Annotated in this window: 72 protein-coding genes, 1 rRNA gene, 1 other RNA gene and 1 pseudogene; 68 read left to right on the forward strand and 7 right to left on the reverse strand. The window is 40.0% G+C overall.

What is annotated here, in order from left to right; all coding sequences use genetic code 11:
• From G631_RS0112685 to G631_RS0112725, 9 genes are all read left to right on the forward strand, one after another.
• Positions 1-259, forward strand: a 23S ribosomal RNA gene (locus tag G631_RS0112685); the annotation flags it as partial.
• Between the two features lie 265 nt (positions 260-524).
• Positions 525-1424, forward strand: a complete 900-nt coding sequence (locus G631_RS0112690) for a chemotaxis protein (protein ID WP_026489772.1) — start codon at positions 525-527, stop codon at positions 1422-1424.
• A gap of 111 nt (positions 1425-1535) precedes the next feature.
• The gene (locus tag G631_RS20330) at positions 1536-2354 is read left to right on the forward strand and encodes a hypothetical protein (protein ID WP_026489773.1); all 819 of its coding nucleotides are present in this window, start codon (positions 1536-1538) and stop codon (positions 2352-2354) included.
• Positions 2351-4813, forward strand: coding sequence for a hypothetical protein (locus tag G631_RS0112700; RefSeq protein ID WP_026489774.1), 2463 nt, complete (start codon positions 2351-2353; stop codon positions 4811-4813). Before G631_RS20330 ends, G631_RS0112700 begins: the two co-directional genes overlap by 4 nt.
• A gap of 36 nt (positions 4814-4849) precedes the next feature.
• The gene (gene hisH, locus G631_RS0112705) at positions 4850-5467 is read left to right on the forward strand and encodes an imidazole glycerol phosphate synthase subunit HisH (RefSeq protein WP_026489775.1); all 618 of its coding nucleotides are present in this window, start codon (positions 4850-4852) and stop codon (positions 5465-5467) included.
• Between the two features lie 16 nt (positions 5468-5483).
• On the forward strand, positions 5484-6245 hold the full coding sequence (hisF, locus tag G631_RS0112710; protein WP_026489776.1) for an imidazole glycerol phosphate synthase subunit HisF: 762 nt from the start codon (positions 5484-5486) through the stop codon (positions 6243-6245).
• A gap of 34 nt (positions 6246-6279) precedes the next feature.
• The gene (locus G631_RS0112715) at positions 6280-6957 is read left to right on the forward strand and encodes a uracil-DNA glycosylase (protein WP_026489777.1); all 678 of its coding nucleotides are present in this window, start codon (positions 6280-6282) and stop codon (positions 6955-6957) included.
• Positions 6958-7070: 113 nt separating this feature from the next.
• Complete coding sequence (locus tag G631_RS0112720) at positions 7071-8354, forward strand: diaminopimelate decarboxylase (protein ID WP_026489778.1); 1284 nt, start codon at positions 7071-7073, stop codon at positions 8352-8354.
• Positions 8355-8369: 15 nt separating this feature from the next.
• Complete coding sequence (locus G631_RS0112725; RefSeq protein WP_026489779.1) at positions 8370-9248, forward strand: tyrosine-type recombinase/integrase; 879 nt, start codon at positions 8370-8372, stop codon at positions 9246-9248.
• A 93-nt stretch (positions 9249-9341) separates the two neighbouring features.
• Here G631_RS0112725 and G631_RS0112730 read toward each other — a convergent pair whose 3' ends face one another.
• Together G631_RS0112730 and G631_RS0112735 are read right to left on the reverse strand one after the other, a co-directional pair.
• Complete coding sequence (locus tag G631_RS0112730) at positions 9342-10370, reverse strand: 3-deoxy-7-phosphoheptulonate synthase (protein WP_026489780.1); 1029 nt, start codon at positions 10368-10370, stop codon at positions 9342-9344.
• A 76-nt stretch (positions 10371-10446) separates the two neighbouring features.
• Positions 10447-12384 (reverse strand): TaqI-like C-terminal specificity domain-containing protein, encoded by a 1938-nt coding sequence (locus tag G631_RS0112735; RefSeq protein WP_026489781.1) that lies wholly within the window; start codon positions 12382-12384, stop codon positions 10447-10449.
• Positions 12385-12524: 140 nt separating this feature from the next.
• Here G631_RS0112735 and G631_RS0112740 point away from each other — a divergent pair, with 140 nt between their 5' ends.
• The 10 genes from G631_RS0112740 (at position 12525) to G631_RS0112785 (ending at position 25637) form a co-directional block, all read left to right on the forward strand.
• Positions 12525-14072, forward strand: a complete 1548-nt coding sequence (locus tag G631_RS0112740) for a TolB family protein (protein WP_026489782.1) — start codon at positions 12525-12527, stop codon at positions 14070-14072.
• A gap of 9 nt (positions 14073-14081) precedes the next feature.
• A complete protein-coding gene (locus G631_RS20335) occupies positions 14082-14726 on the forward strand; it encodes a C39 family peptidase (protein ID WP_051197227.1) in 645 nt (214 codons plus the stop codon).
• Between the two features lie 261 nt (positions 14727-14987).
• Positions 14988-16832, forward strand: coding sequence for a C1 family peptidase (locus G631_RS0112750; protein WP_026489783.1), 1845 nt, complete (start codon positions 14988-14990; stop codon positions 16830-16832).
• Between the two features lie 311 nt (positions 16833-17143).
• On the forward strand, positions 17144-17500 hold the full coding sequence (locus tag G631_RS0112755; protein WP_026489784.1) for a hypothetical protein: 357 nt from the start codon (positions 17144-17146) through the stop codon (positions 17498-17500).
• Between the two features lie 373 nt (positions 17501-17873).
• Entirely contained in the window at positions 17874-19082 is a 1209-nt protein-coding gene (locus tag G631_RS0112760) for a cobalt-precorrin-5B (C(1))-methyltransferase (RefSeq protein WP_026489785.1), read from the forward strand.
• A 44-nt stretch (positions 19083-19126) separates the two neighbouring features.
• Positions 19127-20221: a tryptophan--tRNA ligase gene (trpS, locus tag G631_RS0112765; protein WP_026489786.1), complete on the forward strand. Its 1095-nt coding sequence runs from the start codon at positions 19127-19129 to the stop codon at positions 20219-20221.
• Positions 20221-21666: a glycogen synthase GlgA gene (gene glgA / locus G631_RS0112770; RefSeq protein ID WP_026489787.1), complete on the forward strand. Its 1446-nt coding sequence runs from the start codon at positions 20221-20223 to the stop codon at positions 21664-21666. The genes trpS and glgA overlap by 1 nt, the downstream gene beginning before the upstream one ends.
• A gap of 73 nt (positions 21667-21739) precedes the next feature.
• Entirely contained in the window at positions 21740-23437 is a 1698-nt protein-coding gene (locus G631_RS0112775) for a putative polysaccharide biosynthesis protein (RefSeq protein ID WP_026489788.1), read from the forward strand.
• 21 nt (positions 23438-23458) lie between these two features.
• The gene (locus G631_RS19160) at positions 23459-24505 is read left to right on the forward strand and encodes a hypothetical protein (protein WP_035789812.1); all 1047 of its coding nucleotides are present in this window, start codon (positions 23459-23461) and stop codon (positions 24503-24505) included.
• 85 nt (positions 24506-24590) lie between these two features.
• On the forward strand, positions 24591-25637 hold the full coding sequence (locus G631_RS0112785) for a M42 family metallopeptidase (protein ID WP_026489789.1): 1047 nt from the start codon (positions 24591-24593) through the stop codon (positions 25635-25637).
• A gap of 93 nt (positions 25638-25730) precedes the next feature.
• On the opposite strand, the gene G631_RS0112790 is transcribed toward G631_RS0112785, so the two are convergent.
• Complete coding sequence (locus G631_RS0112790) at positions 25731-27584, reverse strand: GGDEF domain-containing protein (RefSeq protein ID WP_026489790.1); 1854 nt, start codon at positions 27582-27584, stop codon at positions 25731-25733.
• Positions 27585-27856: 272 nt separating this feature from the next.
• On the opposite strand from G631_RS0112790, the gene G631_RS0112795 reads away from it, so the two are divergent.
• A complete protein-coding gene (locus G631_RS0112795; protein WP_026489791.1) occupies positions 27857-29227 on the forward strand; it encodes an MATE family efflux transporter in 1371 nt (456 codons plus the stop codon).
• Positions 29228-29357: 130 nt separating this feature from the next.
• Here G631_RS0112795 and G631_RS0112800 read toward each other — a convergent pair whose 3' ends face one another.
• The 3 genes from G631_RS0112800 to G631_RS0112810 all read right to left on the reverse strand — a co-directional run bounded on the left by G631_RS0112800 (position 29358) and on the right by G631_RS0112810 (position 33710).
• Complete coding sequence (locus G631_RS0112800) at positions 29358-31190, reverse strand: Rqc2 family fibronectin-binding protein (RefSeq protein WP_026489792.1); 1833 nt, start codon at positions 31188-31190, stop codon at positions 29358-29360.
• Between the two features lie 799 nt (positions 31191-31989).
• Entirely contained in the window at positions 31990-32790 is an 801-nt protein-coding gene (locus G631_RS0112805; RefSeq protein ID WP_026489793.1) for an alpha/beta fold hydrolase, read from the reverse strand.
• 74 nt (positions 32791-32864) lie between these two features.
• Positions 32865-33710 carry a MerR family transcriptional regulator gene (locus G631_RS0112810; RefSeq protein ID WP_026489794.1) on the reverse strand — a complete coding sequence of 282 codons (846 nt, stop codon included), beginning with the start codon at positions 33708-33710 and terminating at the stop codon, positions 32865-32867.
• A gap of 130 nt (positions 33711-33840) precedes the next feature.
• Between G631_RS0112810 and G631_RS19165 the strand changes: the two genes are divergently transcribed.
• From G631_RS19165 to proB, 37 genes and pseudogenes are all read left to right on the forward strand, one after another.
• Entirely contained in the window at positions 33841-34068 is a 228-nt protein-coding gene (locus G631_RS19165; RefSeq protein ID WP_051197229.1) for an acyl carrier protein, read from the forward strand.
• Between the two features lie 32 nt (positions 34069-34100).
• On the forward strand, positions 34101-35036 hold the full coding sequence (gene fabK, locus G631_RS0112820) for an enoyl-[acyl-carrier-protein] reductase FabK (protein WP_026489795.1): 936 nt from the start codon (positions 34101-34103) through the stop codon (positions 35034-35036).
• A gap of 38 nt (positions 35037-35074) precedes the next feature.
• The gene (locus tag G631_RS0112825) at positions 35075-36007 is read left to right on the forward strand and encodes an ACP S-malonyltransferase (RefSeq protein ID WP_026489796.1); all 933 of its coding nucleotides are present in this window, start codon (positions 35075-35077) and stop codon (positions 36005-36007) included.
• A complete protein-coding gene (gene fabG, locus G631_RS0112830) occupies positions 36000-36740 on the forward strand; it encodes a 3-oxoacyl-[acyl-carrier-protein] reductase (RefSeq protein ID WP_026489797.1) in 741 nt (246 codons plus the stop codon). The genes G631_RS0112825 and fabG overlap by 8 nt, the downstream gene beginning before the upstream one ends.
• Complete coding sequence (gene fabF / locus G631_RS0112835; RefSeq protein ID WP_026489798.1) at positions 36733-37971, forward strand: beta-ketoacyl-ACP synthase II; 1239 nt, start codon at positions 36733-36735, stop codon at positions 37969-37971. The genes fabG and fabF overlap by 8 nt, the downstream gene beginning before the upstream one ends.
• Before the next feature lie 17 nt (positions 37972-37988).
• Positions 37989-38423 carry an acetyl-CoA carboxylase biotin carboxyl carrier protein gene (locus tag G631_RS0112840; RefSeq protein ID WP_035789814.1) on the forward strand — a complete coding sequence of 145 codons (435 nt, stop codon included), beginning with the start codon at positions 37989-37991 and terminating at the stop codon, positions 38421-38423.
• Positions 38420-38845 (forward strand): 3-hydroxyacyl-ACP dehydratase FabZ, encoded by a 426-nt coding sequence (gene fabZ, locus G631_RS0112845; RefSeq protein WP_026489800.1) that lies wholly within the window; start codon positions 38420-38422, stop codon positions 38843-38845. The genes G631_RS0112840 and fabZ overlap by 4 nt, the downstream gene beginning before the upstream one ends.
• Before the next feature lies 1 nt (position 38846).
• Positions 38847-40175 (forward strand): acetyl-CoA carboxylase biotin carboxylase subunit, encoded by a 1329-nt coding sequence (locus tag G631_RS0112850; RefSeq protein WP_026489801.1) that lies wholly within the window; start codon positions 38847-38849, stop codon positions 40173-40175.
• A 1-nt stretch (position 40176) separates the two neighbouring features.
• Positions 40177-41013: an acetyl-CoA carboxylase carboxyltransferase subunit beta gene (locus G631_RS0112855; RefSeq protein ID WP_026489802.1), complete on the forward strand. Its 837-nt coding sequence runs from the start codon at positions 40177-40179 to the stop codon at positions 41011-41013.
• A gap of 39 nt (positions 41014-41052) precedes the next feature.
• Positions 41053-41808 (forward strand): carboxyltransferase subunit alpha, encoded by a 756-nt coding sequence (gene accA / locus G631_RS0112860; protein ID WP_026489803.1) that lies wholly within the window; start codon positions 41053-41055, stop codon positions 41806-41808.
• A 45-nt stretch (positions 41809-41853) separates the two neighbouring features.
• On the forward strand, positions 41854-43530 hold the full coding sequence (locus G631_RS0112865) for an AMP-binding protein (protein ID WP_026489804.1): 1677 nt from the start codon (positions 41854-41856) through the stop codon (positions 43528-43530).
• Between the two features lie 113 nt (positions 43531-43643).
• Complete coding sequence (locus tag G631_RS0112870) at positions 43644-45143, forward strand: tagaturonate reductase (protein ID WP_026489805.1); 1500 nt, start codon at positions 43644-43646, stop codon at positions 45141-45143.
• 559 nt (positions 45144-45702) lie between these two features.
• Positions 45703-47979 carry an ABC transporter substrate-binding protein gene (locus tag G631_RS0112875; protein ID WP_026489806.1) on the forward strand — a complete coding sequence of 759 codons (2277 nt, stop codon included), beginning with the start codon at positions 45703-45705 and terminating at the stop codon, positions 47977-47979.
• 181 nt (positions 47980-48160) lie between these two features.
• Entirely contained in the window at positions 48161-49738 is a 1578-nt protein-coding gene (locus G631_RS0112880; RefSeq protein WP_026489807.1) for an ABC transporter permease, read from the forward strand.
• Positions 49739-49766: 28 nt separating this feature from the next.
• Positions 49767-50744, forward strand: coding sequence for an ABC transporter permease (locus G631_RS0112885; protein WP_051197230.1), 978 nt, complete (start codon positions 49767-49769; stop codon positions 50742-50744).
• Positions 50745-50757: 13 nt separating this feature from the next.
• Positions 50758-52524: an oligopeptide/dipeptide ABC transporter ATP-binding protein gene (locus tag G631_RS0112890; protein WP_026489809.1), complete on the forward strand. Its 1767-nt coding sequence runs from the start codon at positions 50758-50760 to the stop codon at positions 52522-52524.
• A complete protein-coding gene (locus G631_RS19170) occupies positions 52517-53809 on the forward strand; it encodes an ATP-binding cassette domain-containing protein (RefSeq protein WP_026489810.1) in 1293 nt (430 codons plus the stop codon). The genes G631_RS0112890 and G631_RS19170 overlap by 8 nt, the downstream gene beginning before the upstream one ends.
• Positions 53810-53985: 176 nt before the next feature.
• Positions 53986-54873 (forward strand): YicC/YloC family endoribonuclease, encoded by an 888-nt coding sequence (locus G631_RS0112900; protein ID WP_026489811.1) that lies wholly within the window; start codon positions 53986-53988, stop codon positions 54871-54873.
• Positions 54874-54934: 61 nt separating this feature from the next.
• A complete protein-coding gene (gmk, locus tag G631_RS0112905; protein ID WP_026489812.1) occupies positions 54935-55555 on the forward strand; it encodes a guanylate kinase in 621 nt (206 codons plus the stop codon).
• A gap of 129 nt (positions 55556-55684) precedes the next feature.
• Complete coding sequence (rpoZ, locus tag G631_RS19175) at positions 55685-55975, forward strand: DNA-directed RNA polymerase subunit omega (protein WP_035789815.1); 291 nt, start codon at positions 55685-55687, stop codon at positions 55973-55975.
• A gap of 3 nt (positions 55976-55978) precedes the next feature.
• Entirely contained in the window at positions 55979-57334 is a 1356-nt protein-coding gene (rimO, locus tag G631_RS0112915) for a 30S ribosomal protein S12 methylthiotransferase RimO (protein ID WP_026489813.1), read from the forward strand.
• Positions 57331-57879, forward strand: a complete 549-nt coding sequence (pgsA, locus tag G631_RS0112920) for a CDP-diacylglycerol--glycerol-3-phosphate 3-phosphatidyltransferase (RefSeq protein ID WP_026489814.1) — start codon at positions 57331-57333, stop codon at positions 57877-57879. Before rimO ends, pgsA begins: the two co-directional genes overlap by 4 nt.
• Before the next feature lie 111 nt (positions 57880-57990).
• Complete coding sequence (locus tag G631_RS20340) at positions 57991-60075, forward strand: DEAD/DEAH box helicase (protein ID WP_081671353.1); 2085 nt, start codon at positions 57991-57993, stop codon at positions 60073-60075.
• Positions 60076-61287, forward strand: a complete 1212-nt coding sequence (locus tag G631_RS21590; protein WP_026489815.1) for an ion transporter — start codon at positions 60076-60078, stop codon at positions 61285-61287. It abuts the gene before it with no gap.
• Between the two features lie 17 nt (positions 61288-61304).
• Positions 61305-62162, forward strand: coding sequence for an HAD-IIA family hydrolase (locus G631_RS0112935; protein WP_026489816.1), 858 nt, complete (start codon positions 61305-61307; stop codon positions 62160-62162).
• A 204-nt stretch (positions 62163-62366) separates the two neighbouring features.
• Positions 62367-63008 (forward strand): RpiB/LacA/LacB family sugar-phosphate isomerase, encoded by a 642-nt coding sequence (locus tag G631_RS0112940; RefSeq protein ID WP_026489817.1) that lies wholly within the window; start codon positions 62367-62369, stop codon positions 63006-63008.
• 197 nt (positions 63009-63205) lie between these two features.
• A complete protein-coding gene (locus G631_RS0112945) occupies positions 63206-64573 on the forward strand; it encodes a tetratricopeptide repeat protein (RefSeq protein WP_026489818.1) in 1368 nt (455 codons plus the stop codon).
• Positions 64574-64640: 67 nt separating this feature from the next.
• On the forward strand, positions 64641-65303 hold the full coding sequence (locus G631_RS19190) for a thiamine diphosphokinase (protein ID WP_051197232.1): 663 nt from the start codon (positions 64641-64643) through the stop codon (positions 65301-65303).
• A 52-nt stretch (positions 65304-65355) separates the two neighbouring features.
• A complete protein-coding gene (locus tag G631_RS19195) occupies positions 65356-66267 on the forward strand; it encodes a cation diffusion facilitator family transporter (protein WP_051197234.1) in 912 nt (303 codons plus the stop codon).
• A gap of 25 nt (positions 66268-66292) precedes the next feature.
• Positions 66293-68023: a DUF4153 domain-containing protein gene (locus G631_RS0112960; protein ID WP_026489819.1), complete on the forward strand. Its 1731-nt coding sequence runs from the start codon at positions 66293-66295 to the stop codon at positions 68021-68023.
• Positions 68024-68156: 133 nt separating this feature from the next.
• On the forward strand, positions 68157-69704 hold the full coding sequence (gene gpmI, locus G631_RS0112965; protein WP_026489820.1) for a 2,3-bisphosphoglycerate-independent phosphoglycerate mutase: 1548 nt from the start codon (positions 68157-68159) through the stop codon (positions 69702-69704).
• A gap of 146 nt (positions 69705-69850) precedes the next feature.
• Entirely contained in the window at positions 69851-70093 is a 243-nt protein-coding gene (gene secG, locus G631_RS0112970) for a preprotein translocase subunit SecG (protein ID WP_026489821.1), read from the forward strand.
• A gap of 81 nt (positions 70094-70174) precedes the next feature.
• Positions 70175-72178, forward strand: a pseudogene (gene rnr / locus G631_RS19200) (ribonuclease R); the annotation flags it as partial.
• Positions 72179-72754: 576 nt separating this feature from the next.
• Positions 72755-73222, forward strand: a complete 468-nt coding sequence (gene smpB, locus G631_RS0112980; protein ID WP_026489822.1) for an SsrA-binding protein SmpB — start codon at positions 72755-72757, stop codon at positions 73220-73222.
• 115 nt (positions 73223-73337) lie between these two features.
• On the forward strand, positions 73338-75359 hold the full coding sequence (locus tag G631_RS0112985) for a methyl-accepting chemotaxis protein (protein WP_026489823.1): 2022 nt from the start codon (positions 73338-73340) through the stop codon (positions 75357-75359).
• Positions 75360-75487: 128 nt separating this feature from the next.
• Positions 75488-75843, forward strand: a transfer-messenger RNA (tmRNA) gene (gene ssrA / locus G631_RS20750).
• Between the two features lie 149 nt (positions 75844-75992).
• Entirely contained in the window at positions 75993-76790 is a 798-nt protein-coding gene (gene proB / locus G631_RS0112990) for a glutamate 5-kinase (RefSeq protein ID WP_026489824.1), read from the forward strand.
• Positions 76791-76853: 63 nt separating this feature from the next.
• Here the strand turns inward: proB and G631_RS0112995 are convergent, their stop codons facing one another.
• Positions 76854-77423, reverse strand: coding sequence for a hypothetical protein (locus tag G631_RS0112995; RefSeq protein ID WP_026489825.1), 570 nt, complete (start codon positions 77421-77423; stop codon positions 76854-76856).
• 124 nt (positions 77424-77547) lie between these two features.
• On the opposite strand from G631_RS0112995, the gene G631_RS0113000 reads away from it, so the two are divergent.
• The 11 genes from G631_RS0113000 to ybeY all read left to right on the forward strand — a co-directional run bounded on the left by G631_RS0113000 (position 77548) and on the right by ybeY (position 91580).
• Positions 77548-80415, forward strand: a complete 2868-nt coding sequence (locus G631_RS0113000; protein WP_026489826.1) for a DNA translocase FtsK — start codon at positions 77548-77550, stop codon at positions 80413-80415.
• Between the two features lie 106 nt (positions 80416-80521).
• Positions 80522-82198, forward strand: coding sequence for a formate--tetrahydrofolate ligase (locus tag G631_RS0113005; RefSeq protein WP_026489827.1), 1677 nt, complete (start codon positions 80522-80524; stop codon positions 82196-82198).
• A 208-nt stretch (positions 82199-82406) separates the two neighbouring features.
• On the forward strand, positions 82407-83273 hold the full coding sequence (folD, locus tag G631_RS0113010) for a bifunctional methylenetetrahydrofolate dehydrogenase/methenyltetrahydrofolate cyclohydrolase FolD (protein WP_026489828.1): 867 nt from the start codon (positions 82407-82409) through the stop codon (positions 83271-83273).
• 6 nt (positions 83274-83279) lie between these two features.
• Positions 83280-84731, forward strand: coding sequence for a chitobiase/beta-hexosaminidase C-terminal domain-containing protein (locus G631_RS0113015; RefSeq protein WP_026489829.1), 1452 nt, complete (start codon positions 83280-83282; stop codon positions 84729-84731).
• A 120-nt stretch (positions 84732-84851) separates the two neighbouring features.
• Complete coding sequence (locus G631_RS0113020) at positions 84852-85727, forward strand: sulfide/dihydroorotate dehydrogenase-like FAD/NAD-binding protein (protein ID WP_026489830.1); 876 nt, start codon at positions 84852-84854, stop codon at positions 85725-85727.
• 11 nt (positions 85728-85738) lie between these two features.
• Positions 85739-87124, forward strand: a complete 1386-nt coding sequence (gene gltA / locus G631_RS0113025; RefSeq protein ID WP_026489831.1) for an NADPH-dependent glutamate synthase — start codon at positions 85739-85741, stop codon at positions 87122-87124.
• Positions 87125-87329: 205 nt separating this feature from the next.
• Complete coding sequence (locus G631_RS0113030) at positions 87330-88355, forward strand: hypothetical protein (RefSeq protein WP_026489832.1); 1026 nt, start codon at positions 87330-87332, stop codon at positions 88353-88355.
• Entirely contained in the window at positions 88352-88834 is a 483-nt protein-coding gene (gene rlmH, locus G631_RS0113035; RefSeq protein ID WP_026489833.1) for a 23S rRNA (pseudouridine(1915)-N(3))-methyltransferase RlmH, read from the forward strand. Before G631_RS0113030 ends, rlmH begins: the two co-directional genes overlap by 4 nt.
• Positions 88835-88848: 14 nt before the next feature.
• Positions 88849-89892 (forward strand): PhoH family protein, encoded by a 1044-nt coding sequence (locus G631_RS0113040; protein ID WP_026489834.1) that lies wholly within the window; start codon positions 88849-88851, stop codon positions 89890-89892.
• Positions 89882-91093, forward strand: a complete 1212-nt coding sequence (locus G631_RS0113045; protein ID WP_026489835.1) for a hypothetical protein — start codon at positions 89882-89884, stop codon at positions 91091-91093. Before G631_RS0113040 ends, G631_RS0113045 begins: the two co-directional genes overlap by 11 nt.
• Complete coding sequence (ybeY, locus tag G631_RS0113050) at positions 91077-91580, forward strand: rRNA maturation RNase YbeY (protein WP_026489836.1); 504 nt, start codon at positions 91077-91079, stop codon at positions 91578-91580. Before G631_RS0113045 ends, ybeY begins: the two co-directional genes overlap by 17 nt.
• Positions 91581-91683: the final 103 nt, after the last annotated feature.

Below are 91683 nucleotides of genomic sequence, written 5' to 3' on the forward strand. Positions count from 1 at the left end.
AGGAGCTGTCCTTAGTACGAGAGGACCGGGATGGACGGACCGCTGGTGTATCAGCTGCATCGCCAGATGCATAAGGCTGGGTAGCCACGTCCGGAAGGGATAAACGCTGAAGGCATCTAAGCGTGAAGCCCCCCTCAAGATGAGATATCCCTGCTTCGGCAGTAAGACCCCTTAGAGAGTATGAGGTTAGATAGGCACAAGGTGTAAGCACGGTAACGTGTTCAGCTGATGTGTACTAATAGGTCGAGGGCTTATCCAAGAAGGTTAGGAACGATTGAAAGAAGGATTTAGATTATCAGTGTTCGGTTTTGAAGGTACAAATTTAAACGAAAAAAGAAAAATATAAAATTGATATAAATGATTTCTTAAAAGACGGTCAAATGGCCGTCTTTTTTGATTTTTTGTATTTATTTTATTTAATCTATGCTATACTAAATGAGGATATTCAATTAATTTTCAATCGGTTTTATGTTAGTTTTGTAAGTTAACATCCTTTTTTTTATTTCATTTAACGAGGTGAGAGAATGGAATCAAAGATCCTGCTTGAAAGTGGTAACAATGAATTAGAAGTCCTTGAATTTAGAATTGATGACCATTGCTATGGTATCAATGTAGCTAAGATTAAAGAGATTATTGTGTATCAGGAAGTTACTCCTGTACCAAATGCACATCCTAGTATTGAAGGTATTTTTATGCCTCGTGATACTATGATAACAGCTATCGATCTTAGAAATTGCCTTCAGCGTGGAGCTTCAAAAGCGGGTGGGCTTTTCATTATTACAAACTTTAATAAGCTGGACATAGCTTTTCATGTTGATTCAGTTGTAGGAATTCATAGAGTTTCATGGGCTGATATCATTAAACCTAATGCGACTATTTCAAAAGCTGAAGAGAGTATCTCAACTGGTATCATTAAGTTTGAGAATCAGCTTATCATTATTCTTGACTTTGAGAAGATTGTGTCTGATATCAATCCTAACACTGGTCTTAATATGGATGCTCTTGGAGATATTGGATCAAGACCTAGAAACGAGGTACCTATTGTTCTTGCAGAGGACTCACAGCTTCTTAATAAGCTTATTGTAGATTCTCTTAACAAGGCGGGATATAATAATGTAAGACACTTTGAAAATGGTAAGCTTGCATATGATTACATTAAGGCTTGCAGAGATAGAAACGAGCTTGATAAGATCAAGTGTATTATAACGGATATTGAGATGCCTATTATGGACGGCCATAGATTGACCAAACTCGTTAAGAGTGATGATGCTACCAAGGACATTCCGCTTATTATTTTCTCTTCTCTTGTAAACGAGGAAATGAGGAGAAAAGGTGAATCCTTAGGCGCTGATAGACAGCTTTCCAAACCTGAAATCGGAAATCTCGTTGCTGTAATTGATGAACTTGTTAATGCCGGCGGCTAATACTGATTGACGTTCGCTCCCTTTGTTGACTCAGTTTACATAAATGTGTCTAACTGTTTCAATGAAGGGAGTTATTTTTATTTTTAATGAACGAATGGAGTATTGTGCTATATGGAACAAAGCCTTTTGGAGAGAATCAAAGCCTCTGATCTATGTATAATTGGAATTGGCAGCGAATGGAACTGGGTTAAAAAGGGGATAAAATCGGACAGAAGATATTGTCAGATTTTAGAGTATTGTAAGGATGAGGGTAATCAATGGCTTCTACCAATCGTAGAATATGAATACGCATATTATAATTCAAATAAGAAAATAGAAGACGCCTATAGGGGACTTTGCAAGATGCTTGGAGATAAAAAATATTTCCTTGTTAGTGACATTGTTTTTCAGGATGCTCTTCTTTATGGTTTTGACCCGGAAAAGTGCGTCTATCCTTGCGGAAATCTGATGTACCTTCAGACTTCAAGCGATAAGGATGAACTTATCAGTGCGCAGTCTGTACCTGATTTTATGGAACTTGTTGAGAGAATTCATGGAATCATAACAGATTTAGATGGAAATATTGGAGAGGATAGCTCTTTTTCCAGACCTTTTTACAAAGGCAAAGAACTATATCTTAACCAAAAGAGAACGGAATATAGTAAAATAGTATATAATGAAAGTGCATATATTAATAAATGGAACGAGTATATGACTTACCTTTCAAGAACCCTTAATTCCAATTTACTGATTTTGGAGTTGGGAGTTGGTCTTGAGTATCCTACAGTTGTTAGATGGCCATTTGAAAAAATAACTTTTATCAATAAAAAGGCTCATCTGATAAGAGTACATGAAAAACTATATCATCATACTCCGGAGATTGAAGGTAAGACAGATTCTATTCCAATGAATTCAGTTGATTATTGCCTGCAGGAGAGTAAAGGACTATGAGCTCTGACGATGAGAGATATCTCGACAGTCTTCTAAATTCCGCACAATCAAATAAGAACCCTGGATCTGCTCTTAGCAGAATGTCATCAAAAGCTAAGGGCGAAGGAAATTCCCTTGCTTCTGAAACAGGATCAGGGGATCTTGGCGAGCTTGTAAGTAATTCCAATGGAAATGAAGATTTGGCTGAAATTGGAGATTTACTAAACAAGCTTGATAGTGATGAAATAATCGACGAAAAAATGGCAGACTTATTAGATAATATTGAGTCTCCAACAGATGAAGGCATTCCGAATTTTACAGTTGGAAAAGATGTATCTGCTCTGGATACAAGGGATCCGGAGGAAATAGCTTTAGATGAAGCTATTGCAGATGCTGAGAGAATGGAAGCTGAAATACAGAGCGGAAAATTTGACGACACATCAGCAAATCCTGATGAGAATACTCCCATCGTAGATATTAGTGAAGAAGATGATGCTCTTTCAGAAATGGCTCCGGAGGTTATACTTCCAGAGGATAATGCAATTGCTATGGAGAGTAGTAATACATCTGATGCAGACGAAACACCAGAGGAAATACTGACAGGTTTATTAGATGACATGCCTGGAGACGATTTATCTGCAGCTGCAGATGAGGCCCAGAGCGATAGTTTAAGTGATGTACTTGACAATATTCAGGACTTATCAGAGGGTGATTCTGATAGCCTTGATAATTTATCCCTCGAGGATATTGAGAAATCAATTGATGCAATAGGAAATGAAGAGCAGGTTCTTGATCAGATAGATGAGCCAATAGTAGAGCCGGCACAGGATGAAGCTACTGCACATCAAGAAACTTCAGAAGGTGAAATGGAGAATCTTGATGATCTCATGAAGGATATGGCAGACTTGGACTCACTGACAGAAGATCCATCTATGGGCGCAGCAGATACTTCTGACTCTTCTTTGGAAGAAAAACAAGAAGAAAGCACAAGTGATGAAGTTTCATTGGAAGATATGGAACAGATGATGGACGATGTGCTTGAGGAAACAACTTCCGAGGATGGAACAGCAGATGAGCCTGCTTCCGAAATCGAATCATTAGAGGAAAGCTTAACAGATGAGATGCCATCAGAAGATGGAGCATCTGAAGCAGAATTGTCAGAGGAAACATCTTCAGACGAAATATCTTTAGAAACTACAGATGAAACTACAAGTGAGGATGCATCTGATGGAAAAGAAACTACGCAAGATGCAGATAGTACGGAAAGCTCAGAAAGCTCTGAGGATGAGTTTGATCTTGGAAATCTGGAAGCAAGCCTTGACGATCTTTTAGGAGAAGATGCAGATTCCGCCTCTTCTACAGAGGGAGAAGTTGCTGAACTAGCTGATTCATCAAATGAAGGTGCTGATCATGGGGCAGAGGGAGAAGATGTCTCTATGCCTGATCTAGACGCCCTCATGAACAGCCTTGCAAGTGATGAAATCGAGGATTTGGAGAGTACTGCCAAGCAGGATGAAGAGGCTGGCGTTGCTCAGGATGAAGAAATACCTAAGGAAGAGATTCTCGAAGCCCTTACAGAAGAAGGTTTTGATGATGGCGCGGAGGAACCATCACTTGATGATCTTGCTTCTATACCTGAGAAAGGCGAAAGTAAGCAAGAAGATTCGGAAGATGATAAAGGCGGTAAAGGCAAGAAGGAGAAAAAGGAAAAGAAGGGTTTGGCAGGCTTTTTTGCAAAACTGTTCAAAACCTTAACTGAAGAGGAAAATGAGGGGCTTGCAAGTCTGACAGATGAAAATGCTACAGTACTTGAAGAACTTGCAGGGGAAGAAAAACCCAAGAAAGAAAAGAAAAAGAAAGAGAAAAAGCCTAAAAAGGAAAAACCTAAAAAAGAGCCTAAACCTAAGAAAGAAAAGCCACCAAAACCTAAGAAGGAGAAAAAGCCTAAACCTCCAAAGGATCCAGAAGCTCCTGAGAAGGTTATGTCGCCAAAGAAAATTGCTATTTCAGGCATTTTTGCGGCTAGCATAGGTATTTTCTTCATGATTCCGGTTTTGGTACTTCCAGAGAGAATAGCAAATAATAAAGCTTCAAGTGCTTATACTCACAGGGAATATACTACTGCATATAAAATGCTTTATGGAAAAGAACTAACAGAAGATCAGTCAATTATTTATGAGCAATCAAGAGTTCTAGCATGGGCACAGAGGTATCTTTCAGGATATGAGAACTATGTGGCCATGAACATGAAAGAAGAAGCACTTGACATGCTTCTTATGGGAATGAGAAATAAGGAGGATCTGTTAGAAGAAGCTACCAAATTCAATGTTGAATTTGAAGTACAGGGCGTGTATTCTAATATAGAATCGTTGCTTTTGGAAAAATATGGATTGTCTGAAACAGATATTTCAGATATAAATTCCATAAAAAAAGAAAGAGACTACACCATAAGACTAATGGAAATTGTAGGAACTCTATAGAAGGCATCGATATCTATCTTGGGAGGCACAAGCTATATGGTTGCTATTATTGATTACGATGCTGGAAACATAAGGAGTGTAGAAAAAGCCTTTGATTATCTTGGGGCTGAGACAATCCTTACTAGAGACAACAGGGAAGTCCTTAGAGCTGACCACGTGGTACTGCCTGGCGTTGGTTCTTTTGGTGACGCTATTAGGAAAATAGATGAGTATGGACTTAGGTCCACAATTAAGCAGGTTGTGGATGAGAAGATTCCATTTATGGGAATATGCCTGGGCCAACAGCTTTTATTTGATTCAAGTGAAGAATCAGTAGGAGCTTGTGGCCTGGGCATTTTACGTGGGAAAATAGTAAGTATCCCTGATAGGGACGCTGAAGGAAATAGTTACAAAATACCTCAGATTGGCTGGAATAGCCTTAAGTTTCCAAGAGAAGGCAAATTATTTAAAGGTATTGATGAGGGGGCTTACGTTTATTTTGTTCATTCTTATTATCTTGATGCAGAGGATAAGAGTATTGTGACAGCTACATGTGAGTATTCGACTACTATTGAAGCTTCTGTAGAGTCCGGAAATGTGTTTGCCTGTCAGTTCCATCCTGAGAAAAGTGCAGAAGTTGGAATGCAGATACTAAAAAATTTCCTGAATGTATGAGAATGGAGGCAAATAAATGTTAACAAAGCGCATAATACCCTGTCTTGATGTAAATAATGGAAGAGTAGTAAAGGGAGTTAAATTTGTAGATCTGGTAGATGCCGGAAATCCGGTTATGGTAGGAGAAGCCTATTCTAAAGCAGGCGCTGATGAACTTGTATTTTTGGATATTACAGCATCCAACGAGAGAAGAGCTACAGTAGCGGATATGGTCAGAGAAGTGGCTAAAAAGGTATTTATCCCCTTTACAGTGGGCGGCGGCATCAGAACTGTAGATGATGTCAGGGCAATTCTCAGAGAGGGTGCTGATAAAGTTGCCATGAATTCTGCAGCAATTGACAGACCTGAGCTTATAGCTGAGGCTGCTGATAAGTTTGGAAGCCAGTGCGTTGTTCTTGCTATGGATGCCAAGAAAAGAGAAGATGGCAGCGGATGGAATATCTACAAGCATGGTGGCAGGATCGATATGGGAATTGACGCCATTGAGTGGGCTAAAAAGGCTGTTTCTCTGGGTGCTGGAGAAATACTATTAACCAGCATGGACTGTGATGGTACCAAGAAAGGGTACGACCTTGAACTTACAAGGAAGGTTTCAGATGCAGTTGGCGTTCCTGTAATTGCTTCAGGAGGCGCAGGGAATATGGAACATTTTTATGATGCTTTGACAGAAGGCGGAGCTGATGCAGCTCTGGCAGCATCTCTTTTCCATTTTAAAGAACTTGAAATCTGTGATCTAAAGAAATATCTAAAGGACAAAGGCCTTTCTATCAGGCTTTGATCAATAATCTATTTAATAAAGGCGGCATAAAGACATGGCAATGGTTTCTGGGGACTGGTTACCAGCCCTTAATGAGGAGTTTCACAAGGAATATTACAAAAACTTATTTGAATTTGTTAAAATAGAGTACAGTACTCATGTAGTGTATCCTCCATCTGACGATATATTTAATGCACTTCACTTAACTCCACTAAAGGATGTGAAGGTGCTTATTCTGGGGCAGGATCCATATCATGAACCTGGACAGGCTCACGGCCTTTCTTTTTCTGTTCTTCCAGGCAAGGCTGATACGCCGCCTTCACTTCAGAACATTTATAAAGAGCTTAATGATGACCTGGGGTGTTATGTTCCCAATAACGGGTATCTTAAAAAGTGGGCGGATCAGGGAGTTCTACTGCTTAACACAGTTTTGACTGTCAGAGCGCATCAGGCCAATTCTCATAAAGGAAAAGGCTGGGAGAATTTCACAGATGCCATAATAAGAGCTGTAAATGAACAGGATAGACCAATTGTATATATGCTCTGGGGGAAACCTGCGCAGATGAAAAAGAGTATGCTTAATAACCCCAAGCATCTTATCCTTGAGGCACCGCATCCTAGCCCATTATCGGCATATAGGGGATTTTTTGGTTGCAAGCATTTTAGTCAGTGCAATGAGTTTCTTAAAAAGAACGGAATTGCTCCAATTGACTGGCAGATAGAAAATATATAAACCGCTTTTTTGTTTGGTTTATTAACATATATTTGTACTTGCATTGTTGCACGTTACTATGTTAAAGTGTATATTAAATTGTTTAAAATCTATATACACTGCAGGAGAAATATATTATGAAGAAAGCTTTCGTTACAAAAGAACAGGTGGAAAGCATAGTTAAGAGCTTCCCTACACCTTTCTACATTTATGATGAAAAGGGCATAGTTGAGAATGCCAAGGCTGTATATGATGCATTTTCATGGAATAAGGGTTTTAAAGAGTACTTTGCTGTTAAGGCGACACCAAATCCGGTGCTTATGGATATTTTAATGAAGCAGGGCTGCGGATTTGACTGCTCCTCAGAGACAGAGTTAATGCTCAGTGAGGCAGTAGGAGCAAAGGGCACGGATATCATGTTTTCTTCAAATGATACTCCCCCTCAGGAATTTGTGTACGCAGACAAGCTTGGAGCAATTATTAATCTTGATGATTTCACTCATATAGATTTTCTTGAGAAGACAATTGGCAAGATTCCTGAGACCATTTCATGTAGATATAATCCAGGAGGAGTATTTACATTGAGTAATGGAATCATGGATAATCCAGGAGATTCCAAATATGGTATGACTAAAGACCAGCTTTTTGAAGCTTTCAAAATTCTTAAATCAAAGGGTGCAAAAAAGTTCGGTATCCATGCTTTTCTTGCAAGCAATACAGTTACGAACGAATATTATCCTCAGCTTGCTGGGCAGCTTTTTGAGCTTGCTGTAGAACTTCAGAAGGAAACAGGCTGTAAGGTATGCTTTATAAACCTCTCTGGCGGAGTAGGAATCCCTTATCTTCCTGATCAGGAGCCCAACGATATCAAGGCTATTGGAGAAGGAGTAAGGGAGCAGTTTGAAAAAATACTTGTTCCTGCTGGAATGGGAGATCTTTCTATCTTTACAGAAATGGGAAGATTTATGATGGGACCATACGGAGCTCTTGTGACCAAGGCTATCCATGAGAAACACATCTACAAGGAATACATAGGCGTAGATGCTTGCGCAGTTAATCTTATGAGACCAGCTATGTACGGAGCATATCATCATATTACTGTTCTTGGAAAAGAAAATGATGAGGCCATTTGCACCTACGACATTACGGGTTCTCTTTGCGAGAATAACGATAAATTCGCTATAGATAGAAAACTTCCTAAAATAGACAAGGGAGATTATCTGTTTATCCATGACGCAGGAGCACATGGCTTCTCAATGGGATATAATTATAATGGCAAGCTAAAATGTGCTGAGCTTCTTCTTAAAGAGGATGGAAGCGTTCAGCTCATCAGAAGAGCAGAAAAGCCAAGAGATTATTTTGCAACCTTTGATTGTCTCAGCGTTTCTGCCAAGCTTGATCAAATTATGGACAGATGATAAGGATATAAAAAGATGAAACAGCTTCTGGATGAGTTTATTTTCTATCTGCATACAGTAAAGAAATGCTCCGATAATACAACTGCTTCCTACAAAAGAGATCTTCAGAAGATGCTAGAGTACATGGAAAACAGAGGAGTAACCGCTGTGGAGGAAATAACTCAGGACAGGCTGTTTGCTTATATGGCTTTTCTAAATGAAGAGCATTTATCATCAAACACCATTATAAGGCACAACTCATCTGCAAAAGCTTTTTTCAGATATCTTTTGGAAAACGGCAACATAAATGAAAATCCTGCAGAAAAGCTTAGGGCACCAAGAGCTGTTAAGAATCAGCCCAGGATACTTAGCGCCTATGAAGTTGAGAGCTTATTGTCACAGAGCTTTTCAGATGATAACAAGGGTAAAAGAGATAAAGCCCTTTTAGAAATAATGTATGCGACAGGACTTAAGGCTTCGGAAATTGTTGATCTTAGGCTTAGTAACATAGATATGAGCCTTAATTGTATAAGACTTAGTGCTGACAGAGTAGTCCCCTACGGCAAAAAGGCAAGAGAAGCCTTGGATGATTATCTTTTACATGCAAGACAGGAACTTATAAGTGACAATGAAGCTTCAAGGGACAGGGTCTTTGTAAATTACAAAGGGGAGACCATGTCCAGACAGGGACTTTGGAAACTTATTAAGACCTATGCTGACAGGGCAGGAATAGATAAGGATATTACTTCATATACCCTAAGACATTCCTTCGCAGTTCATCTTTTGGAGACGGGAGCGGACACTCTAGCGGTAAAAGAGATGATGGGCTATACAGATGAAGCTACTCTGGCCAAGTATTCCAGCAAAAAAGGCTTGTCCAAGGACCCATATGAGTGGGCAAGAATAAGAAACTAAACAAGATTAAGAATAATATACTATAAAAGAAGGTAGCACTTGATTTAGGTGCTACCTTCTTTTTAAAAATCGTATTTAAAATTGTTTTTTTGATCAGGCAAGTTCAGCCATCTCAAGGATAAGTCTTTCTGTGTCATCCCATCCAAGACAAGGATCAGTAATGGACTTTCCATATATGCCTTCGCCAATCTTCTGGCTTCCTTCTTCCAAATAGCTCTCAATCATGACACCCTTAACAAGTGACTTGATATCAGAATTAAGGCTTCTGGAGTGAAGAACTTCTTTGGCAATCCTGATCTGTTCCTTGAACTGCTTATTTGAATTATTGTGGTTACAGTCAATAATAGCAGCAGGGTTAACAATCTCACGCTGATTGTAGAGCTGCATGAGAAGGCTTAAGTCTTCGTAATGGTAATTTGGTATAGACTGGCCATGCTTGTTAGAAGAACCTCTAAGTACGCAGTGAGCAAGAGGATTACCATTAGTCTTAACTTCGTAGCCTCTGTAAACAAAATCATGCTCCTGCTGAGCAGCATAAACTGAATTGAGCATGACACTTAATGTTCCGCTTGTTGGATTCTTCATACCTGCAGGAACATCGAAACCACTGGCAGTCATTCTGTGGGCCTGATCCTCAACAGATCTTGCACCTATGGCCACGTAGGAGAGAATATCTGCTACATAGCCCCAGTTCTCAGGATAGAGCATCTCATCAGCTGCTGTAAGACCAGATTCCTGAATGGCCTTGAGCTGCATCTGCCTCATGGCAATAAGTCCTGCATGGAAATCAGTCTTGCCTTCTGGATCTGGCTGAGAAGTAATTCCTTTATAGCCTTCGCCAGTTGTTCTGGGCTTGTTGGTATAGATTCTGGGTATGATAATAAGTTTATCTGAAACCTTCTCACTAACCTTACCAAGGCGCTGAACATACTCACAGACTGCATCTTCTCTGTCTGCTGAACAAGGACCAATGATAACGAGAAACTTATCACTCTTACCAGTAAAGACATCAGAGATCATCTGATCACGCTGAGCCTTGATAGCAGCCAGCTCTTTTGTAAGTGGAAATCTCTCCCTGATCTCATCTGGAGTAGGGAGCTTTTGTATATATTCAAAAGACATTTCTATAATCCTCCTAAAAAACGAAAATCTTGAAACACTATACCACTTTAAACCGCAAAAGTAAACTATGTATTTCTTATTCTGACAATATTTTTACTTGGTCAGCATTTAAATTATAGAGGTTTGCCACACATTTATCTAGTCTTTTTATGGTTTTAAGAATAATTTTCTCATCAAAAGACTGATCATTATTATCATAATAATCTGATATCATTTTAGACATTTTAGTTATTTCTTTTCTTGTGACCTCATCGCAGATGGGGATTGGCAGAGTTTCCAGGGTTGACCTTAGAACCTTTAAATTCTTACAGGTGTGCCTGTAATAAAAGCTCATGGCACTGGAATTAAGGATTGCCATTATATAGTAATTTGAATAACCATTTACATGCGGAACCATGATATTTGCACTGTTTAATGACAATAAAGCATCTCTATCAAGGGCTACTACAGGCTCGTTTGCTATAAACCTGTAAAAGAGCTTATCCTGGGCCCTATAGAGACTTATTGGAGCAACCTGCTGGTATTTATCAGGCGAAAAAGCAGTATAGGTATTTCCTACAGAAATTGAGTATTTGGATATGTCTTTTCCCTTGATTATTGGCTCAAGGCCCTTACTATAGGTGTCTGATAAAAGAGTGCTATTTGCACCGGTCACAATACCAAGTGCAAAGTCACAATTATCCTTAAGGGTAAAATGTGGCACCTCATGCATTTTCTGAAGAATAGCATACTCTGAGTCGTCTGCTAGAATATTGAAATTATCAGAGTCTATGCGATTTTTTGGAACAGTAAAGCTTCTGAGAAGACAAAGAGTTCTGCCACCTTTATTCTGCTTCTTGTAAAAGGACGCCTTTATATGAGAAATATTAAGGCCCTTTGTAAGCTGCAAAGTGATGCAAGGACACTGAACTTTATCAAAGGCTTCCCCCAGATAGCATAACTGCTTGATGCAGCTCATTTTTAATATATATTTCCTGATGCCACCGTGATAGTCAGAGGACAGGATTGTCTCTGGAAGCACAAAACATAGACTTTTTGAGCACTTTAAGGCTTTTTCTACAAAAAGAGTGAAAGACTCAGGCTTACCCTTGCCCTCAAAGGACTCAAAGAGCTTTTTTATGGAATTTATCTGAGGCCTTTTAAAAGCGTAGCCCCAGGGCGGATTCCCGATTACATGATCAAAGATAAGGGATTCTTTTTCTGTATCAAAAAGAAAATCTCTGCTGCGGATATTTGAAAATATCATATCCAGATCATTCTGGCTGGTGATTTTGTATCTGATAGCTAAATTGATCCTTGCTATAGCTATAGCTGTGCTGTCGATATCATAGCCGTAAATATTGGAAAGAGGTACGTTTTCAGGAAGTCTTATAAGAAAATTACCCGTTCCGCAGGCAGGATCAAGGATCTTTTTGCCAGATATCTCTTTTGACGGAATATCGGCAAACACATTTTTAATAAGTTCATCTGCCACAAAGAAAGGAGTGTAGTAGGCTCCTGTAGACTTTTTGTCCTGCATAGAGCGAAGAGACAGATACAGCATTCCAAGGGTATCTTCCTCCGGGATAAGGACAAGCGGGTAGTTATAAGAAACATCAGATTGTGAAGAACTTTTAAGGCTCTTTAACAGGATTTTAGAGATATTCTGTGGCACGCCAGCCTTTTTAAGGAGACCATGGCTATAAGAGCAGAGAATATCTTCGATGTTATTTTTTGAAAAATCCTCACACATAATGAGTTTTTTAATTGTTTTATAATTAGGAGAAGAAGCTGAAATATAAGATTTAGGTATAAAGTTTGAAGACTGCCGTGATTTATTGCGTCTGGATCTAAGATCAGTGGAAGACGCAAGCTCACTAGATTTATCAAGCACATCTTTTTGAGATAGCAAAAAGAAGGCCCCATTTCGCTGGCCCTTAAGTTTCCCAAGCTTTATCCAGTTTTTGATAGTCGCAGAGCTCACTCCAAGAATCTCAGAGGCTTCTTTGACTGATAAAAGCTCACTTTTTTCCATAGATATAATTATGAGAAAATGCCAGAGAAAAGTAAAGTGGAAATTGACGTGTGTGATATTATATTATGAGTCTGGATGCTGAATCAGGCTATAAACTGGTGATTTGCATATTACACGAGTTAAATGAGAGGATAGATTTTATGAAATGTCATATATGCGGAAGAGAAAATGATGGAAAGGTCAGCTACTGTATTTATTGTGGCACACCTATAAAAAACTATAAGAGAAAGAAAATGGCCGGTATAATAGCCGGTATATCAGGACTTGTCATCTTAGCGATTGTAGTATTTTCTGCTTTTGCGATCATAGATGACAGCAAAGGCATGAGAATGGACTATAGTAAGGACGAGAAGATTGTAAGGTATGCTGATATTAACGATATCGAAAACCCCAGGATCTTTATGGGAGACCACATTCTTTTTAGTGAGACCGGCGCTGTACTAGAGGACTTTTTTGAGAAAAATGCTTATTTTGATTATAACGATAATTATGATCACACTATGGCTGCGGTAGAAAATGATGATAAGCTATATTATGTAGATGGACAGCTAAAGCCAAGGCCTATTGGCTATGAAATATATAACTTTATAATGTGTAAGGATGGCGGATATATACTATGTGAAGGTAGTACAGATGGATTGTTTGTTTACGATGTAGATAATGACAGCAGAATTCAGATTGCAGATAGCTGTTATAAAAGCTCAATATCCTCCAATGGTAAGTATGTTGTTTTTTCTGATAATTATTTAGAAAAACAGGGAACTTGGATAGTTTCTTTGGACGATTCTGAGAAAACTAAAATTTCAGATAAGACTCTTAAACCCATATATATTTCAAGAGATGGTAAAAGAGCTTTCTTTGAATATTATGATGATAGTTTGAAACTTATATTTTATTATAATGACGGAAAATGCGAATGCATTGGTTCTGCAGATAATATATGGGAAATAACAGTGAATGACGACTGTACCGATATGTTTTTAGCTGGTGAGAGTGGCTTATATTACTATAATTCAGAAATGGAGTCTTTGAAAAAACTACTAGATGATAATGCAAGAACTTATTACTTGGGAAAAGAAATAATTGGTGTAACTGGAAGTTTATCAGAGATTAATGTTTGTGATGCTCCGACCTTCAGAAAATGCTTTATTACTGGCAACCACAGCTTCTACTTTGAGGATGAGAATACAAGGCTGTTAAAACTTGATGGATTCGTGTATAAAGAACCATATAAAATAGATGAGGACTGCGGATGGTTATATGAGAAAAACAATGGTATATTCCAGGCAGTAAGAGTTACCGCAGAAGGAACAGAATATATGGATATTCCTGGGGTAGACTTTAAGGTTGAAAGTCTAGCCGGGGATGAAAACTGTGATACTCTCTGGCTTGTCAGCTCCGATAATGAGTTATATGAATATCACGATGGCAAGCTTAACTTTATTTCAACGGCTGAAAATGGCTACTATGATCTAAAATATGATAAATATGAAGAAAAGCTATTTTTCCTGGACGATGATTGCCTTTGCTCTGTAAAAAAAGGAGAAAAGCAAGTTGTAAGAGAGTATGATGGATGTAAATATGGTGTTGTAATAAAGTATATATATGATGATTTTATTGCAATTTCTGATGAGAAAAAGCGAGATGTGGTCAGGATTTTCGGCAATTATGTTGATGTAAACGAGTAAAGGGTGCATATGACTAAAAAAAGAAAGCCCTATGGCGGAATAAGTATTATTACCAAATACTTACAGGAACAATATGGAGAAAGAGGCGTTCTTGTTAAAAGAGGACGTCCTATTGTCATGGATCAGAGATCTATGGAGGAAATCAGTGGCCGCAGGACCAGGAACTGTTCTGTTGTAGCTGTAGCAAGAGTAATTGACTACTACAGAAGAACTATGAAGCTTCCTGGGATTCCAGAGGATATTCGTGAAATATACAAGGATGTTGAGGAAATCGCAGAAAGCTACGGTTATACAGACAAGAGAGGGACAGTTCCATTCTTTATTTCTGGTATTGCCAAGGAAGCTTTTGCAAAATATGGAATAAAGACAAAGTGCAGGGGAGTATATGTCTGGACCTTTGAGAAACAGGTGGTAAAAGAAATCTCGGAGGGAAGGCCGGTCATAATGAACATAGCAAGGGGCTATTATAAGGACCATACTATAGTAGTTGCAGGCTATAGCATCTGGCGTGTGGGAGAAAAGCTTTATCCTATGCTGAGAGTAGTTGATGGCTGGAAAAAGGGGTATCATTATATAGACTATGAAGCCTTTGCAAAAGATATATCCCAGTCATTATTTGGTTCATTTAATACGATTGTAGTAAAATATATATGATATAGGTGTCATAATTCATAATGATTACATGTTTACATGATAATCATTATGAATTATTGACCCGAACAAATATGAGGAATTAGCAATTTACGAAGTAAATTAGCGGTTTCCGAATATTTGTAGAATTGCGAAAATGACGTATGTCATGGAGCAATTCGTATATCATATCCATGTAATTTACTGCCAGTAGTCATGGAGCAATTCGTATATCATATTCATAGAAATTGCTGCCAGTAGTCATGTTTTTTATGAGGGCCCAATATGAAGAAAAAAGTTCTTATAAGCGCTTCAATTCTTGTTGCAATTGCGGTGGTGATATTTCTTGTAATAAGCCAGATGAGTTATGTAAAAGAAAACCCATCAAGGCGGGATGGGCAGGTGGTAGAAGGCGCAGATGCTACAGACTTAGATGGAGTAAATGGGGAACTTGATGAAAACTATCAGGCAGCTAGCTCAAACTCCAAAAACACAGAAGCGGCCTCTGAGAGACAGGAAGCAGATAGTGCACTTATGGCGTCTTTAGAGTCAATGGGGGGAGCAGAGCCTGTTTCCAAGGACGTTGAAAGTGTTGAGGTAGTTCTTTTGCCTGAGGCGGTCACTATTGAAGAGGGAGATCTTGGCCTCTTTTATGGGAATGATGATTTTTCTGATATTATTCCGGTAGACATTCATTCCTTTTCTTCTGAAGAAATTCCTGAAAAATACGATTCAAGAGATGTTGATGGAAAAAACTATGTAACCCCTGTTGAAGATCAGGGATATACCTATCTGTGCTGGACCTATGCTTCTCTCGGGGCAATTGAAAGCGATATTTTAAAGCATTATCCTGAATTTTCAAGGAATGAACTTGACCTTTCTGAAAAACACCTTGCCTACTATAACATGCATAAAGCTGAAGGGTCAGTTAATGGATATATAGACGGAGACTACAGAGAATTCGTTAACGCAGATAACGAAGAAGGCGCATGGATCTTTGACTATGATACGAATTATGTTGCAACAGGCGGAGTAGCAGACTTTGTAATAAGCCTTCTGACAGCCTGGAAAGGGCCTGTTTACGAACAAGGGAATGATAGCTTTAACAGCATCTACGGAGAAAAATATCTTTTTAAGGATAATGCAAGCCTTCCTTCACCAGCTTATACTAGCTCTTTCCATGTGCAGAATGTCCTCCAGATATGTTCTAATATCGACAATAATAAAATGATAAAGCAGATGATAATGGAACATGGGGCAGTGACCTGCGGAGTTTGCGCAGACAGTAAGTTCTTTAGCGGACATAATCTGAATCTTTATTCTGATTTTGGAGGAGCTAAGATACCTACTGCAGATCATGAAGTCATGATTGTTGGGTGGGATGATTCCTACAGCAGATTTAATTTCAGGATGACGCCGCCTTCTGATGGAGCCTGGATTTGCAGAAACAGCTGGGGGAATAACTCTGGGGAGAATGGATTCTTTTATTTATCCTATTACGATCAGACTACTGGCACAAATAACGTGGCAGCCTACGATATAGCCCTTGAGGGAGACAGTGATTTTTATGATCACAACTATCAGGCAGCAGGCTTTATCACCTACATGATAAGCACGCTTGAAGATTCAGATAACTATGTTACAAGCTATAGCGCTTCCACTAACCCTTATGGAATGCTATACACTGCTGCAGGAGATGAAAAGCTAAAGGCTATTGGCCTTATGGGGCTAGATACTTATCAGCAGTATAAGTTTGATATTTATGTTAATCCCAGGGTAAAAGATAACGCGATTCAGTTTTCTGATTTAAAAGAGCCTGCGGCTAGTTTTAAAGGCAGCGCTATAAGCGGAGGTTTCCATACATTTGAACTTGAAAAAGAGATAGACCTGGCAGCTGGGGATGAGTTCTTTATTCTGGTTAGTCCCTACACCCCAGGGAGAGTCGTTTTTGAGAGTGCTGTAGATGCCATCAGTAAGCCTAATTATGATGAGTGGGATAATCTGACTGGCAACGTTCACAACTGCTATAATGCCAGCGGATGCAGCTTTTATATAGTTGGAGATGGAACAGGACTTGAAAGGCAGGAAGATAAGGACTTTTTTGTAAAGGCCTACACAACAGACAAATAATAAGCAATAAAAAAGAGGCGATAGGGAGTCGTCTCTTTTTTGTTCCACAAGATTTTTTTGGGAGGAGGGCTGCTTAATGGGGAGTTAAGCAGCCCAGGTATGAAAAAAGTTTTGTTGGGGGAGTGAGAATTTTTATTCTCACTAAATATATCGGTGGGTAAATAAAAAACTTAACAGTATTTAGAGAAAAAATATTGCTAAATTATATACGCAATAACGATAATAATATTGTGCAAAAATGTCAGAACGGATGTTTGAAATTTTAAAGATAATGTGTTATATTGTGTTTAGTACAAAGAAAGGCACAAGATATGGCTAAGAATATAAAAGAAGTAGATGAGATTAGTACAACAGATAAGTTAAAAGCGCTTAAGACGCTTAAGGATGCTGGATTTAGAGTAGAATTTAGCGGAAGCGGAGTACCAACAGTAATCAGCATGCATCTGGAAGATATGGACAAGGATCTTAAAAAGGTCAAGAAACTTCTTAAAGAGCTTAGATACAACGGAAGCTTTGGCGTAAGAGGCCCCAGGAAGACTGATGGATTATTATCTGAATCTGGTGATACAGCTGCAGAAATTGAAGCTGAGGCACAGATTGAGGAGAGTACAGACAATTCCGAACAAATAGCAGCTTCAATAGAAGAAAATGAGATTCTTACAGCATAATGTATATCAGCCCTTACGGGCATAATAAAACCACCTATTTTGAATTAAATAGGTGGTAATTTTTTTGGGAGGAGGGGTCGACCAGTGGGGAGCCGATCGACCCGGTATGAAAAAAGTTTTGTTGGGGGAGTCAGAAGTTTTACTTCTGATAGATATATACTAGTATCTAAATATGGACAAAAAATGGACGATTTATAAATTAAACATAAAGTAAATCGAAATAATAAATAATCAAAGTACGATATATAGTTAATTGTTGAATATTTCTTTGGGTTTTCAACGAAATATTGTATAATGGAACTAGGTATATGATGTTGTAGGAATGTTTTGCAAACACATAATATTGTGGTTTTTAATCTGTGAAAGGCCAAATATGGATAGGTTTACAACACGAGATTTAGGTAATCAGAATGTTTCAATAGCAAGACTATCAACAGGCGAATGTGCTGCTGCGGCTGCACACGCTGCTTCTGCGGATCTTCTTTTCAGGATCAGACATGAGACAGTAGAAATAGCAGGTACTGTAAATAAACTATGCCAGGTTCGAAGAAATGATGAAGGGTGCGACCTAAGAAAATCTGAATATATTGCAAGCTTCGAAGGCGGCAATCCTCCTGATATAAAGGATAAAGCCCAGATAATAGCTACTGTTTCATATATCGATGACTTTAATGCCATAAGCGAAAATGCTTTTGTGAGCCCTAGCCATCCCAATCTTTTTCTTACTGGAGGAGAGGGCATTGGTACGGCTTCAGGAGGTGCTGCCGGTTTTTTAAATGGTGAAGCCCTCATAGATGCAAATACCAGAAAGATGATCTTTGACACAGTTGGTGAGATATGCGAGGCGTCTGATGGTGCTCAGCTTCTTCTTATCACAATAAGATGCCCTGAAGGAATGATGATCGCTGCAAGTGCTGCCATGGGACAGACAACCTTTACTGGCGGAATATCAATAATTGGTGAGTATTCTAAGCTTTGTGCTGTTCATCAGAGAGATATAACAAAGTCTGTAGATGATCAGATAAAGAAGCAGGTTGATATGGGGGTAAAGAGCATTTTGGTTGCCCCTGGATCTTATTGTGCCGACCAAATTGATAAACAGCTTCATTTGCCTCTTAAAACGGCAGTGTACTGCTACAATTATCCTGGACAGGCTATTGACAGCTGCGTATCCATGGGAGTTGAGAATTTTCTTCTTGTAGGAAATGTGGGTAAGCTCGTTAAGCTTGCTGCCGGCATAACTAATACAAATTCCTATGCGTCTGATGGTAGAAGAGAAATATTTGCGGCCCATACAGCTATAGTCGGCGGAACTGCAAGTCAGGTAAGAACAGTAATGAACTGTACAACCTGCGATGAGATACTGGCTCTTTTTACCAATTGGGGACTTAGGGACAGAGTAATGATGAGCGTTATGAATTCCATAAATGAATATGGAAATATAAGGAGCAGAGGGAGATTAAATCTGGGAGTTGCTCTTTTTTCAGAAGAGTTTGGGCTCCTTGGCCAGACAGCAGGAACAAAAAATGTTCTTGTAAAGGTTTCACAGGAACAATTTGCATTGTCACTTAGGCTAAAATAGAGTATTCTATATAGGATACTATTTTTGTTAGGAGATATTGGGGAATGAGTAAGATAATTTTAACTGGAGACAGGCCAACAGGTAAGCTTCATGTAGGCCACTACGTAGGATCACTTCGTAGAAGAGTAGAGCTTCAGAATTCCGGGGAGTTTGATAAGATCTTTATTATGATCGCAGATGCTCAGGCGCTTACTGATAACGCTGACAACCCTGAGAAGGTCAGACAGAACATCATTGAGGTAGCGCTTGATTACCTTGCTGTTGGTCTTGATCCTGAGAAATCTACATTGTTTGTTCAGTCACAGATTCCAGAGCTTACAGAGCTTTCATTTTACTATATGAACTTGGTAACAGTTTCCAGACTTCAGAGAAATCCTACTGTTAAGTCTGAAATTGCTATGAGAAATTTTGAGACCAGCATTCCTGTAGGTTTCTTCACTTATCCAATCAGCCAGGCAGCTGATATTACAGCTTTCAAGGCTACAACAGTTCCTGTTGGAGAAGATCAGGAACCTATGATCGAACAGTGCAGAGAAATTGTTCACAAGTTTAATTCAATCTATGGTGAGGCTTTGGTTGAGCCACAGATTCTTTTGCCTGATAATGCAGCATGCTTAAGACTCCCAGGTATTGATGGTAAGGCCAAGATGAGTAAATCACTTGGAAACTGCATTTACCTTTCAGAGGAACCTGATTCTATCAAGAAGAAGGTTATGAGCATGTTCACAGATCCTAATCACCTTAGGGTTGAGGATCCAGGCCAGGTTGAAGGCAATCCCGTATTTATCTATCTTGATGCCTTTGCTAAAGATGAGCATTTTGCTGAATTTGCTCCAGAGTATGCTAATCTTCAGGAGATGAAGGAGCATTACAGCCGTGGCGGACTTGGTGATGTTAAGGTCAAGAAATTCCTTAACAATGTTCTTCAGACAGAACTTGAGCCTATCAGAAACAGAAGGAAAGAGTTCCAGAAGGATATACCATACGTTTACGAAGTACTTAGAAAAGGAAGCCAGGTAGCTGAGGAAGTTGCAGCTTCTACACTTAGAGATGTGAAGAATGCAATGAGGATCAACTACTTTGACGATAAAGAACTTATAGCTATGCAATCTGCAAAGTATGAGGAGACACAAGACTAATGAAAAACATCCTGTTTGTAGCTTCAGAAGGTGTACCATTCATTAAGACAGGCGGACTTGCTGATGTAGTAGGTTCTCTGCCCAAGGATATCGACAAGAGATATTTTGATGTTCGTGTAATCCTGCCGCTTTATAAGTGTATAGGTCAACCACTCAGAGAGAAGATGGAATATGTTTCCAACTTTTACATGGACTTCCATTGGAAGAATGAGTATGTTGGTATTTTTAAAGCAGAAGTTGACGGGATAAAATATTACTTTATCGACAACGAGTTTTACTTTAACGGTATGAAACCATATGGAGATGATGTGCTTTTTGAGATTGAGAAGTTTGCATTTTTCTCCAAGGCAGCGCTGTCAATCCTGCCTGTTATAGATTTCAGACCTGACATTATCCATTGCCACGATTGGCAGACGGGTCTTGTACCTGTATACCTTAAGGAGAGATTCCAGGGAAGCGAGTTCTACAGGGGAATCAAGGCGGTTATGACTATTCATAACCTTAAATTCCAGGGCAAATGGGATATCAAGGCAGTTCAGGATATCACCGGTCTTCCGGATTATTATTTTACCCCTGACAAGCTGGGACTCTTTAAGGATGCCAACCTTCTTAAGGGTGGTATTGTATATGCGGATGCCATTACTACTGTAAGTAAGGCCTATGCAGAAGAAATCAAGACTCAGTTCTATGGTGAAGAGCTTGATGGACTTTTAAGAGCAAGATCTGGCGACCTCAGAGGTATTGTCAATGGTATAGACTACGATGATTTCAATCCTGAGACAGACAAATACATTCCTTACAAGTACAATGCCATTAACTTCCGCAAGGAAAAGGTCAAGAATAAACGTGCCCTTCAGAAAGAGCTTGGGCTTAAGGAAGATGATAAGTGCATGATGATTGGTATTGTTTCAAGACTTACTGATCAGAAGGGCTTTGATCTTATTAACTACGTTTTAGATGAACTTTGTCAGGATGCTATTCAGCTTGTTGTACTTGGTACAGGTACTGAGCAGTATGAGAATGCTTTCCGTCATTTTGACTGGAAGTATCATGACAAGGTTTCTGCAAATATTTATTATTCAGAACCTATGTCTCACAAGATTTATGCTGCGTCAGATGCATTTTTGATGCCTTCATTATTTGAACCATGTGGCCTTTCACAGCTCATGGCTCTTAGATATGGCACTATTCCTATTGTTCGTCAGACAGGCGGACTTATAGATACTGTAGAGCCGTATAATAAATTTGAGAGCACTGGAACAGGCTTTGGATTCCTTAATTACAACGCTCACGAGATGCTTGGAACGATCAGAGAGGCTGAGCATGTATATTACGATCAGAAGCGTGAGTGGAACAAGATGATCGACAGAGCCATGGCAGTTGATTTTTCCTGGAAGGTTTCTGCAGAGAAATATCAGGAAATGTATGATTGGTTGAAGCCATGATAGTAAGGACCTGGCAAATGTCAGGTCCTTCATTTTTGTAAAAATAGTTCATATGAAAAGAGTTTTTTAAGTTATGAATATTGATGCTGAAAATACTAGCAAAAAAAGAGGGCTTCTTATGCAGGCTGGAATTCTGGCAATGGCTGGGATCATCAGCAGGATAATAGGCCTTTTATATAGAAGCCCATTGGCAGCGATAATTGGCGATGAAGGAAATGGCTATTATACAGCAGCCTACGCCATGTATTCTATTGTGCTGCTTATTTCTTCTTATAGCATCCCATCAGCTATGTCCAAGATAATATCTTCAAGGCTGGCTCTTGGAGAATTTAAGAATGCCCATAAAATCTTTAAATGCGCACTGGTTTATGTCTCTATAGTGGGATTTGTAGGAAGTCTGATCCTGTTTTTGGGTGCGGATATTCTTGCTGCAGGGAGAAGCGCAGTAGTACTTAGATTTTTTGCTCCAACTATATTTATTTTTGGATTTCTTGGAGTATTAAGAGGATATTTTCAGGCTCATAAGACCATGATTCCGACATCTATATCCCAGGTTGTAGAGCAGGTCTTTAATGCACTTGTAAGTGTTGGTGGAGCATTATTTTTGACAAGACTTGCAGGAGAGGCTGATACGTCCAAGAGAGCTATGTATGGCGCTATTGGTAGTGCTCTTGGCACAGGAAGCGGTGTTCTTGTAGCACTCCTTCTTATGATGCATGTCTATTACACAAACAGGAAGGAAATCAGAAAGCGCCTTGATAGTGACAAGGGTAAAGAGATATCAAGTAAAGAAATCTATAAGATGATAATTCTGATTGTCACTCCATTTATACTTAGTACTTTTATCTACAATCTTTCTACTTCTCTTAATGCGACGCTTTTTAGCAGAATTCTTATGGATGTAAAGAAAATGGATGAAGCTGCTGTAGCTGCCATGTACGGCGTTTTTAATGGCAAGTCTCTGGTTATTACCAATCTTCCAATTGCATTTGCAAGTGCTGCCTCAGCAGCTATGATTCCTGAAATATCAGGACTTTATGCAAAGGGCGACAAGGAAGCTGCCAGCATAACAATATCCAAAGTGAACAAGATAATTCTTTTAATAGCTATTCCAAGTGCAGCAGGATTATTTGCGCTTTCCAAGCCTGTTATGATGATCCTGTTCCCTCAGAAAGCATCTATTGATGAAGCTTCCATGCTTTTAAAGATACTAGCAGTAACAGTTGTCTTTTATGCCCTGTCTACAGTGTCAAATGCTGTACTTCAGGGAATAGGCAGGGTCAATATCCCTGTGGTCAATGCACTTATAGCCCTTATAATTCAGACAGCAACATTAAGCATTTTATTGCTAAAGACTAATCTTAATAATGTGGCTCTTTGCATTGCGACTATTCTTTATTCACTCCTGATGTGCATATTGAATTCAAGGGCACTAAAGAAGTCTATTGATACATCAAACAGCTTTAAAAAGACCTATGTACTTCCCACTATTTCAGCTGTAGTTATGGGAGTTTTTGCATATCTGACATACAGACTGGTTTCCTTTGGGGCTTATAAGAGCCTTAGACCAGTAGGTATTTCTTTTGATGAGTTTATGTATTCTGATTACTTCGTAAACGTAGTTGCCTCTGTTATTGCTATATTTGTAGCCATAATTGTTTATTTTGTTGTCCTTATCAGAACAGGCGGAGCTACACAGGAAGAAATAAAGCGTTTTCCAAAAGGGGCTTCTATAGCAAGGCTTCTAAAGAGAATGCATATCCTTAAGTGAGATTTGAAATGAGGTGATGTGATGCGTATAAAAATGGGGACTATCATTTCCATTTTTGTATTGGCTTTTTTTATACAGGGATGCACTAAAGATACCAAATTAGAGAATACTGAATTTGATGGGACTAAGTACCTGCAGATCTCAGATCTTACAGACGCAGCAGCAAATCTTGAAAACTATGCTCAAAGCGCAGAAGTAGTAGAAAATCCAGATTATGCTCTGAGTGTTCCCACCTATATTACAAAGATTGATGGAATCTGGTTTATTGTAGACTGTTACCACAACAGAGTAGTTTATAATGACAACGTAGATGAATCCCTTACTGGTTTCGATATTATGTGTTCAGAGGCGGTCATGCCACACACCATAGCAGGGGATGGGACAGTTTATCTTATAGATGATACAGAAAATAACAGAGTACTTATCTATGAGAAGAGTAGCGGAAAATTTATCCTTACCCAGAAATTTGATAATATTGGAGTCAGACCCCATTTTACAGTTTATGATGAGGCTACAGATACCTTTTATGTCTGGAGCTCTGAAAGCGGGGAACTATATTGCTTTAGGCATACCAAGGACTCCAGCAGAATGTATCTTACTGAGATCAGGAAAATAGACGAACTTGCGGATACCTATGTTAGATCTTTTACAATAATAGATGGTGACATTTATTTCGTCTCAGGAATATCGGAAAAGGGAGCAACTCCAAGAATTCTTAGGTGTGATCTAAAAAACCTGAAGATCAAAAAAGAATATCCCGTTCCAGATCAACTTGCGGGAATGGCGCAGCTATCTTTTATTGAGGGGAAATACTATATTACTGTTTCAACTGATATTACAGGTAATCAGGATTACGCCACAATTGTAAGGGCAGATTCTCTCGAGAATTTAGCAGAAGGGAAGTTTGAAGATATTTATTCCAGGTACTTTGTGGGTGGAGGAACACCATACTATATCACGAAGGTGGATGATACCTACTATTTGACTGAGCATAGATTAGCCTCGCACTCTATCTGGAGTTTTAAGGTAAAGGATGGGGAAATATGCGATGTTCAGACGCTATACTGAGCATAGGCACGTATTTTTCGAAATTGTATTGGATGGATCCTGTAATTAGGGATTAGAATAATTTAGCAATAGGAGAGGAACAGATATGAAAAAAGAAAATCTTAAAAAGTACACGGATTTTATAGTAAAAGAGACTACGGATCTTTTAAACATTGATTCACCAACAGGCTATACGTCTGAAGCTGCTGACTGGGTAAAAAAGGAATTTGAAAAGCTGGGTTTTGAGGCTAAGCTTACCAATAAAGGCGGCGTGATCGTAGATCTTGGAGGAAAAGACAAAGAGAACGGACTATTACTTGAAGCACACACAGATACTCTTGGAGGCATGGTTGCTACTATAAAGTCAAACGGAAGACTTCAGCTTACTAATCTTGGAGGCATGAATCCAAACAATGCTGAAACAGAGAATGTAAGGGTAGTCACAAAGTTTGATGGCATCTATGAAGGCACATTCCAGCTAAACAACGCATCAATCCATGTTAATGGTGACTATGATGACACAAAGAGAACCTGGGAATCCTGCGAGGTTGTTCTTGATGAAGACGTTAAGACTAAGGAAGATACTGAAAAACTAGGAATTTCAGTTGGAGATATTGTCTGCTTTGAGCCTAATGTGAGAGTTACAAAGTCAGGATATATCAAATCAAGATTTCTTGATGACAAGTTGAGCGTAGGAATACTTCTTGGTCTTGCCAAATATATAAAGGACAATAAGATAACTCCAAAGAGAGCTCTTTATGCACATATTACAGTTTATGAGGAAGTTGGACATGGCGGATGTGGAAGCGTTCCAGAGGGTTGCACAGAAGCTATCTCAGTAGATATGGGATGTGTTGGAGAAGGCCTTACCTGTACTGAGAAACAGGTTTCAATCTGTGCCAAGGATAGCGGTGGTCCTTACAGCTATGAAATAGTAAAGGCACTTACCAAGGCTGCCAAGGATAGCGGCGCTGATTATGCAGTTGATATTTATCCTCATTATGGAAGTGATGTAGAGGCAACTCTTCGTTCTGGCAATGATCTTAGACATGGACTTATCGGTGCTGGTGTTTATGCTTCCCACGGATATGAGAGAAGCCATAGAGATGGAGCAGAGAATACATTAAGACTTCTTATCAAGTACTCTTTGTAATAAAAGAAAAAAGTAAAGCGCTACCTTTATTTTTGAGGAAGCGCTTTACTTTTATTCATTATTTTATTCATTATTTTTTCATTGTCAGGGTTCTTATTTTGGCGGATTCTTACGTCTTCGTTTCATAGCATACATATGCTCATCTGCATTACCAATCGCTTTACTTATATCACCATTGGATTCGTAGATTGAAGTGTGGGTTCCAATGCTGGCTGATACTCTAAAGCCCAGATCCTGACTTGCAGTTTGCAATTTCTCCTCTATATCTGCACAGATTTTTTCGATATCAACATCACCCACCATGAGAGAGAACATCTCATCACCACCAGCTCTTACGCAGATTGCATCATCAGGAACGGATTCCTTAAGGGCTGTTGCTACGGCTTTTATAGCACTGTCACCTGCCATGTGTCCCATATTGTCATTTATTTGCTTGAGTCCATCAAGGTCAAGCATGATTACATTTAGCATCTTACCCTTGTTATTAGTCTTGCTAAACAAGTCATTTACCTTTGAAATAAAGGCAAGCCTGTTGTAAAGTCCCGTTAGAGCATCATTTTCATACATTTTCTGGATCTTATCCCTAAGATATTGCTGATACTTGGTTACAACATATCCGCCGATACTCATCTCAAAACAGTTCGTGAGATTGGGAGTCTGATTATAATCTATCAGCATAGTTCTGGGATAGGAGTAGCATACAAAGCCAGGACATTTATCCAAATACACAAGACTGTTGAAGATAAGTGGCTGACCAATCTTCAGAATCTCGTCAAGGTGAGGGATAATCTCTGCTTCATTGTAGGGAAAAGACTTGTCGGAATCACTATAGGAGTCATATACAACAATTTTCTCCCCATCCTTTATATCATCATAGAAAAAATTGTGATCCATGTTAAAGCAGGATTTTTCTACTACAACCTGAGCATATTTGGCATGGTTTTCCTTGAGATACCTTATACTGTTTCCCAGCTCTTTTCCCATCATGAATTTAGAAATTACATTCTGATAAACATGTATTTCATCTTCGTGGTGGTAAAAGAGATTATTAAGTTCGCTGACTGTTGTAATTATATGATGATCTTCTCTGGGACAACCGCAGGACTCATTGGCTATAAAAATAGGTTTAACTTTCTTTTGCTTATTAGTTTTACCAGATAATACATCAAGGAGCGATTCCATAACGGCGTGAGCCATTTTTTCATTGTCACAGACTGCAGTAGTAATAGCAGGAGATGAAAGAAAGGCCTCGTCGATGCCATCAAAGCCTGAAACTATAATGTCTTCAGGAACTCTGATGCCGGCTTCGTTTAGCACATCGCAGACGTTGATGGCCATGATATCATTGGCACAGATGATAGAATCAGGGAGAACATCTCTTTTTAGCAGTTCATTAGTTGCAGCCCTGCAGGGAAGTGCCCAGAAATCACCATAGCTTACCATACTCTCATCAAAGGGCATGTTATTTTCAGCTAAAACCTTTTTGAACATATCAAGTCGCTCTTCGGAAAAAGCATTATTCTTGTGGCCTGCCATAAAATGCGGGCGCTTAACTTTGTGGAACTCTATAACGTGTCTTACAACCTGTTCAAAACCGCCGGCATAGTCATAACAAACAGAAGTAACGCCTTCATAATGGCCATCAACCACTATGACAGGTACTCCTGCTTTTTTTGCTTTATCTATTATGCCTTGAGTTACGCTTTTTACCTTGATCTTTTCATTCATGATAACTACGACATCGACTTTATCGTAGGGGATCAGGTTAAAGACCGCTGTTTCAGCTGACTCATTATTGGTGATCCCTATTTCGGAATTCATGGCATATATAAAAAGCTGGCAGTTGTTATCTGGCATCAGCTTACCAAGTTCAGACAGGAAGGTAAATTCCTGGGATTCATAGATTCTATATGTACATAGGGCAATTATCTTTTTACCGTTGATCATCTCTTATAACCCCTCAAAACTGTACTAGAGCTTTTATTCTAAAACGAAAGCATAGCTAGCATTATCTATCATTTTATATACTTTTTATATTTATAACAATAGGATTATCTTGAACACTTTTGAGGCTATTGTGGGTTTGATGGTTGCAAATAGATAGCGCGCAATGTAAAATGTATCAGTGCCTCAGCTTTTGATAGCTAGAGGCGCTTATCTTGAGAAATAGGAGAATATCTGGTATGTAGGAATATGCTGCATATCTGACCAGTATAGGAATGAAAGATCATCTTTTAGCCATTAGAAATGGTGATAAATTAACTCTTAGAGAAGAAATCCTATTGATAATAAGGCTGTCTTTGCCGGCAATCCTGGCTCAGTTATCATCGGTTATCATGCAATATATAGATGCCTCAATGGTAGGACATCTTGGCCCTAATGAATCTGCAGCTATCGGGCTTGTAACCAGCACAACATGGCTTATTGGAGGCCTTATGACGGCTGCCAGCATGGGCTTTACTGTTAGTGTCGCTCACAAGATAGGAGCCAGAGATGAAGCTGGAGCAAGAGCCATTGTTAAGTGGGGGCTATTGTGTGTCCTTGGCTTTGGCCTTGTTCTTATGACTATATGCGTATCAATTAGCCAGTTTCTACCAACCTGGATGGGAGGAGCAACAGAAATAAGAAGAGACGCTTCAGCATACTTTTTGGTATATGCACTGACAATTCCTGTTCATGAGATGCTGTATATATCTCAGGGCATGATACAAAGTAGCGGAAATATCAAGGTCCCAAGTATACTAAGCGTCATAATGTGTGGCCTTGACGTACTCTTTAACGCACTGCTGATACCGGTTCTGGGTGTTGTGGGCGCAGCCCTTGGTACCTCAATATCAATCATTGTAACCACCATAGTTATGATGTACATATTACTGGTTAAGTCTCCAATGCTTCATATTTTGGGGAGAAAAGAAAAAGAGAAGTCTTCATTTTCCTCTTTTGCAAGAAGTGATATACCTCACGCCCTTAAGATAGCTATTCCTGTAGCCATAGATAATATAATCATGGGCTTTGCTTATGTGGCATTTACAAGGATCGTTTCCCAGTTTGGAACTGAGGCGGTTGCCGCTAACTCTTTTTCCATTACAGCAGAGAGCCTTTGCTATATGCCTGGCTTTGGAATCGGTGTAGCTGCGACTACAATCGTAGGACAGTGTATAGGAGCAAGGAGAAGAGAAGAGGCCAGGCGCCTTGGCTGGATGTGTGTGATCCTGGGCATGGTTGTTATGGGCTTTAGCGGATTTTTGATGTGGGTGTTTGCTCCGCAGATGATAGGAATATTGTCACCAGATCCTACTATAAGAGCCCTTGGAACAGAAATACTCAGGATTGAAGCTTTTGCTGAATTGTTCTATGGGGCAGCAATTACTGCAGCCGGAGTATTTAGAGGGGCAGGTGAAACCCTTCTATCAAGCGTTCTAAACCTCGCAAGCGTATGGGTTGTCAGAATCCCTCTGGCAATATTCCTTGGATCAAGGTATGGTCTTAAGGGCGCATGGATTGCTATGTGCACAGAACTGTGCGTAAGAGGACTCTTATTCCTTACAAGAATGCTCCTATGGAATAAGAGAAAAAAGATATCTAATTAAAGTAAGCTCCGCTATGAGTGAGACTTTGGTCTTTATCATAGTGGAGCTTTTTAATGATTGATATGAAATATGTCAGCTGAGCTGAACATTTGCTTGGATATAATTATGAATTTCATCAGTTGAGTATGAATTAGTCACTGATAAGTTTAAGTGCAGAGATATCAGGTGCGATAGCCATGGAGTAGTTTGTGTAATATACAACAAATCCGGGCTTGGCGCCTCCTGGCTTTTTAACCTCTTTTCTCTGTACGTAGTCTATTTCAACTTTTTCCTGGACCTTTCCCTTAGAGTAGAAGGCAGCAAGGGCTGCAGCCTCTTCAAAGGCCCTGTCTGGAACTTCTTTACCCTTAGTTATAAGAACTACGTGGGATCCGGGAATCTTTTTGGCATGGAACCACCAATCGCCACCGTTAGCAGTTTTAAAGGTAAGTTCATCATTCTGAATATTATTTTTTCCAACGAATATATCAAAACCATCGCTTGATAGATAGTGGAATGGTTTACTTGTAATCTTTTCACGGCGGCCGTTTTTGCCAGAAAAGTGCTGCTTGATGTAGCCGCTCTGTGCAAGCTCTAGCTTGATCTGTGATAAGTCTTCTTCCTTCTGGGCTATCTCAAGAGCAGTCTGAATGGACTCAAGCTGGTCAATAGCCTCTTTTGTTTCCCTCATCTGCTCATCTAAGGCTTCAGCAGTTCTCTTTAGCTTTGTATATTTGTCAAAGTACTTCTTGGCATTCTGAGAAGGCGTAAGAGTAGGATCAAGAGTTATAGTTACATCTTTGCCAGTGTTATAGTCATTTACAGTTATTTTTTCTGCTCCGGGCTCAGCGCTGTAGCCGTAAACTGTAAGAAGCTCTCCATATACTCTGTATTTGTCCTTTTTCTCGCTGTCTTTCATCTGCTTGAGCTGAAGGTCGTACTTGCGGACATTTCGCTCAAGGGCAGTCTGAACAATCTTTCTAAGATCAACAGATTTCTGGCGGATACGGGTAACGACATTCTTTTCAGCGTAGTAATTCTGAAGAAGAGTAGAAATATTCTCAAAGAGAGTGTAATTATATCCGCCATTAGTTCCTTTGCTATTTACATCTATATCCTGCGACTTTTCAGCATTCTCTGAAACACCGTACAATGTCAGCGGAATAGAGCAATACTCCTTTGGAGCATCATTTTCATAAATTATGGCTGGAGTAAAAGAGCCATTTCGAACAAGCTCCATTACATCATTAAATGCTCTATATACAGCTATAGATTCAGTAGTATCAAGCGCAATTGCAGATTTGTCTGCATCAACGCCGCTTCTATAGCAGATTTCCTGAGCTACGATAGGAGAAAGTCCTGTATAGCTTGAATAAATAGCCTTAAATAAAGGCATCCCCTTACTCAGGACACAGCTTGAAAACTCATCAGCAGTTGTAGTAAGAGGATTAGCCTTATCCTGAGAAGGAATGAAGTATTCCCTTCCTGGAAGAACCTCTCGTACAGAGCTTACAGAAGCAGGAATATGCTTGATACTATCAATTATAATATTATTTTCATCTGTAAAGATTATGTTACTATATTTGCCCATTATCTCTATGAGAAGAACCTTATGCCTTAGATCACCCATTTCATCTAAGTGTTCAACCTCAAACCTGATGATTCTCTCAAGTCCTCCTGGCTGAGTTATGGACATGATCCTTCCATTTTGGATATGCTTTCTAAGGAGCATGCAGAAATTGGGAGCTGTCATAGGAGAAGCCTTAGTCTCATCCGTTAAATAAGTAAGTGGGAGAGACGCATCAGCTGACAAAACCAGCTTAACCTGCTTAATCCCAAACTTCTCTGCATTCTCATACGAAAGCTTAACCGTAATAAAAAGCTCATCACTTTCAGTCTGAGCAATCTTATATATACGACCACCAACCAAGTAGTCATTAAAATCTCTAGTCAGATTTGCAATTGTAATTCCATCAAAAGCCATAACACTAAAACCTCATCAACAAAAATTACCGCCTGCGACCCAATCGCCGCCACGCTATCACCTAGCATCTTATTCTACACTATAATCCTCACCTCTACAAATAAACGCCTTTCAAACGCCCACATTTTTTCAGCTTTCCATAAGCCGATTACCAGGGGCCTCTTGTTCAGAAAGATTTTTTTGTCGGTTCTCTCGCTGGGATTTAAGGCATTCCCAAAGATGCCCCAAAATCCTACGAATTAAACTCGGCTCTTCCTGGAACTTCTTAGGCGGGTGGATTTAATACTCGCGAGCGTTAGCAAAAAGTGCCATTTTCTAATGCTCCCAAAGCAGCCTTTCCCGCGCATGCGAAGCGTTGTTTGAAGCAGGACGTGAAAGAATCATATAAAGGAAAATGCCATTTGGCGCATCGCGCCATAAAGAAAAGAGAAATCACTCTTTCAAGCTAGCTTGAAGAAGTTGATTTCTCTTTTCTTGTTACGCCCGCTGTGCGGGCTATGGCATTTTCTTTTGTTTCTTTTTATACACGTCCTGCAAGTTTTCGCTGCAGCATGCGCATTGAAAGAAAGGCTGCGGGAGCATCTGAGAAAATGCGCACTTTTTGGTCGCGAGCGAGATTAAATCTCTTGCCGTAGGAGGCCAGGACGAGCCTCGAACAGGTAATTCGTAAGCAGGATTTTGGGACACTTTGGGATAGCTCTTAAATCCTCAGCTCTTTCTTACGCCCAAAAAATCTTTCTTGAACAGCGAGGCCCCCTGGTATGTTTACTGAAATTAGTGAAAAAATGTGTGCGTTTGGTCAGCCCTTCAGGAAGGTGAGGATGCGATCGCGGTAGTCGGGGGCGGTGTCGAAGGCGGCGTGGCCGTAGCCGATGTACATGAAGAGCTTGAAGTCGGGGCGGTAGTCCAGGTTCTCGGCTATCTCCATGGTGGCATCGCTGTCAAGAACTTCGTCTTCGAAGACGCCCATGGCAAGAGTTGGGCACTGGATCTTCTTGAGGTCAGAAGAGATGTCAAAACCAATTATGGCACTTGCCAGGATTACAAAGCGTTCGAGATCCTTGGTGGTTACTGTGTTACTGATGTCATTGAAGTAGTCTGCGTATTCTGAGTAGATTTCTGGCGGATAGATCTCTTTGGCAAATTTCTGGTAGAGAGAGTGGGCATCACAATTTTTTGCTAGTTCGATCCAGCTCTCTAGCACCTTTGCCTGTGCTGGCCTTATGTGAGATGAAGTTGAACCAAGAACAAGCTTTTCTACAAGATCAGGATAGTTAATGGCAATTACCATAGCTATCATTCCCCCTTGGGAGGCTCCGAAAATACTCACCTTAGAAAGGCCAAGAGACTTGATAGCTTCTGCTGTATCTTTTGCCATATCAATAATAGAGTAGCCTTCTGGAATATCACTTCTCCTGTCAAAAACATAAACAGTAAAATCGTCCTCCATCATCTGATACTCAGCTGCTACTGTATTGGCTGCCCCCATAACACTCTGGATACTAAGTCCAGGTATGATAACAAGATTTCTTTTTCCATTTCCAAACTTGAAATAATCCATGGAAAAATCCTGTGTTACAACTTTACTTACTTCTGTCATTTATTATTTTCCTCCGTCATAAGAAATAAATCCATTTATATATACGAATAAATGGATGTTCCGGCAATCTATCCTCATTCAACGCAGATAAACAGGTACTTAAAGTAGGTGTGCTGTTTTTCTTTATCGTACAGGTTTATAAGACTTACGATGTACAGGTCAGAAAGCGGTTTGAGATCATGTCTCTTTATATAGGATACCATCTTTTGGTACTGCTTTTCTATGTCTGATGGACCATGTTCATGGTAACAGGCAACAATCTTATTGCTTGGAAGAAATTTTGAGTCCTGATTATCGGCAGGGAGGAAAGACAAGCTTACTATGCTGTTGTAGACATATCTCTTTTTCAAAAGATTATCATAGCTAATGGTTACACCCGTTGGAAAGTTAGACAGAGTCTCATTTCCAGCAGCTTTACTAAGATGCACGGAGATATCTTTTGCTATATCAGCAGTGTGGTATGCGTTGTCACTGTTTCTGATAGGCGTGGATGAGACACTGATGTCGGGAGCTATGTCTTCATAGATTTTATTATAGCCGTGTTCCTCACAGGTATTTAAGATCCACATACCAAGGTGAAGGGCGCTTATTTTTTTATTTATTAAAAAGAGCTCCCTCTGCATATCCAGGATTTTGGCATTTGCAAGCCTTGTTATGGCTTCCTTGGAGGATGAGTGGATTGTCTCTTTTATTTCCTGAAGAGAGCATCCGGCCTGCCTCATGGTGGTTATAAAGAAAAAAGATCCAATCTGAGAAGCGGAATAATAGTGATAGCCGTTATTTTCATCAACCCTTGGTATTATTATTTCCTGCTCATAATAGTGCCTTAAGGTGTCCCTTGTAGTTCCGCATAATTTCGCGAATTGTCCAACTGATAATGAATATTCATTCTTGTCGTCTTGGAAACTATGTTTTGCCATAATAAAAAACCTCATGGATTCTAAAAAATTGTTCTTGACCTGGGGGTAACCCCCAAGATTATTGTAACAAAGAAATGAATTATTTCATAGAAAAATCAAACAAAAAAACATACATAAAAGGAGACAAAAAATGAAGGACGTAAAGGCAGTAATAGTAAGGATCATCGCAGAGTATCTTGATAAGGAGGAGTCAGAGATTTCAACAAGCGCATCTTTTTCTGAGATTGGACTTGATTCACTGGACATCATGGAGCTTGTAATGCAGATGCAGGAAGAACTTGATTGCAAGATCGAGCTTTCACAGGATGTTACAAATATTGATAAGCTCACAGCCCTTATCGAGACATCAAATTCTTAATACGTATATTTGCTGTTTGCTTGGAGGAGAATATGGAAAAAAATCCTGTATGTGAAATGCTAGGTATTCAGTACCCGGTAATTCAGGGCGGAATGGCCTGGATTGCAGATGCTGATCTTGCTGCGGCTGTATCAAATGCTGGCGGACTTGGGCTTATAGCAGCCATGAACTCAAATGGAGAGCAGCTGCGAGCCCAGATAAAAAAGGCCAAGGAATTAACTGATAAGCCCTTTGGTGTAAATCTGATGCTCATGAGCCCATATATTGAGGAGGCTGTAGATGTTGTATGCCAGGAAAAGATAAAGGTTGTTACAACAGGTGCAGGCAACCCTGCCAAATATATGGACAAGCTCATTTCTAATGGAGTTAAGGTTATCTGCGTAGTTGCCAGCGTAGCCCTTGCAGTTATGGTAGAGCGAATGGGGGCATCTGCTGTAGTTGCAGAAGGATGCGAGTCAGGAGGCCACGTTGGAGATACAACTACAATGGCCCTTGTGCCTCAGGTTGTTGATGCTGTCAGTATCCCTGTCATTGCGGCAGGAGGAATTGCTGATGGAAGAGGAATGGCTGCAGCATTTATGCTGGGAGCAAAGGCAATTCAGATGGGAACAAGATTCCTTACAGCCAAGGAGTGTAATGTCCATCCAAATTATAAGGAAAAGGTATTAAAGGCCAAGGACAGAGACACGATAGTTACTGGAAAGAGCCTGGGACACCCTGTAAGAGCCCTAAAAAATTCCATGACAAGAGAGTTTTCGTCCAAGGAAAACGATGGAGTAACTACAGCTGATGAGCTTGAAAAGATGGGAGCAGGAGCACTTAGAAGAGCTGCTGTTGATGGGGATGTAAAGACAGGCTCTTGTATGTGTGGGCAGATTGCAGGCCTTGTTAAAGAAGAAGGAACCTGCAAGGAAATAATCACATCAATTACAGGCGAGGCAGAAAAACTTTTAAAGATAGCTATATGAGTCTTTGACAACAGTCATTTCATATTTGCGGAGGAAGTATGGGAAAAATTGCATTTATATTTTCTGGTCAGGGAAGTCAGTTCCCGGGAATGGCCAGAGATTTATATGAGAATATTCCGGCGGTCCATGATTTTTTTGGAGTAGCTGAGGCCATAAGGCCAGGAACAATTATACAGATGCTAAATGGCACAGAAGAGGAGCTAAAGGAAACTAAAAACACACAGCCTTGTCTTTTTCTTGCTGACATTGCAGGAGCTCTGGCCCTTGAAAGTGCCGGAATCCATCCTGACGTGGTGGCTGGCTTTTCACTGGGAGAAGTAGTAGGAATGGCAGTTTCTGACACACTTTCCAAGGAAAGCGCCTTTAAGCTTGTCTGCAAAAGAGCCCAGCTCATGCAGGAAGCCTCTAAAAAACACAAAGGCACCATGGTTGCAGTTATGGGAATGGATAAAAAGGCTCTGGAAGTTCTTTGCGATGAATTTAAAGTTTATCCTGTCAACTATAACTGCCCTGGTCAGATTGTTGTCTCGGGCTCTAGTTCTAATATGGAAGCTTTTAAAGAAAAACTTACTGGTGAGAAGATCAGGTTTGTGCAGCTAAATGTCAGCGGATCATTCCATACACCATATATGCAGGAGGCTTCAGAACAGCTTAAAGAAGAGGTTCTTGATAACAATGTATACAAGGTAAATGAGAAACACAGACCTGTTTACGCCAATAAAACTGCAAGGTTATATCCTGAAAATAAAGACCAGATCTTAGATCTTTTGACTGAGCAGATATCAAACAGCGTAAAGTGGGAGGAAACCCTTCTTAATATGGCAGAGGATGGCGTTGACACCTTTATAGAGTGCGGGCCAGGAAAGACCCTTTCTTCCTTTGTAAAAAGAACTGTCAAAGGCGCCAGAATCTACAATATCTGCGATCTAGAATCTCTTGAAAAAATTAAAAAGGAACTAAATTATGCTTAAAGGAAAAGTTGCCGTTGTTACAGGCGGCAGTAGAGGAATCGGAAAAGCTATTGCAGAAAAGTTTGCTGAAAATGGGGCGAATCTTGCAATCATCGCAACAAGAGCCACAGAGGAAGCCAAAAAGTTTATTGAAGAGCTTAAGGAAAAAGGCGTTGATGCAAGGCTCTATACCTGTGATATCAAGAATCCCGAAGAAGTTGAGAGCGCAGCAGAGGAAATTACAGCAGACTTTGGAGGCGTAGATATTCTTGTAAATAATGCCGGAATAACAAGGGATAATATCCTGCCTTCTCTTTCAATAATGGATATCGGGGATGTAATTGACGTAAATCTAAAAGGAACAATGTTTGTCACCAGGTCTTTTATAAGACAGTTTGTAAGAAAAAAGAATGGAAACATTATTAATATCAGTTCTGTGGTAGGGCTTATGGGCAATAAAGGCCAGACCAATTACGCAGCTTCAAAGGCTGGAATCATTGGTTTTACCAAGTCTGTAGCAAAAGAGTACGGAAGAAAGAATATAAGATGTAATGCAGTTGCCCCGGGCTTTATAGCTACAGATATGACTGACAAATTAAGTCCTGAGCAGGTTCAGGAAATAAATAAGCAGATCACTTTGGGAAGGCTTGGAAGCCCTTTAGATGTGGCAGAACTGGTTCTTTTCCTTGCTTCTGACAGATCATCTTATATCACAGGAGAAGTTATAAAGGTTGATGGAGGAATGTATGTGTAGAGTTGTAGTTACGGGGCTTGGAGTTATTTCACCTATAGGAAATGACATAGAGACCTTTTGGGACAATATAAAAAATGGAAAATGCGGAATCGGAAAGATTGAGAGATTTGATGCTTCAAGGCTCAAGGTAAGTCTTGATGCGGAGGTCAAGGATTTTGAACCCAAAAAGTATTATGAGTCCATGCAGGAAATCAGAAAGTCAGATCTTTTTATGCAGTATGCCATGGGAGCTGCCAGGCAGGCAGTTGAGCAGAGCGGGATCCTTGATGGCGACCTTGATAAGGAAAGATTTGGAGTATATGTGGGCTCTGGCATTGGAGGCATCAATTCAACTATCAGGGAAAACAATAAGCTTAATGATAAGGGACCTGATTTTGTATCACCATTTTTTGTGCCCATGATGATCAGCAACATGGCAGCTGGAGCTATTTCTATAAAGTTTGGAGCAAAAGGCCCTACACTTCCGGTAGTTACAGCCTGCGCGACGTCGACCCACACAATTGGAGAGGCATATAGAGCAATAAAGCATGGCTATGCCGATGCAATAATTGCAGGCGGAGCAGAAGCTTCTATCAATGAACTTTCAATGGCTGGCTTTGTAAATTGTCAGGCGCTTAACCTTTCCGAGAATCCAGAAGAAGGAAGTCTCCCCTTTGATAAGAGAAGAGGCGGTTTCGTTATGGGTGAGGGTGCCGGGATCCTTGTTCTTGAGGAATATGAGCATGCCAAAAAGCGCGGAGCAAGGATCCTGGCGGAAGTGACAGGATACGGAAACACAGCGGATGCGTATCATATCACTGCTCCAGACCCAGAGGGAAGCGGCGCCATAAGAGCCATAAAGAGTGCTACAGAAGAATCCGGCATAAAGGATTGTAAGAGTCTATACATAAATGCCCATGGAACAGGAACTCATTTAAATGATGCCATGGAGACCAAGGCAATAAAGGCAGTTTTTGGCAAGGGTGCCTATGACATCCACATAAGTTCAACAAAATCCATGACAGGACACATGATGGGAGCAACTGGCGCAGTTGAAGCCTTGGTTTCTGTACTTGCTCTGGAAAATGGGATCGTACCACCAACTATCAATTACAAGGAAAAAGATGAAGAGTGTGACCTTGATTACACTCCAAACAAGGCACTTAGCGCTGACCTTAAATATGCCATCAGCACATCTCTTGGTTTTGGAGGCCATAATGCCTGCCTTGCATTTAAAAAGTTCGATGAGTAAAGGATGGTGCATTCATTATGAGTTTTTTAAAGGAGTATGTTGAAGTCTTTAAAGAGCTGGATTTAACTGAACTGTGCGTTGAGGCAGAGGGCCTTAAGATAAGCATGTCAAGGAATAAGCCTGTGGCCACATCTGTCGTCTCTGTCAGGGAAAATGCCGCCTCCTGCGTAGAAAAGAGCGCAGCTGATAAAGAGGACAAAACTGAGGATTTGGATGAGGCAGCTAGCAAATCAAAAGTAAAATCACCCCTTCTTGGAGTCTTTTACGGAGAGGTAAATGGCAGAACATTTACAGAAGGCGATGCTGTCAAGAAAGGCGATGTTCTGTGCAGTATCGAGGCTATGAAGATGATGAATGAAGTTAAGGCGCCTGTAGATGGCGTTATATCAAAGATTGGAGCCAAGGAGGGAGACCTGGTTGAGTATGATCAGGTTCTTTTTGAAATAGCATGAATAGAGAAGAGATAAAAAAAATCCTGCCTCACAGAGAGCCAATGCTTCTATTAGATGAGGTGGTCCTTAATGAAGATGGAAGTGCAACTGGCTATTACAAGGTAAGGGGAGATGAGTTCTTTTTACAGGGACATTTCCCCAATAATCCAATAGTTCCAGGTGTCATACAGTGCGAGATGATGGCTCAGTCAGCCTGTGCTTTGTTTGAAGAAGAAATGAAGGCAGGGACACTACCAGTCTATACAGGCCTTGATAAGGTCAGATTTAGAGGCATGATCCACCCTGGAGATCAGATAAAGATTGATGTAAGTCTTGTAAGGAAAAGCCATCCTCTGTATGCCCTAAAGGGCGTAGTGTCCGTGGATGGCAAAAAATGTATGAGCGGCGATTTTTCTTTTGCGATAATATCGGAGGAAAACTAAGGTGTTTGACAAGATCCTAATTGCAAATCGTGGTGAAGTTGCAGTCAGAGTAATTAGAGCCTGCAAGGAAATGGGTATAAAGACAGTTGCTGTGTTTTCAGAGGCTGACAGAGATGCCCTGCATGTGAATATGGCAGATGAGAGCTACTGCATCGGAGGAGTCCGCTTAAAGGACAGCTATCTTAATATGGATGCTATTCTTACGGTGGCTTTGGAGACACATTCAAAGGCAATACATCCAGGATACGGAATGCTCTCTGAAAATCCCGAATTTGCAAGAAAATGCGCCGACAATGGCCTTACTCTTATAGGCCCATCTTCCGAAGTTATGGAGCAAATGGGACAAAAAGAGATGGCAAGAGCAATTGCTATAAGTGCTGGAGTTCCTGTTACTCCGGGAAGCGATATCCTTGATAATGCCCAGATGGCCCATGAAGAAGCTGGGAAGATTGGTTACCCTGTTATCTTAAAGGCGAGATCTGGCGGCGGAGGAAAGGGAATCCGCATAGTAAGAACCCCGGAAGAACTAGATAACGCCTTTGAACTTGTAAAAAAAGAAGCAGCCAGCTCTTTTGCTGATGATGCCATATTCATGGAAAAATACCTTGAAAATGTGAAGCATGTTGAAGTGCAGATTCTTGCTGATAAAAAGGGCAAGGTAGTTATTTTAGGAGACCGCGACTGCTCAGTACAGAGAAAGAACCAAAAGCTCATAGAAGAGTGCCCTGCACCTGTTTTATCAGACAAGCTCAGAAAAGAAATGTATGAGGCTTCAACAAGACTCACAAAGAAGGTTGGCTATGTCACAGTGGGAACAATCGAATTTCTGGTAAAAGGAGATTTGTTTTACTTCATGGAGATGAATACAAGGCTTCAGGTTGAGCATTCTGTAACAGAGATGGTTTCAGGAATTGATATTGTGGAATGGCAGATTAGAACTGCTGCAGGAATGGATATTAGCTTTGAACAAAGTGATGTTTATTCTGGGAATCACGCCATAGAATGCAGAATCTGCGCTGAAAGCTCCAAGGACTTTAAGCCATCAACAGGGACAGTTAAGATGCTCCATGTTCCAGGGGGAGTAGGAGTAAGGTTTGATTCAGCTCTTTATACAGATTACAAGGTTCCGCCCTTTTATGATTCAATGCTGGGTAAGCTTATAGTCTGCGCATCTACAAGGGATGGTGCCATCAGGAAGATGAAGAGCGCCCTGTCTGAGTTTGTACTTGTGGGAGTTGATAACAACAGAGAAATGCATATGAAGTTTATGGATAATAACAGATTTATCATTGGAAATTACGACACATCCATATGTCAGAAGGTTTTGTAAAATGGATTTAAAAAAGCTTTTTTTAAAAGCAAACAATGAGCTTGAAAGTGAAAATATAAGAACTAGAAGTAGAAGGATCACCTGCAAGAAATGTCAGACGCTCTCAAGCGTTTCTAAGATCAGGAAAAATAATTTTGTCTGCCCTTCGTGCGGATACTATTTTCCAGTAAGAGCAAGACGCAGAATACTTATGCTTACTGATAAAAGGAGCTTTGTGGAATTTGATGGCGACTTAGAATCAAGGAATATACTAGATTTTCCTGAATATGACGAAAAGCTAAAAGCTGCCAGGGAAAAGAGCAGAGAAAAAGAGGGCGTTATCTGCGGAGAAGCTCTGATTGGAGGAATTAGGACCTGCATTTTTGCCATGGATGGCAATTTTATGATGGGCTCTATGGGAGCAGTAGTTGGTGAAAAGATAACAAGACTCTTTGAATATGCAACTAAGAATAACCTTCCTGTTATAGGAGTGACCGTATCAGGAGGAGCCAGGATGCAGGAGGGAATGATATCCCTTATGCAGATGTCCAAGGTTTCAGCTGCAGTAAAGAGGCATAGTAACAGAGGACTCTTATACATAGTTCTTTTGACCAATCCTACAACAGGCGGTGTTGATGCAAGCTTTGCAATGCTTGGTGACATAACTCTTTCAGAGCCTGGCGCCAGGGTTGGCTTTGCGGGGCCCAGAGTTGTTGAGAAAACTTTAAAGACATCTCTTCCTGAGGGCTTTCAAAAGGCTGAGAGAGTTAAAGAGTGCGGCTTTATTGACCTTATTGTTGAAAGACATGAGCAAAAAGAAATACTGGAAAGACTTCTAAAACTCCACGGATACAAGTAGAGTTTAGTACTTTATTATCACAAGGAATAAAGAGAAAACATGACTGATATAGAAATTGTTAGAAACGCCAGAGGCATAGGCCGCAGGACTTCCATAGATTATATAGAGGGAATATTTACTGATTTTGTGGAACTTTCCGGTGACAGATTATTTGGTGACGACAAGGCTGTGATCGGAGGAATAGCATTTTTAAAAGATATCCCTGTAACCGTGATCGGTATTGAGAAAGGAAAAGACACAGGGGGCAGGATCAAACATAATTTTGGAAGCGCAAGGCCTGAAGGCTACAGAAAAGCTCTGCGCCTTATGAAACAGGCAGAGAAATTTAAAAGGCCTGTTATCTGCTTTGTTGATACGGCTGGCGCATTTTGTGATGCGGAATCTGAGGAGCATGGCCAGGGGCGGGCAATTGCTGAAAACTTATATGAAATGTCTGATCTTAAGACTCCGATTTTATCAATAGTTATAGGTGAAGGCGGAAGCGGAGGTGCTCTTGCTCTTTCTCATGGAGACAAAATATGGATGATAGATGACGCCTATTTTAGCGTGGTGTCTCCAGAGAGCTGCTCTAATATTTTATGGAAGACTACTGATAAGGCAGATGTGGCTGCCAGAGCCCTGGGACTTACAGCTCAAAAGCTTTATAGCCTGGGGATAATTGATAAGATCATAAAAAATTTGGATCCGGAGTATCTTTTGGAAGAAATCTATAAGGAAATAGTTGGGCTTTCTAAAAAGTCCTCCAAGGAACTTCTTGATCTACGATATGAGAAATTTAGAACAATAGGATATTAGAAAGGAATCCTTAATAGCCTTTTGCAGGGATTTGGTAAAGAAAAAATGGCGGGATTATATACCGAGTTTTATAAAGAGATTTTGGATAGTAATGGTAACATAAGTGACATAAGCTTTTCCTATGGCAGGAATTTCAACTTTGCTTACGACGTAGTTGACAGATATGCCTTGGAAGAACCTGGAAAAATAGCCCTTATACATAAGAGTACAGATGGAAAGGTAAGAAAATTTTCTTTTGCCGAACTAAAGAGACTATCAGATAAGGCAGCAAACATGCTTATGGATCTTGGAATCGGTAAAAAAGATAGCGTGATGCTTCTATTAAAAAGACGCTTCGAGTTCTGGATTTGCATACTTGCTCTTCACAAGCTGGGAGCCGTGGCTATTCCTACATCTCACATGGTTTCAGCTAATGATATAGCAGAGAGACTTTCCTTATCCGGGACTAAGGCTGTTATATGCGTTAATTCAGATGAAATCTGCCACAAGGTAAGTGATGCAATCAAAAATGCAGAAGGGAAGGCAAAAGATAAAGAAAAGATAGCGCAGATTGTAGTTGGAGATGAGTATAGCTCAGCTCTTATGTTTGATAAGCTTTTGGAAAAAGCCTCTGATAAACTTTTAAGGGTAGAAACAACAGTAGATGACCATATGCTCTATTACTTTACTTCTGGCACCAATGGTGCTCCAAAGGCCGTGATCCACGACTATTCTTACCCACTTTCACATATTTATACAGCTAAAAACTGGCATGGTGCTACTGATAAGGGTGTTCATCTTACTGTTGCAGACTCAGGATGGGCCAAGTCTGCCTGGGGAAAGCTCTATGGACAGTGGCTTGTTGGAACTGCGGTTTTGGTCTACGACTATGAACAGTTCTATGCCTGGGATATCCTGGAGCTTTTACAGGAGGAGAAGGTAACATCCTTTTGTGCGCCGCCAACTATCTATAAATATCTGGTTCTTGAGGATTTTAGTAAGTATGACCTGTCTTCTCTTAAGCAGGTTACAACAGCGGGAGAACCAATGCCCATAGAAGTATCACAGAAATTTACAGAAAAGACTGGACTTGTAATAAGGGAAGGCTTTGGACAGACAGAGACAGCCCTTCAGATATGTACGCCAGTAGGCAGAGAGCAGATTTCAGGATCTATAGGCATTGCCAGTCCTCTATACGATATAAGGCTTGTAGGTGAGGCTGGAAAAGAGGTCCCTGATGGGAGCGAAGGAGAAATAGTGATTTTCCCTAAAGATAAGTCCCAAAAGCCACTTGGAATCTTTAAGGGATATCTTGGAGATGAGGCACTTTATCAGGAAATATGGGATGAAGGAATATACCACACCAGGGACAGGGCTATAAAAGATAAAGATGGAAATATCTTTTTTCTTGGAAGAAATGATGATGTTATAAAATCCAGTGGCTACCGCATAGGCCCCTCGGAAGTAGAAGATGTGATAATGCTGCATCCAGCAGTTTTTGAATGCGCAGTCACTGGATTTCCTTCCAAAAACAGAGGGACTCTGGTAAAGGCCAGTATTATCCTTAATAAAGAATATGAACCTAGTCAGCAGCTATCAAATGAAATTCAGGATTTTGTAAGAGAGAGGGTTGCTCTTTACAAATATCCCAGAAAAATATGTTTTGTGGAGGAGCTTCCTAGGACAACAAATGGCAAGATAAGCAGGGCACTGATAAGAAAAATGGACTATCATCAAAATTAAATAAAATCAAAAATTACTATTGTAAACGCTTACATAAATATGATATAACATTATTAGTAAAAATTCGTTTTGAAGCGATTTGAAAGCGCTTACATTTTAGGAGGATTTTGATGATGGATTTATTAAACTATGATGTATTAGCTAAGTCTGGCTATGAGGGTTATGTATGCAAGGAGGCACCTGTAAGAGTTCTTCAGTTTGGTGAAGGCAACTTTATGCGTGCGTTTGTTGACTACTTTTTTGATATTAGTAATGAGAAGGCTGGCTTTAACGGCAAGGTAGCTCTTGTACAGCCTATCGAGATGGGACTTACAGAGCTTATTAACAAGCAGGAAGGTCTCTATACTTTGTATCTTCGTGGAAGCGAGAATGGACAGAAGGTTGATGCAAAGCGTGTTATCTCTGCTGTAGACTGCTGTCTTAATCCTTACAACAAGGCAGATTATGACAAGATGATGGAAATAGCTGTTTCTGATGAGCTTGACATCATTGCTTCTAATACAACAGAAGCTGGTATTAACTATGATCCAGCTTGTAACTTTGAAGATGTTCCAGCTGCAAGCTTCCCTGGCAAGCTTACACAGGTTCTTTTTGCAAGATACAAGGCAGGCAAGAAGGGCATAGTAGTTCTTTCCTGCGAACTTATTGACAACAATGGTAAAGAGCTCCTTAAATGTGTCAACCAGTACATTGACCAGTGGAAGCTTGAGGAAGGCTTCAAGACTTGGGTTAACGAGGAGAATATTTTCTGCTCAACTCTTGTAGACAGAATTGTTCCTGGTAGAATTCGTGATCCTAAGGAAGTGGAAGAGCTTGAGAAGATTAATGGCTATCATGATGAGCTTATTGATGTTGGCGAAATCTTTGGTGTATGGATCATTGAGGGACCAGAGGGACTTGAGGACAGACTTCCATTCAAGAAGGCTGGAGTTAATGTTCATGTTGTTCCTGATGTTATGCCTTACAAGCACCGCAAGGTTCGTATCCTTAATGGTGCACACACAGGCTTTGTTCTTGGCGCTTATCTTGCTGGATTTGATATTGTTCGTGATTGCATGCACAATGATAATGTTGCAGGCTTTATGAATAAGATGCTTAGCGAGGAGGTTATTCCTACTCTTGTAGATCACCTTGATGAGAACGATCTCAATGAGTTTGCTGCAGCAGTTAAGGATCGTTTCAATAATCCTTTTGTAAATCACGAGCTTATGTCTATTTCACTTAACTCAACAAGTAAGTGGAAGGCTAGAAATATGCCATCATTCCTTCAGTACATTGACAAGAACGGCAAACTTCCTGTATGCCTTACAATGTCACTTGCTGCTTACATCGCATTCTATTCAAGCGATGTACAGGAGCTTACAGATGCTGGCCTTGTATGTAAGAGACCTGCAGGCAATACTTATACTGTAAGTGATGACAGATGGGCTCTTGAGTTCTTCTATGATCACAGAAATGATTCAGAAGAGGACCTTGTTAAGACAGTTCTTTCTAATGAGAAGATGTGGGATCAGGATCTTAACAAGATTTCCGGTCTTACAGATGCTGTAATTGCAGACCTCAAGAAAATCCATACAGAGGGAGCAGAAGCTGCATACGCAAGCTGCTTATAATTTTTCTGATCATCTGATGTATTTAGTATGCTAATTGCTATTGCACTATAATATAGTAGGCATTGGCTTTTACTTTCAACTTCATATTTGTGTTTACGACAGCCTTTGGATGCAATCCGGAGGCTGTTATTTTTTGGCCTTAAATAAGCTTATCTTCGAAAAAAATTCAAAGTGAAATTAATGTAATTTTGTCTATAAACTTGACCAGAATCAATAACGATATTACAAAAATAAAAATTTTGTAAAAAAAGTGTAGCAAAATTAATCAATATGGTTTATTATTGTAACAACACATCACTTTAAACTGTTAAACTTTAACTTAACGAAAAGCGATCAGAAGCTATAAGTAATCGTTATAGTTTAATACCGAATCTTATATTGATTTATTTTAAGCTAGGTAGTATAATTGTATACAAGTTTGAAAATGGGTAAAAACAAAGACGTTTTTACGAATATTTCTAAGTGGGGAACATAATCTTTTGATAAAAAGTGCTATTTGGATCTTCACGATACAAGTAGCTATTTTTATATATTTTCTTATTACGAATGGAGGAAAATTATGAAGAAGTACAACAGAGTAATCGCCTTACTTGCTGCTACATCTATGTCAGCTTCTCTTTTAGCTGGATGTACTCAGGGACAGGCTCCTGCGACAGACACACCTGCTGCGCAGACAAGCGAATCTACAGACACAGCTGCAACAGAAGCTACAGAGGCTCCTGCAGAGACAGCTGAGGCAGATTCAGATTTACCAACACTTGTAGGAGTAGAAGAGGACACACGTCTTGCATGTGATGCATACTCAGAGCTTTGGAACGTTGATGGCTACCAGGAAGAGTCAACAACTGTTTACAACAGAATTCTTGGAGAGTTCAACGAAGAGTATCAGAAGTCACTCGAGACAGATAATATCTCTGAGCGTTACGCTCTTATGGCTTTAGCTGAAGGTAAGCTCCTTGGATCTGGTGTATTTATTCCACTTTCAACTCGTGGTGGTAACTATGCTGTTAGAAGACATATTCCTGGTTCTGTTACAACTACTCTTTGGGGAAATGATGAATATCGTATGCACAACGTAATCGCTGTTACTGATTTCATCGCTAAAGAGGATTATGTAGCACTTAAGGAAAAACTTGAAGAGCTTAAGGGAACTGGCACATACCAGGAAGAGGCTAAGAAGTATCTTGAAGAGAAGGGCTACACATTAACAGATACTTTCAACTATCCAAACACATCTGATGCTAAGACATGGGATGTTCTTGCAACATCAAGATCAGCTGATTCTGAGAAGCTTGTAAACCTCTATGATGGCCTTATGGAGTATGATGCTGAGAATGTTCAGCAGCCTGCTCTTGCAGAGAGCTATGAAGTTTCTGATGATGGACTTACATACACATTCCACATCCGTGAAGGTGTTAAGTGGGTTGATTCACAGGGAAGAGAAGTTGCAGATCTTACAGCCGACGATTTCGTAGCTGGTATGCAGCACATGATGGATGCTATGGGCGGTCTTGAGTACCTTGTACAGGGTGTTATCGCAGGTGCTAACGAGTATATCAATGGCGAGTCAACAGACTTCTCTACAGTAGGTGTTAAGGCAGTTGATGATTACACACTTGAGTATACACTTACTCAGGATACTCCTTACTTCCTTACTATGCTTAGCTACGGTGTATTTGCTCCTCTTTCAAGATCATACTATGAAGGACAGGGCGGACAGTTTGGTCAGGGAACAGGATCAGGTAACTATGGTACAGATCCAGACCACATCGCTTACTGCGGACCATTCCTTGTAACAAGTTACACAGAAGGCAACTCAATCGTTATGAAGGCTAACCCTTCATACTGGAACAAGGACAACCAGAACATTAAGACTCTTAACTGGGTATTTGAGGATGGTACAGATGTAACAAAGGCATACAATGACTGTCTTGCTGGAACACTTACATCTGTTGGTCTTAATACATCAACACTTGAGACAGCTAAGGCTGACGGTAACTTTGACAAATATGCAATTGTTACTGATACAGAAGCTACAACATTTTGTGGATTCATCAATACAAACCGTAAGGGATTCGCAAACTTTAATGACGCTACAGTCACAAAGTCTGAGAAGACTGTATGGGATGCACAGAGAACATTTGTTGCTATGCAGAACAAGGACTTCAGACTTGCACTTGTAACATCTCTTGACAGAGCTTCATACAACGCTCAGTCACAGGGCGAAGACCTTAAGCTTAACAACCTTAGAAACTCTTACACACCTGGTACATTTGTAACACTTCCTGAGGAAGTTACAGTTGATATCAATGGAACAGCTACAACATTTGCTGCTGGAACAAACTATGGTGAGATTGTACAGGCTCAGCTTGACGCTGATGGCGTTGAAGTTAAAGCTTGGGACGCTGCTGCGAACGATGGCGTTGGTTCATCTGATGGATATGACGGATGGTACAATACTACATATGCTAAGGCAGAGCTTGCAAAGGCTGTTGAGCAGCTTGCAACTCAGGGCGTTGAAATCTCCAAGGAGAACCCAATCCAGATCGACCTTCCTTATTTCTCAGGATCAGAGGTTTACACAAACAGAGCTAATGCTCTTAAGCAGTCTGTAGAATCATCACTTGACGGACAGGTTGTTATCAACCTTGTTAAGTGCGAATCTCAGGATGACTGGTTATACGCTGGATACTATCCAGAGTACGGATATGAGATGAACGCTGATATGATGGATGTTTCCGGATGGGGTCCTGACTATGGTGATCCTCAGACATATCTTGACACAATGCTTCCTGACTATGCAGGATACATGGTTAAGAGCCTTGGAGTATTCTAATTAGTACTCAATTCTGATTTGATTTGTAATAGGATATTGCAAATAAAATTGGAGAAAGTGGGAAATTCGTCTTCCCACTTTCTCCATTATGTTGTATAATGTTGTGGCTGTGTATTTATTAAATTTTCATAAACCACAAGATACAGCTATACAATAATATCTACCGCAAAGGGAAAAAGCTATGACTAAGTATGTATTGAAAAGACTATTGCATGGACTTGTTTCATCATTCGTTGTTGTTACTATTGTAATGATAATGATCTATACCATGCTGGACAGAAACCTGATCTTTGCTCAGGATAATGTCTTTAAGAACTATGGCAATAACGAGAAGACTGCCTACATGTACAGAAAGTGGGAGGAGTACGGATATCTTGACCTCCTTACATATCAGGATTATTTGATCATGCTCCAGGAACAGGGAGAACTTGATGAGGAGACCAGAGTTAAGGCTGCCTCAATTGGTAAGAAGCCTGAGAACGACAGTGAACTTACAGCAGAGTATGTTCAGAAGTTCCAGGAATATTGCGATGCCAACGGTTACACTGTAGTAAGATGTAACGCCATTATGGTATCACCCAAGAAATATGCTAACGGTGGAGCACAACAGCTCTTTGCGTCCAAGGATTATCCTATCACGCACAGACTGATCACATATATTACAAGCCTTTTTAATGTTGATAATATTCACTATGTTGATGAAAATATAGATATCGGAGAGAGGAAGATCACATTTACTCTCCATGATCCGGTTTATGGTGGCAATACATTTGCTCCAGCTATTATGGGTAACGGTACATATCACAAATACCTGTTATATGTAGATAAGCAGTTCCCATTTGTACATCAGAACCTCTTTACACTTAATCTTGGTAAGTCTTATGCAGTCAATCAGGGTATTGATGTATTTGATACAATGACCAAGAAACAGGGTTCATATGTAATGCAGACAACTACATTCCCTACAGGACTTACAGAGGAATCAGCTGATGATCTTCATACTGCTGTATTCTCTTATGGTTCTAGAGAGACCAACAAGGTTAACTCAGACAGATTCACAGATGACTACACAAGTGTTAATACTTTCAAGAATGGTAAGTCCAAGATTGGATATTCATTCTCTATTGGTATTATTGCAGTTCTTCTTATGTACCTTATTGGTATTCCGCTTGGAATTGCAATGGCAAGACACAAGGATAAGCTTATAGACAAGATTGGAACACTTTACATAGTATTTATTGTAGCTGTTCCTTCACTTGCTTATATCTTCCTGTTTAAGGCTATCGGTGGTAAGCTTGGCTTCCCTACTACATTTGATATTCAAGCTACCAGCAAGATGGTATATGTACTTCCTATTGTATCTCTGGCACTTAAGCCTATAGCTGATACAATGAAATGGCTTCGTAGATACATGATCGACCAGATGAATTCAGATTATGTCAAGTTTGCAAGATCTGGTGGTCTTACAGAGAGCGAGATATTTAGAAAGCACATTCTCAAGAATGCAGCTATTCCGATCATCCACGGCGTACCTGCTGGTATCCTGGGATCTATTGTTGGAGCTATTATTACAGAGCGTGTTTATGTAGTACCTGGTGCAGGTAACCTGCTTACAGTTGCTATTAACCAGTATGATAATGGTGTTATCGTTGGTGTAACACTTTTCTACGCAATTCTTTCAGTAGTAAGCATCATTGCTGGTGACGTACTTATTTCTATAGTTGATCCACGAATCAGCTACACAGGAAAAGCTAGGTAATATATTAAGTAGAACGGAGACAATGACAATGGAAAATAAAGATTCTCTTTTTACAGTAGAGGGAATGACAGATGAAGAGCTTTTTGCTCGCGTAGACCACAACAGTCTTGAGTCAGAGAAGATCACAGCTCCAAGATATTCATACTGGAGATCAGTATTTAGAGTGTTCTTCAAGAAAAAAGTAAATATAGTTATTCTTTCACTGCTTGCATTTATTATTTTGTTTGCATATATTTATCCATCACTTATAAGCTACGACAGGTTCGGAAATCTTCTGGATTCTACAGCCAAGCATCTTATGCCTGGCGCAGCTATGAAGAAGTTTGGATACAATATTCACTGGATACTTGGTTCTGGAGCTTCAGGACAGTCAACATTTGATGCTATCTGGACAGGTTCAAGAATATCAATTTCCCTGGCATTTATCTGCGCTGCCATCAATATGACGATTGGTGTTTTGGTTGGTGCTATTTGGGGATTCAGTAAGAAGATCGATATGTTTATGATGGAGGTTTACAACATCGTTGGTAACGTTCCTCAGATCCTTCTTATTTCAGTACTTGTACTTATCCTTTCACCAAGCTTCTGGTCAATGGTATTTGCACTTACTATTACTGGTTGGCTGTTTATTGCTTACTTCATCAGAACACAGGTTATCATTATCAGAGATAGAGAATATAACCTTGCCAGCAGATGCCTTGGAACACCTATTACAAGAATCGCAACCAAGAATATTTTGCCATTTATGACATCAGTTATTGTTACACTTCTTGCAGTTGAGATTCCTTCATACATTTCATATGAGGTATTCCTTGCTTATATCGGTATGGGTATGTCAGATATGTCTCTTGGTAGACTTATCTATGAAGCAGAGAGTGCTATGGTAACTCCTGGCTGGCAGTTTGAGTTCTGGAGCCCTGTAGTAATTGCTTCAATCATCACAGTTGCTCTTTATGTAACAGGACAGAATTTGGGCGATGCATCAGACCCTAGAACACATATGTAAGGAAAACGGGAAAATGGAAGATAAGAAAGTATTATTATCAGTTAAAGATTTGGAAGTAAAATTCCGTGTAAGAGGCCGTATTCTTACAGCTATTCGCGGTATTTCACTTGATATTTACGAGAATGAATCCATTGCTATCGTAGGTGAGTCAGGATCTGGTAAGTCAGTATTTACTAAGACTTTCGCTGGAATGCTTGATTCTAACGGATTTATCAGCAATGGTGATATCATTTTCAACGATGAGGAGCTTTCCAATACTATTGTTACTCTTAACGCAGCTGGTAAGAGAGAGCTTAACTCTATCACAGACAAGCTTAATGCTTATTCACCACTTGAATTTGGCGCAGACACTTACAAGAAGATCCTTGATCTTGAATCAGAAAAGAGAGCTAAAGAGACTCTTTCAGATGAGAAGGATCAGGAGTTCAACAAGAGAATCGCAGACGTTAAGTTCAAGAAGACAGAGGAATTTAACTTAAAGCAGACCTTTGACCCTAAGAAAGAAAAGGATAAGATCAAAGAGTCTGAGAAGAAGATAAAGGGCTACGAGGATGAGATCAAGGCTATCTTAAGAGAAAGAGAGAATCTTATCGCTCAGCACAAGGCAGATGTTGCAGCTAATGCAGCTTACCTTGCAGATTACAACAGAAAGCTTCAAGCTCTCAAGGATCAGTACAAGAATGAGATTGCCAAGGCTGTTACCAAGGAGCAGGTAGCTCGTAATTCAGTTATTGCCAAGGAAATCTATCTTTCAGTTGGTAGATTTGGCTATACTAAGAGAAGAAAGTATGTTTCAAGACTTCTTGCTGATTTCAAGAAAGCTCTTAAGATGGGCGAGAATATTGCAGATGAGGAAGTTAAGATCAAGCTCTTTGACAATGTTATGTATTGTCAGCTTGTTGATGAAGCAGAGACAAAGCTTACAGGCAGAATTCACATCAACCTTGCAAGAGTTACTGATCCAGAGGACTGGGGACAGACTCGTGGTAAGAAGATTGCCACAGTATTCCAGGATCCTATGACATCACTTAACCCTATCATCACTATTGGTAAGCAGATCACTTCAATCATCATGAAGCACCAGAACTGCTCTGAGGTTGAGGCTAGAGTTCGTGCTATAGAGATCATGAAGAAGGTTGGTATTCCTAATGCTGAGAAGCGTTTTGATGATTATCCATTCCAGTATTCAGGTGGTATGAGACAGCGTATCGTTATAGCTATTGCTCTTTCATGTCAGCCTAAGATTCTTATCTGCGACGAGCCTACAACAGCTCTTGATGTTACTATTCAGGCTCAGATACTTCAGCTTCTTAAGGATCTTCAGAAGGAATACGGTTACACAATCGTATTCATTACACATGACCTTGGTGTTGTTGCCAATATTGCTGACAGAGTTGCAGTACTCTATGGCGGACAGATAGTAGAGCTTGGAACTGTAGAAGATGTATTCTATGATTCAAGACACCCTTATACATGGGCGCTTTTGTCATCACTTCCACAGCTTGCTCAGAGAGATACAGAGCTTTACTCAATTAATGGTACACCACCATCACTTTACAACAAGATTATTGGAGATGCTTTTGCTCCACGTAATCCATATTGCCTTAAGATTGATACAATTGAACAGCCACCTATGTTCAAGGTAAGTGATACACATTATGCTAAGACATGGCTTCTTGATCCAAGGGCACCTAAGATTGAAAAGCCGGAAATTATCCGGAATATTCATGAGAAGTTTTTAAAGATTTACAATGTAACGGAGGTTTCTGAAAATGCCTAATAATTCATTTCCTGAACATGGTCCAATAGATCCAGAAACAGGCAAAGAAATACTCCTTTCTGTGAAGAATATCGATATCACATTCGGAAAGGGAGACAGTGCATTCAAGGCTGTTAAGGATGCAAGCTTTGATATTTATAAGGGCGAGACATTCTCACTTGTAGGTGAGTCTGGTTCCGGTAAGACTACAATTGGTCGTGCAGTTATCAGAGTTAACCCTGTTTCTGCTGGTGAGATTCAGTATAAGGGCGAGAGAATTTCTGGTAATATTTCCAAGTCTCTTGATAGAGAAGTTATTAGAAATATCCAGATGGTATTCCAGGATCCTGCTGCTTCTCTTAATGAGAGAGCTACTGTAGATTATATTATTTCAGAAGGTCTATATAACTTCCATCTGTATGAGAATGAGGCAGACAGAGTACAGAAGGTTGAGAAGATGATTGAAGAGGTTGGACTTCTTCCTGAGCATCTTACTCGTTACCCTCATGAGTTCTCTGGTGGACAGAGACAGCGTATCGGTCTTGCAAGAGCAATGGTTATGGAACCAGAACTTGTAGTTGCAGATGAGCCTATTTCAGCTCTTGATGTATCAATCAGAGCTCAGGTTCTGAACCTTCTTAAGAAGTTCCAGAAGGAGAGAGGAGTATCATATCTCTTCATTGCGCATGACCTTTCAATCGTAAGATTTATTTCAGATCGTATCGGTGTTATCTACAAGGGTAATATCGTTGAGGTAGCTGAGACAGAAGAACTCTTCCAGTATCCTCTTCATCCATATACCAAGTCTCTTATATCTGCGGTTCCTATCCCAGATCCAAGACTTGAGAAGAACAAGGTTCTGTTTACTTATGATCCTTCAGTTCATGATTATTCAGAGGATAAGCCTGAACTTGTAAATATCGGACATAACCATTTCGTATATGGTAACAAGAAGGAAATAGAGGAATACAAGAAGCTTCGTGATGAGAACAAGCCTATTCAGGCTGTTACTATTGATCCAGAGGAAGCTAAGAAGCAGAGAGCCAAGAACACTGAGTTCATGGGCGACGAGGAAGTTGAGTCCAGCGAGATCCTCAGCGCACCTGTTCATGATACAGGAAATGTATGGCTTACAATTCTTTCATTCTTCCTTCCTATACTTGGTCTTCTTGCTGCATTTGTATTCAGAAAGAAGAACTATATCAGAAATTATAAGAAGTGCAAGAAGGGTGCTATTGTTGGCCTCTTAGTACGTGCAGTAGTTGTTGTACTGTTCTGTATACTTCTATTTATGGCAACACTTTAAACTTTTTTATACATACAGTCATAGATTATGCAAGGTCGATGTCGAAAAGTCGCATCAAATGGGGCTTTATTGACATTGACCTTGAATTTGCGTTATGATGAATATTGGAATTGCTCATTTTTAGCATTTTTAGCGATAATAAATGACAATTTACTAATTTTTCACGGGGGCGCATTATGGTTTGTAGTATGACTGGCTTCGGCAGATGCGAAGTTACAGAAGGACAGCGCAAGTATACAGTAGAACTTAAGTCTGTTAATAACAGATATCTTGATCTTGGCATTAAGATGCCAAAGAAATTCAATGCCTTTGAAGCGGCTATCCGCTCAGAACTTAAGGCATATATGAAACGTGGTAAGGTTGACGTTTTCATCAGCTATGAGGATTTTTCCGAATCAGATTCCAAGGTAAAATATAACAAGGCAATTGCTCAGGAGTATTACAACTATCTTAATGAGATGGCTTCAGATTTTGGCCTTGATAATGATGTCAGAATTTCAGTTCTTTCAAGATTTCCAGAGGTTTTCACAATGGAAGAGGAAGAACTTGACGAAGACGAGGTTTGGAATGGACTTAAGAAGGCTATAAATGGCGCTGGCCAGCAGTTCCTTGAATCAAGAGTCAAAGAGGGCGAGTTCCTTTCAAGGGATCTTACCGAGAAACTTGATGGAATGCTTGAGAACGTAGAATATATTACAGAGCGTTCACCAGAGATCATTACTGAGTACAAGGCAAAGCTTCGCGAGAAGATTGCAGATCTTTTAGAGGACAAGCAGGTTGATGAGAATCGCCTGGCTATGGAAGTTACTATTTATGCAGATAAGGTTTGCGTAGATGAGGAACTTACAAGACTTCGTAGCCATATTAAGGCTACGAAGGAAGCACTTATAAAGGGTGATGACAAGGATGGTATAGGTAGAAAGCTTGATTTCCTTGCACAGGAGATGAACAGAGAGGCCAATACTATTTTGTCCAAGTCTACTGACCTTAAGATTTCAGATAGGGGCATTGCGCTTAAGACTGATATTGAGAAGGTAAGAGAACAGATACAAAATATAGAGTGATATTGAGTACCAAAGTGGAGACACACGTATATCACAAATAAATTGAGTGAGAGAAGTAAAAATGAAACGAAAAGGTATTATTATAGTTGTTTCCGGCTTTTCCGGAGCTGGAAAAGGTACTATCATGAAGGCACTTATTGCCAAGTATGATCAATATGCGCTTTCAATATCAGCAACAACCAGAAATCCAAGACCAGGCGAAGAAAACGGAAGAGAGTATTTCTTTGTAAGTAATGAAGAGTTCGAGAAGCTTATAAAAGAGAACGGACTTATCGAGCATGCGGGATATGTGAACCACTATTATGGTACTCCTAGAAAGTTTGTAGAAGATAAGCTTAATGCAGGAATTGATGTTATACTTGAAATAGAAATTCAGGGAGCACTTCAGATCAAGAAGCAGTACCCGGATGCAGTATTACTCTTTGTTATGCCACCTTCTGCCAAGGAGCTTGAGAAGAGACTTCGCGGCAGAGGAACAGAGACAGAGGAAGTCATCAGACAGAGACTTAACAGAGCAGTTGAAGAGTCTGTGGGAATCGAAAACTATGATTATATAGTAATTAATGATAAACTAGAGGACGCTGTTGAGGAAGTTCATGGTATAATATCATCAGCACACAATACTCCTGACAGGAACAAGGAATTTATTGCAGAGATGAGAGAGGAACTTGGAAATCTCTGAAATTTTTAAATACTTGTTTTAATATTTTTGTATTGTGTTATAATGTGTTAGTTTTAGCATGGATATTATTGTGCTTTACTATATTTTATACGGTATGTTATGTGCGTAAGACGCAGGAAAGGATTTTATATGATACACCCATCTTATGTTGATCTTATGAAGGTTATGAACAAAGGCGTAGAGGAAGGCGAAGAGCCTGTTGTTAGCTCCAGATATTCAGTAGTTATGGCTACTGCTAAGAGAGCTAGACAGATCATTGCTGGTGACGAGCCTATGGTTAAGGTTAAGGACAAGCAGAAGCCTCTTTCAATTGCTGTTGATGAGATGAACCAGGATACTCTTCGTATTCTTACAGATGAAGAGAAGGAAGAGATGAATGCTTCTGAGAATAATGAGGCTGAGGCTACAGAGAACGAGTAATATATGAAAATTTTATTTGTGTCACTTGGATGTGACAAGAACAGAGTTGATACCGAGGTAATGCTGGGTATGTTATCCAGCCACGGTTACAGCTTTACTGATGATGAAGAAGAAGCAGAAGCAGCAGTGGTCAACACTTGCTGCTTTATCAATGATGCCAAGGAAGAGAGCATCAACACTATTTTAGAGCTTTCTGAGCGCAGGAAATCTGGCCAGTTAAAGGCTCTTATTGTTACAGGCTGCCTTGGACAGCGCTACCAGGAGGAAATCCAGAAGGAGATACCTGAGGTAGACGAAATCCTTGGCATATCATCTACTGACAAGATAATAACTGCGTTAGATGAGACAATAGAGAGAAATAAGCTCTTTTCTCACAAGAATTATTTTGATGATCTTAATAAAAAGCCTGTTGGGGGTCTTAAGAGAGTGATCACAACAGGTGGTCTATATAATTATCTGAAAATCGCTGAGGGCTGTGATAAACACTGCTCTTATTGTATTATCCCAAAGGTAAGAGGCTCATACAGAAGTGTTCCTATGGAACAGCTTATTGCTGACGCAAAGAATCTTGCAGCTGCAGGAGTAACAGAACTGCTCCTTGTTGCCCAGGAGACTACCCTTTATGGAACTGATCTTTATGGAGAGAAGAAGCTTCCCGAGCTGTTGCACAAGCTCTGTGAAATAGAAGGCTTTAGATGGATCAGGATTTTATATTGCTACCCTGAGGAAATTACAGAAGAGATAATTCAGGCTATCAAGTCTGAACCTAAGGTGTGTCATTACCTTGATATTCCTATTCAGTCTGGTTCTGACAGAATCCTTAAGAAGATGGGAAGACGCACTAATAATGCTGAGATCAGAGCACTTGTGCAGCACCTTAGAGAGGAAATTCCTGACATTTGTCTTAGAACTACTCTTATAAGTGGATTCCCAGGAGAAACAGCAGAAGATCACAACGAGACAATGGCTCTTGTAAGAGATCTTAGATTTGACAGACTTGGAGTATTTACTTATTCACAGGAGGAGGATACTCCGGCTGCTGTAATGCCAGATCAGGTATCAGAAAGGGTCAAGAATACCAGACGCAACAAACTGATGCGTCTTCAGCAGGAGATAGCTTTTGACAATGCAAAGGCTATGGTAGGCAAGGTTGTAGATGCTGTAATTGAAGGCAGAATCACTGATGTAGATGATGATGAAGGCTTTTCTTACGTTGCCAGAACCTACAAGGATGCACCTGATATCGATGGATATGTCTTTGTGACTGGTGTAAAGAGAGAACTGATAACAGGGGACTATATCAAGGTTAGAATTACAGGCTCAAATGAATATGATCTGATTGGGGAGGAAGAGACATGAATTTACCAAACAAGCTGACAGTACTTAGAGTTATTTTGATTCCATTTTTCGTGGCATTTTTATTGTTATCTCCAGGAAACGATACCTTTAAGTGGGTTGCTCTAGCGATTTTCGTAATTGCCAGCCTTACAGATATGGCTGATGGCAAGATTGCCAGAAAATACAACCTTATTACTGATTTTGGTAAGTTTATGGATCCTTTGGCAGATAAGCTGCTTGTATGCAGTGCCATGATCTGCCTTATAGACCTAGGTAAGATCCCTTCATGGATAGTAGTTATCATTATTGCAAGAGAGTTCATTATAAGCGGCTTCAGACTTGTTGCTGCTGATAATGGAAGAGTCATTGCAGCAAGTTATTGGGGCAAATTTAAGACCACATTCCAAATGATCATGGTTATTCTCATGATCGCAGGTCTTGGAGATATTATTCCTTATTATGATCTTCTTACACAGATCATCATGTGGATTGCCCTTGCTCTGACAATAATCTCACTTGTTGATTACATCGTAAAAAACAAGGACGTCATGAGCGGAGACATGTAACGATATTAGGACTGAGTAAATGCAATTTCGTGCTTGCACGAATAATTGCATTTATGAAAGGTGTATATCGCGTATAAGAAACAATTGTAGTAGTAGAAATTAGAGAGTTATATGAGTAAAGATTTAGAAAAAGAAATAATCAAAGAAAACGAGGTTAACGACGAGAGAAAGATTCGTTACGACGAGTCAGGACTAGATGAGAGAATTATAAGAGCTGTTTCAGAGATGGGATTTGAATATATGTCTCCTATCCAGAAGGCAGCCATTCCTGTAATGATACAGGGTAAGGATATTATAGGACAGGCACAGACAGGAACTGGTAAGACCGCTGCTTTTGGTATTCCACTTCTTCATCAGGTGGATCCAAATAACAAGCACCTTCAGGCAGTTGTTCTTTGTCCTACAAGAGAGCTTGCAATGCAGGCTGCAGATGATATTAGAGATTTTGCCAAGTATATGTTTGGAATCAAGGTTCTTCCTGTTTATGGAGGCCAGGATATATCAAGACAGATCAGAGCTCTTTCTAATGGTGTTCAGATTGTGGTTGGAACTCCAGGAAGAGTTATGGACCATATGCGCAGACATACCATGAAGATGAAGGATGTTAAGGTTCTTGTTCTTGATGAAGCAGATGAAATGCTTGATATGGGCTTTAGAGAGGATATTGAGACAATCCTTCAGGGAATGCCCGAGGAGAGACAGACAGCACTGTTTTCTGCTACAATGCCAGAACCAATCTTAAAGATTACTAAGACCTACCAGAAGAGCGATGCTGAATATATCAAGATGACTCCCAAGGAGATCACAGTAGCAGCTATTGAGCAGGCATATTACAGAGTTCCTCAGAAGATGAAGGAAGAGGTCCTTATAAGACTTATGGATTTCTACAATCCTTCAAGATCACTTATTTTCTGCAATACCAAGAAAATGGTTGATCAGCTTGCTGAGAACCTTAAGGGCAAGGGATACCTTGCAGATGGACTTCATGGAGACCTTTCTCAGAACCAGAGAGATACTGTAATGAATCTCTTTAGAAACGGAAGGATCAACATCCTGATCGCTACTGATGTGGCAGCAAGAGGAATTGATGTAAGCGGCGTAGAAGCTGTATTTAACTACGATATCCCAGAAGATATCGAATATTATGTACACAGGATCGGGCGTACAGGAAGAGCAGGCAGAAGCGGCATGAGCTTTACTCTTGTAGGCGGAAGAGAGATGTACAAGCTTCGCGAGATTGAGAAGGTTTGCCATACCAAGATTGAGGAGCGTCATGTTCCAAAGGCCAAAGAGATAACAAGAGTTAAGTCTCAGAAGGTTTTTGCAGAAGTTATAGATATTATCGAGAATAGTGATATAGCGCAGGCACTTGAGTTTGTAAATCAGAAGATTGAAGAGGGCGAGTATACTGCAGAGCAGCTTGCAGCCGGATTTATGAAACTTAAGATGGGTGCTGACCTTGAAGATTTAGTTCTTTTTGAAAAGAGTGATAGAAACCGTAGAGACTTTAAGACTCGCGGAGAGAGAGACCGTGATGGTCGTGGTGGCAGAGGCCGTGGCGAGAGAAGCCGCGACGGAAGACGTTCTGACAGAGATGGCCGTGGCGAGAGAAAACGCGACGGAAGACACTCTGATAAGGATGGACGCAGCCGTGATGGCAGACGCTCTGACAAGGAAGGCCGTAGCCGCGATGGAAAACGCTATGACAAGGAAGGCCGTGGCAGAGACAACAAATCTTTTGACAAGAAGGAGCGTAGCGAGGAATTTCCAAAGCCACGCAAGAAGCAAAAGCCTTTAAATGACTCTGATGGATTTACAAAGAGCACAGGACTTGATGAGAGTCTTATTGCCAGCATAAAGGCTGACAGAGATAAGACTACATCTACTACAGGCAAGTCAGGCGCAGCTGGTACAGAGTCCAAGAGATATGAGAGAAAGTCAGAAAAAAAGAGTGACGGATTTGAAAATGTAGGACGCATTAACATCAAAGGGGAAGGTTCTACAAAGTCATGGTATATGGAAGATACCTCTAAAAAGGGCAAGAAAGAGAATAAAGATACAGATACCATGAATGTTTCTAAATCTGAGAAAAAGGCCATGAAAGCTGAAAACAAAAAGCGAAGCCTTGATTACCTTTCAGACGTTAGCAATTTTGTTATGGAGAGCTTTGGCAAGCGTGGCAAAAAGGGGGAATAAATGGCTGATAGAAACAGTTTAAGAGCGAAAATCAATCGTTTTAGAGCTAAGGTATTTAACATGGTTAGTACCGGCGTGATTGATGAGCCTATAAACCGTTTTTATGATTGGATCAGCATAATAGCCCTTCTTTTAAATCTTGCAGCAGTTTTTGCAATAACATTTGATTACATGGAGGAGCACTATAAAGGGCTCCTCCTTACTATTGAAGCTGTTACAACATTTTTCTTTGCAGTTGATTATGTGCTACGAGTATTTAGCGCCAATGAACTGTATCCTAAACTATCACCGGGCAAGTCTTCAATCAGATATGCCTTGTCCTTTGCTGGTATCATTGATCTTTTATCATTTCTGCCTTATTATCTTCCAGTATTTTTTCCAGGAGGAGCAACTGTTTTCAGACTCTTTAGAATTGCAAGGATACTAAGGCTATTCAGAATCAATTCCTATTACGACCAATTAAATGTAATAACAGAGATCATTGTCAGTAAGAGCCAGCAGCTTCTTGCCTCTGTATTTATCATTTTTATTCTGATGCTGGCATCTAGCCTTTGCATGTACAGTGTTGAGCACGACGCACAACCAGATGTTTTCCAGAACGCTTTTTCTGGAATATGGTGGTCTGCGTCAACTCTTTTGACTGTAGGATATGGTGATATCTATCCAGTTACTATAATGGGTAAGATTCTGGGAATTATCATAAGCTTTTTGGGTGTTGGCATGGTTGCTATTCCTACTGGTATCATCAGTGCAGGCTTTGTTGAACAGTACCAGAAGCTAAAGACTGTTGGAGACTTTGCTGAGGAAGAAAACATTCATTTTATCAGGATCAGATTGTCTCAAAAAGATTCCTGGACAGGAAAAAAGATAGTTGATATCGGTATTCCCAAGGATATTATGATTGTGGCAATACAAAGAGGAAATGAGACTATTATTCCAAGAGGTCAGACGGTGCTTGAAAATGGCGACATTCTGGTAATGTGCGCGGAGAAGATCAAGGATATTTCTCCTATTGATCTTAAGGAAATAACTATAAATGAAGGCCATTCCTGGAATGGAGTAGCAATTAAAGATCTGGATATTTCAAGGCAGAGCTATATCTTTATGATACGGAGAAAAGGTAAGGCTCTGGTTCCTAAGGGAAATATAGTTATAAAGGCCGGTGATATAGTCCTTTTATATGGCAAGCATATTAAAAATGAATTTATTTGAAATACGAAGGAAGTAACATGTTTGAACTAGCTACTAAGAAAAAAATATTAAACGAAACAGAATTATTTGTCCTTGATATGGATGGAACTTTTTATCTGGACAACGATATACTAGATGGCGCTTTGGATTTTCTTGAAAGCGTCAAAAATGCAGGTAAGGACTTTATATTTTTTACCAATAATTCGTCCACTTCGCCTGCGCTTTACATAGAAAAATTAAAGAGGATGAACTGCCACATAAATAGAGACAAGATCATGACTTCCGGGGATGTTATGATAAGGTTTCTTGATACAAATTACAAGGGCAAGAGCGTTTATCTTCTTGGGACACCGGCCCTTCAAGAAAGCTTTGAGGAAGCAGGAATAAATCTCTTTAAACCTGAAGTATCAGAAAAAGAGGGCTTTGTTCCCTGCGATACAGCTAATATTCCGGATATTGTGGTCGTTGGCTTTGATAAGACCTTGACCTATGAGAAACTTACAAATGCTTGCACATATATCAGAAAAGGGGCCTTATTCCTGGCAACCCATCTTGATATTAACTGTCCTATGAAGGGCGGCTTTATTCCTGATTGCGGTGCAATGTGCGCAGCCATGACTCTTTCTACAGGAAAAGAGCCTAAGTATGTAGGAAAACCTTTTAAGGAAACTGTAGATATGGTGGCGTCTTTTACAGGAGTAGCAAAAGAAAAGATAACCTTTGTGGGAGACCGTCTGTACACTGATGTTGCGACTGGTGTAAAAAATGGAGCAAAGGGAGTTCTTGTCCTTACTGGAGAAGCTACATTAAGAGACATAGAAACCTCTGATGTTAAGCCTGATGCAGTTTTTGAAGGCATAAAAGAAATGGGAGAGATACTTATAACTTTATCTTAGATTTTTGCTTTTTATCAGAGAAACAGGAACTGTACTGGACTAGCTTTCATCTTCAGATGAAAAATGTGCGAAATTTGACAAAAATATTGAAAAAATAGTACAGGCTAGTTTAAGCTCTAGACTTACTATTTCTGAGTTAATTATAATGATTTGTGAATGTGTAGAATGATATATTACCGACATTATGCCAAGGAGGAAATCACAATGAAAATTGCTTTGATCAATGAAAATAGCCAGGCTGCCAAGAACGAGATGATCTATGGTGCTCTTAAAAAGGTTGCTGACAAGCACGGCTTTGAAGTATTTAACTATGGAATGTATTCAGCTGATGACAAGGCTCAGCTTACATACGTTCAGAACGGTATTCTTGCATGCGTTCTTCTTAACTCAGGCGCAGTAGATTACGTTATCACAGGTTGCGGAACAGGTGAGGGTGCAATGCTTGCCTGCAACAGCTTCCCAGGAGTTATCTGCGGACATGTAACAGATCCGCTTGATGCTTATACATTTGCTCAGATCAATGATGGTAACGCTATTTCTATGAATTTTGCTCTTAAGTCAGGATGGGGCGCAGAGCTTAATCTTGAGTATACTTTTGAGAAGCTCTTCTCAGAGGAGTCAGGACAGGGCTATCCAAGAGAGAGAGTAGTACCAGAGCAGAGAAATAAGAAAATCCTTGATGAAGTCAAGAAGGTTACATACAACCAGGATGTTGTAGCTATCCTTAAAAACCTTGACAGAGATCTTGTGAAGGGAGCGCTTTCTGGAGAGCATTTCCTTGAGTACTTTGATGCAAATGCCAAGGATGAGAAAATAAAGGCTGCAGTTCACGAAATTTTAGCTTAAACCTGATGATATTAGGTATGTAAGTACTGATATATTATTGTAAAGATATAGTCACCACGCGGATTTTTAATATCTGGCGTGGTGATTTTTTCTTTGTACTAGCCTAGATAAATCAAAGGCTTTATGATATACTTTTTCATGTGTTGTGTGGGGCAACAAGTAGTAGAAACAAGATAATAAGGGATATTTGTTTTAATATGGGTTACAGAAGTAAAGATAAGACAATCAAGGTGTCATCTGGTAAACGCAGAAGACGCTCTAATAAGAAATTTAATATCAGGATGATTGCAGCTCTTTCTGGCGCAGTAGTAATTGGTGTTGTAGCAATCTATGTAGTATATTCCAGCCTTCCATTTGTTAAGGTCAGTAAGGCTATAGCAGCGGGAAACAGATATTCAGAGAATGCAGAATATGACGCTGCAATAAACTCCTATTCTGAGGCTATTGAAATAGATTCGGGCTCAGTTACAGCTTACAACAATATGGCTAGTGCATACCTTAGTATTGATGATACAGAATCAGCCAAGAAAGTTTTGTATGATGGCTGGCAGAATACTGAAAATGAAGCTCTTCTTGGCAATTATCTGACTGTCATTATGAATGATGCAGTTAATTCCATGAACAAGGGAGAGGGTAACATAGATACAGTGCTTTCTGTTATGGAAGTTCTTGAGCAGGATAACACTAATGCAGATGCTATTGAACTTTTATCGGCTGCCTATGACAGATGCTTTAGTGCATATACAAATGATCCAAATGGCCTGTTTAGAAATGGAGATGAGAATGGATGCTCTTTTGCCAAATATTCTGATCTTCTAAGGCGTATGATAACTGTATATGAAAATACACCATCTGAAGAACTAAAGGCTCTTATACTTAAATATGCGATTCCTGTAGCTGATTCTTTTACCATAAATTACGAAGATGCTGTTTCGTATAAGGCTATTTTAGAAAGAGTAAGAGAAGCGGTCGCTACAAACGATGAAATAGATTCTGCGATTGCCTGCCTTGTAAATGCAGAGGGAGTACAGGAGATATTTGCTGACATTTTCACTCAGCTTGATGTTGGAAATGTTGATGAACTTAGAGATTTCGTAGTTTCTGAGAAGTATCTGACTCTCCGGGATGTTTTTCTTAACAATATTGAAACTCCACAGGAGAATACAACCTATGTTGCTATCAGCAGGGAAGCCATTATTTTAAACAGAAATGATGGTAAGTTCAGCTACAGATTCTTAAACTTTGAAGAAAATCCCCAGACTAAGGGCGTTATCACTCTTTGGGCCAATTACTTTGAGGATGATGGGGTTCAGAGATGCTCAATCTCTTATGAACCAGAAAGCGTAAATGGTAATCCTTATCCTCATACTAAGTATTCAGTAACTTACCTTAAGAGTTATACAAACTCTGGCAAGAATACCAAGGTTGCCAAGATGAATTACAGACTCTGCACAGAGATCACTGATGAAAATGGTGAAACTGATGAGACTATCATTGGTGACTGGGGCGGAGACAATGAGTATGTAATGGATATTGATACTATTGAATCAAGAATAAAAGCATAAGTGCTATAATAGGACTAGTATATTTGCAAGACGAATGTACTAGTTCTTTTATTACTACGAGGGATTTATGAGTGAACCAAAATGCATAATTATCTCAGCAGGCTCTTTTACACCGCTTGAGATTTCTATAAACGAAGAAGACTTTGTGATTGCCTGTGATGCAGGCTTTATGTATGCCCAGCAGATGGGGATACTTCCTGATCTTATTGTTGGAGATTTTGACTCTGCTTCTGAGGCTGGTCCAACACTCATGAGAAGTATTCAGGAAATAGCAGAAAATGACCCTGACAGGATTGTTAAGCTTGATGTAAGAAAAGATGATACGGATACGATTAAAGCTGTTAAGATAGGGCTTTCCAAGGGCTATAGGAAGTTTTATTTTTATGGAGCTCTTGGGGGAAAGAGATTTGACCATACTATGGCCAATATACAAACTCTTTTATTTGTTAAGCATAATGGCGGCAAGGGCTATATTTTTGACTCAGGGAAAATGCTCATGATAGCTGAAAATGAGACCATAAACTTCAACCGTGGTAATACAGGGTATCTATCTGTCTTTTCACTGTCCGAGGTGTCAAGGGGCGTGACACTAAAGGGCCTTATGTACACTCTTGAAGATGGGGAACTTAGAAGCGATTTTCCTCTTGGAGTCAGCAATGAGTTTATAATAGATGAAGAGGCTGTTGTTACTGTAAAGGACGGCACGTTACTTATTTCCTGTGAATTTTGATGACAGATAATTGCCATATTATGGGCTATAAGCTTATTATTGGGGGTATATCATGGAAAATCAAAAGATTGTAAGTAAATTATCCCGTGTGGGAATCTTAGGAAATGTTCTACTTGCTGCATTTAAGCTATTTGCAGGTATCTTTGGAAGATCAGGCGCCATGGTGTCTGATGCTGTTCATTCTTTGTCAGATGTATTTGCGACTTTAATTGCATATGTGGGAGTTAAGCTTGCCCAGAGAAAAGAGGACGAGCTTCATCCATATGGCCATGAGAGGCTTGAATGCGTTGCTTCTCTGGCTCTTGGACTTATTCTTGCTGGTACTGGTTTTGGAATTGGTTATAGCGGAGTCAGAAAGATACTCTTTGAACGTGCAACGCTTGTGGTTCCTACATTGTTACCATTAATAGCAGCGGTAGTTTCTATCGTGGTAAAAGAGGCGATGTTCTGGTATACCATGTTCTATGCCAAAAGACTTGATTCTGCCGCATTTAAAGCTGATGCCTGGCATCACAGATCTGATGCCATTTCATCTGTCGGATCATTTATCGGTATCGGCATGGCAAAACTTGGTTTTCCAATTATGGATCCAATTGCCAGTCTTATCATCTGCGTTCTTATTTTAAAAGTTGCTCTTGATATCATCAAGGAAGCTATAGATAAAATGCTTGATACATCATGCAGCACTGACTTTGAGAACGATGTAAGGGAGTTTATTGTAAGGCAACCTGGAGTTGTAGGCATAGATCTTTTACATACCAGACAGTTTGGAAACAGGATATATGTTGATCTTGAAATATCTGTTGATCGTAATATCTCCCTGATTGAAGCTCACGAGATAGCAGAAACGGTTCATGATGGAGTTGAGCAGAATTTCAGTAACGTTAAACATGTGATGATCCATGTTAATCCAAGCGATTATGATCCCAAGAATGAAGTGGTCAATGGGGATGACCTGATCTGATCCTAAAACATGGAGGAAAATGTGTATGAAGTTTTTGGGGAAAATTAAAAGCATTTTTAAAGAAGTGGTTAATGAGCACAGATATTCGTTTGGGGCATTTATGCTGTCAATGATCCTATGGGCAATTACAGCAGGGGACAATCCAACTGGTGACGTGCTTTATTCCATCTTCGATTTTTTGAAAACCATAGAATGGCTTCTTTTTTCTGTCTCTTTTGGACTATTGTTATGCGAGTCCATTCATCTATACAAGAAGGATACTGATTCTTCTTACGATCCCAAATCTAAAAAAGTACTGGGCTTAAGAATTGTGATCATTGCAACAACTTTTCTTTCAGCCCTTCAGTTTAGAATTCTCGATGAATATATACCTGAAAGCTTTTTTAAAGTTGGCTATGAAGATGTAATTCTTGATCTGTCCAGAAATATTCTGTTCTTTGTTGGGATTGCAGTAATTGGACTTACTATATATTTCTTTTACAAAAGAAGCGGGGAATGCTCTGAAACTTACGTTGCCAAGGCTTTTTGCGGATTTATGAAAGCAGAGCTTGTGTATGGAATTATCGCTCTTGGAGTCCTTTTGATAATATGGGCTTTCGATACCCTTATCTTTGATACTTTTTTTATGGACCTGACACTTAGAGTAGAAATACTTTTACTTGGACTTGTCGAGTTTCCATGCGCGGTTGTGGGGCTTTCTAAAACAGAAGGAGAAATCTCCAAGTTTGGAAGAATTGTTTTATCCTACATATTTACCGGAATAATCGCAGCTGCTTTTGTTATCATTTATGTTTATATCATAAAGATTTTTGTTACATGGACATTTCCATCAAACGAAGTATTTCCAATACTTACAGCGCTTTTTGTCTGCGGCCTTTTTGCCTGGACAATGGCCTTTGGATGTTGCGATGAAGGGATAAAAAGAGCTATTTCCATATTGCCATTTCTTTTTATCCCATTTATTATTCTTCAGATAATGTGCCTGCATATGCGAGTTAGGGATTATGGCCTTACTTCCAGCAGATACTTTGGAATCGTTGTAATAGTTTTTGAAATTATATATTTTGTAATTTATACTCTTAGATTCATCAGGAAAAAAGACTACATTTATACTCTTATTTTTATAGTGATCGCAGGGGCTTTTATAGTTCTTTTTATGCCAGGGATAAATGTCTACAGCGCTGTTACAATGTCTCAAAAGGGGAAAATCATAGCTTATCTTGAACAGGGCAGTAATACGTCAGATGCTATTAAGAAAGATGCCCATGAAGCCTATAAGGTACTTGATAGAGAGGGCGGCTTTTCGGGAAGGCTATTTATTGATAACAAGCTGTCTAAAGATCAGATGAGCGACCTTACAAATAATGATAATCACGATGATGCAGAGAGAACCTACATAAACGTATACAATGATATGAACAGTATAGATGTTACAGGCTATAAGAGGCTTAGCATCGTTGAAACTGATCTCTCTGACTGGGCTGGAATCACTGATATTGATAATATCCCTATATATCTTAGGGATGATGAGTCAGAACCTGTAGATTACGTTGATTTTTGCGACATAATAGATACTCTTAAAGAGTATGAAAAGAAAAATGTAGCTCAGACAGAAAAAGAAAAGGTTATCCAGAAGAAAATCACCACAAAAAATGGGAAAACACTGGTGCTTACCAAAGTAAACATCTTCGGGTTTACAGAAAATGGCGAGATGGATATCAGAAGCTTTGAAATCAGAGGCTATCTTCTTGAATAAATTAACTTTTTGTTAAATGCTTGTCATACCCCTAGCTATTGAGATATACTATGCAAGGACGAAAGTTCATTTTAATAATAGTTATTTAACCAGAGCAGGATATGCTCTGAACAGAAAATGGAGGATATATATAATGAGAGGTTCTAAACCAACAGTTCTTTTGATTCTTGATGGATATGGACTTAATGATAACCCAGAGGGAAATGCTATTGCTATGGCTAAGACTCCTGTAATGGATGGACTTATGAAGGATTATCCATTTGTTAAGGGATACGCTTCAGGACTTGCAGTTGGTCTTCCTGATGGACAGATGGGTAACTCAGAGGTTGGACATATGAACATGGGCGCTGGCCGTATTGTATACCAGGAACTTACAAGAATTACAAAGTCTATCGAGGATGGAGATTTCTTTACAAACGAGGGACTTCTTGCTGCAATCAATAACTGCAAAGAGAAGAATTCAGCTCTTCACCTTTATGGCCTTGTATCTGACGGTGGTGTTCACAGCCACATTACACATATCTATGGCCTTTTAGAGCTTGCCAAGAAGAATGGCCTTGATAAGGTATTTGTTCACTGCTTCCTTGATGGTAGAGATACTCCTCCAGAGAGCGGAATTGATTTTGTTCAGCAGCTTGAGGACAAGATGAAGGAACTTGGCGTTGGTGCCATCGCTTCAATTTCTGGCCGTTACTATGCTATGGACAGAGATAACAACTATGACCGTGTTGAGATTGCTTACAATGCACTTAGAAATGGTGAGGGCAACAAGGCTGATTCAGCACATCAGTGCATGGTTGACAGCTACAAGAATGGCAAGACTGATGAGTTCGTTGTTCCTACAGTTATCATGAAGAATGGTGCTCCTGTAGCAACAATCAAGGATGGAGATTCAATCATTTTCTATAACTTCCGTCCTGACAGAGCAAGAGAGATCACACATTGCTTCTGTGATGATGAGTTTGATAAGTTTAACAGAGGTGCAAGACCAGACGTTACTTATGTTTGCTTTACAGACTATGATCCACTTATTCCTAACAAAGAGGTTGCCTTCAAGAAGGTTCTTCTTAACAACACCTTTGGTGAGTGGCTTGCAGCTAAGGGTATGAAGCAGGCAAGAATCGCTGAGACAGAGAAATATGCTCACGTTACATTCTTCTTTAACGGTGGTGTTGAGCAGCCAAACGAGGGCGAGGACAGAGTACTTGTAAACAGCCCTAAGGATGTTGCTACATACGACCTTAAGCCTCAGATGAGTGCTCCAGAGGTTTGCGAGAAGATCGTTAACGCTATCAACTCTCAGGAGTATGACGTAATAATCGCTAACTTTGCTAACCCTGATATGGTTGGACACACAGGTGTTATTCCTGCAGCTGTTCAGGCTATCGAGGTTGTTGACGAGTGCGTTGGCAAGGTTGTTGATGCTGTTAAGGCTCAGAACGGAACAATGTTCATCTGCGCTGACCACGGAAACGCTGATATGATGATCGATTATGAGACAGGAGAGCCTTGGACAGCTCATACAACAAACCCTGTTCCATTTATCCTTGTTAACTATGATCCTGCTTACACTCTTAAGGAGGGCGGATGCCTTGCAGACATCATTCCTACACTTATTGAGTGCATGGGTGAGGAGCAGCCAGCTGAGATGACTGGTAAGTCACTTCTTATCAAGAAATAAAACTTTTAGAAATAGCTTTAAATTCACGCATTATCGGCTTTTATGAATTGACTTTTGATGCGTAAATGTGGTATTGTAGTAGTTGCTTGTAATTCGCAATTTGCATTAAGAAACAATACTATATGTGTTTTGGGAGGTTATACTAAGTGAGCGTTTTAAGTTATGTTGTTGGTGTAGTATTTATGCTGGTTTGTGCCGCTCTCGTAGTTCTTGTACTTGCTCAGGAGGGCAAGAATCAGGGACTTGGAGCTATCCAGGGAACAGTTGAGAATACATATTGGGGCAAGAACAAGGGCCGTTCAAGAGAAGGCGTTCTTAAGAAGGTAACAATCGTTCTTTCAGTTTTGTTTGTAGTTGTTGCTATCGTTCTTAATATGAACATTCTTTAATCTGTTTATTTGAATCTGTTTAGATTTTAAGGCACTCCGTAGTGAGTGCCTTTCTTTTTCTTTAGTAATAAGTGAGGTTTTATGAGTAAAGGTAAGAGCCTTAAGCGTATGAATGAAAGCTTTTTAGGCAAAAAGAATAATAGAGAAATGGTAGTTGGCACATTTATTGCTAATGCCAGAGGCTTTGGCTTTGTAGAGGTCGAGGGAAGGGAAGAGGATATTTTTATTCCTGAAGAGTATGTTCACGGAGCATTTCATTCTGATACTGTAGAGGTGGAACTATTGCCTGAATCTACAGGCAAGCGAACAGAAGGCCGCATCAGAAACATCCTTGTAAGAGGTATGGATGAAGTTGTTGGAACATATCAGGGCGAGAAAAATTTTGGCTTTGTCATTCCAGATAATGGAAGACTTGGAAGTGATATTTTTATCCCAATCGAGCATCATGGCAAGGCTGTTACAGGTGATAAGGTAGTTGTTAAGATCACCGATTATGGTAATGCTCTTGAGAGGAAGAAACCTGAAGGCAAGGTAAAAGAGGTAATTGGAAATATCAATGATCCTGGCGTTGATATCATGTCAATTGTAAAGGGCTATGATATACCAAGTGAGTTCCCTGAAAGAGTTATGAATCAGGCAAACAGGTGTCCTGACCAGATTTCAGAGGCTGATATGTACGGAAGAGAGGATCTTCGCGGTCTACAAATGGTTACAATTGATGGCGAAGATGCCAAGGACCTTGATGATGCTGTAAGTCTTTCTATAGATGAAAAGGGACTATATCATTTAGGAGTACATATTGCAGATGTAACAAACTATGTTCAGGAGAATTCTGCTCTTGACAGAGAAGCTCTTAAAAGAGGCACATCTGTTTATCTGGTGGACCGAGTTATCCCTATGCTGCCACACAGGCTTTCAAACGGAATATGTTCCCTTAATCACGGAGAGGACAGGCTTGCTCTTAGCTGCCTTATGACTTTTGATAAGAGCGGAGCACTTGTTGATCACAATATTGTTGAATCCGTGATCAATGTAGATGAGCGCATGTCCTATACATCTGTGGCCAAGATATTAGAGGATGAAGATCCGGAAGAGTGTGAGAAGTACGAAGCGCTCGTTCCCATGTTTAAAGATATGGCGGCTTTGTCAGCTCTTTTACGAAAGAAAAGAGAAGATAAGGGAGCAATAGACTTTGATTTCCCTGAGACCAAGATAATACTTGATGAGGCTGGAAATCCTATAGACATACAGCCTCGCCAGAGAAATACAGCAACTAAGCTTATTGAGGACTTTATGCTGGCAGCAAATGAAACAGTCGCTGAGCATTTTTATTACATGCAAAGTCCTTTTGTATATCGTATCCATGAACAGCCTGATCCTGAGAAGATTGGCACTTTGTCAGCTTTTGTATCTGGTCTTGGACATCATATCAGAGTCAAGAGAGATGACGGTGTAAGGCCTAAAGAGATCCAGAAACTTCTTAAGGAAGTAGAGGGAAGCAAGGAAGAGCCTGTTATCTGTAGAATGACACTTCGCAGTATGATGCAGGCCAAGTATAGCACAGAGTGCACGGGACATTTTGGCCTTGCATTTGACTATTACTGTCATTTTACTTCTCCTATCAGAAGATATCCTGACCTTCAGATCCACAGAATCATAAAGGATCATTTAAGGGGTAGAATGAATGCTGAGAAGGCAGCTCACTATGAAGAGATTCTTGATGAAGTTGCCAAGCACTCCTCTGAAACTGAGAGAAGAGCAGAAGAAGCTGAGAGAGAAACAGACAAGCTCAAGAAGGCTCAGTATATGGAAAACCATATTGGTGAGCGCTTTGAAGGCATTGTGTCAGGAGTTACAGCCTGGGGACTGTTTGTTGAGCTTGAAAATTCCTGCGAAGGTATGATCAGAGCAGCTTCTATGAACGATGATTTCTATGTATATGATGAGGATCATATGAAGCTTGTAGGTGAGAGTACCCACAAGGAATACTGCCTTGGACAGAAGGTTATGATAAAGGTCTTAGGAGCAGACAGGATAACCAGAACAATAGACTTTAGAATTGTAGATGAGAATGAATCTGAGGACTCTTTAGATGAGTATGGCTATGATCCTGACGATTTTGTAGTCTATTCAGAGGCAAGGAAGGTTGCAGAAAATAGAGCTAATAAGATCAGGAAGGTCATTGAGAGATCCAAAGATGAAGCTGATGATGCTGACGGATCATATGTGCCACATAAAGAAGAGAGCTTTGGCATAAAGGGCAAGAGCAAGAAAGAAAAGAAGCTTGAAAATAAAAAGGATAAGGGCAAGAAGAGTAAGAAAAAGGAGCAAGAAGGACGTCTTGTAGAATACAATGGGGAGATGATTGACCTTAGCCAGTATGAGCCTGATCCTATAACAGGAGATCTTCAGCCCAAACATAGAGGTAAGAAACATTCGCCTGCAACTGGCAAGGCAATTGGCGGCAGGAAAAGAGCCAAGGACAAGGCTGATAGGGATAAGTCTGAGAAAGATAAGTCCCCATCAGGACGTAAGGTCTACAAGGTTCACAAGTACAAGAAGTCTGCTACCAGTAAGGCTGCAAGAAGTGCTCAGGGCAAGGGTAAGCGCAGGAAATAATAGAAATACCAATACTACAGAAAAGTTTAGGGGCTATATAAAATGGCAGAAGATAAGGCTAGAAAGTTAGTAGCGAATAATAAAAAAGCATATCATGATTACTTTATCGAAGAGAAATACGAGGCTGGTATAGAGCTCTTTGGAACTGAAGTTAAGTCTATTCGTCAGGGTAAATGCTCAATAAAAGAGGCCTGGATCAGCATTGATAAGGGCGAAGCTTTTATTATGGGCATGAATGTAAGTCCTTATGAAAAAGGTAATATTTTTAATAAGGATCCTCTTAGGGTAAAGAAGCTTCTTTTGCACAAGGCGGAGATAAGAAAGCTTGAACAGCAGAAAATGGTTCAGGGTTATACACTTGTTCCGCTCGAAGTGTACTTTAAAAATGGCAGAGTAAAAGTTGAAGTAGGTCTTGCAAAAGGTAAAAAGCTCTATGACAAGCGCGCTGATATGGCCAAAAAAGATCAGCAGAGAGAAGCACTTAGAGATTATAAAGTAAGTCTTAGATAAATTAAATTATTATTAAAGATTGCACACTAACATTATAATTAGCCATTGTAAGCGATATAATATAAAACATAAAAATTACTGATAATACGATAATTTTTTTATGCGGAGGCTTACGATGGCTAAAAAAATAAGTGAAGGTAATGGAAACAACAGTGCACAGATAGCTTTTAAGGACAGCATTAAGACAAAACTTATTGGCATAATGCTTCTTGTTGCGGTAGTACCTCTTCTTGTAGCTATAATAGTCAGCTATAACACATCTACCAGCAAGGCACTTAAGGATGCACAGGCGTCTCAGGAATGGCAGGCCAGATACATTGAGAGTATGTTTGATAAGACCTTAGAGACAAACCTGAACACTATTAATGCCATTGCTACGAACCCTACGGTAGTTCAGTATGCTGTGGGGGAAGCGGGCATTCCTTATGATGCAGTTCAGCAAACTCTTTATCAGTATGACCTGGTTATGAATGATGGTCAGAATACTGCGGTGACTGATGCAACTGGTATGCAGATAGCAAGAGGAACAGGCGACTTTGTAAGTGTTGCAGAGAGAGAATATTTCCAGGAGGCTATTAAAGGCAATACCTTTATTTCTAATATTACAGTCAGTAAAACAACTGGACGTAGAATGATTACTTTTGCTGTACCTGTTAAGTTTAACGGCCAGATTATTGGTATCGTACATAGAAATTATGATCTTGGAAATTTACATGAGCTACTTGCTTCACAGGCTGAAAATGCCTTTGTAGTTGATAGAACCGGTATGGTTGCAGCTCATTCCCAGTATGAAATTGCAGAAGGTGTCCATGATGAAGTAGACGTTTCAACTTCAGAGTTTTATACATCAGGCCAGGAAAAAGGATTTTATAAAAATGCTTCCAAGTTTGGAACAAACTACATGGCATATGTAAAAGAACCGAAATCAGGTTTTGTAGTTGTTACTGCACAGAGCGCTGAGTCAATTATGGATTCAGCAAGACAGGCGGCTATGATAGTTATAGTTGTAGGTATTATCCTTGTAGTCATTGCCATTGTTATCTCATTTATGATGGCAAAGAGCTTTACAGAACCAATCAAAGCTCTTAATGAAACCTTTACAGCTCTTGCTGATGGTAGATTTTTAAAGGTTGAAAAGTTTGATGCCCGCAAGGACGAGCTTGGAGCTATTTCGAAATCAACAAATTCAGTTATTGATACTCTTGGTGGTATTGTTAACAATATAAAAGAATCTGCAAAGAGCGTAGGAAGCTCATCTGAAGAGCTTTCTGATATGGCAAATCAGATTTCACAGACAGCAGAAGATGTTTCTAATGCAGTTCAGGAAATTGCTTCTGGAGCTACTCAGCAGGCTGATGAAATTCAGAGCGCATCAGAAAACGTTGGAAGAATTGGCGATGCAGTAGTAAACGTTCAGAATTCAACTGATGACCTTTCTGGTATTGCTCAGAAGATGAAAGAAGCATCTGAGATTTCAAGTAAATCCCTTGCTTCTCTACAGGATTCTTCTACAGAGATGACAGCCAAGATTGAAGATATCTCCAGAACCATCGGAGCTACACAGACTGCTGTTAATAATATCAACGAAAAGGTTGAGGGCATTACATCTATAGCTACACAGACCAACCTCCTTTCTCTTAATGCAAGTATTGAGGCTGCAAGAGCTGGTGAAGCCGGCAAGGGATTTGCAGTTGTTGCAGAAGAAATTGGTAAGCTTGCAGAAGATTCAAAGGCCATGGCTGATGATATCAAGAAAGAAATGGAGTCACTTCTTGAACAGAGTGAAGCAGCAGTTCAGGCTGCAGAAGATGTCAAGCAGGGCAACAATGATCAGCAGATTGCTCTTGGTGAAACTCTCGATGCGGTTAATGGAATGCTTGAAGATATTGGAAGCACTGTTGGCGGCGTACAGCTCATATCTGAAGGGGCTGAGACCTGTGACAGCTCCAAGAATGCTGTTGTTGACACTATGAGCGCTCTATCAGCTATTTCGGAAGAAAATGCAGCTTCTTCAGAAGAGACTGGAGCTTCAATGCAAGAACTTTCAGCTACAGTTACTACTCTTGCTGGATCTGCTAATGCTCTTAAGGATATCGCAGAAAAGCTCAATGAAGACATGAAGTTCTTTAAAGACTGAGAATCGCTAACTAAAAAGATGAGTTCCCTCCTCTTGGTAAAATGCCAAGAGGAGGGATTTTTTAACCAATAGGCTATTGATTATCTGCTTGGAAGTCGATATAATCATAGAGCAGTACAACTTAATAAGGGTTAGTAAAGGTTTCGACAGGGATTTTGAAGCTGGAGAAGCTATCCGTAGGACGGTGCGTCAAACCTCAAATTAAAATTAAACGCTAACGATAATTTAGCACTCGCTGCCTAAGTGCAGCCCGTCAGCCCAGGTGCACCTACACATCTGGTAACTGGCGTCAAACTTTGTAGGAAACGACATAGCTTAAGCTTTGCGGTTATGGTCGTATCATGAAGCTACCGATTAGTTTTGGTTGTCAATTTCCGGGGCTATGAGGGAACAGGAATGTAGAATTCCAGAATAATTGACTACGATAGTAGAAGGACAGGGGATGAGTTTTTGGACGCGGGTTCGACTCCCGCCTAATCCACTCTTAGAAGAGCTTGTAGGATGCAGAATTGCAATCTATAAGCTCTTTTGCTATCTAATAATCTATTAAGGCTTGCATCTTGTGATAATAGGATATAAACTTTAATATAGTTTAATTTATCAAATTAAAGTGGAAAAGTGAGGGCTGAACTCATGGATGTGAGCAAGAAGAGGATAGTTGTTAAGGTTGGAACCTCTACAATTACTAATGAAAGTGGAAATATAGATATAAGAGCTATTGATCATTTATGCCGTGCTATTTCAGGTGTTGAGAATAAGGGCTATGATCTGGTACTTGTTTCATCTGGAGCAATAGCCGTAGGTGCTAATAAAATGAGACTTGCCCAAAAGCCCAAAGAAATCAGGATGAAACAGGCTGCAGCAGCTGTGGGACAAACTGAACTCATGCATCTTTATGATAAACTATTTGGAGAATATAACAGGATGGTGGGACAGATACTTCTTGATAATGAAGATATAGCTGATCCTGTCCGCAGCCGGAATCTCAAGAATACATTTGATGCGCTTTTAGAAAATCACATTATTCCTATAGTCAATGAAAATGACTCTGTTAGCCACGCAGAGATTGAATCGGAGAAAAAGCTCTTTTCCGACAATGATATGCTATCTGCTTATGTTGCGGCATTTTGCGGGGCTAGTAAACTAGTTATCTTTTCAGATATTGACGGCCTTTATGATGGAAATCCTCAGACCAATCCTGACGCCCAGCTTATTAGCCGTGTGGAAGATATAACAGATGAGCTTAAATCTGTCGCTTCAGGATCTGGTTCTAACAGAGGAACTGGCGGAATGATAACTAAGCTTGAGGCTGCAGAATATGCCACCAGCAAGGGCATAGATGTTCTTATAACCAATGGTAAAAAGCCTGAAATGTTATATGACATTATAGAGAAAAAGAAAGTTGGAACATTATTTGTTGCCAAGGAATAATAGAGAAAAAGAAAAAGGCTATCGCAAAAGCGGTAGCCTTTCAAAATTCAAATATTATTAGACTCATGGATTCTCATGGAACTTGTCGTAAATCTCAGCGAGGTATGTCTTAACAATCTGTATGTTAGACATCTTGCGAAGATCTGCATTGCCCATAAGTACAGCAATTTCATCTGCCAAAAGAAGCATGTTATAGATCTTTAACTTAAACTCATCACGTGTAAGTTCGTCAATGTTGATCTCCATAAGTGGAGCACCAAGCTTGAGAGTTACGTTCTCATCAGCAATACCTGTGAGCATTCCCCTTGTTTCAGGATCAAAGCTAACGTAGAGGATGAGCTTTTCTTTTTCGTGTTTCTTAAGAGTAAGAGCTGTCTGATGTGAAGTCTCCATCCATTCGTATAGATCTGACTCATCAGGATTCATGAGATACTTGGTGAGCTCTTCCTTGTGTTTCTCAACGTACTGCATATATTTGCTGGCGTTAGGGCCTGTATACGCAAGTTCAACCTTGACACCGTTGTCTGACTTGACCAGTCTGCATTTCTCAGCAACTTCTCTTATCTTGAGTGATGTTTCTGTATTACCAATAACCTTAAAGGTACCGGTCTCTAATTCCTGTTTAAATTCCATTATTGTCTCCTTTAACTTGACAAAGTCTACTTCATAAAATCCGATGTAAGTATAGCACATAGACTCTAAAAATGGTATACTTATTAGAGTTTTGCAATGATCATAAAAGTTTTGCGGGGAGAAGATGGCAACAAGAAGTAGTAGGGGAAATACCAACAAGAAAAATACAAAGAGAACTTCAAAGGGAAGAACAGCTTCGTATAGTAACAGGAGAAGACCTGTTCAGGAAGAGGAACTTGATTATTCTCTTAGAAGTGAGATTGTTGTGATTGCTACAGCTTTTCTGGCAATCTTTCTATTTTTATGCAATTTTGGAATCTGTGGAAGCTTTGGCGGGATGGTGAGTTCCGTTTTGTTCGGGCTTTTTGGATTTACAGCATATATTGCGCCGATAGTGGCTCTTTTGGCAGTTATAATAGGTATCGCTAATTTTGGATCCAATGCTTCCATTCGGAAGATTATTTCAGGTCTTGTTATATTTTTGATAATAGGAATGCTTGCTGATTTTATTGCAGGAAGACCTCAGAATGCTGAGAGTTACGATCTTGTCAGCATTTATAATCAGTCTAGCCTGGGAAGGAATGGCGGAGGCTTTTTTGCAGGCTCGCTGGCATATTTTTCATATAAGTATCTTTCACTAGTTGGAACGATGCTTCTTTTGCTTGTACTTCTTATTTCTAGCCTTGTGGTGTTTACTCAGCATTCATTTGTAGGCGGCATTAAAAAGGGCGGAAGAAAGCTCATTGAAAAGACCAGGGAAGAAACTGAGAATTACAGGGAATATGCAGAGAAGAGACGTGAGAAGATGCAGGAGCGAAGAGCCCGCATAGAGGAAGAAAAGCGTCTTGCACTGGAACAAAAAGAGGATGAGAAGATTCTCCGTATGGAGAAAAAAGTTTCAGGAGTCATGATGGATACAGCTCTTAGTAAGGATGATGAGGAAGAAAACGACCATCATAAGCACTCTGATTTCGACCCTTCTACCAACAAAAATGTCTTTATTCCAGAAGATGAGATAAGCGACGATATTCATGAGATTGTGCTTAATAAGGGAATAGAAACGGACGTGGAGCCTGATGGCCAGCATGTACTTCGCACAGGCCCTGCTATTCATGGTATGGGGTACGACGATACAGATGAAGAAGATGAAGAAGAGCCTGAGTTTAACGACATTCATGAAGTTAGTGTTTCTAAACCTGTTCCACTTCCAGAGCCTCATGTTGTAGAGGAAGTTAAGACTCCTTCTATGCCAGAGAGACTCGTTGCAAGAGCAGGTAGTTATGAATTTGAGGAAGAGGACATACTTCCGGATGTTCCTGTTCATAGCGAGCATTTAGGAAATGGCATGAATGGCGATTATGTGATCCATGCTCAAGATCATGTATCAAGAAGCGCTGGCGCGGATTCTACTATTAACAATGCAAGGCCATCTAGTGTTTCATCTGTAGGGCCAGGTCCTCATACAACAAGTCCTGGTATGGAAAAAGAGATAGAAGCTCACAAAAAGGCTATCCCCAAGGAATATAAATTTCCACCAGTTAGTCTTTTGGAAAAGGGAACCAAGAACAAAAATGCAGATTCAGCAAGGACACTCAAAGAGACGGCACTTAAGCTTCAGGACATACTTAAGACCTTTGGAGTTAATGTTACTGTAACTGATATCAGTCAGGGACCAGCTGTAACAAGATTTGAACTTCAGCCTGAAGCTGGAGTGAGAGTCAACAAGATTGTTAATCTTGCAGACGATATCAAGATGAACCTTGCAGCAAGGGATATTAGAATTGAGGCTCCAATTCCTGGTAAGGCGGCTGTTGGTATAGAGGTCCCTAACAAAGAGAACCAGGCAGTTGCTCTTAGAGATCTCTTTGAATCAAGAGAATACAAGGAATTTGAATCAAAGCTTGCTTTTGCTGTGGGCAAAGATATAGCAGGCAAGACGGTTGTTACTGATATCGCCAAAATGCCGCACCTTCTCATAGCTGGAGCAACAGGATCCGGTAAGTCTGTATGCATCAATACGATCATCATGAGCCTTATTTATAAGGCCAAGCCTGAAGAAGTCCAGATGATCATGATCGATCCTAAGATTGTTGAGCTTAGCGTTTACAATGGTATTCCTCACCTTATGATACCTGTTGTGACTGACCCTAAAAAGGCTGCAGCTGCGCTTAACTGGGCTGTTGCAGAGATGACTAACAGATATAAGAAGTTTGCAGATGCAGGAGTAAGAGACCTTAAGGGCTATAATAGGCTGGCTGCAGACAGTGATGATGACAGTATGCAGGTTATGCCTCAGATTGTTGTTATTGTAGACGAACTTGCTGACCTTATGATGGTATCAGCCAATGAAGTTGAGGATGCTATCTGTAGACTGACTCAGCTTGCAAGAGCAGCTGGAATCCATCTTATTATTGCTACTCAGAGACCATCTGTTGATGTCATTACCGGACTTATCAAGGCTAATATGCCCAGCCGTGTTGCCTTTGCAGTTTCAAGTGGAGTAGACTCCAGAACTATTCTCGATATTAATGGAGCAGAAAAACTTCTTGGAAAGGGAGATATGCTCTTTTATCCTCAGGGCTATACTAAGCCTGCAAGAGTGCAGGGCGCCTTTGTTTCAGACAAGGAAGTTCAGGCAGTTACTGACTTTTTAAGAAATCAGAAAATAGACACTTCGTACAATGACGATATAGAAAATCAGATAAATAGCATGCAGTCCATGGGCTCTGGTTCAGGAGGCTTTGGTTCAGAGCCTGATTCAGACAGAGATGAATTCTTTGTTCAGGCAGGATATCTTATTATTGAAAAAGAAAAAGCTTCAATAGGTATGCTTCAGAGAGCCTTTAAGATTGGCTTTAACAGAGCAGCCAGAATTATGGACCAGCTCTGTGATGCCGGAGTCGTAGGGGACGAAGAGGGCACAAAACCTCGTAAGGTTCTTATGAACAGGGCACAATTTGATGAATATTTAAATTCTCAGGCTGCTGGCTGATCTTTTAGCCAAAATTTAGTCCCATCGTAGATAATCTCTATAAGAGATTTCTAATATATAGTTACAAAGTTTTGTTGTATCAGGTTATATGAAAAGGAGAGATTAAATGGCTGTAAAAAGTGACATCGAAATTGCACAGGAAGCTACAATGCTTCACATCAGAGAGGTGGCTGAAAAGGTCGGTATTACCGAGGATGACCTTGAGTATTATGGCAGATACAAAGCTAAATTATCTGAAGAATTTGTAGCTAAGGCAGTAGCAGGTAAGAGGGGAAAGCTTGTTTTAGTAACTGCAATAAATCCAACTCCGGCAGGAGAAGGTAAGACTACAACCAGCGTAGGGCTCGGGGATGCTCTATCAAGGCTTGGTCATAAGACAGTTATTGCCCTGAGAGAACCCTCACTTGGTCCTTGTTTTGGAATAAAGGGCGGTGCCGCAGGCGGTGGATATGCACAGGTTGTTCCTATGGAGGATATCAATCTTCACTTCACAGGAGATTTTCATGCAATCACATCTGCCAACAATTTATTAGCAGCCATTATTGATAATCATATTCAGCAGGGAAATGAACTTGGCATAGATACAAGGCAAATCATATGGAAAAGAGCTGTAGACATGAATGACAGAGCTCTTAGAAATATTGTAGTTGGCCTTGGCGCCAAGGCAGACGGTGTTCCAAGAGAGGATCACTTTGTTATTACAGTTGCTTCTGAGATCATGGCTATTTTGTGTCTTGCGGATGACATGAATGATCTCAAGAAGAGACTTTCAAGAATTATTGTTGCCTATACAAGAGAGGGTGAACCTGTAACAGCAGGACAACTTCAGGCCGTAGGCGCTATGGCAGCTCTTTTGAAAGATGCCATTAAGCCTAATCTTGTACAGACACTTGAACACACACCAGTTATTATACATGGTGGCCCATTTGCAAATATTGCCCATGGTTGCAACTCAGTTAGAGCAACCAAGACAGCTCTTGGCATTTCTGATATTACTGTTACTGAAGCTGGTTTTGGCGCTGACCTTGGAGCAGAGAAGTTCCTTGACATCAAGTGCCGCATGGCAGGACTTAAGCCTGATGCAGTAGTACTTGTTGCAACAATAAGAGCCCTCAAGTATAACGGCGGAGTTGACAAGAAAAACCTTGGAGAAGAAAACCTGGAAGCTCTTAAGAAGGGTATTGTTAATCTTGAAAAGCATATTGAGAATATCCAGCAGTATGGAGTACCAGTTGTTGTTACCCTTAACTCATTCCTTACAGATACTCAGGCTGAGACAGATTATGTAAAGAAGTTCTGCGAGGAAAGAGACTGCAGATTTGCTCTTTCAGAAGTATGGGCAAAGGGCGGCGAAGGCGGAGAGGCCCTTGCCAAAGAGGTTATTGATACTCTTGAAAATAAACCTAGTAACTATGCTCCAATTTACAGTGATGATCTTTCTCTTAAGGAGAAGATTGAAACTGTTGCAACCAAGATCTATGGCGCTGATGGTGTGACTTTTGCACCTGCTGCTTCTAGACAGCTTGCTAAGATAGAAGAAATGGGATTTGGTAAGCTCCCTGTATGTATGGCCAAGACACAGTACTCACTTTCTGATGATCCAACCCTTTTAGGAAGACCAAGTGGCTATAATATCACGGTTAGAGAGGCTTATGTTTCAGCGGGAGCTGGATTTGTAGTGGCTCTTACAGGTTCAATTGTGACAATGCCAGGACTTCCCAAGCAGCCTGCAGCATATAACATAGATGTAGATTCTACAGGCAAGATCAGTGGCCTGTTCTGAGTGATATAGGGACGAAAAGTTTCATTTATGTCTGCTTGCAGACATATAAATGAAACCTTGAGGACCTAACATACATGAGGAATAAAGAAATGCGAATGAATATGAGCATTTCGAGTTCCGAATGTATGTAGACATGCGAGAGTACGAAGTACGGAGCAGGTCGTATATCACGTAATAAATTAGAGGACGAAATGCGAATGGAGAATAAATGAGCGCAACTATTATAGATGGTAAACTTATATCAGCTCAGATAAAGGATGAGTTAAAAGAAAAGACTGCAGTCCTTAAGGCAAAGGGAATAGAAGTAACACTTGCTGTAGTTTTAGTAGGAGAAGATCCTGCTTCACAGGTATATGTCAGAAACAAGAAAAAAGCTTGTGAATATGTTGGCTTTAAATCACTTTCTTACGAACTTCCTGCTGAAACAAGTCAGGAAGAGCTTTTAAAGCTTATAGATGAGCTTAATGGTAGAGATGATGTGGATGGCATTCTGGTGCAGATGCCATTGCCTTCTCATATCAACGAAAAGGCAGTCATAGATGCTATCGATCCATCCAAGGATGTAGATGGCTTCCACCCTATGAATGTGGGTGCTCTATGCATTGGAGAAGAGGGCTTTGTATCCTGTACTCCTGCCGGAGTTATCCAGCTTCTTAAAAGAGGTTGTGAGGGTAATATTTCTATAGCTGGGAAAGAGTGCGTAATAGTGGGAAGATCCAACATTGTTGGTAAACCAATGGCTCTTTTGATGCTAAGAGAAAATGCCACAGTAACAGTTGCTCACTCAAAGACAGCTAATTTAAAGGAAGTATGTAAGAGAGCCGATATATTGATAGCAGCTGTTGGCAAGGCTTCCATGATAACTGCTGACTATGTTAAAGAGGGAGCTATTGTTATTGATGTAGGAATTAACAGAAACGCTGATGGTAAGTTATGCGGAGATGTGGCATATGATGAGGTTAAAGAGATCGCTTCTGCCATTACTCCAGTTCCAGGTGGAGTTGGTCCTATGACAATTGCTATGCTCATGAACAACTGTTATGAGGCAGCTGTAAGGAAAGCACAGGAGAAATAAGAGCACATGAAATGCCCTGAATGTGGGTTTGAAATTCCTGAAGGCCACATGTATTGCGATAAATGTGGCCTTGAAATAAAGATAGTTCCGGAATTTGAACCAGAAGTTGAAAATGAAATAAATGAGACTCTTTCGGGCGTGGCAGATGAACTCAATAAAGAGGAAAGGCTAAAGAAGGAGAAGCTAGAAAGGCGCAGGGAGTTTTTCTCTAAGTTAAAGGAAAAACGTCCTGTTATTTTGGTGTGTGCAGGAACTATCCTGATTCTTTTTTTAGCTATTTTGGGGTTCTTACTCTTTAGTGACAGGTCCGCATATTATTACCTTAGAAAGGCAGATGCAGCCAAGAAATCAGGTAATATGAATGATGCTATAGAGTACCTTATAGAGGGCAACAAAAATCTACCTGATAATCCCGATATAATATTCAGATTATCGGATTATTACCTTGAAAATGGTGATTCTGAATCGGCAGTTGATGCACTTCGCAAAATAACTGATTCTGAAAATTTTGCCAGTGATAAAATCTACAATGCTTACGAGAGCATTATTTCAATTTATGAACAGAGCAAGATGTATGACAAGATTGCTGAGCTTTTAAATGATAGTAGTAATGAGACTGCTATGAGCTTTAGGGAGAAATATATTCCAAAGGCACCTCTTATGGGAGTAGCAGGAGGCGAGTTTGATGACGTAGTTATAGTAACGATACTTCCTCAGTCATCTCAGGATGGAGATGTTACTTATTACACTGTCAATGATGGAAATCCAGATAGTTCCAGCATCATATATGAGAATGCTATTGTCCTTGATGAAGAGGGAGAATATATCATTAAGGCATCAACAATTAACAGGTACGGTATATCAAGTGAAGTTGCAGAGGATACCTACACAGTTATAAAGGGAACTCCATCTGCTCCTGAAATAATGGAACCAAGCGGAGATTATAATCAGAATACTATGATAGTGGCTGTTGCTGATGCTGGCTGCACAATATTTTATACTACTGATGGTAGTGACCCTACAATGGAGTCCAAACAATACATTTCTCCTATAACAATGCCCGTAGGAACAACTCATTACAAGTTTGTTGCTATTGATAAAGATGGGCTTAGCAGTGAGATTGTAGAGAGGGATTATCATCTGGTATTTACGAGACTTATTTCAAAAGAACAGGCAGTAAATACTCTGGTCAGCACACTGGTTAGACTTGACATTCTCCTTGATACATCAGGTAAAGTTCGTGGTCTTGGTGGTCACAATGAATACATATACAATAAAGAAATTGAGATTGAAGGCGCTGGAGAGTATTACGTGATCATAGAAAATCATGTTTCCAACGACGGAAGTGTTACTCCAACAGGCCTTATCTATGCGGTTAACACACATGATGGAACGGTGAACAGGCTCGGATACGATTCTAGCGGCAAATATACTTTGATAACAATCTCAAATAGATGATAAACAGACACTTTACTGATTTAAAGAAATAAAGATTGAAATTTTTATTAGAATAATTTATTATGGATGCATTGAGAACAATCTATTTTTGCATCAATAGAATTATATAGGAGGAAGACTATGTTCAAAATTTTAGAAGCTAACGAGCTCGCTGCGAACATTTTTCAAATGATCGTTGAAGCTCCTCGTGTGGCACAGGCATGTTTGCCCGGGCAGTTTTTGATTATTCGAGTTGATGAGGAAGGGGAGAGAATACCTCTTACAATTTGTGATTATGATAGAGAAAAGGGTACAGTTGAGATTGTTGCTCAGGCCATTGGCGCAGAGACTCTTGCTCTTAGCAAGTTAAAGGCTGGTGATCATCTTGCTGATGTTGTTGGCCCTCTTGGAAAGCCTTCAGACTTATGCGAATTGTCAGTAGATGAGCTCAAGAAAAAGAAAATCGTATTTATCGCAGGTGGTGTTGGAACAGCACCTGTTTACCCACAGGCCAAGTACCTCAAGGAGCACGGCGTTGACTGTGATGTTATTATTGGTGCCAAGACCAAGGACCTTGTTATCCTTGAAGATAGATTCAAAAAGGTATGTAATCTTCACATTACTACTGATGATGGATCTTATGGCAGAAGTGGTATGGTTACAAAGGCTCTTCAGGATCTCTGGGATGAGGGCAACAAGTATGATCACTGCGTAGCTATTGGCCCTATGATCATGATGAAATTCGTATGTAAACTTACACAGGAACTTGGAATTCCTACTGTTGTCAGCATGAATCCTATCATGGTTGATGGAACAGGAATGTGTGGCGCCTGCAGACTTACAGTTGATGGACAGGTTAAGTTTGCATGTGTTGATGGACCTGAGTTTGATGGACACAAGGTTGACTTTGATCAGGCTATGAACAGAATGAAACTTTACAAGACAGAAGAAGGCAGACTTCTTCTTAGAGAACAGGAAGGCAAGACACATCACGGTGGATGTGGCCACTGCGAGTAAGGAGGTATATTATGGATGGATTTGTAAGAGTTCCTGTTCGTGAGCAGGATCCCAAGGTTCGTGCTACAAACTTCAAGGAAGTTTGCCTTGGATATAATAAAGAAGAAGCTGAAAGCGAGGCACTTCGTTGCCTTAATTGTAAGAACCCTAAATGTGTACAGGGATGTCCTGTTTCAATTGATATTCCTGCATTTATTGCCCAGGTTAAAGAAGGCGATGTAGCTGGTGCATACCAGACTATTTCTAAGTCTAGCGCACTTCCTGCAGTTTGTGGACGTGTTTGTCCTCAGGAGAGCCAGTGCGAAGGACAGTGTGTAAGAGGAATCAAGGGCGATGCCGTTTCTATTGGTAAGCTTGAGAGATACGTTGCTGATACAGCAAGAGAAATGGGAATTAAGCCAGAGGGCGCTAAAGAGAAGAAAGGAAAGAAGGTTGCCATTATTGGTTCAGGCCCTTCAGGTCTTACATGCGCCGGAGATCTTGCCAAGATGGGATATGATGTTACAATCTTTGAGGCACTTCATGAGGCAGGAGGAGTACTTGTTTATGGTATTCCTGAGTTCCGTCTTCCTAAGACAGATGTAGTTAAAAAGGAAATTGAAAACGTTAAGTCTCTTGGTGTTAAGCTTGAGACAGACGTTGTTATTGGTAAATCGGTTACAATTGATGAACTTATGGAAAAGGAAGGCTTTGATGCAGTATTTATCGGCTCAGGTGCCGGACTTCCAAGATTCATGAACATTCCTGGCGAGCAGGCTATGGGTGTATTCTCAGCCAACGAGTTCCTTACAAGAAGTAACCTTATGAAGGCTTTTGATGAGAATTCAAGAACACCTATCATGAGACCTAAGAAGTGCGTAGTTGTAGGTGGTGGTAACGTTGCTATGGATGCTGCCAGAACAGCTCTCAGACTTGGCGCAGAGGTTCATGTTGTGTATCGTCGTGGTGAAGAAGAACTCCCTGCACGTAAGGAAGAAGTTGGACACGCAAAAGAGGAAGGTATTATCTTTGATCTTCTTACAAACCCTGTAGAGATCCATGCTGATGAAAATGGCTGGGTAACTGGTATTACCTGTATCAGAATGGAACTTGGTGAACCTGATGAGTCAGGCAGAAGAAGTCCTGTAGAAGTTCCTGGTTCAGAGTTTGAGATTGAGTGTGATGCAGTTATCATGTCTCTTGGTACATCACCTAATCCGCTTATTTCTTCTACTACACAGGGGCTTGAAGTTAACCGCAGAAAGTGCATCGTAGCTCAGGAAGAGAACGGACAGACATCTAAGCCAGGTGTATTTGCTGGTGGAGATGCTGTAACAGGCGCTGCTACAGTTATCCTTGCAATGGGAGCTGGAAAGGCTGCGGCTAAGGGTATCGACGAGTATCTATCCAATAAATAAAATAATATATAATCCATTTTACGAATAAGGTGCTTTTACAGCACCTTATTTTTTGTACTTTATACTGAATAATATTATCCGAATAGGCGACATACATAAAATCTTAAGAAATTTCGATGGTAAATCTTAAGAATTTTTCGATAGTATAAGATTATAGTATATAGCTATGATATAATTATAAGGATTTTGATTGGAGAATAAGGCAATGGATAGAGATGAAAAGATTAAAGTAGCGATTACAGCGGGGATTGCAGGGGTGATACTCCTTATCTTGGTGCTGTATCTGGCTTTATCGGGTAATAGTGGAAACAACAAGGAGGATGAAGCTCTTTTGGATGAGAATATAACAGAATATGCAAGCCAGCTTAATTCTACGGACGCTGGCAGTTCTGCAGATGCCAGTGCTTCTGATACATCCCAGGACTTAGCTGCAGCGGGTAGTTTAGCAGCAAGTACAGAAACAAATGCAGGTGGTAATGCTATTTCAAGGGAATCTATCTCTGGAAACTGTATTTATGAAACAACTGAACCTGTACTCAAGGACAAATACAAAAATGTTGCGTTTAACGCTACAAACTTTCTTGCTGAGATGCTTGCATACTGGGATGCTAATAATGGCGATGCAATCAGAGATTTGGCTCATCTTGAAAGATATGAGGCTATGTCATATTCACTAAAGGGGACAAATAACTTCTATTACTACGGTGAAACTAATGAAGAGGGCCTGCCTAATGGCCATGGAGCTGCTGTTTATGCCAATAATCAGTATTATTTTGGAGAATGGGCAAATGGAATAAGAAGTGGCGCTGGAACCTGGTTTGCATTTTATCCGGATTATGATACCTATGTTGTGAAAGAGCATATGTTTTCAGGAGAATTTGCAGGAGATCTTCCAAATGGTGAGGGTCAGGAGCACTATGATTATAACCAGCAGTACATGAATGACAAGGATATTTATATACAGAATGCTATTGGCAATTTTGCAAATGGCTTATATGATGGCGAGATGTATCTTATAACCGTTAACAATAACCTGGAAATAAAAGAGTGGAAGGGAAATTGCTATAAGGGAACTTTAGAGATAATCCCTAATTCATCCAAGGATAATAAGGGATATATCCCAGTATTTACTAATATGGAAAATAGCGATAATCATATGTGGATGCCAGAAGAAAAGACTAAAAATGTCGGTGTTTCAGGTATGATTTCAGGTGGAAATCTTGTAAAATGAGTAATATCAGTATTATTTGTGTTGGTAAAATAAAAGAGAAATATTGGAATGATGCTATTTCGGAGTATTCCAAGAGACTTTCAAGATATTGCAAGGTAAATATCATTGAGGTTGCGGATGAGAAGACTCCTGATAATGCACCTCCTGCCATAGAAGATCAGATAAAGAAAAAAGAAGGCGACCGGATTATTTCTAATATTGATCCAAGTGCTCATGTCTGCGCTTTGGCTATTGGAGGAAAGCGCTATACTTCTGAAGCCTTTTCTGAGTATATAGGAGATAAGGGAGTAAGGGGTATCAGTCATATCCAGTTTATTATTGGCGGATCGCTGGGACTTCATGAGGATGTCCTAAAAAGATGCAACGACCAGATAAGCTTTTCAGATATGACTTTTCCTCATCAGATGATGAGAGTTATTTTGCTGGAGCAGATATACAGGGGCTATCGTATTATGCGAGGAGAACCATATCATAAATAAATCGGGGAATGAATATGAGTGAGATCACAGAATTATCTCTATCTTTAACTGCTGAGGATGAGAGAAATATCTTTGGCGGCAATGATAGCTATATCAGGAAGATAGAGAAAAGTCTCCATGTGGAGATAATAGACAGAAATGGGGAACTTCACATTATTGGAGACAAGGAAGGGGCCAGAAAGGCTTCTGGAATCATAAGAGAGCTTGTTCAGCTCTCAAGACGAGGGACAAGTATTGAGGAGCAGAGCGTAGACTACGCTATATCTCTCAAGGAAGATGATACCAGAGAAACGGAAAAAATAAGTGATAACGTTCTTGTAGATATAGACAGGGACGTTATTTGTCATACAATTTCTGGTAAGCCCATTAAACCCAAGACTCTTGGACAAAAGAAATATATAGATGCCATCAGAAATAAAATGATCGTTTTTGGTCTGGGACCTGCAGGAACAGGTAAGACTTATCTTGCCATGGCTATGGCAATCACAGCTTTTCAGAGAGAAGAAGTCAGCAGGATCATTTTGACAAGACCTGCTATAGAAGCTGGCGAGAAGCTTGGATTTTTGCCTGGAGATCTTCAGAGTAAGGTTGACCCTTATTTAAGACCGTTATATGACGCTCTTTATCAGATAATGGGTACGGAGAACTTTATAAAGAACATGGAAAAAGGCCTTATTGAAGTTGCACCTCTTGCTTATATGAGAGGGCGTACTCTGGATAACGCCTTTATAATTCTTGATGAGGCGCAGAATACAACACCTGCCCAGATGAAGATGTTTCTAACAAGAATTGGCTTTGGTTCCAAGGTCATAATAACTGGTGATGCTTCTCAAAAAGACCTTGCGCCTGATGCCAAGTCAGGTCTTGATATAGCCCAGAATGTTCTTAAGGGAATAGATGATATCGCCTTTTGCACACTTACAAGCAGTGATGTTGTAAGACATCCACTTGTTCAGAAGATTGTAAAGGCATACGAAGACTACGAAAAGAAGAGTATAAACAAAGAAAAGAAGAAATCTATTCAGAAATTGGAGAGAAGATCTAGGGATGGAAAGTGAGCAGAAAATAGACTTAAAGCATAAATTATTATACGGTTGTCTTTTTCTTTTTACAGGACTTAGCGTCTTTGCCTTTTCATTTTTTACAGGAAAGAGCTATGAAGCTATTCTTCGAAATACTATTGTTTCTCTAATAGTCACAGGAACTGTAATATTCATGTTATTTGATGCCTATGGAAGAGGCAGTGAAGGTTTTTCTTACGATAACTTCTACCATAGAAACAGATTTATTATTGTTTATGCAACCTTTGTGGTGCTGGCCTGTTTATTTGGACTTGTGCCAGATCAGTTTTGGCCCTATATGTCCTTTTTTGTGATACTTGGTCTTTTTTCAAACACCGAAATTGGGCTTGTTTCTGGAACAGGCCTTGTTTGCATTTCAGTAATGCTTGAGGAAAATGGCAATTTTGGAGTTGCCTTTATGTATGTTATTGCAGGAGCTGTAGCACTGGCACTTTTTAGAGACCTTAAGGAAAATACCTCTATTGGCTATCCGACAGCTATTTCACTTATGATGCAGGCACTTCTTCTCATTGCATTTAGTGTCCTTTTTCAGAACAGGACTCTTTCTATCAATCTTTTGATACTTCCTATTCTGAACCTTATGCTTAATCTGATCATTCTTCTTATTTTTCTTAATATTTTTGGAGTGTATATTATCAGAAAATCTAACGACATGTATATGGATATTAATGATACAGAGTTTCCTCTTCTGATAAGGTTAAAGGAGATGGACAAGGACGAGTACTTTAGAGCCATCCATACAGCCTACCTCTCAGAGAGAATAGCTTTGGGCCTTGGCTTTAACGACAGAGCAGTTAAAAACTGCTCATATTACCACAGGATAGGTATTCTTGAAGGCAAGAGTCAGTGGGAAGATGTTAAGCATTTTTATGAGGACAACAAATTTCCCAAGGAAGCTATTGAGCTTCTTCATGAGTATATTGACCCAAAGAGCACTAAGGTTAAGTCCAAGGAAGCTCTGACTATCAACCTTTCAGAGACAGTTATAGCTTCTATCATGTATCTTTTGGCAAAAAACAAGGACATGAAGATTGACTATGACCAGTTGATTGACAAAATATTTGATAAGAAGGAAGATGAAGGTGAACTAAAGAACTGTGATGTTACCTTCAGAGAATATGATCAGATGCGCAAGATACTAAAAAAGGAGAAGCTCTACTATGACTTTTTACGTTGAAAATGAAACTAAAGCCAAGTTTGATTTTGATATTGAGGAGCTTGCCAGAAGCGTTGCAGAGGCTGTTTTAAAGTCAGAAAACTGCTCCTATAATGTTGAAATAAGCCTTACAATCACAGATGATGATGGCATTCATGAAATAAATAAAGAGTTTAGGAATATAGATAAGCCTACAGACGTTTTATCTTTTCCAACCATAAGTTACGATGAACCTGGGGATTTTTCCGTGATAGAAGGGGAGCAGAAGGTAGATCTTTTGGATCCTGACACAGGAAATATCAGTTTTGGGGATATTGTAATAAACGAGAATAGAGTAAGGTCTCAGGCTCTTGAGTACGGACACTCAGAGAAAAGAGAATTTGCATTTTTGGTTGCTCACAGTATGCTTCATTTATGCGGTTATGACCACATGGAGGAGGATGAGGCTGCAGTTATGGAGAGCAAGCAAAATGAAGTATTAAACAGTCTTGGTATTACAAGAGATTAAGTTTTGTTTTGGGAGCATTCCTGTAATTCAGAAATAACGCCAATTGAATAAAAAGAAACCTCTAAGTAAGATAAAGGTGTTCATCTTGGCGGATGAAAAAACA

The organism is Butyrivibrio sp. XBB1001, from assembly GCF_000424505.1.
Taxonomy (GTDB): Bacteria; Bacillota; Clostridia; order Lachnospirales; family Lachnospiraceae; genus Butyrivibrio.

Excerpts from the sequence above, each read along its gene's own strand:
- G631_RS0112690 (WP_026489772.1), top strand. The coding sequence starts at position 525 with ATGGAATCAAAGATCCTGCTTGAAAGTGGTAACAATGAATTAGAAGTC.
- G631_RS20330 (WP_026489773.1), top strand. The coding sequence starts at position 1,536 with ATGGAACAAAGCCTTTTGGAGAGAATCAAAGCCTCTGATCTATGTATA.
- G631_RS0112700 (WP_026489774.1), top strand. The coding sequence starts at position 2,351 with ATGAGCTCTGACGATGAGAGATATCTCGACAGTCTTCTAAATTCCGCA.
- hisH (WP_026489775.1), top strand. The coding sequence starts at position 4,850 with ATGGTTGCTATTATTGATTACGATGCTGGAAACATAAGGAGTGTAGAA.
- hisF (WP_026489776.1), top strand. The coding sequence starts at position 5,484 with ATGTTAACAAAGCGCATAATACCCTGTCTTGATGTAAATAATGGAAGA.
- G631_RS0112715 (WP_026489777.1), top strand. The coding sequence starts at position 6,280 with ATGGCAATGGTTTCTGGGGACTGGTTACCAGCCCTTAATGAGGAGTTT.
- G631_RS0112725 (WP_026489779.1), top strand. The coding sequence starts at position 8,370 with ATGAAACAGCTTCTGGATGAGTTTATTTTCTATCTGCATACAGTAAAG.
- G631_RS0112730 (WP_026489780.1), bottom strand. The coding sequence starts at position 10,370 with ATGTCTTTTGAATATATACAAAAGCTCCCTACTCCAGATGAGATCAGG.
- G631_RS0112735 (WP_026489781.1), bottom strand. The coding sequence starts at position 12,384 with ATGGAAAAAAGTGAGCTTTTATCAGTCAAAGAAGCCTCTGAGATTCTT.
- G631_RS0112740 (WP_026489782.1), top strand. The coding sequence starts at position 12,525 with ATGAAATGTCATATATGCGGAAGAGAAAATGATGGAAAGGTCAGCTAC.
- G631_RS20335 (WP_051197227.1), top strand. The coding sequence starts at position 14,082 with ATGACTAAAAAAAGAAAGCCCTATGGCGGAATAAGTATTATTACCAAA.
- G631_RS0112750 (WP_026489783.1), top strand. The coding sequence starts at position 14,988 with ATGAAGAAAAAAGTTCTTATAAGCGCTTCAATTCTTGTTGCAATTGCG.
- G631_RS0112755 (WP_026489784.1), top strand. The coding sequence starts at position 17,144 with ATGGCTAAGAATATAAAAGAAGTAGATGAGATTAGTACAACAGATAAG.
- G631_RS0112760 (WP_026489785.1), top strand. The coding sequence starts at position 17,874 with ATGGATAGGTTTACAACACGAGATTTAGGTAATCAGAATGTTTCAATA.
- trpS (WP_026489786.1), top strand. The coding sequence starts at position 19,127 with ATGAGTAAGATAATTTTAACTGGAGACAGGCCAACAGGTAAGCTTCAT.
- glgA (WP_026489787.1), top strand. The coding sequence starts at position 20,221 with ATGAAAAACATCCTGTTTGTAGCTTCAGAAGGTGTACCATTCATTAAG.
- G631_RS0112775 (WP_026489788.1), top strand. The coding sequence starts at position 21,740 with ATGAATATTGATGCTGAAAATACTAGCAAAAAAAGAGGGCTTCTTATG.
- G631_RS19160 (WP_035789812.1), top strand. The coding sequence starts at position 23,459 with ATGCGTATAAAAATGGGGACTATCATTTCCATTTTTGTATTGGCTTTT.
- G631_RS0112785 (WP_026489789.1), top strand. The coding sequence starts at position 24,591 with ATGAAAAAAGAAAATCTTAAAAAGTACACGGATTTTATAGTAAAAGAG.
- G631_RS0112790 (WP_026489790.1), bottom strand. The coding sequence starts at position 27,584 with ATGATCAACGGTAAAAAGATAATTGCCCTATGTACATATAGAATCTAT.
- G631_RS0112795 (WP_026489791.1), top strand. The coding sequence starts at position 27,857 with ATGAAAGATCATCTTTTAGCCATTAGAAATGGTGATAAATTAACTCTT.
- G631_RS0112800 (WP_026489792.1), bottom strand. The coding sequence starts at position 31,190 with ATGGCTTTTGATGGAATTACAATTGCAAATCTGACTAGAGATTTTAAT.
- G631_RS0112805 (WP_026489793.1), bottom strand. The coding sequence starts at position 32,790 with ATGACAGAAGTAAGTAAAGTTGTAACACAGGATTTTTCCATGGATTAT.
- G631_RS0112810 (WP_026489794.1), bottom strand. The coding sequence starts at position 33,710 with ATGGCAAAACATAGTTTCCAAGACGACAAGAATGAATATTCATTATCA.
- G631_RS19165 (WP_051197229.1), top strand. The coding sequence starts at position 33,841 with ATGAAGGACGTAAAGGCAGTAATAGTAAGGATCATCGCAGAGTATCTT.
- fabK (WP_026489795.1), top strand. The coding sequence starts at position 34,101 with ATGGAAAAAAATCCTGTATGTGAAATGCTAGGTATTCAGTACCCGGTA.
- G631_RS0112825 (WP_026489796.1), top strand. The coding sequence starts at position 35,075 with ATGGGAAAAATTGCATTTATATTTTCTGGTCAGGGAAGTCAGTTCCCG.
- fabG (WP_026489797.1), top strand. The coding sequence starts at position 36,000 with ATGCTTAAAGGAAAAGTTGCCGTTGTTACAGGCGGCAGTAGAGGAATC.
- fabF (WP_026489798.1), top strand. The coding sequence starts at position 36,733 with ATGTGTAGAGTTGTAGTTACGGGGCTTGGAGTTATTTCACCTATAGGA.
- G631_RS0112840 (WP_035789814.1), top strand. The coding sequence starts at position 37,989 with ATGAGTTTTTTAAAGGAGTATGTTGAAGTCTTTAAAGAGCTGGATTTA.
- fabZ (WP_026489800.1), top strand. The coding sequence starts at position 38,420 with ATGAATAGAGAAGAGATAAAAAAAATCCTGCCTCACAGAGAGCCAATG.
- G631_RS0112855 (WP_026489802.1), top strand. The coding sequence starts at position 40,177 with ATGGATTTAAAAAAGCTTTTTTTAAAAGCAAACAATGAGCTTGAAAGT.
- accA (WP_026489803.1), top strand. The coding sequence starts at position 41,053 with ATGACTGATATAGAAATTGTTAGAAACGCCAGAGGCATAGGCCGCAGG.
- G631_RS0112865 (WP_026489804.1), top strand. The coding sequence starts at position 41,854 with ATGGCGGGATTATATACCGAGTTTTATAAAGAGATTTTGGATAGTAAT.
- G631_RS0112870 (WP_026489805.1), top strand. The coding sequence starts at position 43,644 with ATGGATTTATTAAACTATGATGTATTAGCTAAGTCTGGCTATGAGGGT.
- G631_RS0112875 (WP_026489806.1), top strand. The coding sequence starts at position 45,703 with ATGAAGAAGTACAACAGAGTAATCGCCTTACTTGCTGCTACATCTATG.
- G631_RS0112880 (WP_026489807.1), top strand. The coding sequence starts at position 48,161 with ATGACTAAGTATGTATTGAAAAGACTATTGCATGGACTTGTTTCATCA.
- G631_RS0112885 (WP_051197230.1), top strand. The coding sequence starts at position 49,767 with ATGGAAAATAAAGATTCTCTTTTTACAGTAGAGGGAATGACAGATGAA.
- G631_RS0112890 (WP_026489809.1), top strand. The coding sequence starts at position 50,758 with ATGGAAGATAAGAAAGTATTATTATCAGTTAAAGATTTGGAAGTAAAA.
- G631_RS19170 (WP_026489810.1), top strand. The coding sequence starts at position 52,517 with ATGCCTAATAATTCATTTCCTGAACATGGTCCAATAGATCCAGAAACA.
- G631_RS0112900 (WP_026489811.1), top strand. The coding sequence starts at position 53,986 with ATGGTTTGTAGTATGACTGGCTTCGGCAGATGCGAAGTTACAGAAGGA.
- gmk (WP_026489812.1), top strand. The coding sequence starts at position 54,935 with ATGAAACGAAAAGGTATTATTATAGTTGTTTCCGGCTTTTCCGGAGCT.
- rpoZ (WP_035789815.1), top strand. The coding sequence starts at position 55,685 with ATGATACACCCATCTTATGTTGATCTTATGAAGGTTATGAACAAAGGC.
- rimO (WP_026489813.1), top strand. The coding sequence starts at position 55,979 with ATGAAAATTTTATTTGTGTCACTTGGATGTGACAAGAACAGAGTTGAT.
- pgsA (WP_026489814.1), top strand. The coding sequence starts at position 57,331 with ATGAATTTACCAAACAAGCTGACAGTACTTAGAGTTATTTTGATTCCA.
- G631_RS20340 (WP_081671353.1), top strand. The coding sequence starts at position 57,991 with ATGAGTAAAGATTTAGAAAAAGAAATAATCAAAGAAAACGAGGTTAAC.
- G631_RS21590 (WP_026489815.1), top strand. The coding sequence starts at position 60,076 with ATGGCTGATAGAAACAGTTTAAGAGCGAAAATCAATCGTTTTAGAGCT.
- G631_RS0112935 (WP_026489816.1), top strand. The coding sequence starts at position 61,305 with ATGTTTGAACTAGCTACTAAGAAAAAAATATTAAACGAAACAGAATTA.
- G631_RS0112940 (WP_026489817.1), top strand. The coding sequence starts at position 62,367 with ATGAAAATTGCTTTGATCAATGAAAATAGCCAGGCTGCCAAGAACGAG.
- G631_RS0112945 (WP_026489818.1), top strand. The coding sequence starts at position 63,206 with ATGGGTTACAGAAGTAAAGATAAGACAATCAAGGTGTCATCTGGTAAA.
- G631_RS19190 (WP_051197232.1), top strand. The coding sequence starts at position 64,641 with ATGAGTGAACCAAAATGCATAATTATCTCAGCAGGCTCTTTTACACCG.
- G631_RS19195 (WP_051197234.1), top strand. The coding sequence starts at position 65,356 with ATGGAAAATCAAAAGATTGTAAGTAAATTATCCCGTGTGGGAATCTTA.
- G631_RS0112960 (WP_026489819.1), top strand. The coding sequence starts at position 66,293 with ATGAAGTTTTTGGGGAAAATTAAAAGCATTTTTAAAGAAGTGGTTAAT.
- gpmI (WP_026489820.1), top strand. The coding sequence starts at position 68,157 with ATGAGAGGTTCTAAACCAACAGTTCTTTTGATTCTTGATGGATATGGA.
- smpB (WP_026489822.1), top strand. The coding sequence starts at position 72,755 with ATGGCAGAAGATAAGGCTAGAAAGTTAGTAGCGAATAATAAAAAAGCA.
- G631_RS0112985 (WP_026489823.1), top strand. The coding sequence starts at position 73,338 with ATGGCTAAAAAAATAAGTGAAGGTAATGGAAACAACAGTGCACAGATA.
- proB (WP_026489824.1), top strand. The coding sequence starts at position 75,993 with ATGGATGTGAGCAAGAAGAGGATAGTTGTTAAGGTTGGAACCTCTACA.
- G631_RS0112995 (WP_026489825.1), bottom strand. The coding sequence starts at position 77,423 with ATGGAATTTAAACAGGAATTAGAGACCGGTACCTTTAAGGTTATTGGT.
- G631_RS0113000 (WP_026489826.1), top strand. The coding sequence starts at position 77,548 with ATGGCAACAAGAAGTAGTAGGGGAAATACCAACAAGAAAAATACAAAG.
- G631_RS0113005 (WP_026489827.1), top strand. The coding sequence starts at position 80,522 with ATGGCTGTAAAAAGTGACATCGAAATTGCACAGGAAGCTACAATGCTT.
- folD (WP_026489828.1), top strand. The coding sequence starts at position 82,407 with ATGAGCGCAACTATTATAGATGGTAAACTTATATCAGCTCAGATAAAG.
- G631_RS0113015 (WP_026489829.1), top strand. The coding sequence starts at position 83,280 with ATGAAATGCCCTGAATGTGGGTTTGAAATTCCTGAAGGCCACATGTAT.
- G631_RS0113020 (WP_026489830.1), top strand. The coding sequence starts at position 84,852 with ATGTTCAAAATTTTAGAAGCTAACGAGCTCGCTGCGAACATTTTTCAA.
- gltA (WP_026489831.1), top strand. The coding sequence starts at position 85,739 with ATGGATGGATTTGTAAGAGTTCCTGTTCGTGAGCAGGATCCCAAGGTT.
- G631_RS0113030 (WP_026489832.1), top strand. The coding sequence starts at position 87,330 with ATGGATAGAGATGAAAAGATTAAAGTAGCGATTACAGCGGGGATTGCA.
- rlmH (WP_026489833.1), top strand. The coding sequence starts at position 88,352 with ATGAGTAATATCAGTATTATTTGTGTTGGTAAAATAAAAGAGAAATAT.
- G631_RS0113040 (WP_026489834.1), top strand. The coding sequence starts at position 88,849 with ATGAGTGAGATCACAGAATTATCTCTATCTTTAACTGCTGAGGATGAG.
- G631_RS0113045 (WP_026489835.1), top strand. The coding sequence starts at position 89,882 with ATGGAAAGTGAGCAGAAAATAGACTTAAAGCATAAATTATTATACGGT.
- ybeY (WP_026489836.1), top strand. The coding sequence starts at position 91,077 with ATGACTTTTTACGTTGAAAATGAAACTAAAGCCAAGTTTGATTTTGAT.